The 115,343-nt window shown below is 52.2% G+C and carries 95 protein-coding genes (1 of these 95 running past the window's edge); 51 read left to right on the top strand and 44 right to left on the bottom strand.

Going from position 1 to position 115,343, the window contains the following annotated elements; translation table 11 throughout:
• Both B157_RS39230 and B157_RS0100965 read right to left on the bottom strand, forming a co-directional pair.
• The coding region (locus B157_RS39230; protein ID WP_041951829.1) for a hypothetical protein at positions 1 to 219 on the bottom strand (219 nt) is incomplete at its 3' end.
• Between the two features lie 202 nt (positions 220 to 421).
• Positions 422 to 1,174 carry a phosphatidylinositol-specific phospholipase C/glycerophosphodiester phosphodiesterase family protein gene (locus tag B157_RS0100965; RefSeq protein ID WP_020601500.1) on the bottom strand — a complete coding sequence of 251 codons (753 nt, stop codon included), beginning with the start codon at positions 1,172 to 1,174 and terminating at the stop codon, positions 422 to 424.
• A 288-nt stretch (positions 1,175 to 1,462) separates the two neighbouring features.
• On the opposite strand from B157_RS0100965, the gene B157_RS0100970 reads away from it, so the two are divergent.
• From B157_RS0100970 to B157_RS0100985, 4 genes are all read left to right on the top strand, one after another.
• Entirely contained in the window at positions 1,463 to 2,674 is a 1,212-nt protein-coding gene (locus tag B157_RS0100970) for a hypothetical protein (RefSeq protein WP_020601501.1), read from the top strand.
• A gap of 62 nt (positions 2,675 to 2,736) precedes the next feature.
• Complete coding sequence (arsM, locus tag B157_RS0100975) at positions 2,737 to 3,705, top strand: arsenosugar biosynthesis arsenite methyltransferase ArsM (protein WP_026308397.1); 969 nt, start codon at positions 2,737 to 2,739, stop codon at positions 3,703 to 3,705.
• A 126-nt stretch (positions 3,706 to 3,831) separates the two neighbouring features.
• Positions 3,832 to 4,578 carry a 3-oxoacyl-[acyl-carrier-protein] reductase gene (gene fabG / locus B157_RS0100980; RefSeq protein ID WP_026308398.1) on the top strand — a complete coding sequence of 249 codons (747 nt, stop codon included), beginning with the start codon at positions 3,832 to 3,834 and terminating at the stop codon, positions 4,576 to 4,578.
• A 108-nt stretch (positions 4,579 to 4,686) separates the two neighbouring features.
• Positions 4,687 to 6,849: a vWA domain-containing protein gene (locus B157_RS0100985; protein ID WP_020601504.1), complete on the top strand. Its 2,163-nt coding sequence runs from the start codon at positions 4,687 to 4,689 to the stop codon at positions 6,847 to 6,849.
• Positions 6,850 to 7,333: 484 nt separating this feature from the next.
• Here B157_RS0100985 and B157_RS0100990 read toward each other — a convergent pair whose 3' ends face one another.
• The 4 genes from B157_RS0100990 to B157_RS34110 all read right to left on the bottom strand — a co-directional run bounded on the left by B157_RS0100990 (position 7,334) and on the right by B157_RS34110 (position 11,405).
• Positions 7,334 to 8,041 carry an endonuclease III domain-containing protein gene (locus tag B157_RS0100990; RefSeq protein WP_041951832.1) on the bottom strand — a complete coding sequence of 236 codons (708 nt, stop codon included), beginning with the start codon at positions 8,039 to 8,041 and terminating at the stop codon, positions 7,334 to 7,336.
• A 324-nt stretch (positions 8,042 to 8,365) separates the two neighbouring features.
• Positions 8,366 to 9,976, bottom strand: coding sequence for a glycoside hydrolase (locus tag B157_RS0100995; RefSeq protein WP_020601506.1), 1,611 nt, complete (start codon positions 9,974 to 9,976; stop codon positions 8,366 to 8,368).
• Entirely contained in the window at positions 9,973 to 10,353 is a 381-nt protein-coding gene (locus tag B157_RS39530) for a sulfatase/phosphatase domain-containing protein (protein ID WP_245565000.1), read from the bottom strand. Before B157_RS39530 ends, B157_RS0100995 begins: the two co-directional genes overlap by 4 nt.
• On the bottom strand, positions 10,287 to 11,405 hold the full coding sequence (locus B157_RS34110) for a sulfatase-like hydrolase/transferase (protein WP_245565001.1): 1,119 nt from the start codon (positions 11,403 to 11,405) through the stop codon (positions 10,287 to 10,289). The genes B157_RS39530 and B157_RS34110 overlap by 67 nt, the downstream gene beginning before the upstream one ends.
• A 390-nt stretch (positions 11,406 to 11,795) precedes the next feature.
• Here B157_RS34110 and B157_RS0101005 point away from each other — a divergent pair, with 390 nt between their 5' ends.
• Entirely contained in the window at positions 11,796 to 12,800 is a 1,005-nt protein-coding gene (locus B157_RS0101005; protein WP_020601508.1) for an NAD(P)H-dependent glycerol-3-phosphate dehydrogenase, read from the top strand.
• 52 nt (positions 12,801 to 12,852) lie between these two features.
• On the opposite strand, the gene B157_RS37180 is transcribed toward B157_RS0101005, so the two are convergent.
• The 5 genes from B157_RS37180 to B157_RS0101025 all read right to left on the bottom strand — a co-directional run bounded on the left by B157_RS37180 (position 12,853) and on the right by B157_RS0101025 (position 16,391).
• Positions 12,853 to 13,014, bottom strand: coding sequence for a DUF2256 domain-containing protein (locus B157_RS37180; RefSeq protein WP_084761738.1), 162 nt, complete (start codon positions 13,012 to 13,014; stop codon positions 12,853 to 12,855).
• Between the two features lie 27 nt (positions 13,015 to 13,041).
• Positions 13,042 to 13,677 (bottom strand): flavin reductase family protein, encoded by a 636-nt coding sequence (locus tag B157_RS0101010; protein ID WP_020601509.1) that lies wholly within the window; start codon positions 13,675 to 13,677, stop codon positions 13,042 to 13,044.
• A 173-nt stretch (positions 13,678 to 13,850) separates the two neighbouring features.
• On the bottom strand, positions 13,851 to 14,117 hold the full coding sequence (locus B157_RS0101015) for a TIGR03643 family protein (RefSeq protein WP_026308399.1): 267 nt from the start codon (positions 14,115 to 14,117) through the stop codon (positions 13,851 to 13,853).
• A 141-nt stretch (positions 14,118 to 14,258) separates the two neighbouring features.
• Entirely contained in the window at positions 14,259 to 15,509 is a 1,251-nt protein-coding gene (locus B157_RS0101020; RefSeq protein ID WP_020601511.1) for a BamA/TamA family outer membrane protein, read from the bottom strand.
• Positions 15,510 to 15,602: 93 nt separating this feature from the next.
• Positions 15,603 to 16,391 carry a hypothetical protein gene (locus tag B157_RS0101025; RefSeq protein ID WP_020601512.1) on the bottom strand — a complete coding sequence of 263 codons (789 nt, stop codon included), beginning with the start codon at positions 16,389 to 16,391 and terminating at the stop codon, positions 15,603 to 15,605.
• Positions 16,392 to 16,510: 119 nt separating this feature from the next.
• On the opposite strand from B157_RS0101025, the gene B157_RS0101030 reads away from it, so the two are divergent.
• A complete protein-coding gene (locus B157_RS0101030) occupies positions 16,511 to 19,576 on the top strand; it encodes an amidohydrolase family protein (RefSeq protein WP_020601513.1) in 3,066 nt (1,021 codons plus the stop codon).
• A gap of 121 nt (positions 19,577 to 19,697) precedes the next feature.
• Positions 19,698 to 20,996, top strand: coding sequence for an amidohydrolase family protein (locus B157_RS0101035; RefSeq protein ID WP_020601514.1), 1,299 nt, complete (start codon positions 19,698 to 19,700; stop codon positions 20,994 to 20,996).
• 96 nt (positions 20,997 to 21,092) lie between these two features.
• Here B157_RS0101035 and B157_RS0101040 read toward each other — a convergent pair whose 3' ends face one another.
• The 6 genes from B157_RS0101040 to B157_RS0101065 all read right to left on the bottom strand — a co-directional run bounded on the left by B157_RS0101040 (position 21,093) and on the right by B157_RS0101065 (position 34,355).
• Entirely contained in the window at positions 21,093 to 24,494 is a 3,402-nt protein-coding gene (locus tag B157_RS0101040) for a VCBS repeat-containing protein (RefSeq protein ID WP_020601515.1), read from the bottom strand.
• 257 nt (positions 24,495 to 24,751) lie between these two features.
• Positions 24,752 to 26,602, bottom strand: coding sequence for a RagB/SusD family nutrient uptake outer membrane protein (locus B157_RS0101045; protein ID WP_020601516.1), 1,851 nt, complete (start codon positions 26,600 to 26,602; stop codon positions 24,752 to 24,754).
• 18 nt (positions 26,603 to 26,620) lie between these two features.
• Complete coding sequence (locus B157_RS0101050; protein WP_020601517.1) at positions 26,621 to 29,905, bottom strand: SusC/RagA family TonB-linked outer membrane protein; 3,285 nt, start codon at positions 29,903 to 29,905, stop codon at positions 26,621 to 26,623.
• Between the two features lie 169 nt (positions 29,906 to 30,074).
• Complete coding sequence (gene recG, locus B157_RS0101055) at positions 30,075 to 32,183, bottom strand: ATP-dependent DNA helicase RecG (protein ID WP_020601518.1); 2,109 nt, start codon at positions 32,181 to 32,183, stop codon at positions 30,075 to 30,077.
• A 117-nt stretch (positions 32,184 to 32,300) separates the two neighbouring features.
• The gene (locus B157_RS0101060) at positions 32,301 to 32,801 is read right to left on the bottom strand and encodes a Rieske (2Fe-2S) protein (RefSeq protein ID WP_020601519.1); all 501 of its coding nucleotides are present in this window, start codon (positions 32,799 to 32,801) and stop codon (positions 32,301 to 32,303) included.
• Between the two features lie 132 nt (positions 32,802 to 32,933).
• Positions 32,934 to 34,355 carry a DUF5723 family protein gene (locus B157_RS0101065; protein WP_041951834.1) on the bottom strand — a complete coding sequence of 474 codons (1,422 nt, stop codon included), beginning with the start codon at positions 34,353 to 34,355 and terminating at the stop codon, positions 32,934 to 32,936.
• 321 nt (positions 34,356 to 34,676) lie between these two features.
• Between B157_RS0101065 and B157_RS0101070 the strand changes: the two genes are divergently transcribed.
• From B157_RS0101070 to B157_RS0101125, 12 genes are all read left to right on the top strand, one after another.
• Positions 34,677 to 35,213 (top strand): pyridoxamine 5'-phosphate oxidase family protein, encoded by a 537-nt coding sequence (locus tag B157_RS0101070; protein WP_020601521.1) that lies wholly within the window; start codon positions 34,677 to 34,679, stop codon positions 35,211 to 35,213.
• A gap of 143 nt (positions 35,214 to 35,356) precedes the next feature.
• Positions 35,357 to 35,971 carry an ATPase gene (locus B157_RS0101075; protein ID WP_342664682.1) on the top strand — a complete coding sequence of 205 codons (615 nt, stop codon included), beginning with the start codon at positions 35,357 to 35,359 and terminating at the stop codon, positions 35,969 to 35,971.
• Positions 35,955 to 36,116, top strand: a complete 162-nt coding sequence (locus tag B157_RS38785) for a hypothetical protein (RefSeq protein WP_020601523.1) — start codon at positions 35,955 to 35,957, stop codon at positions 36,114 to 36,116. Before B157_RS0101075 ends, B157_RS38785 begins: the two co-directional genes overlap by 17 nt.
• 123 nt (positions 36,117 to 36,239) lie before the next feature.
• Entirely contained in the window at positions 36,240 to 38,168 is a 1,929-nt protein-coding gene (locus B157_RS0101085; RefSeq protein ID WP_020601524.1) for a CocE/NonD family hydrolase, read from the top strand.
• 114 nt (positions 38,169 to 38,282) lie between these two features.
• Positions 38,283 to 38,564 carry a DUF427 domain-containing protein gene (locus B157_RS0101090; RefSeq protein WP_020601525.1) on the top strand — a complete coding sequence of 94 codons (282 nt, stop codon included), beginning with the start codon at positions 38,283 to 38,285 and terminating at the stop codon, positions 38,562 to 38,564.
• The gene (locus tag B157_RS0101095; protein WP_020601526.1) at positions 38,561 to 39,295 is read left to right on the top strand and encodes an ABC transporter ATP-binding protein; all 735 of its coding nucleotides are present in this window, start codon (positions 38,561 to 38,563) and stop codon (positions 39,293 to 39,295) included. Before B157_RS0101090 ends, B157_RS0101095 begins: the two co-directional genes overlap by 4 nt.
• Positions 39,296 to 39,582: 287 nt before the next feature.
• Positions 39,583 to 39,894, top strand: coding sequence for a hypothetical protein (locus B157_RS0101100; RefSeq protein ID WP_245565002.1), 312 nt, complete (start codon positions 39,583 to 39,585; stop codon positions 39,892 to 39,894).
• A gap of 190 nt (positions 39,895 to 40,084) precedes the next feature.
• Positions 40,085 to 41,644 (top strand): ABC transporter permease/substrate-binding protein, encoded by a 1,560-nt coding sequence (locus tag B157_RS0101105; protein WP_020601528.1) that lies wholly within the window; start codon positions 40,085 to 40,087, stop codon positions 41,642 to 41,644.
• A gap of 277 nt (positions 41,645 to 41,921) precedes the next feature.
• On the top strand, positions 41,922 to 45,008 hold the full coding sequence (locus B157_RS0101110; protein ID WP_020601529.1) for a SusC/RagA family TonB-linked outer membrane protein: 3,087 nt from the start codon (positions 41,922 to 41,924) through the stop codon (positions 45,006 to 45,008).
• 20 nt (positions 45,009 to 45,028) lie between these two features.
• On the top strand, positions 45,029 to 46,402 hold the full coding sequence (locus B157_RS0101115) for a RagB/SusD family nutrient uptake outer membrane protein (protein ID WP_020601530.1): 1,374 nt from the start codon (positions 45,029 to 45,031) through the stop codon (positions 46,400 to 46,402).
• 248 nt (positions 46,403 to 46,650) lie between these two features.
• Entirely contained in the window at positions 46,651 to 47,940 is a 1,290-nt protein-coding gene (locus B157_RS0101120) for an OmpA family protein (protein ID WP_020601531.1), read from the top strand.
• Between the two features lie 157 nt (positions 47,941 to 48,097).
• Positions 48,098 to 48,760 carry an endonuclease III domain-containing protein gene (locus B157_RS0101125; protein ID WP_026308400.1) on the top strand — a complete coding sequence of 221 codons (663 nt, stop codon included), beginning with the start codon at positions 48,098 to 48,100 and terminating at the stop codon, positions 48,758 to 48,760.
• 1 nt (position 48,761) lies between these two features.
• Here the strand turns inward: B157_RS0101125 and B157_RS0101130 are convergent, their stop codons facing one another.
• From B157_RS0101130 to tkt, 7 genes are all read right to left on the bottom strand, one after another.
• Complete coding sequence (locus B157_RS0101130; protein ID WP_020601533.1) at positions 48,762 to 49,292, bottom strand: DUF4468 domain-containing protein; 531 nt, start codon at positions 49,290 to 49,292, stop codon at positions 48,762 to 48,764.
• A 96-nt stretch (positions 49,293 to 49,388) separates the two neighbouring features.
• Positions 49,389 to 49,844 carry a DinB family protein gene (locus tag B157_RS0101135; RefSeq protein ID WP_020601534.1) on the bottom strand — a complete coding sequence of 152 codons (456 nt, stop codon included), beginning with the start codon at positions 49,842 to 49,844 and terminating at the stop codon, positions 49,389 to 49,391.
• Positions 49,841 to 52,867, bottom strand: a complete 3,027-nt coding sequence (locus B157_RS0101140) for a serine hydrolase domain-containing protein (protein WP_020601535.1) — start codon at positions 52,865 to 52,867, stop codon at positions 49,841 to 49,843. The genes B157_RS0101135 and B157_RS0101140 overlap by 4 nt, the downstream gene beginning before the upstream one ends.
• Before the next feature lie 122 nt (positions 52,868 to 52,989).
• Complete coding sequence (locus tag B157_RS0101145) at positions 52,990 to 53,658, bottom strand: porin family protein (protein ID WP_020601536.1); 669 nt, start codon at positions 53,656 to 53,658, stop codon at positions 52,990 to 52,992.
• 92 nt (positions 53,659 to 53,750) lie between these two features.
• Positions 53,751 to 53,954: a hypothetical protein gene (locus B157_RS38790; protein ID WP_169521639.1), complete on the bottom strand. Its 204-nt coding sequence runs from the start codon at positions 53,952 to 53,954 to the stop codon at positions 53,751 to 53,753.
• Positions 53,955 to 54,052: 98 nt separating this feature from the next.
• Positions 54,053 to 55,159: a transaldolase gene (gene tal / locus B157_RS0101150; RefSeq protein WP_020601537.1), complete on the bottom strand. Its 1,107-nt coding sequence runs from the start codon at positions 55,157 to 55,159 to the stop codon at positions 54,053 to 54,055.
• A 48-nt stretch (positions 55,160 to 55,207) separates the two neighbouring features.
• On the bottom strand, positions 55,208 to 57,259 hold the full coding sequence (gene tkt / locus B157_RS0101155) for a transketolase (protein WP_020601538.1): 2,052 nt from the start codon (positions 57,257 to 57,259) through the stop codon (positions 55,208 to 55,210).
• A 301-nt stretch (positions 57,260 to 57,560) separates the two neighbouring features.
• Here tkt and B157_RS34115 point away from each other — a divergent pair, with 301 nt between their 5' ends.
• From B157_RS34115 to B157_RS0101220, 13 genes are all read left to right on the top strand, one after another.
• Positions 57,561 to 59,876: a xanthine dehydrogenase molybdopterin binding subunit gene (locus B157_RS34115; protein WP_020601539.1), complete on the top strand. Its 2,316-nt coding sequence runs from the start codon at positions 57,561 to 57,563 to the stop codon at positions 59,874 to 59,876.
• On the top strand, positions 59,839 to 60,822 hold the full coding sequence (locus B157_RS0101165; RefSeq protein ID WP_020601540.1) for an XdhC family protein: 984 nt from the start codon (positions 59,839 to 59,841) through the stop codon (positions 60,820 to 60,822). Before B157_RS34115 ends, B157_RS0101165 begins: the two co-directional genes overlap by 38 nt.
• Positions 60,823 to 60,891: 69 nt before the next feature.
• Positions 60,892 to 61,194 (top strand): urease subunit gamma, encoded by a 303-nt coding sequence (gene ureA, locus B157_RS0101170; RefSeq protein ID WP_020601541.1) that lies wholly within the window; start codon positions 60,892 to 60,894, stop codon positions 61,192 to 61,194.
• Between the two features lie 49 nt (positions 61,195 to 61,243).
• Entirely contained in the window at positions 61,244 to 61,651 is a 408-nt protein-coding gene (locus B157_RS0101175) for a GxxExxY protein (protein WP_020601542.1), read from the top strand.
• 36 nt (positions 61,652 to 61,687) lie between these two features.
• Positions 61,688 to 62,056 carry an urease subunit beta gene (gene ureB, locus B157_RS0101180; protein ID WP_020601543.1) on the top strand — a complete coding sequence of 123 codons (369 nt, stop codon included), beginning with the start codon at positions 61,688 to 61,690 and terminating at the stop codon, positions 62,054 to 62,056.
• A 10-nt stretch (positions 62,057 to 62,066) separates the two neighbouring features.
• Positions 62,067 to 63,788 carry an urease subunit alpha gene (gene ureC / locus B157_RS0101185; RefSeq protein WP_020601544.1) on the top strand — a complete coding sequence of 574 codons (1,722 nt, stop codon included), beginning with the start codon at positions 62,067 to 62,069 and terminating at the stop codon, positions 63,786 to 63,788.
• 66 nt (positions 63,789 to 63,854) lie between these two features.
• Positions 63,855 to 64,364 (top strand): urease accessory protein UreE, encoded by a 510-nt coding sequence (gene ureE, locus B157_RS0101190; RefSeq protein ID WP_020601545.1) that lies wholly within the window; start codon positions 63,855 to 63,857, stop codon positions 64,362 to 64,364.
• Positions 64,361 to 65,047, top strand: coding sequence for an urease accessory protein UreF (locus tag B157_RS0101195; RefSeq protein WP_020601546.1), 687 nt, complete (start codon positions 64,361 to 64,363; stop codon positions 65,045 to 65,047). Before ureE ends, B157_RS0101195 begins: the two co-directional genes overlap by 4 nt.
• 2 nt (positions 65,048 to 65,049) lie before the next feature.
• Positions 65,050 to 65,547, top strand: a complete 498-nt coding sequence (locus B157_RS0101200; RefSeq protein WP_020601547.1) for a GNAT family N-acetyltransferase — start codon at positions 65,050 to 65,052, stop codon at positions 65,545 to 65,547.
• Between the two features lie 30 nt (positions 65,548 to 65,577).
• The gene (locus B157_RS0101205) at positions 65,578 to 66,444 is read left to right on the top strand and encodes a restriction endonuclease (RefSeq protein WP_020601548.1); all 867 of its coding nucleotides are present in this window, start codon (positions 65,578 to 65,580) and stop codon (positions 66,442 to 66,444) included.
• Positions 66,445 to 66,492: 48 nt separating this feature from the next.
• Complete coding sequence (gene ureG / locus B157_RS0101210) at positions 66,493 to 67,128, top strand: urease accessory protein UreG (RefSeq protein WP_020601549.1); 636 nt, start codon at positions 66,493 to 66,495, stop codon at positions 67,126 to 67,128.
• Positions 67,125 to 67,937, top strand: a complete 813-nt coding sequence (locus tag B157_RS0101215; protein ID WP_020601550.1) for an urease accessory protein UreD — start codon at positions 67,125 to 67,127, stop codon at positions 67,935 to 67,937. The genes ureG and B157_RS0101215 overlap by 4 nt, the downstream gene beginning before the upstream one ends.
• Complete coding sequence (locus B157_RS0101220; protein ID WP_020601551.1) at positions 67,927 to 68,628, top strand: sulfite exporter TauE/SafE family protein; 702 nt, start codon at positions 67,927 to 67,929, stop codon at positions 68,626 to 68,628. The genes B157_RS0101215 and B157_RS0101220 overlap by 11 nt, the downstream gene beginning before the upstream one ends.
• A 45-nt stretch (positions 68,629 to 68,673) precedes the next feature.
• On the opposite strand, the gene pucL is transcribed toward B157_RS0101220, so the two are convergent.
• Positions 68,674 to 69,519, bottom strand: coding sequence for a factor-independent urate hydroxylase (gene pucL / locus B157_RS0101225; protein ID WP_020601552.1), 846 nt, complete (start codon positions 69,517 to 69,519; stop codon positions 68,674 to 68,676).
• 65 nt (positions 69,520 to 69,584) lie between these two features.
• On the opposite strand from pucL, the gene allB reads away from it, so the two are divergent.
• The 6 genes from allB to B157_RS0101255 all read left to right on the top strand — a co-directional run bounded on the left by allB (position 69,585) and on the right by B157_RS0101255 (position 75,432).
• Entirely contained in the window at positions 69,585 to 70,928 is a 1,344-nt protein-coding gene (allB, locus tag B157_RS0101230) for an allantoinase AllB (protein WP_020601553.1), read from the top strand.
• Positions 70,925 to 72,169, top strand: coding sequence for an allantoate amidohydrolase (locus B157_RS0101235; RefSeq protein ID WP_020601554.1), 1,245 nt, complete (start codon positions 70,925 to 70,927; stop codon positions 72,167 to 72,169). Before allB ends, B157_RS0101235 begins: the two co-directional genes overlap by 4 nt.
• Positions 72,170 to 72,178: 9 nt before the next feature.
• Positions 72,179 to 72,925, top strand: a complete 747-nt coding sequence (allE, locus tag B157_RS0101240) for a (S)-ureidoglycine aminohydrolase (protein WP_020601555.1) — start codon at positions 72,179 to 72,181, stop codon at positions 72,923 to 72,925.
• A gap of 216 nt (positions 72,926 to 73,141) precedes the next feature.
• A complete protein-coding gene (gene uraD, locus B157_RS0101245) occupies positions 73,142 to 73,645 on the top strand; it encodes a 2-oxo-4-hydroxy-4-carboxy-5-ureidoimidazoline decarboxylase (protein WP_020601556.1) in 504 nt (167 codons plus the stop codon).
• Positions 73,642 to 73,977 (top strand): hydroxyisourate hydrolase, encoded by a 336-nt coding sequence (gene uraH / locus B157_RS0101250; protein WP_020601557.1) that lies wholly within the window; start codon positions 73,642 to 73,644, stop codon positions 73,975 to 73,977. The genes uraD and uraH overlap by 4 nt, the downstream gene beginning before the upstream one ends.
• Positions 73,978 to 74,001: 24 nt before the next feature.
• Positions 74,002 to 75,432 (top strand): DUF6986 family protein, encoded by a 1,431-nt coding sequence (locus B157_RS0101255; RefSeq protein ID WP_020601558.1) that lies wholly within the window; start codon positions 74,002 to 74,004, stop codon positions 75,430 to 75,432.
• Positions 75,433 to 75,510: 78 nt separating this feature from the next.
• Here the strand turns inward: B157_RS0101255 and B157_RS0101260 are convergent, their stop codons facing one another.
• The 3 genes from B157_RS0101260 to B157_RS0101270 form a co-directional block, all read right to left on the bottom strand.
• Positions 75,511 to 76,200, bottom strand: a complete 690-nt coding sequence (locus B157_RS0101260) for a porin family protein (RefSeq protein ID WP_026308401.1) — start codon at positions 76,198 to 76,200, stop codon at positions 75,511 to 75,513.
• 93 nt (positions 76,201 to 76,293) lie between these two features.
• Positions 76,294 to 76,710, bottom strand: coding sequence for a hypothetical protein (locus B157_RS0101265; RefSeq protein WP_020601560.1), 417 nt, complete (start codon positions 76,708 to 76,710; stop codon positions 76,294 to 76,296).
• Entirely contained in the window at positions 76,707 to 77,312 is a 606-nt protein-coding gene (locus B157_RS0101270) for an RNA polymerase sigma factor (RefSeq protein WP_020601561.1), read from the bottom strand. The genes B157_RS0101265 and B157_RS0101270 overlap by 4 nt, the downstream gene beginning before the upstream one ends.
• 142 nt (positions 77,313 to 77,454) lie before the next feature.
• On the opposite strand from B157_RS0101270, the gene B157_RS0101275 reads away from it, so the two are divergent.
• Complete coding sequence (locus tag B157_RS0101275; protein WP_020601562.1) at positions 77,455 to 77,727, top strand: hypothetical protein; 273 nt, start codon at positions 77,455 to 77,457, stop codon at positions 77,725 to 77,727.
• Between the two features lie 185 nt (positions 77,728 to 77,912).
• Here B157_RS0101275 and B157_RS0101280 read toward each other — a convergent pair whose 3' ends face one another.
• The 6 genes from B157_RS0101280 to B157_RS0101305 all read right to left on the bottom strand — a co-directional run bounded on the left by B157_RS0101280 (position 77,913) and on the right by B157_RS0101305 (position 88,137).
• The gene (locus B157_RS0101280) at positions 77,913 to 78,311 is read right to left on the bottom strand and encodes a hypothetical protein (RefSeq protein ID WP_020601563.1); all 399 of its coding nucleotides are present in this window, start codon (positions 78,309 to 78,311) and stop codon (positions 77,913 to 77,915) included.
• 306 nt (positions 78,312 to 78,617) lie between these two features.
• Positions 78,618 to 80,957 (bottom strand): S9 family peptidase, encoded by a 2,340-nt coding sequence (locus B157_RS0101285; RefSeq protein ID WP_020601564.1) that lies wholly within the window; start codon positions 80,955 to 80,957, stop codon positions 78,618 to 78,620.
• A gap of 140 nt (positions 80,958 to 81,097) precedes the next feature.
• On the bottom strand, positions 81,098 to 82,324 hold the full coding sequence (locus tag B157_RS0101290) for an ABC transporter permease (protein ID WP_020601565.1): 1,227 nt from the start codon (positions 82,322 to 82,324) through the stop codon (positions 81,098 to 81,100).
• 287 nt (positions 82,325 to 82,611) lie between these two features.
• Positions 82,612 to 85,881 (bottom strand): T9SS type A sorting domain-containing protein, encoded by a 3,270-nt coding sequence (locus tag B157_RS39535; RefSeq protein ID WP_020601566.1) that lies wholly within the window; start codon positions 85,879 to 85,881, stop codon positions 82,612 to 82,614.
• A gap of 83 nt (positions 85,882 to 85,964) precedes the next feature.
• Positions 85,965 to 87,263, bottom strand: a complete 1,299-nt coding sequence (locus tag B157_RS0101300) for a sialidase family protein (protein WP_020601567.1) — start codon at positions 87,261 to 87,263, stop codon at positions 85,965 to 85,967.
• Positions 87,264 to 87,294: 31 nt separating this feature from the next.
• The gene (locus B157_RS0101305; RefSeq protein WP_020601568.1) at positions 87,295 to 88,137 is read right to left on the bottom strand and encodes a class I SAM-dependent methyltransferase; all 843 of its coding nucleotides are present in this window, start codon (positions 88,135 to 88,137) and stop codon (positions 87,295 to 87,297) included.
• A 244-nt stretch (positions 88,138 to 88,381) separates the two neighbouring features.
• Between B157_RS0101305 and B157_RS0101310 the strand changes: the two genes are divergently transcribed.
• Positions 88,382 to 88,969, top strand: coding sequence for an RNA polymerase sigma factor (locus B157_RS0101310; RefSeq protein WP_020601569.1), 588 nt, complete (start codon positions 88,382 to 88,384; stop codon positions 88,967 to 88,969).
• Positions 88,966 to 89,772: a hypothetical protein gene (locus B157_RS0101315; protein ID WP_020601570.1), complete on the top strand. Its 807-nt coding sequence runs from the start codon at positions 88,966 to 88,968 to the stop codon at positions 89,770 to 89,772. Before B157_RS0101310 ends, B157_RS0101315 begins: the two co-directional genes overlap by 4 nt.
• A gap of 1 nt (position 89,773) precedes the next feature.
• Here the strand turns inward: B157_RS0101315 and B157_RS0101320 are convergent, their stop codons facing one another.
• The 8 genes from B157_RS0101320 to B157_RS0101355 all read right to left on the bottom strand — a co-directional run bounded on the left by B157_RS0101320 (position 89,774) and on the right by B157_RS0101355 (position 98,659).
• A complete protein-coding gene (locus tag B157_RS0101320) occupies positions 89,774 to 91,432 on the bottom strand; it encodes a LamG-like jellyroll fold domain-containing protein (protein ID WP_020601571.1) in 1,659 nt (552 codons plus the stop codon).
• 25 nt (positions 91,433 to 91,457) lie between these two features.
• Positions 91,458 to 92,390 (bottom strand): tetratricopeptide repeat protein, encoded by a 933-nt coding sequence (locus B157_RS0101325; RefSeq protein ID WP_020601572.1) that lies wholly within the window; start codon positions 92,388 to 92,390, stop codon positions 91,458 to 91,460.
• Between the two features lie 9 nt (positions 92,391 to 92,399).
• Positions 92,400 to 94,598, bottom strand: coding sequence for a serine/threonine-protein kinase (locus B157_RS0101330; RefSeq protein ID WP_020601573.1), 2,199 nt, complete (start codon positions 94,596 to 94,598; stop codon positions 92,400 to 92,402).
• 32 nt (positions 94,599 to 94,630) lie between these two features.
• The gene (locus B157_RS0101335; RefSeq protein WP_020601574.1) at positions 94,631 to 95,401 is read right to left on the bottom strand and encodes a caspase family protein; all 771 of its coding nucleotides are present in this window, start codon (positions 95,399 to 95,401) and stop codon (positions 94,631 to 94,633) included.
• Positions 95,391 to 96,191 (bottom strand): PP2C family protein-serine/threonine phosphatase, encoded by an 801-nt coding sequence (locus B157_RS0101340; RefSeq protein ID WP_020601575.1) that lies wholly within the window; start codon positions 96,189 to 96,191, stop codon positions 95,391 to 95,393. Before B157_RS0101340 ends, B157_RS0101335 begins: the two co-directional genes overlap by 11 nt.
• 21 nt (positions 96,192 to 96,212) lie before the next feature.
• Positions 96,213 to 96,800, bottom strand: coding sequence for an FHA domain-containing protein (locus tag B157_RS0101345; protein WP_245565003.1), 588 nt, complete (start codon positions 96,798 to 96,800; stop codon positions 96,213 to 96,215).
• A gap of 17 nt (positions 96,801 to 96,817) precedes the next feature.
• Positions 96,818 to 97,804, bottom strand: a complete 987-nt coding sequence (locus B157_RS0101350; RefSeq protein ID WP_026308403.1) for a hypothetical protein — start codon at positions 97,802 to 97,804, stop codon at positions 96,818 to 96,820.
• Positions 97,805 to 97,882: 78 nt separating this feature from the next.
• Positions 97,883 to 98,659 carry an FHA domain-containing protein gene (locus B157_RS0101355; protein ID WP_020601578.1) on the bottom strand — a complete coding sequence of 259 codons (777 nt, stop codon included), beginning with the start codon at positions 98,657 to 98,659 and terminating at the stop codon, positions 97,883 to 97,885.
• Between the two features lie 667 nt (positions 98,660 to 99,326).
• Here B157_RS0101355 and B157_RS0101360 point away from each other — a divergent pair.
• From B157_RS0101360 to B157_RS0101395, 7 genes are all read left to right on the top strand, one after another.
• Positions 99,327 to 100,523, top strand: coding sequence for an exo-beta-N-acetylmuramidase NamZ family protein (locus B157_RS0101360; RefSeq protein WP_020601579.1), 1,197 nt, complete (start codon positions 99,327 to 99,329; stop codon positions 100,521 to 100,523).
• 94 nt (positions 100,524 to 100,617) lie between these two features.
• On the top strand, positions 100,618 to 102,150 hold the full coding sequence (guaA, locus tag B157_RS0101365) for a glutamine-hydrolyzing GMP synthase (protein WP_020601580.1): 1,533 nt from the start codon (positions 100,618 to 100,620) through the stop codon (positions 102,148 to 102,150).
• A gap of 430 nt (positions 102,151 to 102,580) precedes the next feature.
• Positions 102,581 to 103,732, top strand: coding sequence for a cysteine desulfurase family protein (locus B157_RS0101375; RefSeq protein WP_020601582.1), 1,152 nt, complete (start codon positions 102,581 to 102,583; stop codon positions 103,730 to 103,732).
• A 140-nt stretch (positions 103,733 to 103,872) separates the two neighbouring features.
• Positions 103,873 to 104,331, top strand: coding sequence for an SRPBCC family protein (locus tag B157_RS0101380; RefSeq protein ID WP_026308404.1), 459 nt, complete (start codon positions 103,873 to 103,875; stop codon positions 104,329 to 104,331).
• A gap of 89 nt (positions 104,332 to 104,420) precedes the next feature.
• Positions 104,421 to 104,951, top strand: a complete 531-nt coding sequence (locus tag B157_RS34130) for a (2Fe-2S)-binding protein (RefSeq protein ID WP_020601584.1) — start codon at positions 104,421 to 104,423, stop codon at positions 104,949 to 104,951.
• Positions 104,952 to 105,071: 120 nt separating this feature from the next.
• Positions 105,072 to 107,444: a xanthine dehydrogenase family protein molybdopterin-binding subunit gene (locus B157_RS0101390; protein ID WP_020601585.1), complete on the top strand. Its 2,373-nt coding sequence runs from the start codon at positions 105,072 to 105,074 to the stop codon at positions 107,442 to 107,444.
• A gap of 6 nt (positions 107,445 to 107,450) precedes the next feature.
• Positions 107,451 to 108,254, top strand: coding sequence for an FAD binding domain-containing protein (locus B157_RS0101395; RefSeq protein ID WP_020601586.1), 804 nt, complete (start codon positions 107,451 to 107,453; stop codon positions 108,252 to 108,254).
• A gap of 260 nt (positions 108,255 to 108,514) precedes the next feature.
• Here B157_RS0101395 and B157_RS37185 read toward each other — a convergent pair whose 3' ends face one another.
• Positions 108,515 to 108,910, bottom strand: a complete 396-nt coding sequence (locus B157_RS37185; protein ID WP_084761739.1) for a LytR/AlgR family response regulator transcription factor — start codon at positions 108,908 to 108,910, stop codon at positions 108,515 to 108,517.
• Between the two features lie 181 nt (positions 108,911 to 109,091).
• Positions 109,092 to 113,117 (bottom strand): hybrid sensor histidine kinase/response regulator transcription factor, encoded by a 4,026-nt coding sequence (locus B157_RS0101400; protein ID WP_020601587.1) that lies wholly within the window; start codon positions 113,115 to 113,117, stop codon positions 109,092 to 109,094.
• 142 nt (positions 113,118 to 113,259) lie between these two features.
• On the opposite strand from B157_RS0101400, the gene B157_RS0101405 reads away from it, so the two are divergent.
• The 3 genes from B157_RS0101405 to B157_RS0101415 form a co-directional block, all read left to right on the top strand.
• Positions 113,260 to 113,718: an SRPBCC family protein gene (locus B157_RS0101405; RefSeq protein ID WP_026308405.1), complete on the top strand. Its 459-nt coding sequence runs from the start codon at positions 113,260 to 113,262 to the stop codon at positions 113,716 to 113,718.
• 200 nt (positions 113,719 to 113,918) lie between these two features.
• Positions 113,919 to 115,163: a dicarboxylate/amino acid:cation symporter gene (locus tag B157_RS0101410; protein WP_026308406.1), complete on the top strand. Its 1,245-nt coding sequence runs from the start codon at positions 113,919 to 113,921 to the stop codon at positions 115,161 to 115,163.
• 87 nt (positions 115,164 to 115,250) lie between these two features.
• A protein-coding gene (locus B157_RS0101415; RefSeq protein WP_020601590.1) for an RDD family protein crosses the window boundary here: on the top strand, positions 115,251 to 115,343 show its start. Its footprint extends 336 nt past the window's final position; only the first 93 of its 429 coding nucleotides appear in the window; the start codon lies at positions 115,251 to 115,253; its stop codon lies off the right edge, out of view.

Consider the following 115,343-nt stretch of genomic DNA (forward strand, 5'->3'; position numbering starts at 1 on the left):
TAGGGCTCGATTCATCGAAGCGAAGTCTAGGTACTCTTCGAAGTGCAGCCGCATGGTGTTTTCAGCATACTGATCACTGTGGCGAGCCAGTTGTAGAAAATTGATCCGGTGACGAACACTGAGAAAAAGCATGAGTATGTGGGCAACAAATTGGCGACGAGGCTTGGTCAAATCAGGTAAGCTGGCTACTATTGTAGTTAGCAAGGCAAGTCTTTGCATAAAGGCGTTGTTAGGCTTTGGAGGTCAGAGACCCAAAACTAACACGCCTTTTTACTCTTCTAAAATTGACGAACCATTGTTCCAATAGGTCAAAGAGTCTTTTGGAAATAACCTGTAATGAAAACTTGAAGTCGAAATAGTTGTCGGCGTAATCGGCTACTTCAATCTACTTTAACCCTCAAAAGCATAGCTATTCCTGGTTCTATCGAATTGCCTGAACGGCCTCCGCAACTTTATCCGTATTGATAATATCGACCCCTGCTTTCTTTAATTGTTTCCAGCCGTTGGGCGTGTCGGGGATGGCCCAGAAACGGAAGGGTTTGTTGTCACTGTGCGCCCGCTTGATAACCCGTTTTAGTTTATCCTTATCATCTTTCGGGATGTCGCCATTACCATCCCACTGGGAGTAGGACCTGAAATTGTCACTGATCAGAGCTATTTTTCGCAACGTTTCCTCGTCGTACACTTCGCTGGGGCGGCCATCGAACTGAAGTAGCGGATAATCGAGGAAAGCCGTGATTTTCGGACGCTCACCACTAATGATTACCTGCACGGCCTGAGCATTGGCGCCCCGGTTAAAACAGGTCAGGTGTTTGGATAACGTGGCCAGCAAGATGGGCAAAACTTCCGCCGGGTTATTTTTTATATCGATTACCAGGCTGAATGTATAATCCCGTTCTGGGCTGGGTTTATTATTATTCTGCTCGAATAGGGCCACAATAGGCTTGATGTACAAGGAATCGAGCGTTGGGGCATTGGGTTTGGGTTTGTTGTGCGATACAACCAGTACGCCATTCTGTAGCCAGACATCGGCCTCGATGTAATCGGCCCGTTGCTCGTAGGCATTTACAAAGGGCCGGGGCTTTTCGTAGTCATTATGGGCATGGATCTTCTGTGCGTATAACCCGTATCCGGTCGATACGGTGAGCAGGAGTAAAAGCAGGGTTCGTTGCATAACAGGGTTGGTTTGGTAGCCCGGAAAGCGGTTAGGCAAATCAATGGATCGGGCGGAACGCAGGATTTTTATGACAAAGTAACGGGCTTATCTGGCAATAACAAATCAGCCGTAAATCCCTACAAAGGGGTAGGTTTTGTGAACATCCCATCATTTTTAAGGAAAATTAAGTGTGGGTATAGTCGATTTGTTTTTCCCGGAAATTATCTTGCCCCGCATGGCTCACCAGTAACTGGTGAGCAGGACTTATGAACAATAACAACCGTTGACGAACAACTACCAACCGTTATGAAAACACAAACCTTACTCGTAGCTGGCCTGTTACTGGCCGGTGGTGCTACGGCACAAATTCAGAAAGGAAACAGTATTTTAAGTGGTGAACTGGCAGTTACCTACGGCCGGAACCAGATTGCGGGTTCTATTGGCTCAGCCACTTCTTCACAAACCTCCACCAGCTGGTATCCCAACCTATCCGTTACAGCAGGCCGTTTCTGGGCCGATAACTGGCTGGTGGGCGTATCGGTGTCGGGGTCCCTGACGAATCAGTACTATTATCCGACAGGTAGTACGGGTGGCCAGGCGATTTATTACAGAGTGACATCCATACGGGGAACCCCTTTTCTGCGTCGGTACTGGCAGGTCAATTCGCTGTTTCTGTTTGCCGGTGCCGGTTTGTCAGTCGGAGTTTCAACTACAAAACGTCCAGCCCTCAATAATAACGGACAGCTTATCAATGATGCACAACGGACATCGGTTGTTGACGTAGCTCCTCAAGTTGAGGTAGGGGCCAATTACTTTCTGACCAATCGACTGGCCCTGCAACTAACGGCCACGGCTAACGCCCTGCCGATAAACACCGCTGGCCTGCGGGCCGGGCTGGTGTACTGGACAGGTTCCGGCTTACCCGCCGGGGGACGGGAAGAACGCGAAAATTCACAGACAAACGTCGGCAAGTGGCTTATTGAAGGCAGCTTCTCGGCAGTTAGTCAGAAAAATACCCAACTGGATAATGCCACCGGCTCAACAAATCAAACAAGGAGTAGTACCCATTCGGTAAGCCCGTCTATCGGTTACTTCATCCGGAAAAATAGCCTTATCGGAATAAGCCTGCCCGTTTCCTGGGGGTTAGGCATTCGATCTTCTACCGGAGCAGATGCCCGGCTAGTGTCCGTTGGAGTTTCTCCGTATTACCAACATTACTGGACTTCTACCCGCTTAACACCTTACACCCGCCTGAACGTGGGTTACGCCCGGATGTCTGGTAAAGAAGTGGGTGCCAGTCAACCCGTTTACACGGCCAATACGTTTTCGGGAGGTATCAATATGGGGCTGGCCTACATGGCCGGGCAGCGGTTCATTATCGAAACATCGTTGCTTCAGGCTTCGGTTGACTACACGGCTTTTGACGCACCTAACTTCGGGAATTATACGAACGTCTGGAATGGGGCTCTTTCTGCCGGACTGGGTGGTACCTTTGCCGTTCGGTATGTACTGAACTAGGAATGGCCTGCCTTGCCATTTGCGACTAAGTTGCTACTTTTGCTGTCTTTATTTTTCGCTGGATGAGTTACTTAGAAACAACTGTAGATGTGTACCGGCAGGCCGCCGAAGAACCACAGATCGGGTTATGCTGCACAACTAATCCAGTCTGGCAATTGCCGGGCCTGAGTATGCCGAAGCGAATGCTGGAGATGAACTACGGTTGTGGCAGCACCGTTAATCCCCGCGATTTGGTGAATAACCCAACCGTTCTGTACGTGGGCGTAGGCGGTGGGATGGAGTTGCTACAGTTTTCGTACTTCAGCCGTCGACCGGGTTCCGTTATCGGGGTCGATGTGGTACCGGAAATGATTGATGCCTGTCAGCAAAATCTGGTTGAAGCCGAAGCACAGAACGATTGGTTCCACCGCGATTTTATGGACCTGCGGCTGGGCAGTGCGCTGGATTTGCCGGTAGAAGACAACAGCGTGGACGTTGCCGCGCAGAACTGCCTGTTCAATATCTTCAAAGCCGACGACCTGAAACGGGCGCTGGAGGAAACGTACCGTATCCTGAAACCGCATGGGCGGCTGGTGATGTCGGACCCCGTTTGTGAGCAACCCATGTCTGACGAACTGCGTAACGACGAACGGCTTCGGGCATTGTGCCTGACCGGTTCTGTTCCATTACAGGCGTACCTGGATTTTGTAACGGGTGTTGGATTTGGTACGGTCGAGATACGGGCCAAACGGGCTTACCGGCTTTTGTCGCCCCGTCACTACGCTACCAATGAGTTACTCTATATCGAAAGTGTAGAAGTTTGCGCCATCAAAGACCCGATGCCAGCCGATGGACCCTGCGTCTTTACCGGTAAAACGGCCATCTATTACGGCGATGAGGACTATTTCGACGATGGCAAAGGGCACGTTTTGATGCCAAACCAGCCCTTGTCTGTATGCGATAAAACAGCCGGTGCCCTTGCCCGGTTGACCCGCAATGATATTTTCATTTCGCCCTCGACCTACTTCTACGATGGCGGAGGTTGCTGTTAGAGAATAACTGGTTTATACAGTAAGAAGGACGTAAATTGTTGTTTTATTGAGGGGCTTGGTCGAACCCAGGCCTTATTTTTGTTTATTAAAGCCTGTTATACATCAAAGCGGGCATTTACGTTAAAAATGGATTTACTAAAAGGAAAAGTCGCCCTTATTACCGGGGCATCACGGGGTATCGGTCGGGCTATGGCGCAGAAATTCGCGCAGGAAGGAGCCTCCGTTGCATTTACCTATCTGTCGAGTGTTGAAAAGGCACAGGCACTGGAAGAAGAACTCAGCGCGTTTGGCGGCCAGGTGAAAGGATACCGCTCCGATGCGTCGGACTACAAAGCCGCCGAAGACCTCATCGCTCAGGTACTGACCGACTTTGGCAAGCTCGATGTACTGGTCAATAATGCCGGTATTACCAAGGATGGATTGCTGATGCGGATGTCGGAAGAACAATGGGATACCGTTATCAACGTTAACCTAAAGTCGGTCTTCAACCTCACTAAAGCGGCTATCAAGTCGATGATGAAAGCCAAATCGGGATCTATCATTAACCTGACATCCGTGGTGGGAATTCGGGGCAATGCGGGGCAGGCCAACTACGCGGCATCCAAAGCGGGTATCATTGGGTTTACCAAATCGGTCGCCCTGGAACTGGGTTCGCGTAATGTCCGGTCCAACGCCATTGCACCGGGCTTTATCGAAACCGAAATGACCGGCGAAATCAATGAGAAAGCCCTCGAAGACTGGAAGCAGCAAATCCCGATGAAACGGGGCGGGCAGCCTGAAGAGGTAGCGGACTGCGCCGTTTTCCTGGCTTCTGACCTCTCCCGTTACATCACCGGTCAGGTGCTGCAAGTGGATGGCGGCATGTTAACCTAGTTATAGTATTAGGAGTGAGGAGCGAGTAGTGAGGAGCCATCCGGTTATTTTTTATTCATGCCGGATGGCTCCTCACTACTCGCTCCTCACTCCTCGCTCCTTAAGAAAATGAACGTTATTTTTCAATCCTCACCCTGGTGGATTTTAGTGTGTCTGCTCGTTGGAGCGGCTTACGCCTGGGCAATGTATCAGCCACTGCCCCGCCTGGCCGGGCCAGCCGTAGGCGGTAGTGGAGCAACTGTAGGCGGCTTTGACAAACGAACGACCTACGGATTGGCGGCCCTGCGCTTTGTAGTGGTTAGTTTCCTGTGCTTTCTGTTGCTGAATCCGCTCATCCGCAGCCTGCGAACCTTTACCGAAAAGCCCAAAGTGGTACTGGCTATCGACAACTCGGAGTCGGTAGCGGCAGCGGGTCGGCCGGCGTTGAGCAAGTCCCTGGCAAGTTTGCAAACCCTGCGCCAGCAACTGACCGATAAAGGGCTGGAGGTTGCCGTGCGTACCTTTGGCGATACCACGACTACGTCGGACCTTACCCAAATTCCATTTACCCAGCGCACAACGGATTTGTCGGGAATGCTGTCGGGTATCCGGTCGGACTACGAAGGGCAGAACCTGACAGACGTGGTGCTGGTGTCGGATGGTATTTTCAATCAGGGACTGTCGCCCACGTTTGGGCAATACCCTTTTTCGGTACAAACCATTGGGCTGGGCGATACGATTCCGAAGAAAGATATTCAACTCAAAGGCGTTATCGCCAACCGGATTGCATACCTGGGCAATCAATTCCCGGTGCAGGCCGAAATAGTGAGTAATGGTTTTCAGGGGCGGAGTGGTACGGTGGTGTTGCGCCAGAACGGTAAAGAACTGGGGCGCCAGTCCGTTAATTTCCCGAAAGGCGAGACCGGAGCACCGGACGGCCGTGCGACGGACCGTTTCAACCAGGTAACCTTTCAGACTACGGCTACGCAGAAAGGCGTTCAGCATTATGTGGTTGAAGTGCTGCCTCAACCCGGCGAATTCAGTACCCGAAACAACCGGCAGGATGTGTACCTGGATGTGATTGACGGGAAAGAAAAAGTGTTGTTGCTGGCACTGGCACCGCACCCGGATATAAAAGCCCTGCGAAGCATCCTGGAAAAAAATCAGAACTACGAACTGGACATCCGTATCCTGACGGGCACACCCGCCGAAGCCACCCCACCGGCAGACAAACAGTACGATTTAATTATCCTGCATCAGGTTCCCGATAATGGAGGAACAAGCAACGCACTGTTGCAGAAGTACCTGGCTAAAAATATACCTGTTTTGTTTGTTTTGGGGAATCAGTCGGCCATCGGTTCGTTCAATACCTCAAATCCGGTGATGCAGATAGCGGCCCAAATCAACCAGAGCGACAAGGTGACGGGTGTTTTAAATCCTGAATTCAAACAGCTCAACTTCGACCCGGCCCGACTTGATATTCTGGGTAAACTGCCTCCTTTACTGGCTCCCTACGGCGAATTCAGGCTGCAACCCGGTAGTGAGGTTGTTCTCTGGCAGCAGGTTGGCAGCGTACGCACCAAAAAGCCACTCCTGGCCATCAATGTGACCAGCCCCCGGAAAACAGCCGTACTGGCCGGAGAGGGATTATGGGGCTGGCGACTCGAAGAGTTTGCCCTGACGGATAAACAGGAGGTGGTGGATGAACTGATCCAGAAAGTTATTCAACTGATTTCGGTGAAAGAAGACCGGCGTAAACTCCGCGTGTATCCCATTCGGAATGAGTTTGTGGCGGGCGAAAAAGTTATTTTCGAAACCGAACTATACAACGATATTTACGAACGCCTGTACGACAAACCCATTCAACTCGCCATCAGCGACGAGAAAGGGATAACCCGGTCGTTCAATTACACGCCTACTGCCAACAATAGCCGGTTCGAGATTAGCCGCCTGCCCGAAGGGGCGTACCGGTTCCGGGCCAGTGTAACAATCAATAACAGGGCCGAGCAATCGTCGGGGCAGTTTGTGGTGCGCGACCTGCAACTGGAAGCCATCAACACCACTGCCGACCACGGGCTGCTTCGGCAACTGGCGCAGCAAACGGGCGGTCAGTTTTACAGCGCCAGCCAAACGGACGAACTCGTCAGGACCATAACCACCAAGCCCCATCCTGCCCGGCTGACAAGCACCGAAGAAATGAACGAACTCATTAACTGGCGGTGGCTATTTTTTGTCGTGCTGTTGCTGGCTTCTGTTGAGTGGGGATTACGGAAATTTTATGGCGGGTATTGATTAAGTGTAATATATGGATAAATACGTATAGCTAAGGTTGTTATTGTTTAAAAATTAGTAATTTGTTAGATGAAAATTCTTTGAAAAAGAAGTATTAAATGATTAGATGTTACTGTAAAAGTGAAATGAACTAAATTTTCTGGTTATTTATTTTCATTTAAACGGACTATTGGCGGATTTTTAACCAGTAAAACCAGCAAACGGTAACCTAAAACAAAAAAAATTCCCTTACATTTGATGGAATCAAAGGGTAGACCCCAAATCTACCTTTATGGTGTGGATAGAAACAGGAAAGCAGGCCGATTATATTAGCCTGCTTTTTTTATTTTTAGTTAACCACACCGCTCGTTTTAACACGCGACTGCCTGTAATACGTACTACTTTTTCAGGCGAAGGTAACTGTAAGAGTAAAAGCATAAGCTTTTGTCAATCAATAACTTACACGCTTATTCTGTTTCCTGCTAAGTCCAGTCTATTAACCGGATCACTTCCGCCTGGGAGTACTGCTTAGAACGGCTGTCTGGCCCGATTTATAATAGTCGCATAGGGAGCGTAGCACACACTCACTGCATTTGGGATAATACCAGGTACAAACGCGCTGACCATGCCAGAAGAAATGCTTGTGAAAGTTGAACAGTTGCGTGGCATCGGCGGGTAGATAAGAAAGCAGCAGGGCGTGGGCCTTTTCGGCACTAACTTTTGGCCCAATCAGACCCAGCCGTTGTGTAACTCGGTGCACATGAGTGTCGACAGGGAGAACGGGCTTCTGAAAGTTAAACAGCAGAAGCAATGTCGCCGTTTTCTGACCGATGCCTGGCAATGCTGTCAGCCACTTCATCGCTTCTTCCGTAGACATATTGGCCAGAAAATCGACCGATGCAGCTCCTGTTTCCCGGTATAGATACGCCAGCAAATTTTTAATGTAGGGTGCTTTCACTTCCGGGTAGGTAGCCGTTTGGATGGCTTCGATTAATTCAGGCAATGGGGCGTCGCGCACCTGCTCCCAGGTTGGAAATAGTTCGCGCATGGTGTGATAGGCCATTTCTTCATTCGCGAAATTGGTGCGGTGCGATAGAATGGTACCAACCAGTTCGTGCATCGGGTCCGCCCGGCCGTAAATAGCCTGAACGCCGTAAAAAGCGTTCAGTTGCTCGTGGCATTCGAGGGTTTTAGTGGCAGCAAAAGAGTCCAAACAGGTACGGGAAAAGATAACGTAAAAATCGTCGGTAATTATTTCAGGAACAGTCGTTGAAAGGGAATGTTTATCCTGACCGTATCCGGCGGTACTCTGTTGACTTTTACGCGAACACGTTTTTGAGTTCAAACCTGTTTAGGTTTTATTCCCGGGATGCTTAGTTTGCATCCTGTACCGACCGGTACGCTTTTTTTGCGCCATGAATAAACCGCAAAAACACCGGGTGTAGTCGCCTTGAAAGACCAGGGAATGCAGGGCGTTTCTACTGCTGAGTTGATTGCGAACGCATGAGTAAATCGGAATATGTTGAGCCGGATAGCACTATAGGGAAGTTGTAATGGTGGTTACAGATTGGGCGGCCAGTGTCAGGTTCTTTAGCGGTACCGTTCGTTTACGCAGATTGGCCGTGGCGGATGTTTCATACATATCCACCTGTTTCGCCGACAAGCCATCGAGTTGCAGGGGATATTCCGAACCGGGATTGACCACTACCAAAACCAGCTGTTTTCCGTCCGCACTTCGGTAGGCCGATAGCAGTGGGACATCAGATGCGGTAGTTGGATCGGTTTGCAGAGCTATTCGCACCATGCCGGGCCGTACAAACCGGGCGTAGTTGCCCAGCGCCCACAGCGTTTTGGAAGACATAACGTCGCCATCCTGTTCATTCGCCGGATTTTCACCCATCCGGCCGTTATTCTCGACGTAGATAAGTCCATCCTTGTAATTACTGGGGCTGAGAGCCAGCCACCATTGCCAGGACGTGGCATTCGCCAGGGTTATATCCGTATGGATGACGCGGGCTACATACAGCGCGGTTGTCATGCCCAGGTCCCGGCCACTACCGTTTATTTCTCCGTCGTTGTCGCCCAATACGCAATATTCCGATTGCCAGAAGGCCACCTTCTCTTTTTGGAGTGCCGATGCTAATTCTTGCCTCACGCTTTTCAGTCTATTATCTGGCGATGTGGTAAAATAGCTGTGCCCAGTCACCAACGGCTCAACGGCGGGCAGTTTTCCGATAAACAACGGGCTGCCGGATGAAAAGAGCGCGTTAATCACATTATCCTGATGAGTCTGACTCCGGTTCGTATTGCTCTGCGAGAGATAGTTCAACTGGGCGGCTTCACCGATAGTCAGACGAGTTGGTAGTTTCCGATTGGTCAATTCCTGACTCAGCGCGCGGGTTAGTTCGGCCATGTCGGTGTTCGTAGCGGGTGTACCCTCCTGCGTTGCCATCGTTTGCCCCTTTTTGATGCCCCAATCCCACTGAGGTTCGTTGAAAGGGCTCAGGTAGTGCATGGGCCAGCCTTTCTGGTTGAAGTAATTGGCTACATCGGCCAGGAAACGGGCGTACTCCGTTAGCTTCTGCCGATTAAAGTTATAATCGCCCAACTTGCCGGATGCGTACGCTTTGCCGTTTGCTGTAAACTGGACGGGTGGTGAATTGGTAAAGCCGAGCAGATAGGGTACATTGCGCTGGTGAGCGGCTTCCACAAACCACTGCTGGCCAGTCTGTTTGCTCCAGTCATATGTGCCATTGGGCCGCTGGAAACATTCCGAGCGTCGCCACGGGCTTTTGATACCACTCGAATCGCCCTGCTCGGTACTGCCCGCGCCAATGTTGAACCGCCACAGCGACAGCCCGATGCCTTTCGGGTTTCCTTCTGGGTCGGTATCCAGACTGAACAGCCAGTCTGCAATCTGTTCGCGTTTGGCCAGTGGATAGTTTTGGCCGATAAACTGGGCCGACCAGCAATCCGACGCCCCAAAACTGTGCATGGTCTGGTAGGTCTGGTTAGGCAGCACCCGTACTACAAGGGGCGATGGAGCCGCTGACGGGTGATTTGTGTTGCGGGTATCTGGCAGGGTGAATAAGCTACACCCAATCAGCCCGGTCAGGGTGGCTATACAACTCAGTAGGATAAACTTCATGGCTTTCTGGAATTAGATACGGGTAGTTGGGGAAGTTCCTTACGCCAGGCGAGGAGTTTTGTGCGCATTTGACTGGTCATCATAGTTTGCTTTTCAGCCACATTATTCGTTTCTGACGGGTCATTGCTCAGGTCATACAACTCAATGCCTGAGCCGTCGTCGTTAATCAGAAGCTTCCAGTTACCCTGTCGCATTGCCAGGTTCGGACTGCGGTCTCGCCCCTGCGGGTATCGGAACGATTCGTTGTTGCGGCCATACTCCCAGAAAAGGGCCGTTTTGCGAAAGTAAGGTTTGCCCTCAAAAGCGGAGGCTATATTCTCCCCGTACGTAGCGCCTGTTTCTTTTTGCCCTGCCAGACTACTAAATGCCGGAAACAAATCAGTAGCGCAGAGCACAGAGCGGGTATCGACCTGCCCCCTGGGTAACGGATCAGAAAAGGCATTCGGATACCACCCTCGTACAGGGACAGCTTTGACCCCCGGTAGGGAGCCGCCCGACTCCCCTCGAAACCCGGTAATGGACCGTTATCACTGGTGAAAATGACCATCGTGTTGTTATCCACCCCCTGCGCTTTCAGGCCCGCCATGAGTCGGCCAATCTGGTTGTCCAGTTCGGCCAGTACGCCATTGAATTCGCGGGGTTTCTCGGTGCCTTTGGGGAAGTTTTCCAGGGTGCTCTCGTCGGGTACCCAGGGCGTGTGCACATCATCGGGCCAGAGGTTGATGTAACAGGGCTGGTCGGGGTGTCGCTTCAGAAAATCGAGTGTTTTGTCAACAAAATAGGCCGTGCGTTTCCACCGTTTGATACTGTCCGTTTTGGCCCATATCCAGTTGGTGGAGGTCAGTAATGGATCGGGGTCGGGGCTTTCGTAGGTACTGGCATATTCATCGAAGCCGTAGGTGGTTATACCGGGGGCGTCTGTTACATCGCGGCCCCCGCCCATGTGCCACTTACCAAAATGAGCCGTCGCGTAGCCCGCTGTTTTGAGGGAACGGGCTACCGATGGGGCGGAGGAATCCAGAAAATCAGCCTGTTCGCAGGTACGGTTGTGTTTTCGGTTATCCAGATAGGAGGTAATGTTCCATTTACCCGAAGTCATACCGGTCGTCAGGGCCACCCGCGAGGGTGAACAGATGGGGGCGGCACTGTAATAATTGGTGAACTTAATCCCTTCAGCCGCCAGCCGGTCGATGTTGGGTGTCGGGACCAGATTGCCAGTCGTGGCTCCGGTACGATTCCGGTAGCATCCCACATCGGCAAAGCCCATATCATCCACCAGCACCAGAATAATATTCGGCTGGCGGACGGGGGCGCTGATCGGGTCTGGAACGCCCGGTTGATTAACGGGAAGAGAGCGAAGGAGAAACGGGCTGGCAACGGCCGAGCAGAGCATACCTGCCAGTATGAGTTGAGTAGCTTTTACGAACATTCATTTCTGCGTTAGCTGAACAAAAGCGTGAAAATGGAGAATGTTTACCCATCAATGGCCTGTTTTGTGCGTCTATTGTTTAACTGTTTTATCGAATAAGGGCAAATACTCAATTGGCTTGCTGCTAGTTTTGAATATGACTTTTCTAAAGTAACTCCCTTAGGTGGTCGACGTTCTGGTTCAGGCCCATCTGGTAGGGATATCCCACTTTGGCAAACTGGCGTAGGGGAGATTGCGGGAAAGCGGGAACGGCCAGCGTATAAAAAGGATGCTTTTACGCAGACACTGGTTTTTTTCTGCCGGAAAAAGCCCCGTAACCGTTTGCGTCTTCTGGTGGTTATCCCGTAGAGTGGGGTGTTCAGTTACTCACTTTATCCGTTTCTTTACAGCATGAAAGTAAATCAGCCCGTTCGGCTCACGATGGTGGGGGGAGGAAGCTGGGCCACGGCCCTTGTTAAAATCCTCTCCGAAAATAACGTCAGCGTTAAATGGTGGCTTCGCAAAGCCTCCGATGCCGAGCATATTAAAAAGTTCGGGCATAATCCCAGCTACCTGAGCGATGTACAGATAAACACCCGAAAAGTAAAGGTCTGTACCAAAATCATTGATTCATTCAAAGACAGTGAGTATGTTATTCTGGCCGTGCCAGCCGCTTTCATCGGTGATGCACTGACGGGTCTCAACCCCGGTCATTTCGTCGGTAAATCGGTGGTTTCGGCCATCAAAGGCATGATTCCAGGGGCTAATCAACTGGTAACGGACTGGGTGAGTGAGCAGTATGGCGTGCCGGTGGAGCAGATGGCCGTTATTGCGGGACCATGTCACGCCGAAGAAGTTGCCCTTGAAAAACAATCCTATCTGACCATCGCGTCGAAAGACCCGGCCTGTGCCAGCAGCGTCGCGGATTTGTTGCGGTGCCGGTTTGTACAGACTACCCCCGTGGATGATATTTATGGCATCGAGTACAGTGCCGTGATGAAAAACATCATTGCGCTGGCGAGTGGCATAACGCGGGGATTGGGGTATGGCGATAATTTCCAGGCGGTATTGGTATCCAATGCCATGCAGGAAATAAAACGGTTTGTGGACGCCATCTATCCCAAACACCGCGACCTGAGCGGCTCGGCCTACCTGGGCGACCTGCTCGTAACGGCCTATTCGCCGTTTAGCCGTAACCGTACGTTTGGCACCCTCATTGGCCGGGGGTATACCATCCAGTCGGCACAGGCCGAAATGAACATGATTGCCGAAGGGTATTACGCCGTTAAAAGCATCTACGAGATAAACCGTCAGTATGGAGTCGATATGCCCATCACGGATACCGTGTACTCGATTCTTTACGAAAAAGCGGCTCCCACGGCAGCTATGAATGAACTGAAGGCACTACTACTGTAAAACGTACGCTGGCGGCAGGGTTGAAAATTAAACAGAAACATACCTGGCTGGCCTAATCGGTGCTGGCTCGTTCTGCTTGTCTGTTGGTGCGGCAGCGGTCGCTGCAATACTTTACGTCGTCCCAGACGGCTTCCCACTTTTTACGCCAGGTAAACGGCCGGTGGCAAACGACACAGATTTTTTGCGGCAGATTTTGCTTCTTCGTGTTCTTCATCGAAAACGGTCGAATCTATTGGGAGACTCAGAGGGAGACTGGCCATTTATCCGGTTTGGCGTAGGTCAAACGGCCCAAAAGTTGGGTGCTGTAATAGGCATCAAGGCCCGAGCAGGCTAGTACATCTGCCTGTTCGAGGTCTACAAATCCATCATCGCCTACTACGCTGTCATCCACATCAATCTGCTGGATACGACCAATTATCAACAGCGTACCGTTGAGCGAAATCGGTACTTTGTCGGCAAAGGTCATGGCAATTTTTACGACTGCTTCCTGCACAAAGGGGGCACTGGACGCGTCCGAAAACTGTTCGGTGAACCCTACTTCTGCAAACTCGGAAACGCCGGTTTCGTAGCGGGCCGACGTTTGGTGGGCTTTTTCGAGGTCGGATGTTTTGATGTAGTTCAGGGTAAATTCGTTCGTTGCCAGAATGTTGCTGAGCGTATCCCGCTGCACCGTGTCGGGGCGGCAAATGAAACCGTACAGGGCGGGATTGCTGCCAATGTGAATCAGGGAATTGAACAGGGCGAGGTTCGTATGGCCCTCCGGCGATTTGGTGCCAATGAGTACGGCCTGCTTGAACCCAGCCAACGAATTGATCAGTGTAACCCGGTAACGCTGTTCCAGGTCGTTCAGCTCTTTTTGCGTAAAAACTTTATTCATTCGGTTGGTTTGTCAGTTACGTTCTCGTGCCTGAAAATGAGACTTATTGATGTGGTGGGGTACAACCGGGCCACTCACTTTGGTGTCGGTTTCTAAAAGCCGACACTAAAGTAGCTATTTCGTCAGGAATTATTGTGCTGTCAGCTGCACCAGGAAGTAGAGCGGGATTTGGCCTATCGTTTACTGATTTTGTTTAACGAGATGGGCTGTTGGCGGGTGCATTTGAATCGGGCTATGTCGGGGTTTCTTAGTTGGGCGTGTTTCTGACTAACGCCACTATGTACCCGTTTGCGCCACCGGTCAAAACTGCTTCGTTTCAATTCGCTCCGCATCAGTTTGATAACTTCCGCTTCGCTCAGGTCGAATTGCACTTTGATAGCCTCAAAAGGAGTTCGGTCTTCCCAGGCCATTTCTATGATTCTGTCGGTATCTCTATCCATTGGATTGGTCGTTTCAGCGCATGCTATGGGATAAGGGAGGATTATTGCGTTGGATAAGCCTGTGCGTCCACATGAAGAGAACGGCTTATTCACACCGAAAGTTTTGAGTATGCGGGTGCCTTCCTGCGAAAAAATAAAGCACTAGAAGACCTCGCCCAGGTTGAAGAAAAGACCGTGGGAGCCATCCATGCCAAAGCCATAGTCGACGGAAAGGTTCGTGTTCGATACTTTGTTCATTTTGATGCGTAATCCGCCACCCACGGCCGGCACAACCTTATCAAACTGGCCATTCATCTGTTCGGAGACTGTTTGGGCATTGGCAAAAACAACGCCACCCAGCAGCCGGTCGGCGGTGAGGGGAAAGCGATATTCTGCTTCGGCATACAGCAGATTTTTTCCCCGGAATCGTCCCTGAATAAACCCCCTGCCTAAATTTCCGCTACTGTCCCACCCGGTACTGGGTAAGTCCAGAAAGGGCGGGTCACCGCTCAGTGTCAGTGAATTATAGGACCAAAGAGCCAGAATGCTGCCCGTTCTTTTTGAGAGCGGGATGTATTTTCGGGTTTCTACCAGCAATGACTGGTACGTTTCATCGCTGCCCAGCCAGTCCATATTGGCCCGAAACGTAGCGTTGACGTACAGTCCTCCGGCCGGATTGATAGCGTTCCGCCGACTGTCGTAATACAGATGGACGGTTGGCCCCGAAGAGACTGAACGCCCCTGAACGCCATACGGATAGCGGGAGATGCGGGTAAACTCCCGAACGCTGTTATAGCTTTCAATATTCCAGTGCAGATCCAGCGAGTAACCAAATCCCCCATATAAGTTGGGGGCCAGCCGCCGTAGTAAACTCTGGTAAAACCGTAAATAGGCGTAATCCATGTTCACCACCCGGGTGTCGGTAGACGTGTGCATGCCCAGGCCGTAGGTAGCCTGCGGATAGTGCATCAGCCGCCAGTCGTTGGTAAAGTGAAATTTGTTGTCCGCACTCCATACCGCCGAATTAGCCACAAAGATGACCTGTTTGTTCTGGGTGTACGAAAGCATACCCGTCATGGACGACATGTTGGCACGGGGCCGTCGGAACGGGGTATTGACCAGCACCGCTACCAGTGCTCTTGTTTGCAACGTATACCCTACCTGCGGAATAACCAGCACAAACGACTTACCTTCCTGCAGGGTCGATACATCATGTGTGGCAATGCGCCAGTGTGGAAACAGGCGTTTGGCAAAATCGGCAATATCCTGCTGTTGGGGAGCGGTCTTTGTAACGGATGCCGTACTACTTTCCGTCACAATCGTATCGGCTAAGGGCATCTGCCTGGCGCGGCAGGGATATACCGATATAATCAATAACAGACCACTCACCACTAAACGGGCAACAGGTTTCATACGGGGACTGTGAGAAAACTAAAAAATGTGCGTCAGAAAACGTTCAGCGTTGCCGATTAGCCGGATACCCTTCCCGTAACTGTGTATCAGACCTTAAAGTTTATTGTAGTAGGAAAACACAGAAAGTAGCCCGTCTCTGGATTTGAGGTCTGGTTTTTCCGCTTTCAAAAAAGTCGTAATCTGGTCTTCTTTGTCCGCCATCAGCACCAGTACCGCTTTTTTGCCCGGCGAAAACTTAACGGCTTTTTTGTCGCGGACAACATACCAGTTTTTTTGCAGGATAAGTTCATCGTCTTTTGTGCCGGTGTTCAGGGCAACATTGAAATTCGCCCGTTTAATATGGATAGTGGGGTACTCAAGCAGGGTAAGTTTGCCGGGCGTAATCAGTTCAACGAAACCTTTCAAATCGTCGGCCTCCCCCCGGTATTCGCGGGCGTTGATGAATAAACTGGTGGTACCCCGCGGGTTGTTCATCAGTACATAGCGCACCCGGTTGGCCTGAGCCGCCCTAATGTCTTTGGCGCCAGCCCGGATTTCTACTTCATTGGCTACCAAATCGAGCCGCACCGGCACCCCGACCAGCGAATCCACATTAGTCGACATACCCAGCTTGCCGTAAAATTTCACGATACCCGCCTGCCAGGTGGTATCCAGATAAGGATTGCCGATCAGGCGACCTGATTCACCTTTGATACCCCAAAGCGTACCCGTATTCGGAATGCTCAGGTTCGTAAAGTTGATACGGTCGCGGGTGCTTTGTGCCATGATCGCTTCCTGCTCCTGCGAGAAGGTACTTGTTGAGATGGCTAGAAAGCCCAGGCAAAAGAATAAAAAACGCATGGTAATGGAGTTGACTGAATCCTGATAAAAGGTCGTATTCACAACAAAAATAAGCTATTTATTCTTCGCTCTAACACGGAATCTTATTTGGGTAAACTACCGCAGGGCGTATTAATTTCTGTATTTTTGGCCGTTATTCCAATCATCAACTCATTTAACTCATGTTAAAACGTTTCCTGACAGGGCTGTTTGTCTTCGGCCTGGTCGGCTCGTCGGTAGCCCAGACAACCTTCCCCCGAAATGGTGTCTACGATGAACGACCGGGGCTTTACGCCTTCACCAATGCAACAATCGTTGTCGACCCCAAAACTACCCTGCAAAATGCAACGCTGCTCATCCGAAACGGACGAATAGAGGCCGTTGGTACCAGTGTTAGTGTACCCGCCGGGGCAGTAGTAACTGACTTGACGGGCAAAACCATTTACCCGGCTCTACTCGATATTGACTCGGACTATGGCATGCCCGAAGTAGCCCGCAGCGGTGGCCGGGGCGGGCGGGGCGGTGTGCCTCAATACGAATCCAACAAAAAAGGAGCCTACTACTGGAATCAGGCCATCCAACCCGAAAATGAAGCCAGCGTGCTGTTCAAAGCCGATGCCAAGAAAGCGGATGAACTTCGTAAACTGGGCTTTGGGGCGGTACTGACCCACCCGCACGATGGTATTGCGCGGGGTACCGGCACGCTCGTAACTCTGGCCGACGATCTGGAGAACACGCTGGTGCTCAAACCGACTGCCACGGCCCATTACTCGTTCAGCAAGGGTACGTCGGGGCAGCAGTACCCGAACTCTATGATGGGGTCGGTGGCGCTGCTCCGGCAGGCGATGTACGATGCCGACTGGTACAAAAAATCGGGCAGTAAAGAGCAGGCAAACAGGTCGCTGGACGCGCTGAGCCGGACCAGTTCATTACCCGCCATTTTTGATGCCAATGACAAAATGGGTGTTCTGCGGGCCGATAAAATTGGCGATGAGTTTGGTATTCAATACATTATCCGAACTACCGGCGATGATTACCAGCGACTGGAGGAGGTAAAAGCAACGGGTGCACCGCTGATTTTACCGCTCAATTTTCCGGCGCCCTACGCCGTAGAAGATGCCTGGGATGCCGATAACGTATCGCTGGCCGAAATGAAGCACTGGGAAATGGCTCCCCTGAACGCCGGGCGGGTAGCGAACGCCGATATTCTCTTCGCCCTGACCACCGCCGACCTGAAAAATAAAGCCGATTTCTGGCCCAATCTCCGTAAAGCCATCGAAAACGGACTGTCGGAGCAAAAGGCCCTGGAGGCCCTGACCACCGTACCGGCCAAACTCATTAAGGCAGACGACCTGCTGGGAACGCTGCAAAAAGGACGACTGGCCAACTTCATCATCACGTCCGGGAATCTGTTCAGCCCCGACAACGTGATTTACGAAAACTGGATGCAGGGCAAACAGTACATCGTGGCCAATAAAAATGCCGCCGACCTGCGCGGTACCTGGAACCTGACGGTGGCCGGACTGGATGGTCGTGACCGGTCTAACCTCAAACTAACCATTACGGGGAAAACACCGGGAAAGCCGGAGTTTCAACTCATGGTGGATACCGTGAAAACGACCCCCAAAGTAACGGTATCCGACGACTTCATATCCATGCAGGTTCAACTGGACCGCCGGAAAGGCACCTCGCGGCTGACGGGTTACCGAACCGGAAATACGATAAAAGGCGACGGCGAAACGCCCGATGGTAAAGTGGTGACCTGGTCCATGACCCGCACGGGCGATGCACCATCCTCCACGTCGGCAACCAGTACAACGGGTGCCGTAGCTGCGGCTACCAGCACGACCGCGGTTGGTACGCTCCTGTATCCGTTTGTGGGTATGGGGAATGTGCAGAAGCCTAAACCGGAAACGATGCTGATTCGCAATGCCACCGTCTGGACCAACGAAAAAGAGGGTGTACTGGCCAATACGGATGTATTGGTTTCGGGCGGTAAGATTACCAAAGTTGGGAAAAGCCTGGCCGCGCCAGCGGATGTGAAGGTGGTGGATGGAACGGGTAAGTTCCTGACCAGCGGTATCATCGACGAGCACTCGCACATTGCTCTGTTGTCTATCAACGAAGGTGGTCAGTCGAGTTCGGCGGAGGTACGGATGGCGGATGTAATTAATCCCGACGATATCAATATCTATCGCCAACTGGCCGGGGGCGTTACGGCTTCGCAACTCCTGCACGGCTCGGCCAACGCCATTGGCGGTCAGTCGGCCCTGGTGAAACTCAAGTGGGGCGAAGCGCCGGAGGGGATGCTCATCAAAGGAGCCGATGGCTTTATCAAATTTGCCCTGGGCGAAAACGTGAAGCAGGCCAACTACCCAAACCCCAACGTGTTAACGCGTTTCCCGCAGTCGCGTATGGGTGTGGAGCAGGTGTACATGGACCATTTTACGCGGGCTAAAGAATACACCAAAGAGTGGGCAGACTACAATCAGTTGTCTACCAAACAGAAAGCCACGGCACTGGCTCCGCGTCGGGATATTGAACTGGACGCCCTGGCCGAAATTCTGGCGAAGAAACGCTTCATCACCTGCCACTCTTACGTACAGTCGGAAATCAACATGCTGCTGAAAGTGGCCGACTCCCTGGGTTTCAAAGTGAATACGTTTACGCACATTCTGGAAGGTTACAAACTGGCCGACAAGATGGCGAAACATGGCGTGGGGGGCTCTTCCTTTGCCGACTGGTGGGCGTACAAGATGGAAGTACACGACGCGATTCCGTATAACGCGGCCCTGATGCACAATGAGGGCGTCACGGTGTCCATCAATTCCGACGATGCCGAAATGGCCCGTCGCCTGAATCAGGAAGCAGCCAAAACGGTCGAGTACGGGGGGATGACGGAAGATGCCGCCTGGAAAATGGTGACGCTCAACCCGGCCAAGCTCCTGCACCTGGACGACCGGATGGGAAGCATTCGCGTGGGGAAAGATGCTGATTTGGTCCTCTGGAACGCCAACCCGCTGGCCATTTACGCCCGCCCCGAAATTACGATGATTGACGGGGCTGTTTACTTCAGCCTGAAAGATGAGACTGCCAAACGGGAAGCCCTGCAGGCCGAACGCGCCCGGCTGGTTCAGAAAATGCTGTCTGCCAAAGCTAGCGGTTCCTCAGTGGTACGCCCAACAGCCCGCCGGTCGCGGATGTGGCACTGCGAGGATGTGGAAGGGATGGTTGAAGGGGAGCACTGAGGAGTCATTAATCGTCATTGATAGTCAGTCGATAGTCAGTCGATTGTTTGACGATTAATAACAGGTAATGACTACCAATGGCCAATAATGACCATCAATGACTAAAAAATTATAAGCAAATATGAAGAAACTATTAATACTATTTATTGCCTTGACTTCGCTCACGAGCTACGGTCAGAACCCGGCTCCGGCAAAGCCGCAGACGAAAACCATCGCCCTCATGGGCGGCACCGTTCACATTGGGAATGGGCAGGTTATTCCAAACGGGGTGGTTATGTTCACCAATGGCCTCATTACCAACGTGGTCGATGGTACGACTGTTCGGCTGGATTTGACCAACGTTGAAACCATCGACGTGTCCGGTAAGCACGTGTATCCCGGTATTATTTCGCCCGCATCCACGGTGGGTCTGCAGGAAACCGGTGCTGTTCGGTCTACCGTCGATAAGCAGGAAATTGGCGTGCTGAACCCAAACGTCCGGGCATTGATTGCCTATAACACCGACTCCGAAATCATTCCGACTATTCGTAACAATGGCGTGTTGCTTACCCAGGCGATGCCGCAGGGCGGTACCGTTTCGGGCAGTTCGAGCGTGATGATGGCTGATGGCTGGAACTGGGAAGATGCAGTCCTGAAAAAAGACGATGGGATCTGGCTCAACTGGCCAACCTATTTCTCGCGGGAATTCAACTTTGAGGATTTTTCGACGGTCATCAAAAAAAGCGATAAACGCGACCCGGCCATTGCCGCTTTACGGGCTACGTTTGCCGATGCCAGAGCCTACGCGGCCATGACAAATCCAACGCCCGCAAACCTGAAACTGGAGTCGATGCGGGGGTTGTTTTCGGGGAAACAGAACCTGTACATCCGGGCTGATTATGCCAAAGACCTGATTGAAGCGGTCACGTTTGCCAAAGATATGGGCGTGAAGAAGTTTGTGCTGGTAGGGGGCGAAGAAGCCAACCGGGCCATCCCATTTTTGAAAGAAAATAATGTACCCGTCATTTTGAGTGCGCTGCACCGGCTACCCAACCGCGAGGATGAAGATGTAGACATGCCGTACCGGATGCCGGGTATTCTGCACAATGCGGGTATTCTGGTTAGCCTGAGCTACGCCGATGAGTGGTGGCGGACCCGAAACCTGCCGTTTCAGGCGGGTACAGCCGCCGGTTTTGGGGTGGCCGACCGCGAAGAAGCTCTGAAAATGGTCACCTCGAATACCGCTAAAATTCTGGGAATCGACAACCTCGTAGGAACCCTCGAAAAAGGCAAACAGGCCACCCTGTTCGTGTCGGCGGGTGATGCGCTCGACATGCGGACCAACAAGATAGAACACGTATTTATTCAGGGCCGCAAAGTCAACCTCGACGACCGCCACAAACGCCTGTACAATACCTACAAAGAGAAGTACGGGAAGTAGTAATTGTCATTCGCTTCGCTGTCATCAGGTGGTCATTTGTCATAGAACAATACATGACCACCTGATGACAGCGAAGCGTAATGACTACCTAATGACCTATTTCTGATACGCCCGTATCGGTTGCTGATTGATGCCGAACAACAGGGTTTTATCTACCGATAAAACAGATCGCACATCGCCGGTTAGGTCAAAACCGGCTTTTTGTTGCGGTACTGCCGAAAAATTGCCCCGACCATCGCCCCGTAAAAGTAGCCCGTAGTTGGCATCGGCCCGGCCAAAACGTAATCTTGCCTGCACGGTATTGCCGCAAAGCAACAGGTCTTTTTTGCCATCCTTATCGTAATCCAGTGCTGTCAGCGTGAAGATGGGGGATGTCTGAACGGCCAAAGGCAAGGGCTTCTCCATAAACTTACCCGTCGGTGTGCTGACAAACAGCGTCGTTTGAAAGTGATTGGCCGTTAGCTTTTTAGCATCCTGTAACTCCTCTTTCGTAAATACGTCGGCAAGGGTAGCGTTGGAATAACTGTCGTAGGTCGTAAACCGGTGGCGCAGCATCCCCACCTGTTCCAGAATTTCGTCGCGGGTGGCGTGGGGGTAGCTTTTCCCCTGCACGTACAGGCACAGGATTGGGTCGACTTTTCCGTTGTTGTCGAAGTCCTTGTAGTACAGCTCGGCGGGTTCCGTTTCGCTGGCCCGACACTGCGTATTCAATCCCTGATTTCCGATGACCAAATCGGGCTTCCCGTCGCCGTTGAGGTCATCAACCAGTAGTTTGTTCCACCAGCCGGTATACTGTTTTTCCAGATAGGTTTTCGTCTGATCGGTCAATTTTCCGTTGACCAAACCCAGTATCGTTACGGGCATCCACTCACCCACGATGACTAACTCCGGTTTGCGGTCGGCATTGAGGTCTACCCAGGCGGCATCGGTAACCATGCCGAGTGTAGAAAGCTGGGGAGCGAGTTGGGCAGTCTGGTCAGTAAATTGTGGCTGTCCACCTTTTGTCTGCGTGCCGTTGATGAGCAAAAAGCTTTTGGGCGTTTCGGGATAACGACCCGGAATCACGCGTCCCCCCACAAATAAATCGGGCTTGCCATCGCCGTTTATGTCGGCCACCCGTGCGCAACTGGTGCTGGTTTGCAGATTGGGTACCGCATTGTTGCTCTTCGTGAAATTTCCCTTGCCATCGTTCAGGTAAAGCCGGTCCTGCAAGGCCGGGTCGGTGGGTTCATTGTTGCCGTAGCCGCCACTGCATACGTAGAGGTCGGGGAATCCATCGGCGTTGGCATCAAAGAATACGGCGTCGGCATTGTTGCTGAACTTGTCCGTCTCGAAGGCAGGCTGTGCCTTCAGGCTAAACTGGCCGGCTACCTGTTGGATAAACAGGGTGGCTGCCTGACCACTGCTTCCACCAATAAATACATCGTCGAGGCCATCGCCGTTAACGTCCCCTTTTGTCATGCACGGCCCGTTGAAAGATTGCGCGTTGACCAGCAGCGTCTGCCGTTTGAAATCGCTGGATCTGTTGACGGGATCCGTAAACGGAAGCGGTGATTTTACTTCCTGGAACAGGGGAGGAGCGGGGCGGGGCATTCGATACGTGGCGTTGGCTTCTTTTTCCTGAAGCACCAGCATCTGATCCGATTTTACACCCGTTAGTACCTGTTGCTTGCCCGTTGGCCAGACCACCCGCAGCGAGTCGATACCGGGGTCAGTACCCAGGCCGAAATGCAGCCGGAACGACATGCCGGACTGGTAGCCCCGCGTTGGCATCTGCTCCACATACTGCTGCTGACCCTTCCGGTACAGCGTCACTTTAGCCCCTACACCCTGCGTGTTGGGCGCTTTGCCCATGAGTTGCAGGGAAAGGTAATGGTGCTGGCGTTCCTTGCTGGTTTCGTTCTGGAAAATGAAAGCGGGTTGGTTCGTGTTGTTGACGATGAGGTCCAGGTCGCCGTCATTATCGAGGTCGGCGTAGGCGGCTCCGGTGCTGTTAGCGGTCTGGGTCAATCCCCAGGCTTTACCCGCATTAGCAAATCTAACTTCTCCCGATTCATCACCCCCTCGGTTGCGAAACATATAGTTGGCAACGTTTGCCGAGGGTGTTTTGCGAACCAGTTCCAGCACGTCTTCACGGGTAGGACTTGTTGGACGGTTTTGCATAAAATCGCTCATGAATTTCAGGAAATCCATGTTGGTAAAGTCGCTGACAATGCCGTTGGTGATGTACAAATCTTTCCAGCCATCATTGTCATAGTCGGCCAGCAGGGGAGACCAGCTCCAGTCGGTACCGGAGATACCCGCCAACTGCCCGACTTCACTGAAGATTGGTGCATTAGATGATGTTTTCTTTGTCGCCTGTAGCCCTTCGTTTAGTTGCAGCATATTGCGCATGTGCTGGTAATGGAAACCAGACGATACGGCGAGGTCGAACTTATCGTAGTTATCGGGGGCCATCAATAACTTCTGCCGCCGGTTGTCTTCGGGCAGCATATCCAGGGTCATAATGTCCGGGCGGGCGTCGTTGTTGACATCGGCTACATCGTTGCCCATCGAAAACTGGGACGTGTGCTGAACACTGCTTTTCAATTGATTAGAAAAAGTCCCATTCTGGTTGTTGATGTAGAGGTAATCGGGGATGGTATAGTCGTTGGATACATACAAATCGGGCCAGCCATCACCATTTAAATCGGATATTCCGATACCCAGGCCGTAACTTAACACGGAACTACTTAGTCCGGATTTCTCCGTAACATCCTCGAAACGCTTCCCTGTGTTACGCAGCAGCCGCACCCCGATTTCGGGGTTGCTTTGTTTGAGCAGGGCCGCTGTTGGAACGGGGTCCAGTACGGGCAGTAGTCGGGGATTGTGGTTAAGGAGAAATAAATCAAGGTCACCGTCGCGGTCGTAGTCGAAAAAAGTGCCCTGGGTGGTCTGTCCGGGATTGGCTAGTCCCCACTGTTCGGTTTGCTCCGAGAAATGAGGAACGCCCTGCGCGTCGGGGCCGTCATTGATAAATAGCTGGGGGATTCGCTTCTGGGGGGGTAAACTACCCGAATAACAAAGGAATAAGTCCAGTCGGCCGTCGCCGTTCACATCGGCCATCGATACCCCTGTTTTCCAGGGGCCTTCCCGTCCGGCCACACCCGCCGTTGTCGTTACGTCGGCAAACGTTAGCTTTCCGGGTGTTGACCGGTTCAGGTACAATTGATTGGGTACCATATTTCCGCTGAAATAAATATCCTCCAGCCCGTCGCCATTCAGGTCGCCCACGGCCACCCCCCCGCCATTATAGAAATACTCGTACATCAGCACGTTGGTGTTGAGGCCTTCGGTGAGATTATTGGCGAAGGTAACGCCGGATTGTTCGGGGGTGAGGAGCGTGAACAGGGGAGGACCACTACTGGTTTCTTCGGGTTTATCCTCCTGCTTTTTGTCAGAAGAACCGCAACCGGCTAGAGCGAGGAGAATAAGAAGGAAGGGGATACGGGTTTTCACGGAACTGGGTTTATTTCGATTTTCTTCTACCGACGCTTCGCTGTTATGTCCCTACGGGACGCAAACAGGAAAGGTCTGTTTTTCTTCTACCGACGTTACGTTGTCGTACTTTCACAGAACGAAGAATTCGCGTTAGAATAGTCCTGTAGGGGACTCAACAGCGAAGCGTCGGTAAGCAACGAATGTTAAAAATACAAACAAAAATGCCAGCACCCGCAGGCACCGGCATTTTTGAGAAGTTCATGCGGTATGAAAGACTAATAACCGGGGTTCTGTATTAGCTTACTATTCCGGTTTATTTCGTCGCGGTTAATAGGCAGGAAGTAGACTTTATCGTTCCACTTCCGGTTTTCCTTACCCGTTCCCAAATCCTGCACTTTATACGAGTACGTGTAATTCTCTTTACTGTACTTGTAGGTCGTAACGGATGCACCCGGTTTGAGTTTGCCCGTTACAATCATGATTTTGGCCTGCTGACCATTCGTTTGGGGGGCAATCATCCACCGACGAACGTCGTAGAAACGCTGGTCTTCCAAAAACATTTCGACGTTTCGCTCATTCTGGTAGCGGGCCACAAGTGCGGCACCCGTTTCGGTGATGGCGGGCATACCTGCCCGAAACCGGATTTTGTTGAGCCAGGTTTTGGCTTCTGCATCCTGACCCAGCATCAGACAGGCTTCGACGTAGTTGAACACCACTTCCGTAAAGCGAATCTGAATCGATGGAATTTCCTGACGGACACTCTGGTCAATAATGCCGGGGTCATCGTTGAAAAACTTACGGATGCCGTAGCCTGTCCAGGTACCATTCCAGTTCTCGATAGAACTGTTACGCGTATCCAAACCCGAATATTTGCTTGGGTTAGCCGAAGTGCCGACTTCGTACTCACCCATCTGAATCTGCCCGGCCGGGTCGATACCGGCACCATCGGCTGTGCGGGGTTTCCATTGGGCGCCATCATACAAAATAGACGCGTAGAAGCGGGGGTCACGGTTTTCGTAGGGAGCCGCAGCGTGAGCTGGTTTATTCCAGTCGAATTTACTACCGTCCATCATTTCATAGTTGTCCACCATTTGCTGCGTTGGCTCACTGGATGTCCAGCCGTGATACCCGTTAGGCTGATTGTTGCGCGGAAACCAGGAACCATTGGCATCATTGGAGGCCCGGATGTAGTACTTCAGGAAAATACCGTCGGCTTCACCGCCATTTCGGGAGAGTGATATATTCACGTAGTTGGCCTGCGCTTCATCGGGTGTTGCCGGAGCTGCCAGGTTCAGTTTGTAGCCGTACTGATTCAGGTCGATAACGGCTTTGGCTGCATCCTGCGCTTTTTTCCAACGTGCTGTCTGGTCACCACTCACGTAGCCCAGCAGTTCGGGATTAGCGAAGCCGCCAATCACGGTCGACTTGGCTTTGGCCGTTGGAATGTTGTGCAAATCACTGGCAGCATACAGCAGCACCCGTGCCTTGAGCGACATAGCAGCTCCCATCGTAGCCCGACCTGCATCCATTTTACGGCCTTTCAGCAACGCAGCGGATGAGTCCAAATCAGTAACGATAGAGTTGACACACTCCTCGTAGGAGTTCCGGGCGATGGTGAATTCCGGCTCATCCAGCGTGTAAGGCGTTTTGATAAGGGGAACACCACCGTAGTAACGTAGAAGCTGATTATAGTAGAAGGCACGCATAAAGTACATTTCTCCACGCAACCGACCAGCCAAATCACCGCTGTTTTGAAAACCCGGCTTGGCTAATTTTGCCAGAGCGATATTTGATGCCCGAATCCGGGCATACATGGCTCCCCATTCCATCATAGGCGTCACCGTTCCGATGTTAGACGGACTTACGTTGGATTCCATAACATCCTGTTTACCGAAGCTATACAGGGCGTTATCGGTCTGGCAATCAAAACTCATTTGGGCTAGTACACCATCCCGTAGACCGTTATATACATCTGTTACGAAGGCTTCGGAGAGGGCACGGTCAGTCCATACGGCGTCACCCGGTAGTTTGTCGAGCGGTTTGGTGTCCAGAAAATCGGTGTTACAGGCGATCATCGTTGTGCCCAATAGCAGGCCGAACGACAGACACTTAGTTATATAGTTCATAATGTGCTGATTTTTCGGTTAGAAACTGACTGACAAACCCGTGTTGATAACCCGTGCCTGTGGGTAATACTGGCCATTACCAGCGGTCGATTCAGGATCGTATATCCCTTTCATGGCAGGGGCATACGTGGCTAAGTTTAGTCCGTTTACATAAACCCGCAGGTTGTTCAACCCAACTTTGCTGGCGATGCCGTTCGGTAGGGTGTAGCCTAATTCGAGGTTTTTCAGGCGGATATAGTCGGTTTTCCGCAGCCAGTAGGTGGTGCCGTTGGAGAAGTACTGATTGTTACGGTCCACGATGCGGGGATCAACGGTGCTTGGGTTATCCACCGTCCAGCGATGGTCGAAGCTCCACTGGAGGAAGTTGCCAATCGTACCTGATTCAGTCTGGAAGTAGATTTGCCCACCAGCTGAGCCTTGAAAGAGAACACTCAGGTCGAAGTTTTTCCAGCGTGCGCCTAAGCTCACCCCCCCCTGAAAACGGGGCTGGTTATTGCGGTCGGCCCGAACCCGGTCGTTTGCGTCAATTTTACCGTTACCGTCGATGTCTTTCAGACGCATATCGCCAGGGCGCAGCAAACTGGCACCTACTCCGCTATAATCTACCGTGTTAGCATCAATATCCGCCTGGGTGCTAAATATGCCATCGTACTGATAAAGAAGCGTTCCGTTTGCGTTGTTCGGGTTGTTTACATCGCTCGGAATAGGCTTGCCGGTTGACCGCTGCCATTCTGGTGCGCCGGGGGTTTCGTCCCAGAACGTAATGGTGTTCTTGGCATACCCACCATTCACACTAACATTGTATTTGAAGTCGCCCGCCTGACCATTGTAGCCAACCCGGAATTCGTAGCCCTTGTTAGTCACCCGACCGATGTTGGTAGCGGGTAAAGTGGCACCAGTCGTTTGCGGTATGGAAGCACTTTTACGCCACAGGATGTTCGAGCGTTTGTTCTGGAACACGTCGAACTCGAAGAAGACTTTGCCATTCAGCACCGAACCTTCCAGACCAATATCGGCATTGTTGGCTACTTCCCAGGTTAGCTTGGTGTTGGGTACGCCGTTTTCGTAGATGGTTTGGGATACCTGCCCGTTGGTTACGTAGCCCCAGTTTGAATTGACGGGGTCACCATAGGCGTAGGTTGGCAGGTAATCATACTCGCGCAGGTTACCGTTGAAATAAACCTGGTCATTACCCAACTGCCCCCATGATCCCCGCAGTTTCAGTGAACTGATGGCGGGTAAGGCTTTCTTGATGAAGTCTTCTTCCGAAAGCCGCCAGCCTGCCGTTACGCCGGGGAAGAAGCCCCAGCGGGACGAACTTGGGAACATGTACGAACCATCGTACCGCCACAGGAACTCCGCAATGTATTTTTCCTTGTAGTTATAAGCCGCCCGCCCAAAATAACTCATCCGGGCACGCTGCCAGGCAGCTGTCGTGTTGGCTACCTGCTGCGTGCTGCTTCCGGCAAACAACTGGTCAACAGCCGTAGAGTTGTAGTACTGGCGGAAGCCCGAAAACCCGTTGGAATTGGATTGCTCTTTGGTGATACCCGCGAGCAGCGTTACGGCGTGGCTGGCTCCGAAGGTGTGGTCGTACGTCAGAATACCCGACAGCAGTGAGTTAAACTGGTCGTTGGTGTACTGATTCAGGGTAGCCTGTGCCGTAGGCCCTTTCTGTACGCGCGTCAGGATTTGGTCTTTGTTCGCATCATAGGATTTGTAATCCCAGCTATAGACGTACCAGGGCGTGTTCCATGTTTTACCCTGCTGGATATATTTGTCCAACGCTACGCTGGCGGTCAGCTTGAGGCCCGGTACCCAGGGGTTTGTGATGTTGAGGCTGGCGTTGCTTTGCAGGTAGTAGCGGGTATCCCGGTCATAACCCGTGGCACTGGTTGTAATTAATACCGGCTGCTCACCGTTCTCAATGTCAGGACCCGGCAGGCCATTAGGCCAGTAGGCTGGTTTGTTGGGATAGCCCCGCATCAGCATCCGAAAAATAGTTCCGGCACTTTTGGTGGGGAACGCACGGTTCTCCTGACGACCCACTACGCCCGTAACTAAGTTAATGTACTTGTTTACTTTGGCATCTAAGTTCAGGCGGAAGTCATACTGCTTATAACCCGTTGCCGAGTTTTTGTAGTAGCCATCCTGACTCTGGTAGTTGACCGATGTCAGGTACTTGATGTTCTCCGAACCACCCACTAATTGTAGCGTGTGCCGGGACTGGGGAGACCAGGTTTTCAGGGCGGCCCCGTACCAATCGGTATTAGGGTGCCCCCAGGGGTCGGAGCCATCTTTATACTTCTGGATGTCGTCGGGGGTGAAGGCGGCTTTAGCGATAGACCCATCGGGCTGGGTGTAACTGCCCGTTGTGGCAAAGGCATCTGAAGCTGCTTTCCAGTACTGCGACTTCAGGTTATAGACGTTGATTTCGTTATTTAACTGCGCGTATTCTGCAGCTGTTGCCGTTTTAGGAATGACCGTTGGCTGACCAAACCCCTGATTAAAGTTGTACGACAGTTCGGGCTTGCCGCTTTTACCCCGCTTGGTCGTAACCAGAATAACGCCGTTAGCAGCCCGCGAGCCATAAATAGCCGCCGAAGCGTCTTTCAGTACCGAAACACTTTCGATATCGGCAGGATTCAGGCGGTCGAGGCCACCAGCCCGCGCTGGTACGCCGTCGATAACGATGAGCGCGTCATTGTTTCCAAGTGTGTTGGAACCCCGGATGCGGATGGCGGCCCCATCGTAACCGGGTTCGCCACTGGCGTTGGTGGCAATAACACCCGGCATCCGGCCCGCAAACGAGTTGGAGAGGTTAACGGCTGGTGATTTGACAAGGTCGGTACCTTTTACGGTGGCTACAGCCCCGGTTACGGTTTCCTTCTTCTGTTCACCATAACCTACTACGACTACCTCGCTCAGCATTTTGTCGTCCGAAGCGAGGGTTAGGTTGACGGAATTACGGCCATTGAGGGGAATCTCCTGACTGGTAAAGCCAATGTAGGAGAAGACCAGCGTCGAGTTTGGACTGGGTACGTTCAGGGCATAATCCCCCTCTGCCGAACTGACGGTACCGGTAGTGGTGCCCTTCACCACGATGCTAACGCCTGGCAGAGCCAGCCCCTGGGCATCAACCACTTTTCCGGTGACTTTCGATTGGGCAATAGCGGCCACTGAGACGAATAAACTCAGAAGCAGTAGCAGGCCGAACGCGCGTCGGTGTGGCCGATTTGGCGTTGTCAGGAAGGTATCGTCGCGGATAATGCGACCCTTCTCGTTTGTAAATTGTTTTAGCATAAGCTTTTTGGGGTTTACTTATTGGTAACACCCCAAAAAGCTTCTACTTAGGTCTATCTACCTACCGAATTTTACTCAAAAATGACTTTTTTTTAACTATATTTTAATTAAAACTTGGTATAGTTCAATCAGCTCTGGATAAAACTGGACCCGTTAATAGCGGGTAGTGTTAACTAATCCGCCCCCAGTTGTTTTCGCTTTGCTTGTGGGAATCGACGTGGTTTCGGACGGGGGCGTGTTGGGGGAGGAGGAGTTCCGGGTCTTCGTTCAGGATGGCCTGTGCCGATTCGCGGGCGGCTGTCAGTATGGCTCCGTCTTTGGCCAAATCGGCAATCATCAGGTCCAGGGCGCCACTTTGCTGGGTGCCAGCCAGGTCGCCGGGGCCGCGTAGCTGTAGATCCACGTCGGCAATCTCGAACCCGTTGTTGGTGCGCACCATCGTTTCGAGCCGGGTGCGGGTGTCGCTGCTGAGTTTGTAGCCGGTCATCATCACACAGTACGACTGGTCGGCACCCCGACCCACGCGCCCCCGCAACTGGTGTAATTGCGAGAGTCCGAACCGTTCGGCGCTTTCAATGACCATCACGCTGGCATTCGGTACATTTACACCTACTTCAATAACGGTAGTAGCGACCATGATATGGGTTTCTTTTTTGAGAAACCGCTTCATTTCATCGTCTTTTTCGTAGGGCAGCATTTTGCCGTGCAGCATCCCTACCTCGTATTTGGGCCGGGGAAAAGCCCGCTGCATACTCTCGAAGCCATCCGTCAGGTCTTTGTAATCCAGCTTCTCGGATTCTTCGATGAGCGGATACACAACGTATACCTGCCTGCCCAACTCAATCTGCTGCCGCATGAATCCGAACACCTCCGACCGGTGCTTATCGTACTTATGCACCGTTTTGATGGGTTTCCGGCCTTTTGGTAGTTCGTCGATAACCGATACGTCCAGGTTTCCGTAAAGCGTCATGGCGAGCGTGCGCGGAATGGGCGTGGCCGTCATGACCAGAATATGCGGGGGTACTACCTCATTTTTGGCCCATAGTTTGGCCCGTTGTGCTACGCCAAAGCGGTGCTGCTCGTCAATAATGCACAGACCCAGGTTTTTGTACTGCACTACATCTTCCAGCAGGGCGTGCGTGCCCACCAGAATGTGCATTTTGCCCGATTGTAGTTCGTCGTGGAGGACGGCCCGGCGTTTTTTGTTAGTGGAGCCGGTCAGAATACCGAGGTTCAGGCCCATCGCTTCAGCAAAAGGTTGCAGCCCTTTGTAGTGCTGGTCGGCCAGGATTTCGGTGGGGGCCATCAGGCAGGCCTGCGCCCCGTTGCCAACGGCCATCAGGCAGGCAATAAAAGCCACGATGGTTTTGCCACTGCCCACGTCGCCCTGCAGGAGCCTGTTCATCTGCCTGCCGGTCAGGAAATCGGCGTAAATCTCCTTGATAACCCGTTGTTGCGCCCCTGTCAGCTCGAAGGGTAGGAGTTCATTGTAAAAATGCTTCATCAGGCTGGTATCCCGGAAAACCTGTCCCGGAAACTCTTCCTTCTGAATTAGCTTGTTTTTGATGAGCCGGAGTTGATTGTAGAACAGTTCCTCAAACTTCAGCCGTCGTTGCGCCTGCTTGAGCCAGCCCTGATTCTGGGGCAGGTGAATGTTCCACATGGCTTCCCGCTTGCCAATGAGCCGGTACTGCTGAATCAGGGCATCGGGCAGGGTTTCGCGGATGTGGGGCCACGCCTGTTCGAGCAGGGTCCGCATGGCCTTGCCCAGTATTTTACTATCGAGGTGCCGCTTACGGAGTTTATCGGTGAGGTTATAGACCGGGAAAAAACCGGCTTCCTGTTCGGAGCCGGTAGCCGTATTTTCCAGCTCGGGATGAACGATGCTGAACTGCCCGTTAAAGGATTGGGGCTTACCGTAGGCGATGTACTCGCCATCGCGCCGGAGGATTTTCTCGATGTAGGTAACGCCCTGAAACCACACCAGACTCATGGTGCCGGTGCTATCCTGAAAGTTGGCCACCAGCCGTTTCTTGGGTCCCTCACCCTCCATGTACCAGTCGCGGAGCCGCCCGCGCACCTGCGCCGAGGGCATAGAGTCGATCAACTCGCTGATGGTATAATAGCGGGTGCGGTCGTCGTAGCGAAAGGGATAGTATTGAATCAGGTCGCCGTAGGTGAACAGATTCAGCTCTTTGTTGAGCAACTCTGTCCGCTGCGGCCCCAACCCTTTCAGGTAAAGAAGCGGGGTATCAAAAAAAGTAGCGCGTTCGGTCATAACGGACCCTGCAAATGCTGGTTTAACCATTCTGAACTGACCAAATTTACGCAATTCTGGCAGAAACAGACAAGGTAAACGGGTTCTTACCCGCTAATTTGTCCAGTTGAAAGCGGATTAGCCGGTCACGTACAAGGTGTTTTTATCAGTACTCAGGGTGGTTTTATACAACTGCTCGGCGGTTCGGGGAGGGGCCATTTTTACACTGCCATCGGTATTGAACAGGCCGCCATGCCAGGGACACCGAAAGTCGTCCTGACTGATGCGATACCAGAGCGGACCGCCATCATGGGTACATTCATTACTGATCGCAACATAGGTGCCATTTTTTGTGTTGGCCACCACTACCCCGCCCACCGTCACGAATTGACCAGCCGTTTTTAGTTTAGCATTTTCGGGCCGTGTGAGGTCGAGGGTGAAATCAATCTTTCCGGTACCGGGATTCGTATTGCCGACTGCTACGCCTGCCGAGTCAGTACCGTCGGTGGGGTCGGCAACAACACTGTCCGACTTAGTACATCCCTGAAAGTAGAGGGCCGACAGGGCGGCCGCGCTCATGCCCAGGCTACGCAAAAAAGCGGCCCGGTTGATGGAGGTTGTCGTGGGTTGGTGAGCCATGTCTCCGTTAAACGTTTGTCTGTCACCGACATGCGGTAACCGCCAAAGTTGTGGTATTCCGGTGAAACAGATGTGAAGTCACTGTTAACAAAGGCAGAAAATGGATTATAATCTCATTAAAGCGACGCTCGACTAGTCATCCGCCCTTCCCAGCCCAAACGCCACGCCCGCGTAGATATCCAAACCGCGGGGACTAATGCCGTTGGATTTGTTGCCTAGTAGGCCAAGCAGGTTTTCGGTACCCAGCCAGCCGGGACCAACCCGGATGGAGCCACCCGCCGTGAAGCCCCCGTTCAGATAGGCCATCGGTACGGCCAGACTAAGCCAGCGGGCATCGTAGCGGGGAGTAACCGCCACGATGGTAGGTCGGTGAAGGGCTGTTGCCTGCACCGACCGGGCATCCAGCAAACAGGTCAGGTTGATGCCCAGACCACCGGGTAACTGATAATCGGCCGTCAGGTTCAGCGAGGTAGGCAGGCCCTCTCTAAAGCTGGTACTGTTGGGGGTTCGGCCGTTGCTCAGTTTATTCTGAATAACCTGAACGATGGCACCCGTTCCATTCAGGTTGTTGAAATCACTGCCGTTGAACCGTACCGGGTTTGTGCCAATATCCGTATAAGAGTATTGCTGACCCTGGTAAGTCAGGCCACCAATATCGGTCAGGGCGATGCCCAGTTGCAGCGATGGACTGTATTCATCGTAGTGGTCTACGTACGTAAGGCCAACATCGACCCCGAAACCCCGCCCCGGTGCCGACGCGCTGAACAGCGTAGACGGGGTCAAACTCCGGTTTTGCAGAAAAGTAGTGTAAGCCAGCGTAGCATCCAGTTTGTTAACTTCCAGAAAAATATCGTTTCTGTTATCGGGATTCTGGACGATGCGGTAGTTGAGGCCACGGTTAATTACATGCTGGGCATTGTAACCCAGCAAAAACTTGGTAGTCGCACCGAACAGTAATTTCCGCCCGTCATTTTCCATGAGGGTTCCGGCGTATGTCAACCCTACTTCGGCAAACGTGCTGGTGTTACCACTCAGTTTGTTATCGCTGCTGGGAATGCCATACAGCGATCCATCACTCAAACTGGACCGTAGGGAAGACAGCAGTGATTCTGATGCCCCAAATACCTGTGCAACGGCCCGAAACCGGGTAGTTACCGCAAAGGCCGACCGTTCGCCCGCCTTTATCAGGAAAGAAGGACCGCGCACTTCGCCCCATACCGTTCCATTTTTTGGCTTGCCGTCCAGCGTTTCACGGGTGTAATCCGTTTCGAACTGAACGGTGCCACTGGCATTTTTATACTGCGGCTGTACCCGGCCGGTAATGAGCCGGAGCAGAGAAAACGGGGCCTGATACCGCACGTAATTATTATCGATATGCCCGGTGCCGGTAACGACATTCAGGTAAAATTTCGACGGAGAGTCGGCGGCCAGGGCGGGGTTGATATAGAGTCGGTTGGTGCCTCCGTACCGGCTTGTTGAAATGCCAAGCATGTTCTGAGAAAAAACGGGAGCAGCCGCTACTATAAATAGCCCCAGGAAAAGTAAATACTTCATGTAGTGTATATGAATGGGAATTATACTGGTAAAGAAACGCAAAACCGCCATCAGGGGTTAGCCGATGGCGGTTTTAATTGAGTGAACGGTACGAAGTAGCGGTTGAAATGAGCCTATCCTATCCAAAAGTAAATTTTATCCGGATAAATTCTGGTTTTCAGCCAGCAACAGGCAGGGAGTGTATGGGGCTGGTCACAGAAAGATAACCTTTGGCCGGGAATGGGGCCGGTCAAACATCTGCCCGTACATCCGGTTTAAACGGGTACTGTCGTCAAACAAAGCGTTACTGACGAATTGACTCAACATCCCAAACACGAAACCATGGACAGCATCAATCGGGAACAGGAAGAAAAAAACCACCAGGATTTACAGAATACCGAAGCAGGTAAGAAAATCAGAGAACTGGCGGACAAAGCCAGCACCTGCTTTTTTGGTACGGGCATAAAAACCGGCAAACCACTTACGGTGCGCCCCATGGCGGTTCAGAAAATGGATGATGCCGGTAATCTCTGGTTTTTGAGTGCCAATGATAGCCATAAGAATAAGGACATAGCGGAGGATAACCACGTGCAGTTGTTGTTTCAGGGATCGACCCACTCCGACTTCCTTAGTCTGTACGGACGGGCCACTATCTCGACCGACAAAGCACTCATCAAGGAACTGTGGGAGCCGATTCTGAAAACGTGGTTTACGGGAGGTGAAGACGACCCCCGGATAACGGTCATTAAAGTAGAAACCATTGAAGGCTACTACTGGGACAATAAACACGGCGATGCCGTTGCCTTCCTGAAGATGGCCGCCGGGGCCGTTATGGGAAAAACAATGGATGATTCCATTGAGGGAAAGCTTACGGTGTAGAGGAAGTTTCAGTAGCTACAGCACCCTATTTTTCTAAACGCCCCGTGCCGGGGCGTTTCTTTTTGGGCGGGTACCGTAGAACAGGGTCTTTTAGAACGTGTTTGCGTTCACGTTGATTCTGGTTTTTAGTAACCCAGTAGCGCATACCTTTACGCTCGAAGAAACGGACTGATACGATGCCAAATTTGTACATTATGGCCGGACCCAACGGGGCCGGGAAGACCACTACGGCTTATACGTTGCTGCCCGAAATTCTGAATGTTTGGGAGTTTGTCAACGCGGATGAGATAGCAAGAGGATTATCCCCATTTCAGCCCAATACCGTAGCGTTTGAGGCTGGGCGACTTATGCTGCTACGAATTGATTCTTTGCTCAAAAAAAGAACTGATTTTTCCTTTGAAACAACCTTATCTACAAGGTCCTATGTACAGACTATTCGCCGGGCGCAGGAAGCGGGCTATACCGTGACACTTTTCTTCATATATTTATCCTCACCGGAGATGGCGGTTGAGCGGGTAGCCAAGCGCGTATCAATGGGTGGACACAATATTCCTACCGATGTTGTTCATCGTAGGTACGAACGGGCCTTGAAAAATTTGTTTTCGTTGTACCTGCCACTGTGTGATTCTTTTTTGGTCGTCAACAACAGCGGTAACGAGCCGGTGGAGATTGCGAAAGGTGGTTTGTTCATGTCAGATATTGTAACTAATCCAACTTTGTGGAATTCTTTAAGAAATCAATATGGAAACGGTAACTAAGAAAGAAGACATTCTAGAAAAAGCGATGGTGGGTTTCCGGCTCGCTCACAAACGGTTGGTCGAAAAAGCCAAACGCGATGATGAAGAGTTGGTCATTGCCGATAAAGATGGCAAACCCGTTCGCGTGAAAGCCCGCGACCTGTAATGTATAATCCTGTTTAACGATACGAGAAAACGCCCGTTGCGAACGGGCGTTTTTGTTTTTCCCCAATACCGGTGCTATCGCTATCTTTACGGCCTACAACTCCATCAATACCCGTCTTCTTTTATGAAATACTGGCTTTCCATTTGTTTTATCGTTGCCCTCATCCTGCCCGCACAGGCCCAAATGACAGCGACGGGCAACTTCGTCCGCGATAATTACCAGAAAACAGAATATAAAGTCTCCATGCGCGACGGGACGAAACTGCACACGACGGTGTACGCCCCCAAAGATGCCTCGGCCACAAAGCAGTACCCGTTTCTGATGCAGCGGACCTGTTACAGCGTGGCTCCTTACGGCCCTGATGCCTATCCGGCCCAGCTTGGTCCGTCGGAAACGCTCATGCGCAACAAGTTTATTTTCGTATACCAGGATGTGCGGGGGCGCTGGAACTCGGAAGGCACCTGGACGAACATGACTCCCAACCTGCCCGACCCACCGGCCGCTCCCGCCAAAAAAGGACGCAAAGCAGCGTCGGCAACAGCCGGTAAAGCGTCGGCCGGGTCGCCCGATGAAAGTTCGGATACGTATGATACCATCGAGTGGCTGCTGAAAAACGTACCCAACAACAACGGTCGGGTGGGGCAGTGGGGGATTAGCTACCCCGGTTTCTACACGGCGGCTTCCCTGCCCGATGCCCACCCGGCGCTGAAAGCCGCTTCGCCCCAGGCGCCGGTTTCCGACTTTTTCTTCGACGATTTTCACCACAACGGCGCGTTCATTCAGGCCTACCTGTTCACCTTTCCGGTATTCGGCATTCAGCATTCGGGACCAACGACAAAGGCGTGGTACAATGACGGGTTTATAGAGACAGGCACTAAAGACGGGTTTCAGTTTCAGTACGACCTCGGCCCGCTCAAAAATGTCGACAAATACTACAAGGATAATTTCTACTGGCAGGAAACGGTCAACCATCCTAATTACGACGAGTTCTGGCAGAAGCGCAGCATCCTCCCCGCCCTGAAAACGGTTCGTCCGGCGGTGATGACGGTGGGCGGCTGGTTCGATGCCGAAGACCTGTACGGCCCACTGAACATTTACAAGACCATCGAGAAAAACAACCCCAATACGTATAACACGCTGGTGATGGGGCCATTTGGTCATGGCCGGTGGAGCCGCGAAACGGGTCATACCCTGCACAGCAATGTATACTTCGGCGATAGCATCGCTACGTTTTATCAGCGCAACATCGAAGCCAAATTCTTTACGCACTTTTTGAAAGGCGCGGGTGATGGCAAAACGGGCCTGCCCGAAGCCTACCTGTTCAATACGGGCCGGAACGAATGGAAACAGTTCGATAAGTGGCCAGCCGCTGAAGCCCAGACGAAACCGTACTTCCTGAATCCCGATGGGAAACTGACCGAAGCCAGTGCTTCCGGAACGGGTTTCTCAGAATTCGTCAGCGACCCCATGAAGCCGGTGCCGTATACCGAAGATAACACGACGATGCTTGGCTTTACGCCGTTCAACTACATGTCGGAAGACCAGCGCTTTGCCAGTCGTCGACCGGATGTGCTGACGTTTCAGACCGATGTCCTGACCGAAGACCTGACGCTGGGGGGCGAAATTATGGCCAAACTGAAAGTAAGCACGACGGGTACGGATGCAGACTGGGTTGTAAAACTTATCGACGTGTACCCTCCCGACGAACCGAACCACGCCTACATGCCGAACAAGAATATTGTACTTGGCAACTACCAGCAGATGGTCCGGTCGGAATCCATGCGGGGCCGGTTCCGCAACTCCTTCGAGAAACCCGAACCGTTCAAAGCGGGCGAAGTGACAGATGTGAATTTCCGGTTGCAGGATGTGCTACATACGTTCAAAAAAGGGCATCGGATGATGATTCAGGTACAAAGCACCTGGTTCCCCCTCATCGACCGAAATCCGCAGACATACGTGGATAATATCTTCAAGGCCGATGAAAAGGATTTTCAGAAGGCTACCCACCGCGTCTACGGTAACTCCGTGATTGAGGTTCAGGTGTTGAAATAAAACCAGTTGCTATATCAGGCAGTTGTTGACGTGTATTCCGTGAGCGAGTGATTTAAATCGCCCGCTTACGGAACATACTAACATTGGAATGACATTAACAAAAACGCATTAACTATGAAAGCGATCTGGAATGGCGAGACAATTGCCGAAAGCAATGACACCATTGTTGTCGAAAACAACCATTATTTTCCTAAAGACTCGGTAAAGGCCGATTACCTGACGGATAGCAGCACGCACACAACCTGCCCCTGGAAAGGGCTGGCTTCGTATTACTCGCTGTCGGTCGATGGAAAAACGAATCCCGATGCCGCCTGGTACTACCCCGACCCTAAACAGGCCGCCAGCCAGATTAAAGACTACGTGGCTTTCTGGAAAGGCGTTAAAGTAGTCGAATGATAGAGCTTCGTGACCTGACCAAACAGTTTGCCGGTCACACGGCTGTCGACGGCGTTTCGCTGCACGTTGGTCAGGGCGAAACGCTGGTGCTGCTGGGCACCAGCGGCTGCGGAAAAACGACTACCCTGAAAATGATTAACCGACTGATTGAACCTACCAGTGGATCAATCCGTGTTGATGGGATTGACGTGCGGCAGCAACCTGGTCCCGAATTTCGGCGACGCATTGGGTACGTCATTCAGGACGGGGGGCTGTTTCCGCACTATACCGTGGCGGAGGCTATTGCCACCGTTCCAAAACTGCTCGGCTGGGAAGCCGACGTCATTCAGGCGCGAACCCGCGAACTGATGGCCAAATTACAACTGCCCGAAACGGTCCTGTCGCGCTACCCCGGCGAACTGAGCGGAGGGCAGCGCCAGCGCATCGGGCTGGCGCGGGCACTGGCCGCCCGGCCCCCGGTGGTGCTGATGGATGAGCCCTTCGGCGCCCTCGACCCCTTTACCCGTCGGCACGTTCGGCGGGAGTTGTTCGGATTGAACGAACTGCGCGAAACAACGGTGGTGCTCGTAACGCACGATGTTAGTGAAGCCCTCGAACTGGCCGACCGCATTGCGTTGATGGACAAGGGAAGGATTATCCAGATTGGCTCGCCGGATGAACTGCTGAATCAGCCCGCTACCGATTTCGTCCGGGAGTTTCTGGACGACAAGCCCCACCGGCTGCATGACTGATACGGCTCAGTTTATTCTCATTGGCAGAGAAGCCGAAACAGTAGTTGTGTAGTTCTTCTCTAATGTATATCCTAAGTCGATTTGTAGGATAGTAAGCATACTATTTGGGTTATATATTATACAGTTGTTTGATAATCAGGTATATATACGTTCTATTTTGCGGAGTTTTCCTCTTTAATCATGACTGGTTAAGGCCTACTTTTACGCACGTTTCTGCTCCAGTTAGCCCGAGCGGGTGGTAAACGCAGGGAAATTAGTAAACTGTTGAACCTTAACTACTTAAAACTATGGCACTCCGATTCATAAGAGATCGTGTTGTTTTTCCTTCAACCAGAGACCGTATTCAAAATGAGTCACGAACGGTGGCTTTCCCAGGCAATGTTCGCACGGCACACATTGCACTCAATGGATTCGATATTAGTTACGTAGATGGCGACCACCACATTTTGAGGCAGATTGTCGATATCAGTGACCCGGTTATCAATGGTAACGCTGTGACTTACAACGTAAACCTGCTGCTGCGGGACAGTTCCGGAAATATTGATGACCGTTTCCAGGGTACTGTGGATACGTTAATTATTGCCGATACCGCTAATTGACAGGGTTTCCTACAAATAGGTAGGTTATAGTGGGCTATCAGAGAGGGTTGACGAAAGGCAGATACGCGCTTTTGTCAACCCTTTCGGGTTATTTTATGAACCGATTGATTTAGATTATACTTGTGTTTTTACCAATCCTGCTGAATGCCAGCCGGGAAAAAGCCCTTCTTTTAATCCGGATTCTTAGTGCATGACTGACTTTTTTACCTTCGTCCGCGACCATGCCGATAAACTGCTGGAACAAACGCTGACGCACATTGGTCTGACGTTCCTGTCATTGCTGGTGGCGTTGCTGATTGGGGTACCGCTGGGCATCCTGATTGCGCGTCGGCAACGGCTGGCGGGTGGTGTTCTGGGCGTAGCGGGGGTGTTGCAAACGGTACCTAGTGTGGCCCTGCTGGGTTTTCTGATTCCGGTACTCGGCATTGGTATTGGTCCCGCGCTGGTGGCGCTGTTCCTGTATGCACTTCTTCCTATCATTCGCAATACATACGTCGGCATTACGGAAGTGAGTCCGTCGGTGAAAGAAGCAGCTCGCGGACTCGGTATGACGCCCAATCAGGTACTGACCAGGGTGGAATTTCCGCTGGCACTACCCGTCATTTTTGCGGGTATCCGTACCGCAACGGTCATCAACGTGGGTGTGGCTACGCTGGCTGCCTACGTAGCAGCTGGTGGACTGGGTGAGTTTATTTTCAGCGGTATTGCGCTGAGCAACGTAAACATGATGCTGGCAGGAGCCATTCCGGCGGCTCTGCTGGCCGTTGGCTTTGATTTCGGATTAGCCCGATTGCAGCAATTATCAGGGCGTAAACTTCGGGTGGGGGCACTGGCTTTTGTGGCACTGGTTCCCTTCATATCCGCTTTTTATTTGCTACCCGGCCGGCAGGATAAACTTATTGCCGGGTTTGCCCACGAGTTCTATGGTCGTACCGATGGCTATCCGGGGCTGCAAAAAACGTACGGCCTACAGCTACGGCCCCGGCTCATCGACCAGAACCTGATGTACGAAGCTATACATCGGGGGCAGGTCGATATCATCAGTGGTTACTCCACCGACGGGCGCATCAACGCCTTCGACCTGCTGGTGCTGGACGATAACCGCCACGCGTTTCCTCCCTACGCTGCCGCCCCCGTTATCCGAAAAGCAACTCTGAATCGCTACCCGGACCTGGAACCGACACTCAACAAACTGGCGGGTAAGCTCACCGATTCGGTCATGACGGCTCTGAACTACCGCGTCGATTATCAAAAGGAATCACCGGAAAAGGTTGCGCGGGACTTCCTGAACCAAACTGGTTTGTATAAAAAGCCGTCATCAGTCAACCGTACCGAAACGGTGGTGGTGGGCACGAAGGTGTTTACGGAGCAATACATTCTGGCTGAGCTATACCGGCAACTTATCGAAGGGCAAACGAACCTGCGCGTCGTTACGAAAACGGGCTTGGGAGGCACGCAAATCTGCTTCGATGCTCTGCGGACGGGGACCATAGATTTTTACCCTGAATACACCGGAACGGGACTGCTGGTTATTATGCAACCACCCGCTGAAACCTTACAGCAACTGCCCATGCAAACGGATTCTGTGTATCAGTTTGTGCAGCAGCAGTTTCAGGCACGCTACCAGATGGACTGGCTAAAGCCGCTGGGATTCAACAATAGCTATTGCCTGATGATGCGCCGAGAGCAGGCCCGACAACTGGGCATCCGATCTATTGAGGATCTGGTTCGGTATCTGGACCCGAAGTGAAGTCCAGAATAGAGGTACGCTCACTTTTCAACACTACACGCTCAAAAATACCCCTAAAACCAGTTCTGGTAAGTATACTTTCTGTAAGTCAGTACGTTAGAGGACATAATTTCGATGTATGATTATTTTGTCTTTTTTATATATGAAAATAGGTGCTATATAAATGGTACCTATTTTTTGATTAAAAAATAGAAGTTATATAACTATATGGTTGCAAACTCTCTTAACCAAAGATTAATCTTTATTTTTGTCTTTCATCAAAACTAAATTAAACCGAATGAAACGTTTTATACTTCTTTTTCTGATGGTTTTTGGCAGTGCTTTTTGCACTATAGCCATAGCTCAGCAGGAACGGCAGGTGACGGGGAAAGTCACCGCAGCTGATAATGGAAGCCCTATACCGGGGGCATCTGTGGTGGCCAAAGGCACCACCAGAGGAACACAAACGGATGTGGATGGTAACTACACATTGACGTTGCCCGCCAATATCGGTACGCTGGTGTTTAGTTTCGTGGGCGTAACGACCCAGGAAGTGGCCGTAGGGAACCGGTCGGTTGTAAACGTGACCCTGAGCAACGATTCCCGCTCACTCGATGAGGTCGTTGTAACCGGGTACGGATCGCAGTCGAAGCGCAACCTGACGGGGAATATTGCCAAGGTGGGTGCGCGGGAGATTGAAAATATCCCGGTCCCGAGCGTAGAGCAGGCACTTCAGGGCAAAGTGGCCGGGGTGCAGATCACAGCCCTGAACGGTAAAGTAGGGCAGGGGCTGCAAATCAAAGTGCGCGGTTCGGCCTCACTGACTGCCAGTAGCCAGCCCCTGTACGTAGTTGATGGTATTCCGATCACCTCGGCGGATCAGTCTTCTACAACGGCTCCCACCAACCCCATTGCCGATTTGAACCCCAACGACATTGAGTCGCTCGAAATTCTTAAGGATGCTGCATCATCGGCTATTTACGGGTCACGGGCCTCGAATGGTGTTGTACTGATTACCACCAAAAAAGGGCGGGCTGGTAAAACAACCTTCGATGCCGGTGTGCAGATTGGCGCCAGTAACCCGACTCACCTGCGGCAGTGGCTGAATACCCAGCAGTACGTTGAGTTGTTTCAGGAAGCGCGGGCCAACTCGGCTGCTTTGGGCATTCCGGTTTATTCGGCCACCTCACTAACGAACCGCTTCACACGCTATGCCGCTGGTGATGCCGCTGGCTGGCAGGGTGCCAACCCTACCTACAACACCGACTGGCAGCAACAGGCTTTCCAAAAAGCTCCTTCGCAGCAGTATGATCTGAGTGCGCGTGGTGGTGATGCCAAGACCCGTTTCTTCATCTCCGGGCAATACTTCGACCAGAGTGGAACGTTGATTAAAAACCGGTTTCGCCGGTTGAGTGGCCGGGTTAATCTGGACCACAGTGCTACGGACAAACTGACGCTGGGTGTGAACATGAACCTGTCGCACTCGATCAACGACCGGGTGTCGAACGATAACGCGTTCTCGACGCCGTTGCAGATTGTGGCGCTGCCGCCCATGACACCAGTCATCGACCCGCGCACGAATCAACTGAGTGGCGATTACACGCTGTATTACAATCCGTTGCTGAACCGCGATTTTGCCGCTATCCAGGCGCGGGTGTACCGCATCATCGGCAATGTGTACGCCGATTATAAACTGATGCCGGGTTTATCCTTCCGAACCGAATTCGGTACGGACCTCCTGGGGCAACAGGAAGAAGAGTATTACGGACGTGAAACGTCCCGGAACACCGGTGCCGCCAACGGCTTGGGCTCGAACAGTTTCCGGCAGGTGACCAACTATACCACAAACAACTTCTTCTCCTTTGGGCGGACAATTGCCGAAAAGCACGACATCGACGCAACATTGGGAATGTCGTACCAGGAATCGCGGGCGAACTTTAACTCGGTAACGGGCCAGCAATTCCCGAGTGATGCGTACAAGCAACTTACGGCAGCAGCCAAAATTACGGCGGGTACCGGAACAGAATCGAGCTATAGCTTCCTGTCCTATTTTGCCCGGGTGAATTACCGCTTCAATAACAAATACCTGATCGGGGCATCGGGTCGTATCGACGGGTCGTCGCGCTTCGGAACAAATAACCGGTATGGTTTCTTTCCGGCCGTTTCGGCAGGCTGGATCCTGACAGAAGAGTCGTTCCTGAAAAACGTGCAGGCGCTTAGCCTGCTGAAAATTCGGGCCAGCTATGGCCTGACGGGTAATGCTGAAATTGGTGATTTCAGTTCGCAGGCTCTGTACGCGGCTACGAATAACACGGGTGCATCTGCCGGATACGCGGGCATACCGGGCCAGGCTCCCTCGCAGATACCAAACCCGGACCTTACCTGGGAAAAAACGCTGCAAACGGACATCGGTCTTGAATTCGGTTTTCTGGACAACCGCTTTTCGGGCGAACTGGATTATTACGAGAAAAATACCAGTGGTTTACTGCTGAACGTGAACGTACCGGGTTCCTCGGGTTTCCGGACGCAGTTGCGCAACGTTGGTAAACTGCAAAATAAAGGTTTCGAGTTTGTTTTTAACTCCAAAAACATAACGGGTGCGTTCAACTGGTCTACCTCGTTGAACATTGCCTACAACAAAAACGTAGTAACCGATTTGGGGGGTACTACCATTACGGGTAGCTTTCTGAACCGGGCGCAGGAAGGGCAGCCCCTGGGTGTGTTTGTCGGACCGGAGTACGCGGGTGTGGATGTGCAGAATGGCGATGCACTTTACTACAAAAACACGACCAACGCTGATGGTAGCATCGACCACACTACGACCAACGACTACAACAGTGCCGCATACGTGCCACTGGGCAATCCGTCTCCCAAGTTCATTGGCGGTATCACCAACACCTTCAGCTTTGCGGGAGTTGACCTGAGCGTGTTATTCAATGGCCAGTTTGGGAATTACATCTACAACGGTGGTGGTAAATTTCAGTCGGCCAACGGTGATTTCTTCGATAACCAGTCGGTCGATCAGTTGGACCGGTGGCGTAAACCGGGCGACGTAACCAACGTACCACAGGCCCGCCTGCTGGGCGGCAACGGTACGGGGGAGTCGTCACGCTATCTGCAAAAAGGCGATTACGTTCGCCTGCGGACCCTTACGCTGGGGTATACGTTGCCCAAAGCGTTGCTGAGCAGTATCCATCTGAACCGGGTTCGGATTTACGTAACGGGCCAGAACCTGCTGACGTTTACCGGCTATACCGGCTGGGACCCGGAGGTGAACTCCGACGCGTATGTGACGGGGGCCAGAGGGCCCATCAACATCGGGGTTGACTTCTATTCGGCTCCGCAACCGCGTACCATCATTGGCGGACTTCAAATTGGTTTTTAATCGACGACGAAAGACAAATCATGAAAACATATAAAATCTTTACACTGGTCTCTACCCTGTCGGTTGGTCTCTGGCTGACCGCCTGCAACAGCCAGCTCGATATTAAGCCGGTAAACTCGGTCGCTACCAGTCAGGCACTAAGCACGGCTGCCGATCTAAACGCCCTTTTGGTGGGTGCCTACGATGGGCTGGGTGGTGTTAACCTATACGGCGGCAGTTTTATTCGCGATGCCGAATTACTGGCAACCGTACCCTCTACGGGCGATGTGCTCTGGACAGGGACATTTGTAGCTCCCCAGCAGATTTACGTTAAACGGATACTGGTAAACAACGATCAGGCCGATGCGACCTGGACCAATGCCTACCGTACCATCAATATCTGTAATACGGTGCTGGCTAACCTGAATCTGGCCCTCGCAGCCGACAAGGACCGTATTGAAGGCGAGGCCAAGTTTATTCGGGGTTCCCTGTATTTTGAACTGGTTCGCCTGTACGGCAAAACCTGGGGCGATGGTGATAACAACACGAATCCCGGCGTACCGATTGTGACGACACCAACCGTTGTGCTGGATGCCAGTTCCAACGTGCCGCGTAGCTCAGTAGCGGCTGTGTACACGCAGGCTCTCCAGGACCTGACCGATGCCGCGGCCAAACTCCCGGTCTCCAATGGGTTCTTCGCCACACAGGGAGCTTCCAATGCACAACTATCCCGGGTATATCTGCAAAAAGCCGACTACCCAAATGCAGCCAAAGCGGCCGATGCGGTCATTTCGAGCAAAGCGTATCAGTTAGTCCCACTGGCTAATGTGTTCGACACGCGGCAGTCTCAGAATGGTGCCAACACCGCCGAAACCATTTTCGCTATCCAGAACACGGACCAGGATGGTATCAACGACCTGAACACGTTCTACGGCTCCTCGGACGTAGGAGGGCGGGGTGATATCGAACTGACCGACACATTCCTCAGTCAGTTTTCGGCGGCCGATGGTCGGGCTGGTTTGATTTATACCGATGCCGTGGATGCTATCCGAACGGTTAAGTTTATCAATCAGTATGGCAACATTCAGGTGTTTCGGCTGGCCGAAATGTATCTGACCCGCGCCGAAGCCAACTTCCGGGCGGGCACGTCGGTTGGTGCTGCGCCACTGGCCGACATTAACCTGATTCGGACGCGGGCCGGTGCAGCCCCACTGACGGCAGCTCAGCTTACCCTGGCGAACATCCTGCGGGAACGCCGGCTCGAACTGGCCTTTGAGGGTACGTATATCCACGACCTGAAACGGACCAAAGCCAGTGTGGGAACGCTGGCGTACAATGACCCGAAGCTGATTTTTCCGGTTCCACTACGGGAGGTAACAACCAACCCCACGCTGGTTCAGAATACCGGTTACTAGAAAAAGACCGGCAAACAAAATGCGCCCGCCCTAATTTAGGGCGGGCGCATTTTGTTTGCATTAAACCCTAAACTACCAGGCATGGTCAAACGTTTATCAATAAACCAGTAGTCATAAACAGTCAGGTAGTGTCAATCGATAGTCATTTGGTGTAAACAGCTGATTGATGAAATGTTAACAACCAATGGCCATGACCATGCCTGACTATCCATGACGAAGTACTTAAATACCCAACTACCTCAACTGAAATGATCATGAACCGTCGATTACTTACCTGTCTTATACTGCTACTGGTTGCGTCGGGACTGCGGGCGCAGTACACAACCGAGAATCCCCGTGTCGATGATGTCAACGACCGCGACGTATCCATCAAGCGCGTTGAACTAACGGAGCAGTACACCATTGTGTATATGAAATTTGAAGCACCTAACGCTAAAAAAGGCATACCCGGCAGCGACTGGCCATTCCGGATTCCGATGCCCAACGGAAGCGGTGGGTTATCAGGTAATAATATCGGTTTTCAGCCCTCTTCGCGCCTGTACGTCAATCAGGGAGAGCGTTCGTACAAGTTTATCCGGGCAGAAAATATCCCGCCCGAAACCAGTCGGAGCGTTCAGCCCGGTGAGCGGGTAGATTTCGTCGCTTATTTTGAGCGGGTTGACCCTGGCTACACGGTGTTTGACTTGTTCGAATGCCGGGATACGAAAACCACCGTTTGCTTTAACTTCTGGGGCGTTCACATTATCAATCCGAAAAAGAAAGATACCTACGCCCAGCGTACGCCCAGAACACCGGTTCCGGTTCAGCCCAAACCGCAAACCCCACAACCTAAGTATACACCCCGTACGTCGCCCGGTTTAGGTTCACCGGAGCCTGTGCCCAAACCCGCCGAGCCTGCTGCACCCGCGCCTACGGCGGTAGCCATCAAAGGCGTAACGCGGAATGCCAAAACGAAGAAGCCCATTGTGGCTACCGTAACGTACCAGCTCATTTCCGGGGCCGAATCGGCGGGCGATGACCCGGCTGACTCCGTACGGAGCGTTAGTCCGACGGGTAATTACAAAATTGATATCGACAAGCGCGGTGTCTATGCCGTTACGGCCTCGGCCAAAGGGTATTTCAGTCAGCGCGATACACTGGCGACGAACCGTATCGACGTAGCGCGTAATTTTGATCTGGTACCCATTGAAGCAGGGGCCAAGGTAACCCTGAAAAACATTTATTTCGACGCGTCGAAGTATGACCTTCAACCCGAATCCTTTCCGGAACTGGACCGACTGGTAATGCTCTTGCAGGAGAACCCAACGATGAACATCCGGCTGGAAGGGCATACCGATACGGTGGGTGAATTCGACGCAAACGTTGAGCTGTCGCGCAACCGGGTCAACGAGGTAAAGGCCTATCTGGTCAATAAAGGAATCAGTACCGACCGCATCGAAACCGTTGGCTACGGCCCCTCACGGCCCATCAATACCAATAAAACCCTGAAAGAACGCCCCGAAAACCGGCGGGTGGAAATGGTGATCGTGAAGGTGTAATCCGGTCATCAGCTTCGCGTCATTACGTGGTCATTAACTTTCGCGTCATTAATTATCATTCGGTGGTCATTTCGAAGCGACAGATGACCACCAATGACGCGAAGCTAATGACTAACAATGACTACCAAATGACGCGCAGCTGATGACAATCAATACCATGAAACAACCCTTCGACCTTACTACCGTGCTGGCTCATGTGGAGGAGGCTATTCGTCCTTATCCGAAAGCGGCTATGTTCGATTTGTTCGAGCGAGGGTATAATACCCTGTTCGAGCAACTGATTTCGTGCATTGTTTCGATTCGAACGCTCGATGAAACGACCATTCCGGTGTCGCTGCGGCTGTTTGAGCAGGCACGAACGCCCGAACAGCTCCTCGCCCTCGATATTCCTACACTGACACAACTGCTCTACGGCACCACCTATCCCGACCAGAAAGCCTATACCATGCGCGGTATTGCCGAGCGGATTATAACCGAATTTGGCGGACAACTCCCCGCCGATTTTGCTACCCTGACCTCCCTGAAAGGGGTTGGACCCAAATGCGCCAACTTAGCGTTGGGCGTGGCGACGGGGCAGGCGGCTATCAGTGTGGATGTGCACGTGCATCGGGTGGTCAACCGCTGGGGGTATGTGCAGACTAAACAGCCCGAACAAACGCTGAAGGTACTGGAAACGCAGGTGCCCAAAGCGCAGTGGACAGACATCAACCGGTTACTGATGCCATTCGGGAAGCACATCTGCACCGGTACGCTGCCGCATTGTTCCACCTGCCCGGTGTTGCCCTGGTGCGCGCAGGCAGGCGTGGAGCGGCATCGCTGAACTACTCCTTCATCAGCGTCTGTTTCAAATCGTTCAGCGTACTCCGGCAGTCTTTATCAATCTGATGGTACAAATCGGCCTGCTGGTAGGCAGCCTGCTCTGCCAGTCTTAGGTCCGCTTCTTTGGTGCCGGTGGCCTTCGCTATTTCGTTTGCGGTACTACTACTGCCTAAAACGGGTACGGTCAGGCCATTTCCTTCTACAATCAATTCGGTGATGGTGGCCCGGTAACGGCCAAACTTGGGTTCGATGGTGAGTACGTACCGGACGAGTTGCTTATTGATGGGGAAGGAGGACTTAATGAATAGAATATTGTGCTCCTGGTCGTATTGTTGCTCAGTGGACAGATTGGCCGCATAATGATCGTTCGCCCACGCCCGGACCTGCTGCATCAGTTTCCGGGCGGGGAGTTTGGCATTCGGAACCCGCACAATTTCCTGGTACTGAACCTGCCCCACTTCGTTGGTTGGCAGGCGTACCTGCGCCAGGGCAGAGGTAGACAGGAACAGGGAGAGAATAAGGTAGTTCTTCATAAGTAAATGGGTAATATAAATGAATAGTGGATAATGAAGCAGCTGTCAACACGGCAATATTGTTCATTTTACATTATTCATTGGTCATTTAAATGGTCATTCCCCCCGTTGCCAGACGATGAAATCCGTTACCGGGGCTTCGGCCATGAGCGGTCTGATTAACTGAACAATTTGCCCCCGGTGGTAAGCCGCATGGTGACTCATATGGGTGAGTATCTGCAACGGCGTATTTTGATACGCTATGCCTTTGGAGTTAACGTAGTGCAGGGGTTGATTCAGTTTTTCCAGGGTTAGAATCTTGACGTAGCTAACCACCTGGTCATGCTGCCGCTCGGCGGTTTCAATCATCCAGCTCACCGGAATGTCTTCCCAAATGGGCTGAATGACCGACTCCTGCATCATCCGGCCATACCAAACCTGCTGAGCCGATAAAACGTGTCCCATAATGGCAATGGCCCGTTCGGGCACGTTGGTTAGGGAGGACAGTGCGTTGACAACCCGCAGGTTGGCCCATTGTTCGTAATCGAGTAGCTGAATCAGATAGTCTTTCATGGTAGTCCGCGTTTGGTGGCCTTATAAAGGGCTTCTATAATATTGGTACGTGTGTTCAAATTTCCCAGCGTTGGGTTGTTTCGGGTTGGGTATACCCGGTTGCACAAAAATACGTACGTCAGGTTATAGGTCGGGTCGGGTTCAACCCAGACGAACGTGCCCGTAAAACCGGAGTGTCCATAGCTGGCTGGCGTAGCCGAGAGGGGGCCGTTGCCGGTGTATTTGAACGAGGGTTTGTCGAAACCCAGCCCGCGCCGGTTGCCAAGTTCGGGGAACTGGTAGCGCGTAAAGTCGGCGATGGTTCGTTCCGAAATATACCGCTGACCGCCGTAGCTACCTTTCTGCCGGTACATTTCATATAACTTCATCAGGTCGTTAGCCGTTCCAAACAAGCCCGCGTGCCCCGATAATCCACCGAGCATGGCCGCGCCTTCGTCGTGTACCCGCCCCCATATGAGTGTTTTGCGAAACAGCGAATCGTATTCGGTTGGCGCAATGCGGGTGAGGGGATAAAACCGGCGCGGATTGAACGTCAGCGTACTGGCTCCCAACGGTTCATAGAACGTCGTTTTGAGGTACGTCTCAAAGTTCTGCCCCGTTAATCGTTTCACCACCAGTGGGTAAAGGATGAACGACAGGTCGGAATACACGTACTCCGATTCGCCGGCTGCCTTCTTTGCGTTCAGGGGCGAGTCTTTTATCCGGTCGTAAAGGATTTTTGGGTAGCCTCTGAACTCGTACAAACTGTCCGTTATCTCAATCGGGAAGCGGGCCGTTTGTTCTGCTTTGAACGTTTTTGGTTTCCAGGTGCCGTCCGGATTTTTTGTTTCTACCCAGAATGGGATAAAGGCTTTCAGCCGGGCCTGGTGCGTCAGTACATCGCGCCAGTTCAGGTCTGCCTTGTTCGATTTTTTAAGAAATGGCAGGTAATCGGCCATCGTGCGGTTCAGGTTAAACTTGCCTTCGTCCACCAGGCGCATCAGGGCCGGTATGGACGCACTCACCTTCGTGACCGAGGCCATGTCATACAGGTCGTCCAGCGCAACCGAATCGGGTTCGGCACCGAGTGAGGCATCGTAGGTCAGCTTGCCGTATGCTTTCTGAAAAATCACCTTCCCGTCTTTCGCCATCTGTACCACACAGCCGGGAAACGCCTTTTCGGTCAGCCCAACGTTCACCAGCGAGTCGACCTGCTGGGTTAGGTAACGGCTGTCGATACCCACTTCTTCGGGAATGGTGTATTTAAGTCGCCCGTTTGGCTGGATAATAAGGCCATCGCCCGTACGGAACGACTGGTTGACCGTAACGGGTAATTTCCCCGATGCGCCAATGGCTCCGAATATCAACTGGGCGGCCAACTCTTCGGTGTAACTGGTGAGTTGATAGGGCATAATCAGTGCCCGCGCCTGTTCGATGTTGCGGTTCGGCTGAACGGTATCCATCGGGAACGTCAGTTTGTCCAGTGCGTACACATTCCCGAACACCGTTACCACTGCTTTTCCGGTGGCTACCAACTCGCTCACCAACCCGGCGGTTTTAGCTTTCAACCCATACTTCGCACTGGGACTGATGCTGTTCAGGTGTACATCGACTAACAGCAGGTTATAGTTTTTCAGCGAATCCCTCACCTGCGCCAGTGCAGAATCGGGCATTTGGGAAGTCAGGTGGAAATTATCGATTTTGGTGTAATTGCCCACCATTTGCTGGAAGGCAGTTACGTTGTCGCTCTCCACCGCCACAGAAGCGATACGGAGCGTATCCAGCCGTTGCAGGGGTAGCAGGTTTTTATCGTTTTTCAGGACGGTCAGGCTGGCTTCGGTGAGTTTGCGGTTGAGGAGGTTATCCTGCACGGCGTTTAGGTCACTCACCAGATTATCCAGCGCAATGGGTTTGTACCGGTCCAGGCCCACCCAGGCTTTGGCCCGCAGTACCTTGAGGCAGCGGTCATCCAGCGACGTCTGCGAAATGCGCCCGTCGATAACGGCCTGTTTGATGAGGGCAAGAGCCGCCGGTACATTTTCCGTAAATTCCAGCACGTCCATGCCCGCTTCGATACCCAGTTCATCGGCCTGACCCGATGGGAAGTATTTCGTGACGCCTTTCATGTTCATGGCATCCGAAAAAATCAGTCCCTGAAAACCCAGTTCATTTTTGAGCAGGTTCGTGACAATGGCGGGGGAGAGCGTCGACGGCCGATTGCGGGTGGTATCGAGAGCCGGAATGTTCAGGTGGGCAATCATCACGCCCAGTGCGCCGGCGTTAATGAGCTGTTTGAACGGATACAGTTCGAGGGAGTCCAGGTCTACACGGCTTTTGCTGATAAGCGGCAGATCGAAGTGAGAATCGGTGCCTGTATCGCCGTGCCCGGGGAAGTGTTTTAGGCTGGTGATGAGGTTATTATCCTGCATGCCCCGCATATAGGCAAGGGCTTTTCGGGCTACGTTGTACTTGTTCTCACCAAACGACCTGAAGTTGATGACGGGGTTATTCGGGTTGTTGTTCACATCCACCGACGGGGCGAAGTTGACATGTACACCCAATCGTCGGGCCTGTCGGGCCAGGTTGGCGCCCATCCGGTAAATCAGCGAATCGGACGATGGACCCTGCATGGCACCAAGGGTCATCTGATAGGGGTAACGAACGGTACTGTCCAGTCGCATGGCCAGACCCCATTCGGCATCCATTGCCAGTAGCAGCGGCACAGATGCGGCCGCCTGTAGCCGGTTGGTGAGTTGCGCCTGCCGTACCGGTCCACCCTGGAACATAACAACCCCACCAACCTTGTGCCGCTGGATAAGCCTGACCAGCGAGTCTTCATACGTCCGGTCGCGGTTAGAGTAACCTGCCACCATAATCAACTGGGCAATCCGGTCGTCGGGAGCCATGTTGGTAAACACCGAATCGACCCAGCAGGCCTGACGGGCATTGAGGGGCAGAAAAGAAGGCGGAGTTGATTGAGCGAACGCCGTAGTGGCTATCAGAACGCTGAGCAGACCGATTAAAATAGGCCGGTAATGGGGCATGAGTGATGGAATTGAATCGTGAAGGAGCCAAAATTACAAAAAAAGTCCCCGACACGTTCTCAAAAGAAACATGCCGGGGATAAAAATGGGGAAGCGGATACATTACCCGATCCCACGCCGTACTATCGGCGGCTGCGGTACTCGGGGCCAACGCCAAAGCTGTAGCCAAGCGTCAGGGTAATGGTGGAGTTGTTGACGTTCTGGTTGGGGTCGATGGTAATATCACTCAGACCGTACCGATAGCGGGCATCAATCAAAAAGTGCTGCCGTTCGGCCAGTCCTTTGAAATTAAGCTGAAAACCGGCAATCAATCCCAGGTCCAGGTTATTGAATTGGTTGCTACTATCAAAATCACGCGCCGTAATAACTGGGTTCGTACTGGTAAAGTCGGTGAATTTCGCATTAAGCTTAATACCGAGCGATGGGCCAAAGAACAGGTTCGGGCGGAAATTGCCGCTCAGCGTCAGGAAGTAACGCAGGGCTACCGGAATCTCCAGGTAGTTAATTCGTTGCTTAAACGAAGTATTGCCCTGTGCGTATTTAGCTCCCATCTGGGAGTACAGCACATCGCCCGAAATACCGAAATGATTCAGGGAACTATACATTAAAAAAGCACCGGCCGTAAGGCCGGGGCGTAGCGTATAGCCACTGGCATCCCGGCCAAAGGTGGACATATTCAGGCCAACGCGCGGACCCGCACTGAACCGTTGCTGGGCGTACGTGGCTGACAGAGAGCCGAAAATGAGGATGGATAATAAAAAGGTAGAGCGTACTGAAATTGGGCGAAACATAGATAAATTGACGGTTAATATGCCGGGTTAACGCCCGATGTTTCGCAAATGTTATAAAGAACGCACCCGGTAGCGATAAAAAAATGGGTTGCTCATGAAAAACGGAGCAGGTGCCGGGAAGTAGCATCAATGGTTTGGCTGTTCGCCTGCCGACGTAACGTATAGCCTTTCGCCGGAATCGGAAAACGGCTGACCGAAAAACTGATTCTGGAAGCAACGACTATTGCCCAAACTAAAAGTACCCCATCAGCAATGCCCGAGGTTTGGAGACCTGTAATCGTTTGTAGCTGAGCCAACTCTTCAACGCAGCAAAGCCGTTGAAACAGATAAAGTACTGTTTCAGCGGCTTTGCTGCGTTGATTTGGTATCCCGGACGTGGACGTTCAGGGGGACGTTAAGCAGAGGCCAGCGACTTTTCTTTCTGCGTGTTGATCGCGTCAAGCAGTTTGTCGTAAGGCTTGTTGAATTTCTCAATACCTTCATCTTCAAGCTGCTGGCTAATATCCTTTAGCCGAATGCTTGCCTGCTCAACGCGCTCCAACGCCTGCGTGGCTTTGTCCAGATCGTCTTCCAGACGGGCAGCCGCCTTCCCGTGATCGCGGAAGGCTTCGAGGGTTTCCATCGGGATTGTGTTCACTGTTTTGGGGCCAATCAGAGCCTCCACGTATTTTACATCCGAAAAGGAGGGGTCTTTACTGCTCGTGCTGGCCCACAACAGCCGCTGGGGTTTCGCGCCCTTCGCTTCCAGTTTTCTGAACCGGTCGCTGCTGAATTCGCGCTTGTAGATTTCATAGGCTTTTCTGGCGAGGGCAATCGCAATGTCTCCTTTCAGATCGTCCAGCCCTTTCTCGTTCAGTATGGGGTCAACTAGCACGTCGATGCGGCTGAGGAAAAAACTGGCTACCGACGCAATCTGATCAACCGACTGACCTTTTTCAACCCGCACTTCCAGGCCTGACATATACGCGTCGACAACGGCTTCGTATCGCTCCAGACCAAACAGCAGCGTAACATTGATGTTGATACCATCGCTGATGCTCTGCTTAATGGCAGGCAGGCACTGGGCCGTACCCGGAATTTTGATCATTACATTATCCCGGTCGACCGCTTTCCACAGTTCGCGGGCCTGTTTGATCGTGCCGTCTGCATTCAGGGCCAGATGCGGAGAAACTTCCAGACTCACGTAGCCGTCGGAGCCTTTTACTTCTTCGTCATAAACCGGTTTGAACAGGTCGGCTGCCTGCTGAATATCGGCAACGGCCAGACCATAAAAAATAGCCTCGTTGCTTTTGTCTTCCTGCGCGAGGGTTTTGATATTCTCGTCGTAGTCAGAACCGCTGCTAATGGCTTTTTCGAAAATAGCCGGATTGGACGTAAGCCCCCGGATACCGTCTTCGTCGATGAGCTTTTGCAGCTCCCCGGTGTTCATAATTTTCCGGTCAATGTAATCGAGCCAGATACTCTGGTCGAAATCGTGAATTTTCTTTACGTTATTTTCCATGATTTTATGTAGTTAGTTTTACGTGTTGTCGCCAGCCTGTCACGGCGTTTACGACAACACTTCCTTTTTCTCCGTACCCGGTGTTTTGCCCTTCAGCACCGCTTTGGCCTGCTTGACGACGTTATCGACCGAAAAGCCAAAGTACGCCATTACTTCTTCGCCCGGCCCCGACAGTCCGAACCGGTTCATACTCACCGTACTACCCTCATCGGTAACGTATTTGTGCCAGCCGATGGGTGAACCGGCTTCAACGGCCAGCCGTTTCCGAATCGAAGGGGGCAACACGGTATGCTGGTATGCCTGATCCTGTTTCTCGAACAACTCCCAGGATGGCATACTAACGACCCGCGCCTGAATGCCCTGCTTTTTCAGTTCTTCCTGTGCTTTCATCACCAGCGACACTTCCGAGCCGGTCCCGATCAGAATCAATTCGGGTGTTCCGTCGGACTCGCTGAGGATATAGGCCCCTTTCCCGACGCCCTTTGCCGAGCCATACGTCGACTGGTCGATAACGGGTAATTTCTGGCGGCATAGAATCAGCAAAACTGGCGTTTTAGGTTGCATCATCGCAATGCGCCAGGCTTCGATGGTTTCGTTGGCATCAGCCGGTCGAATGACGATGATGTTTGGGATGGTTCGCAGTGAAACAACCTGCTCAACGGGCTGGTGCGTTGGGCCATCTTCGCCCAGGCCAATGCTGTCGTGCGTGAACACGAGCGTCACTTTCGATTCGGCCAGGGCCGTTAGCCGAATGGCACCGCGCATGTAGTCCGAGAAGTTGAGGAACGTGCCGCCGTAGGGATGCACCCCGCCGTGCTGCGCCATGCCGTTGAGAGCTGCCCCCATGGCATGTTCGCGGACGCCAAACCAGATGTTCGACTGATCGTAATGACCCGGCTGGAAGCTCACATTGCCTTTGGTGGGCATTTCGTTGGACGATGCCAGATCGGCCGAACCACCGAATAAATAAGGAACCGACTTTTTCAGGACATCGAGTGCTTTTCCCGACGCTTGACGGGTGGCCATATCCTTATCATCGGGCGTAAACGTAGGCAGGTCGGCATCCCATCCATCCGGAAGTTCACCGGCAAAGGAAGTCAGGAATTGCGCTGCTTCGTCGGGAAATGCTTTTTTGTACGCATCGAATTCCTTTTGCCAGTCGGCCTGGAGTTTAGCTCCCCGCTCACCCGGTTCTTTCAAATAGTCGCGCACGTCGTCGGGCACCACGAACGATTTATCCGGATCAAACCCCAAAAAAGATTTAGTTCTCCGCACATTTTCCTCGCCCAGAGCGCTTCCGTGAACTTTACTGGTACCTTCCTGCGGACTACCATAGCCGATAATCGTTCGGACGGAAATAATGGACGGACGCTCTGTTTCCATCTGCGCGGCCCGAATCGCCCCCTCAATCGCGTCTAAATCGTTGCCATCACTCACGTGCTGTGTATGCCAGCCATACGCATCGAAACGCTCCAGCCGGTTTTCGGTAAAAGCCAGATCGGTTGGGCCATCGAGTGAAATCAGGTTATCGTCGTAGAGGTAAATGAGTTTTCCCAGCTTGAGGTGACCAGCCAGGGAAGCCGCTTCCGACGCGATACCCTCCATCAAATCGCCATCGCTGACGAGGACATAGGTGTAGTGGTTCATAGGCGTATGCCCGTCCCGGTTATAGGTCGCAGCCAGAAAAGCTTCGGCCATGCCCATACCCACCCCATTAGCAAAACCCTGTCCCAGTGGTCCGGTTGTCACCTCTACCCCCGGTGTCAGGTTCGATTCCGGGTGGCCCGGTGTCTGGGAATGGAGTTGCCGGAACTGTTTCAGGTCATTGAGCGAGAGGTCGTAGCCGTACAGATGCAGCATACTATACAGCAGCGCCGACCCGTGTCCAGCCGATAAAATGAACCGGTCGCGGTCGGGCCAGAGCGGGTCTTTTGGATTAAAGCGTAAAAAGCGCGACCAGAGTACATAGGCCATCGGTGCTGCGCCTAACGGCAGACCGGGGTGTCCCGAGTTGGCTTTCTGAACGGCATCGACGGCCAGAAGCCGGATGGTGTTGATACTAAGTTGGTCGAGGTCAAGGTCGATTTGTTTGTCTATCATGACTGGTTAGTTAGAGGTTACACAAAGGGTATTGTTGCCAGGGCTATGCAGCACGTTATCAGCAACGAGTAGTATGTAGGTAACTCTCTACAGCCGGTTTGGATTAGAAAAAGGTGATTAAATGTGTGTTAATCAGCCCCGGCCGGGCAAAAGTGATGCGATTAGGATTGTTTGTATACTGATTGGGTTACTTAATACCTCCTGCTTCCCGCTGCCTGTGCAAAACGACAGTAGGTATTTTCGTTGATTCCCGTAAATTTGAGAAACAGGGGAAAGTAGCCTGGTACGCGACATTAACACAATGAAAAATATAGATTCCAGCACCCACGTACGGGGCGAGTCGGTTTATCTGGACGATATCCCCGTGATTCGGGGTACGCTGTTCGGAGCGGCTTTCGGGTCGCCGATTGCGCATGGTATCCTGAAAAGCCTGGACCTGACAGCAGCTGAAGCCATGCCCGGCGTGGTCAGGATTCTGACGTATAAAGACGTAACCGGCGAAAACCAGATCGGCGGTATCGTACCCGATGAACCGCTGCTGGCCGAACACCACGTCCATTACTGTGGCATGCCCATTGCCTTCATCCTGGCCGAAACCGATGAAGAAGCCCATGCCGCCATTAAAAAAATTACGGTCGACATCGATCCCCTGCCCGTCATCACCGATCCCCGCGAAGCGCAGGCCAGGGGTGATCTGATTGTCGGGGCCAGAACGTTCCGGCTGGGCGATGTGGCTACTGCCTGGGAACAGTGTGCTCATGTTTTTGAAGGTACTGCCGATACCAACGGGCAGGAGCATCTGTACATCGAAACGCAGGGTGCCTACGCCGTTCCGCAGGAGAACAATGGTATAAAACTCTACTCGTCCACGCAGGGGCCAACAGCAGTACAGCGGGCCGTATCCCGGTCGTTGGGTCTGCCCATGCACCAGATTGATGTGGATGTAACGCGGCTGGGTGGTGGCTTTGGCGGCAAAGAGGATCAGGCTAATATGTGGGCTGCTTTGTGCGCGCTGGCCGCTCATGTACTGAAACGCCCCGTCAAATACGCCCTGAACCGGATAGAGGATATGGCCATGACCGGCAAACGGCACCCGTACTCATCCGACTTTAAAATCGGGCTTGATGCCGACCTGACGATCATTGCCTACGAGGCTACCTTCTACCAGAATGCCGGTGCCGCTGCCGATCTGTCTCCGGCGGTGCTGGAACGGACCCTGTTTCATTGCACCAACAGCTATTTTATTCCGAACGTAACAGCCATTGCCTATTGCTGCCGGACAAACCTCCCGCCGAATACGGCGTTCCGGGGCTTTGGTGGACCACAGGGTATGTTTGTGATTGAGGCTGCTATAGCCAAAGCAGCCTACTCACTCGGTATCGATGCGGCCGTGATACAGGCGAAAAACCTGAACCAGACCGGCGACGAGTTTCCTTATGGACAGAAAGCCGAAAGCGAAGCCCGGGCCTGCTGGGATAAAGCCGTTACGACGTATAAGGTCGATATGCGTCGAAGCCAGATAGCCGACTTCAATGCTGCCAATATCCTGTATAAAAAAGGAGTAGCTCTCATGCCGGTTTGTTTCGGCATCTCGTTCACCAATACCCGAATGAATCAGGCGCGGGCGCTGGTTCACGTGTATACCGACGGCAGCGTTGGCGTAAGTACCGGTGCGGTCGAGATGGGGCAGGGCGTGAATACCAAGATGGTACAGGTGGCGGCTCAGGTGTTTTCGATTCTGCCGGAGCGCATTAAAATTCAGTCGACCAGCACGTACCGAATCGCCAACACATCGCCCTCCGCAGCCAGTGCCACCGCCGACCTGAATGGCAGGGCGGTACAAATTGCCTGTACCGATATTCTCAATCGATTGAAGGCCGTAGCGGCTCAGGAATTACACACTGACGAAGCGGCCATAACCCTGAAAGATGAGTGGGTGTATGTGGGTGACCAGTGCACTGACTATACCTGGCAACGACTGGTATTGGCCGCTTATGGCCGGCGCATCAGCCTGTCTGAACACGCGCACTATGCCACGCCGGTTATTCATTTCGACCCCGTTACCGGCAAAGGACATCCGTTTGCCTACCACGTTTATGGTACGGCAGTTGTTGAGGTGACCATCGATTGTGTACGGGGAACCTACGAAACGGATGCCGTTAACGTGGTCCACGATTTCGGGGCCAGCATGAACCCCCTCATCGACCGGGGGCAGATTGAGGGCGGCATCGTGCAGGGAATTGGGTGGATGACTCTGGAGGAAGTCATCTACGATAAAGCGGGCCGGTTACGGTCCAATGCACTGTCCACTTACAAAGTGCCGGATATCTATTCTGTTCCGAAAGAGATTACCATCGAGTTCCTGCAAACGCAGACCGACAATCTGGCTATTTTCCGGTCCAAAGCCGTTGGCGAGCCTCCATTGATGTACGGCATTGGGGCCTATTTTGCCCTGCGTAACGCTATTCGTGCGTTCAATCCATCGGCAACTATTCCCTTCGATGCACCCATGACCCCCGAAAAAGTGTTGCTGGCTTTGTACGATACTATATCGGCTCCGGCCGCACTGCCTTTAACCAATGATAAAATCGCTACCGATCTGGCAGTTAATTCATAAAAGTCGTCAGCAGCGCCAGCCCGTCACGCTGCTGTACGTGCTCGAAAGCCACGGCAGCAGCCCCGGCCGCCAGGGTTTTCTGATGGCGGTGAATGCCGGTGGTGAGATGGCCGGGTCTATAGGCGGGGGCATTATGGAGCATAAGTTTGTCGAACTGGCCAAAGACACGCTCAGGCAAAATCAACCGGATTTGACTAACTCTCAACCCGCCATTCGGACGCAGTATCACGATAAAAATGCCGCCCACAATCAGAGCGGTATGATCTGCTCCGGTGATCAGACAATTCTTCTGTACCCCATTCAACCGGGCGATTCGGCTGCTGTTCAGGCCGTTATTACCTGCCTGGAACAGCACAAAAACGGTTTGCTCGAACTGTCGCCCGCCGGGATTCGGTTCACCCCGAATCAGTTGCCCGATGCTGATTATCAGTTCACGAAGCGGTCAGAAAACGACTGGCTCTATCGGGAGAGGATTGGCTATAAAAACCAGCTTTACATCATTGGCGGGGGGCATTGCGCACTGGCCCTCAGTGAACTGATGAGCCGAATGGATTTTTATGTCCGCGTTTTCGATGACCGGCCAGATTTGTACACAATGGCATTGAACGATACGGCTCACGAGAAAATAGTAGTAGCTGATTATAGCGAATTGTCCGAACTGATTCCACCCGGTCGCCATCAGTACGTGGTAGTAATGACCATGGGGTACCGAACCGATGATCTGGTTGTTCGAGCGTTATTGGGCAACGAGTTTGCCTATGTCGGGGTGTTGGGTAGTAAAACCAAAGTGGAGAAGTTATTGGCTGCCTATCGTTCGGAGGGCTTTGATGAAGCGTGGCTGAAGCGTATGCATGCACCCATTGGTATGGCCATCAACAGCCAGACTCCCGAAGAAATTGCGGTGAGTATTGCCGCCGAGATTATTCAGGTGAAGAATGCCCGGTAATCCCGTTCGTCAAACAACTCCCTTTTCGACTATATTGCTCTGTAATTAGCATAATCTAATTGACCGCCTATGCACCTGACTCCCCGCGAAAGTGAAAAACTGCTCCTGTTTCTGGCGGGCGAACTGGCCGAAAAGCGCAAAGCCAGAGGCCTGAAACTAAACTATCCCGAAGCCATCGCCCTCATCAGCAGCCACCTTCAGGAAGCCGCCCGCGACGGTAAATCGGTGGCGGAGTTGATGCAGTATGGCACGACGATTTTAACCCGCGAGGACGTAATGGCTGGTATTTCCGAAATGATCCACGAGATTCAGATCGAAGCCACATTTCCCGACGGTACCAAGCTGGTCACCGTTCACGACCCCATCCGGTAATTTTTTGAACACGGATGACGCGGATTATATGGATAAACACTGATTTTAGATGGGGGAATTACTGCGTAAGGACCTGACTGATTCCATCATCAAAACGTATTATGATGTTTATAATGAGCTAGGGTACGGTTTTCTGGAGAAGGTTTATCAGAATGCCATGTATTTGGAATTGAAGCGTATCGGCTTTGCTGTCGAAGCGCAGAAGCAGATAAAAGTTCATTTCAGAGGAATCGTGGTAGGAGAATACTACGCCGATCTGATTGTCGACCAAACCGTTATTCTGGAATTGAAAGCCAGCGAAGTGCTGGTTTACGAAAATGAGCTACAGTTATTAAATTATTTACGGGCTACCGATATCGAAATTGGTTTGTTGCTAAACTTCGGTAAAAGGCCCGAGTTTAAACGGATGATTTTTACAAACGACAGGAAGCAACTAAGAAATCCGTCAAATCCGTAATATCCGTTAAACCCGTGTTCTATTTTTTCAATCAGTATGATTCCAGGAGAATACATCCTTGCCGAAGGTGATATCGAGTGCAACGTTGGTCGTGCTACGGCGAGCCTGACCGTTGTCAATACCGGCGACCGACCTGTGCAGGTTGGCTCGCACTATCACTTTTTTGAAGTCAATAAACAGATGGCCTTTGACCGCAGTCAGGCGATGGGGATGCGGTTGGATATCCCCGCCGGAACCGCCGTTCGGTTCGAGCCGGGCGAGGAGAAAGCGGTGAGTCTGGTCGCGTTCGGAGGTAACAAAAAAATCACTGGCTTCAGTAATCTTGTCAATGGTGAGCTAACCCCATCGGCCCGGAAACAGGCTGAGAGCAAAGCCATTGAACAGGGTTTTAAAAGCAATATATAGACAGACTACCATGGCCTTTTCCATCAACCGGATAAAATACGCCAACCTGTACGGCCCAACTGTCGGCGACAAAGTACGGCTGGCGGATACCGATCTGATCATCGAGATCGAGAAAGACTACACCGTTTATGGCGACGAAGCCAAGTTCGGCGGGGGCAAAACCATTCGTGATGGCATGGCACAATCGGCCACCGCTACCCGCGCTGAAGGGGTGCTGGACATGGTGATCACCAGCGTCATGATTATCGACCACTGGGGTATTGTAAAAGCCGATATTGGGCTGAAAGATGGGAAGGTCGTGGGTATCGGTAAGGCTGGAAACCCTGATACCATGGACGGTGTTGACTCCAACATGATTATCGGTGCCTCGACCGAAGTACACGGCGGGGCGGGCCTGATTGCCACCCCCGGTGGCATTGACGCGCACATCCACTTCATCTGTCCCCAGCAAATCGACCACGCGCTGTTCAGTGGCATCACGACCATGATGGGGGGCGGAACAGGACCTGCCGATGGAACCAGCGCCACCACCGTAACGCCCGGTGCCTGGAACATTCAGAAGATGCTCGAAGCTGCCGAGGCTTTCCCGATGAACCTGGGATTTATGGGCAAAGGAAACTGCGCCACCACTGCCCCCCTCGAAGAGCAGATTGAAGCGGGGGCACTGGGCCTTAAAATCCATGAAGACTGGGGGTCAACGCCCGCCGTCATCGACGCATCGCTGCGGGTAGCCGACAAGTACGATGTGCAGGTAGCTATCCATACCGATACGCTGAATGAGTCGGGGTTTCTGGAAGATACTCTTAACGCCATCAATGGCCGGGTTATTCACACGTTTCATACCGAAGGGGCGGGTGGGGGGCACGCCCCCGACATTATCAAAGCGGCCATGTACCCGTACATTCTGCCCTCTTCCACTAACCCGACGCGCCCCTACACGGTAAACACCATCGACGAACACCTCGACATGCTGATGGTGTGTCATCACCTGGATAAATCCGTGCCGGAAGATGTCGCATTTGCCGATTCACGCATCCGGCCGGAAACCATTGCCGCCGAAGATATTCTGCACGATATGGGCGTGTTCAGCATGATGAGTTCCGACTCGCAGGCGATGGGCCGCGTGGCCGAGGTGATTACGCGTACCTGGCAAACGGCCGACAAAATGAAGAAACAGCGCGGCTTTCTGCCGGAAGATGAAGCCCATAAAAATGACAATTTTCGGGTAAAACGCTACGTGGCGAAATACACCATCAACCCGGCTATTTCGCACGGCATATCCGAGTATGTGGGATCAATTGAACCCGGCAAACTAGCTGATCTGGTGCTGTGGAATCCGGCCATGTTTGGGGCCAAACCCGAAATGATTATCAAAGGAGGGATGATTATCGCCAGCAGGATGGGCGACCCGAACGCGTCTATCCCCACCCCGCAGCCCGTCATGTACCGGCACATGTTCGGGGCTTACGGCAAAGCCCTGCACAAGACCTGCGCGACCTTCGTTTCGCAGGTTTCGATCGATAACGGCGTCGTGCCGCAGTATGGGTTGCAGAAGATGGTGCTGCCCGTAAAGAACTGCCGGACTATTGCCAAAAAAGACCTGATACACAATGATGCCACACCACAAATCGACGTGAACCCCGAAACCTACGAGGTTAAAGTGGATGGGCAGCCGATTACCTGCGAGCCGGTTTCCGTTCTCCCACTGGCGCAGCGGTATTTCCTGTTTTAACGTTGGCTGAACGTTGACAAAGTTTAAAACTTTGTCAAAGATTAAACGGATAGCTCCAACCACTCCATGCTCATTCAACAAAAACTTGGCCACATCGACACCATCACGCCCGGCAACCGAACCATCGACTGGTTACCGCTGGAATGGTACGAAACGGGCAAGCGAATTTTACGAAAACGTACCCGGTCCGGGCAGGAGGTGGCGTTGAAATTCCTGTCCGAAAATCCGCAGCTCACGCAGGGCGATGTCCTGTACGAAGATGCCCGGACGCTGATAGTAGTGGAGGTGCTGCCCTGCGAGGTGCTCGTTATTAAACCGGCAACCCTCTATGAAATGGCGTCGGTTTGTTACGAAATTGGTAATAAACACCTGCCGCTGTTTTATGATGATGGCACCGTTCTAGCCCCGTTCGATGCCCCGCTGTTCCGGTTATTAACCGCATCGGGCTACACGGTAGCGCAACAGCAACGCAAATTGCTACAGCCCCTGAGGACGACGGTATCACCCCACGGCCATGCCAATGGCAGCGAAAGCCTATTCTCGAAAATCATGAAACTTACCACGCCCCCCGAATGAACGCTGGTCTGTTACACCTCCTTCATCTGAGCGACCCGACCTTGCCCATTGGTGGCTATGCCCACTCGGCCGGGCTGGAAACGTATGTGCAGGCGGGTGTCGTACACGATGCCGCTACGGCAAAAGCGTTCGTAACGGAAATGCTGTCGCAGAATCTACAATTCACCGATGCCGCTTTGGTATCGCTGGCCTACGAGGCAACCGAACAGAACGACTGGGAGGAACTGGTTCGGCTGGACGATGAATGCACAGCCGTAAAATTGCCCCGGGAGATTCGGCAGGCCAGCCAGAAACTTGGCACCCGATTACTGAAAATCTTTCAGCCCCTTTGCAATAATGCCCTGGCCAGTCAGTATCGGGAGTCGATTCAAAAACAGCAACTTAGTGGGCACTACTGCCTCGTTTTTGGCCTGTATGCCTGCGCGTTAGGCGTACCAAAGGCGGATGCGCTGACTGGATTTTATTACAATGCGGCCGTGGGCATGGTCACCAACGGCGTGAAACTGATTCCGCTGGGTCAGCAGGACGGGCAGGAGATTCTTTTCGGCCTGCACCCGCTGATTCAGGAACTGGTTTCGAACACGCTGCAACCCGACCGCACCCGGATTGGCCTGTGCTGCCCCGGTTTTGATATCCGCAGTATGCAGCACGAAGACCTGTATTCCCGGTTGTATATGAGTTGAAAATGATAGAAGGAACAGTAGACATCAGAAAAGCCACCCCGGCCGACCATGACCAGATTTGGGAAATTATCCAGCCGGTACTTTTAACGGGCGATACATACGTTTTTGCCCCGGATTCGTCAAGAGAAAAGATGCTGGCTTACTGGTGCGGGCTGGATCGGCATACTTATGTGGCAACCATAAACGGCACGGTTGTCGGTACGTTTTTGCTTCGGGATAATCAGCCTGATCTGGGTTCTCACATCGCCAATGGATCGTACATGACCTTAAAAACGGCATTCGGGCAGGGTATTGGCAAAGCCATGGGCGCATTCTCCATAGAGGAAGCAAGGCGACTTGGCTATAAAGCCATGCAGTTCAATATTGTCATCAAGAGTAACGAACGAGCAGTGCGACTTTGGCAAACACTGGGATTTACAATAATCGGCGAGATCCCCGACGCATTTAATCACAGGCAGAATGGCCTGACAAATGCTTATATTATGTACAGGAAGCTATAAAGGGGAGTTTAACTATCTCACCATACCAGAATGAAAGAACATTTCAATCTCAAATACGACGAATTATTTAACCCAACCCTAACCGCTTTGCATAACCTTGGTGGTTCGGGATCAGTGGATGAAATGGAGGAGCAGGTCGCTGAGTTGCTGAAGCTGACTGATGAGCAGGTTAACGAGATACACAAAGGAAATACAACAAAACTGATGTATAGACTTGCCTGGGCACGCAATTATTTAAAACGCTATGGCCTACTTGAAAACTCATCTCGCGGTGTATGGATATTAACGGAAGAAGGCCGCAAAACGAAATCGGTAGATAAAGAAAAAGTCAAACGCAAAGTTGGTGCTGATGACAGGCAGGAAAGAATAACTAAAGCGAAGAACAAACAGGAAGAGTTTATAGATGAACAAGAGGAAAGCGCAGAGATTCTGAGAATCACATGGCAGGAAGAAGTTATCAATGAACTACAAAATATTTCGCCAAACTCCTTTGAAAGACTTTGCCAAAGGCTTCTAAGGGAATTAGGTTTCCAAAATGTGGAGGTTACTGGCCAAACGAATGATGGTGGTATAGATGGAAAAGGAATCTTAAGGCTTGGTGGGGTTTTGTCATTTCATGTAATTTTTCAGGCTAAGCGTTATCGGAATAGCGTTTCTCCTTCCATTGTCAGAGATTTTAGAGGGGCTATGGTTGGTCGTGCTGATAAAGGCTTAATCATTACTACGGGAACTTTCACAAGAGAAGCAAAAAAAGAAGCGCAACGTGATGGCGCCCCGCCAATCGATTTAATGGATGGAAATGACCTAGCCGAAAAGTTGAAAGAACTTGGGCTTGGAGTAGAAATTGAATTAGTAGAAAAGGTAAATATCAAGAAAGACTGGTTTAAGGCATTGTGAGGTTGTCGTAAAAGGAAGATAACCTTCAAATTTTAGTATAATAAGCGAATGACGAGAACATACGTGAAAATTGGTGTAGCCGGGCCGGTGGGGTCGGGGAAAACAGCCCTGATCGAGCGGCTATCCCGCCGGATGAGCCAGCAGTACAGCATTGGCGTGATCACCAATGATATTTATACTAAAGAGGACGCCGAATTCCTGACCCAGAACAGTCTGCTCCCGGCCGAACGGATCATCGGCGTTGAAACGGGCGGTTGTCCGCATACCGCCATCCGTGAAGATGCCAGCATGAATCTGGAAGCCGTCGAAGAAATGGCCCAACGTTTCCCGGATATTGAGATTATCTTCATCGAAAGCGGGGGTGACAACCTCTCGGCCACCTTTAGTCCCGATCTGGCCGATGTGACTATCTTCGTGATCGACGTGGCCGAAGGCGACAAAATTCCCCGCAAAGGCGGTCCCGGCATTACCCGTTCCGATCTGCTGATCATCAATAAAATCGACCTCGCTCCCTACGTCAATGCCGATCTGGGCATTATGGAGCGCGACGCCCGTAAAATGCGCAACGGCAACCCGTTCGTGTTTACCAACCTGATGAGCCTGGAAGGGCTGGATAGTGTGCTCGACTGGATACGCCGGTACGCCCTGCTAGAAGCGGTTGAGGAACCCCGGCTGTGGCGATGAAAGCCGAGCTGCATATCCAGACTGCCCGGCGTGATACCCGGACGTATCTGAAAAAAACCTACGTTACGCCACCCTTCAACGTAGCGGATATCACCGAAGATAAACGGGCGAATCAGCTAACGTTGATGCTCATGAGTTCGTCGCCCGGCGTGCTGGACGGGGATGAGTATCAATTGCAGGTCGATCTGGCCGAGGGATGTTCGCTGGAACTACAGACACAATCCTACCAGCGCCTGTTTACTATGAAACAGAGTGCAACGCAGCAGATGCGGGTTCAGATGGCTGCCGGATCGGCTTTCTGTTTCCTGCCACATCCCGTCGTACCTCATGCCCAATCCAGTTTTTCAACTGTCAACACCATTCACATGGCGGATGGGTGCAGCCTTATCTGGGGTGAAGTGCTCACTTGTGGTCGTAAACTGAACGGCGAGGTTTTTCAGTTTTCCAACTACCACGCTATTACCCAGGTTTTCATCAACCAACGCCTGTGCATCAGGGAAAACCTGCTGATCGAACCAGCCACGATGAATCTGAAATCAATTGGGCAGATGGAAGGATTCACCCATCAGGCGAGTCTGCTGTATCTGAACGAACAGGGGCTGGTGCCTGCCATTCGGGAAGCGATAACGGGGTATCTGTCGCAACAGACTGGTATTCTGTTTGGTATTTCAGCCACGCCCGCCCCCGGACTACTCATCCGATTACTCGGCCAGCAGGGGGAGCAGCTTCATACGTGCCTGAAAACGGTTGCCCGGCACTTGCCCCAAACGACGAAGAGCCAACCCGAATCCGTAGCTTATGTCATCTGATTTGCTGCTACTGGTCTGGACCGCCATTACGGTTGCCCTGTTGCATACGGCTACCGGCCCCGATCACTACCTGCCGTTCATTGCGCTGGGGAAAGCCCGGCACTGGTCACTGGCCCGCACCATCGGCTGGACGATGGTTTGCGGATGCGGCCACGTCTGGAGTTCGGTATTGTTAGGTCTGGGGGGCGCGGCTCTGGGCTGGTCGTTCGCCAGAGTGGGCTGGTTCGAATCGGTGCGGGGTGGCATGGCGGGCTGGGCCCTGCTGATTTTTGGGTTTATTTACGGCATCTGGGGCCTAATTCGTGCTTACCAAAACCGCCCGCACAAACACTTCGACCAGCAGCCCGGCGGTAATTTGTACGTATTTGAGCACAACCACGGACAGATCGTTACCTCCGAAAACCGGCACAAAGTGACGCCCTGGGTGCTATTCGTTATTTTTGTACTGGGCCCCTGCGAACCCATGATCCCATTGCTGTATGTGCCGGCGGCTCAGCAATCCTGGCGCGGTATGGTGTTGCTGGTCAGCGTTTATACCCTGTGTACCCTAACCGCCATGGTCGGTATGGTGCTGCTCGGTTACTATGGCGTGTCGCTCCTGAAAACCGAAAAACTCGAACGCTATATGCACGTGATGGCGGGTGTAACCATCTTTATCTGCGGAGCAGGTATGGTGTTTCTGGCCTGGTAAATTGAAGGGGAGGATGAATGATTCTCTTCAAGTCAAAATCATTCATCACTCCCGTACCACTGTCCCCGTAATGTAACCATACGGTTCGTCGGTGGCGATGAAGATTTCGTTGTTGTTCTCCATGCCGAATTGCTCCAGATTGAAAGGGATATGGTGCTTGTTGGGCATAATCAGGCTAATCTCGCCAACCACGTCATTCGCTTCCAGTACTGCCGACCCCATTGCCAGTAACGTTTGCTGAACCGATAGGCTCTTATGATGGGCAAAGGTTTTCAGCAGGGTCTCGCGGATACGGGTAAACAACGCCGTAAAGTCATGGTCTGTGTTGCTATACGTCCAGTTCGCTTCGCACTGCGTAGCCAGAATACGGTCGGACGTTTCTTTCAGGGTAGTATATTTATCCTTGATGTAGCCCTCGAAACCGGAGTCGGTTGTTTTTAGAATCAGCAGGTCTTTGATCCCCGATGTAACGGTGATACCGGCTGCTGTCTGCACAATAGTCGTCGTGTGCTTCTCAGCACCACCACCCGTGTAGGCATGGTGATGCGGCTCACCGTCGAAGGTCATCCGCGTCCAAGGGTGTTCAACGATATGAATGGTCGCCTGCGATACGGGCGGATTATTCGTGATAAAATAATTGGCCAGATACAGCCCGAATTCCTCGATCGACCCCGTAAAATGGGCCTTCGCCAGGGCATATACCGTATTTTTCTGGGTATCGGTGGGTAAGATATTCGCATTGTCGCCCAGGGTGTGGGCCGTGTCAAAATCTCCTTCCAGCGTTACATTGACCGAAATCTGCCGGAACTCATGATAGTCGAGATACCGAGTAATTTTGGACAGGTTGACGGCATTCTTGCCGTAAGCATTCGTTTTCAACGTAAGTTTCATGGTTGTGTGCGCTGTTTTGGCTAGTATTGACTCCTAGTATAGAAAATTATTTTCTATTTAGTCGCATGATTGATTTTGCCCTCCGGGGAAATAAGGTTTTAACACCAACCGGTATCCGGCAGGCCGTTGTTCTGGTAAAAGACGGTCGGATTGCCGATGTACTGTCGGAACTGCCAGCCGGGTTTGACGCTGACGTTATCGAGATTCAGGATAGCGTACTGATGCCCGGCATTATCGACCCGCACGTGCACATTAACGAACCCGGCCGCACCGACTGGGAAGGTTTCGATACGGCTACCAAAGCGGCTATTGCCGGTGGCGTTACCACGCTGATCGATATGCCGTTGAACGCATCACCCGTAACGACCACCGCCGACGCCTTCGACCAGAAACTGGCGGCTACGGAAGGAAAGTTACACACCAACTGTGGTTTCTGGGGTGGCCTGATTCCGGGCAATACCAGCGAGATTGAGAAACTGATTGCCAAAGGTGTACTGGGCTTTAAAGCCTTCCTGACGCACTCCGGCATCGATGAGTTTCCGAATGTAATGGAAGCTGATTTGCGCAAAGCCATGCCGATTATTGCCCGACATGGCCTGCCCTTGCTGGTCCACTGCGAACTATCAACGAATGAAAAACTGGCTACGGGCGACGTCCGGTCTTACGCCAACTACCTGTCGTCGCGGCCCGGAGTGTGGGAGGATAACGCCATTGCGTTGATACTACGACTGTGTGAGGAATATAACTGCCGGACGCATATCGTGCATCTATCCTCGGCTAGTTCCATCGAACCCATCGCCGATGCAAAGCGAAGGGGCCTGCCACTGACGGTCGAGACGGGGCAGCATTACCTGTTTTTCAACGCCGAAACCATCCCCGATGGGCAGACCCAATTCAAATGTGCGCCCCCCATTCGGGAGAAAGAAAATAACGATCGGTTATGGGCGGCTTTGCGCGAGGGTATCATTGATTTTGTGGCGACCGATCATTCACCGGCCCCGCCCGATCTTAAACAAATGAAAAGCGGTAATTTTATGACTGCCTGGGGTGGGATTGCTTCGTTGCAACTATCCCTGCCCGTGCTATGGACAGCCGCCCGGCAACGCGGATTTGGTGTAGCTGAAATTGCCGGATGGCTGAGTGAAAAACCGGCTCAATTAGCAGGGGTATCGACCAGAAAGGGAACGATTGAAACCGGATACGATGCCGATTTAGTCGTCTGGAATCCGGAGAAATCCTTTACCGTTTTGGCCGATCAGTTGTACCACAAACATAAAATGACGCCGTACCTGAACGAGGAATTATACGGGGTTATCGAACAAACGTATCTGGGTGGTGTACCCGTTTTTAGCCACGGATCGATCACGCAACTGAATGCTGGCAAGCGAATGTTAAAGGAACGGGAATGACTGATTACGTACAACGCGCCGGAGATATTCTTGCGAAAATCAACGATCTGGCCGCCATCAGTGAGGACGCGACGGGTATAACCCGGACATTCGGTACCGATGCTTTTTTAGCGGGAAGGCAAAGGGTACAGGATTGGATGGAACAGGCCGGTTTGCCAACACGGGTCGATGCCATTGGGAATGTCAGAGGCCGGTTCGTGAGTTCGAACGAGGGGGCTAAAACGTTCGTGATTGCCTCGCATATCGACACGGTTGTCAACGCCGGGAAGTTCGATGGGCCGATGGGCGTGATGATGGGGCTGGACCTCGTTACGCGCCTGATCCAGTCTGGTAGAACGCTGCCGTTTCATATTGAACTCATTGCGTTCAGCGACGAAGAGGGCGTCCGATTCCATACCACGTATCTGGGCAGTAAAGTGGTGGCGGGTTCATTTGATAACGCCCTGCTCGCTAAAAAAGACGCACTAGGCATTACCCTGGCCGAAGTACTGCAAACGATAGGTACTGATCCTACGCAACTACTGTCCGATGCGCTGGCACCCGACGAGTGGCTGGGCTATTTTGAAATTCATATCGAGCAGGGGCCGGTATTGTACGAACGTCACGTACCCGTTGCGGTCGTAACGGCCATTGCCGGGCAGAAACGGGTAGAAATTGCCTTTGCCGGTATGGCTGGGCATGCCGGAACGGTACCGATGGACATGCGCCAGGATGCCTTGTGCGCAGCCGCTGAGTTTGTGCTGGCCGTAGAGCAATTTGCCCTCGTGCATAAAAACAATCTGGTGGCTACGGTGGGGAAACTGACCGTAGTGAATGCCGCCAGTAACGTCATTCCGGGTGAGGTAAGCTGTAGTCTGGATGTGCGGAGTAACGATACTGATCTACTGGAAACCGCTTACCTGGCCCTGCACGAACTGGCGACCAGCATTGGTGCTAACCGGCTGATCAACGTGAACTGGAACCTGATTCAGGAAACCGCCCCCGTCCTGTGCGATACGGCTCTGACCGATTTGCTGGCTAAATCAATACGGGAAAGCGGCTATGAAGTAATTCCACTGGTGAGTGGGGCCGGGCATGATGGCGTGCCTATTTCGCCCGTTTCGCCCATTGCCATGCTGTTTGTCCGTTGTTTTAAAGGCATTAGCCATAACCCGCTGGAAAACGTTGAGTTGGCCGATATAGCCGCTACGCTCCGGGTTGCCGATACATTTCTTGATTCACTCCCTGAGCAATATTACTAACAAAACCACATGGAAATTTCTGCCCTTACCCGATCCGTCGTTAAACGCAATCACGCCGTTATCAGCCCCGACGGCTACATCAATAGCCGTGTACCTGGCTGGAAAAACTGCACCGTAAACGTCCTAATCAATGAGCAGATGGGGGCAAACCTCTGTCAAACCCTCATTACCATGACCGAAACCGGCAAACTCACTGGCGTAACCCAAGCATCGCAACTGTTTTTCTACGTCATCAGTGGTCAGTGTACAGCCACGGTAAGCGGGGAAAAACAGACGCTGACAGTAGGCCAGTTTGTGTATATTCCCATTGGCAACGACTATTTGATTGACCAGCCAGATGCCGGTACGCAACTGCTTACGTTCCATAAAGTCTATGAGAAGCTGGAGGGCTTTCCGGTACCGTTAGTACTATTCGGGGATGCGGCTAATGTAGCCGGGCCGATGTACCTAGGCGACCCGGCCCTGCGGCTACAGGTACTATTACCTGATGAACTGAGTTTCGATATGGCTGTCAATATTTTCACCTACGATCCGGGTGGACACCTGCCGCTGGTTGAAACGCACATCATGGAGCACGGCCTCATTTATTTGCAGGGGCAGGGGGTGTACATGCTCGATAAGGATTGGTACCCCATCAAAAAAGGGGATTCGATCTGGATGGCTCCCTATTGCCAGCAGTGGTTCACGGCCATGGGGAAAGAGCCTGCGGTTTATATTTATTACAAAAACGTCAACCGCTTTCCAACTACTGTTTAATGAGTGAAGAACCCTGCGGGCGTTCCCGCATGGATAAGGTACATAAGATTTTAGCAGTTGCAGTATTTACAAAGGACCACTGTCCTTACCACCCCCGACCCCTCCTAAAACAGGAGGGGAGTGAAAAAAGGGTACGTCATTTAGTAGCCCCTCCTGTTTTAGGAGGGGTTGGGGTGGTAAAGCCAATGATTTTATTTGTCATCCGTTTACTTACTCATGACACTAACCGAACTAAATCAGTTGCCGGTTCTCCAACAGAAAACCGCCCTCACCACCTGTTGCGGTTCGTCGGTTTGGGTAGACAGGATGGCCAGCCTATTCCCGTTTGAGACCGTCGAACAATTGTTCGGGAAGGCCGAAACCGTTTGGGAGGGCTGTTCTGAATCAGATTGGCGGGAAGCTTTCACGCATCATCCTAAAATTGGGGATATTGACTACCTGCGGGCCAGATTTGCCAATACGAAGGTCTGGGCAGCGGGTGAACAGGCAGGTGTTTCATCGGCATCGCAGCAGGTACTGGAAGACCTGGCCGAGGGAAACCGGCTGTACGAAGAAAAATTTGGGTATATCTTTATCATCTGTGCCACCGGAAAATCGGCGGGTGACATGCTGGATAGCCTGAACGCTCGTCTGTCCCATTTACCCGAAGCCGAAATTCGGATTGCCATGCAGGAGCAGGGAAAAATAACTCTAATACGACTGGAAAAACTATTGGTATGAGCCCCGTAACAACCCATATTCTCGACACATCACGGGGGAAACCGGCCGTGGGCATAGGTGTTATTTTGTCCCGGCAACAGCGCGAATGGACCGAGATGGCGCGTGGTATCACCAATGCCGATGGTCGGATTAGTGATCTGTTACCGACAGAAACCGTCCTTCCATCGGGTATTTATAAGCTGCGATTTGAGACGGGCGCGTACTTCTCCGGCCTTGATATTCCGGCGTTTTACCCCTTTGTCGAAATTGTGTTTCAGCTAACGACCGGCGAACATTATCATGTTCCCCTGCTCCTGAATCCCTTCGGCTATTCGACCTATCGCGGGTCATGATGTATTGACACTAAACCAGCAACCATGAAATTTACAATTCAGGAAAGCGATAAAACCCAGTTACTGGATACCCTGAAAACGGCCAACCTGGCTTTTCAGGCAACTTATCCCGGCGACAAACCCAACCGGCAACCGGTACACACCGTGTACGGCGGAGCGAATCTGTTCAAGTCGGATACCTGCATTCGCATGGGCGAAATTGCGTTAAATAACCTCCAGACCTACGCGCCTAATTTCGGGGTGCTGGCCAATGTACTGCAACTACCCGGCTATGAACACCTGCCACCCGGTCTACAGGAAATTGCCGACCTCACAAATCGGCTGGATTCCCTGCCCGATACAGAGCGACGAAATGAACCGGCCTGGCTGGCCTATTCAGTTTACACTAAAATCAGGCAAAAACTCCAGACCGAAGCCGTTGAGGATTTTCGGATTGATTTTGAAGATGGCTTTGGTAACCGGCCCGACGATGAAGAGGATGCCACCGCTGTTCGGGCTGCGCTGGAAGTGGCCGAGGGCATGAAAAACAAAACCCTGTCGCCCTTTATCGGCATCCGCATCAAGCCCTTTACCGAAGATCTGAAATTTCGGGGCGTTCGTACGCTGGATCTGTTTCTATCGACGCTGCTCGACAAAACGGGGGGTGTTTTGCCCGATAACTTCGTGGTGATGCTGCCCAAGGTTACTATTCCCGAACAGGTTGTTACGATTGTCCGGCTGTTTGAACTGCTCGAAAAAGGCAATAACCTGGCCCCCGGCACGCTACGAATGGAAACGATGGTGGAGGCCACGCAGATTGTGATGGACGAGGAAGGACGTAACCCGCTCATGCGCATCATCAGGGCCAGCGAAGGCCGCTGCATTGCCGCCCATTTCGGCACCTACGACTATACGGCTTCCTGCGGCATTACAGCCAAATACCAGACGATGGGGCATCCGGTTTGTGATTTTGCCCATCACATGACCAAAGTAGCGCTGGGCGGTACCGGCATCTTTCTGTCGGACGGGGCAACGAATGTCATTCCCATTGGTCCGCACCGGGGCGATAACCTGACGTTTGAGCAACTGGCCGAAAACCGGGCGTCGGTCCATCATGCCTGGCGGCTTGGGTTTAATCACACTACCCACTCGCTCATCAATGGCTTTTATCAGGGTTGGGACCTTAACCCGGCCCAGTTGCCGATGCGGTATGCCGCCACCTATGCGTTTTTCCTGAGCAGTTACGAAGACGCGGTTTTTCGCCTGAAAACATTTGTAGAACGGGCCGCTATTTCCACACTCACAAACGATATTTTCGACGATGCCGCCACCGGACAGGGTCTGTTAAACTTCTTCCTGAAAGCCATGAACTGCGGAGCCATCTCGGAAGAAGAAGCACTGACCACCGGCCTGACGCTGGATGAAATTCGCAGCCGTTCGTTTTACCGGATTCTGGAAGGCCGACGCGCAAAATAAAACCGGCTGGCGCACAGGCGCCAACCGGTTTGGTGATAGTTCTGTTCCTCACCGCCTGCCGGAGCAGGGTAAGGTTAGCTACCGTTTGTAGCGGCTGGGGTGTTCCCGGCCAACGCCAAAACTGTAGCCCAGAGCCAGCGTAAAGGTTGAATTTTGCAGGGAATTACGAGCACCCCACAGGTTGGGGAGGTTATTCTGTACATTATTCAGACCCAGTGTATAGCGGGCATCGATCAGAAAGTGCTGCCGGCTGCCGGTGCCCCAGTTGAGTTGAAACCCTCCGGCGGCACCCAGGTCCAGATCACTAAAATCATTCGTGTTATCGCCATTGATAACGGGGCCTGTTCCCTGAAGATAATCGCCTTTGATTCGCTTGGCGTTCATTTTTATACCCAGCGACGGTCCGATAAAAATGTTGGGTCTGAAATTGCCGGATAAGGTCAGGAAATAGCGGGCCAGCACGGGAATTTCGAGGTAATTGACGCGCTGGATAAACTTCAGTCGACCATCGTTATAACTCGTACCTCGCTGTGAGTACAGTACATCGGCTGAGATGCCAAAATGGTTCAGGGAGCTATACATTAAGAAGGCGCCAGCCGATAGGCCGGGGGTAAAATTCATATTATCCGCATTACCCCAGTAATTAGACAAATTCAAGCCGACACGAGGGCCTGCACTAAAGCGTTGTTGGGCGTAAACGGTTGATAAGCAGGAGGAAATGAGGATAAATGAAAAGATGGTGGAGCGTACTAGAGTTGCGCGAAACATAGATGAATTAATAGTTGATATGCCGGGTTAACGCCCGATGTTCCGCAAATGTTATAAAGAAATTGTGGCGAAGCGATAAAAAAGAAGGGTTTATCAGGAAAGCAGCGGGTAGTCTCCAGAACGTGCAGGATACATGAACGTTGTTTTTTGGGGGGCAACCGGCGGTACTTTGGCGGGTTTTTGGGGAGCGAAATAGATAAAGTAAACGGCCACTGCCAGCATAAATAGAATGGCGGCTGTCGTGGTGGCAATCCAGAGGGGCCAAAGCCGTTTTTGCGTAGCCGATTCGTGGATGCGCTGGTGCAGGGCATCGCGTAGATCCGCCATTTGCTCGCTCATAGGGCCGGTTGCCAGACCAGTGGCGGTATGTTGCATTGCTTCCAGACCCGCCAGCGCATCGGCATAAAAAGGGTCTTCCAGCAGCAATCGCTCAACCCGGTGCCGGGCCGGACCTTTCAGCCTGCCTGCCTGGTAAGCCTGCAATTCATCGAACGTCAGTTGGTTATTCATAAACTTTCTTTACGCATGCAAATTTTCATATTTCGGCGGCCATTTTGCAAAAAACTTTTTACCTGTTTCAACCCGAACCCCGACAGGTCGGCTATTTCCGTGTACGTTTTTCGCTCCAGATAAAATAGCGTAAGGCAGGTTTGCTGCTCGGCAGGCAGTGTTTTCAGGCAGGTTTCCATAAGCGTCAGATCTGCCTCCTGGTCCAGCGGGTCGGTTTCATCGAATAAGAATGACGACACTGAGCCGTCTGCCAACTCCCCACTGGCATTGGTTACCAGTTGTGATTTGGGATGGGCCTGATTTTTTCGCAGTTGCATCAGGCAATAGTTACGGGCCACACTATGCAGCCAGGGACCAAACTGCTGCACGTCGTGTTTGCGCAAGTCGGTTATCAACTGCTCAAACAGATTCATAACGGCATCTTTTGCCTCCTCCTCATCGCGCAGGTAGTTGTAGCAAACGGCATAGATCAATTCCATGTGCTGTTCATACAACTCACCCAGAATAGCCAGATCGCCCGTAGCGCGATAGGCAGCCACATAATCGGCGGCATTGCTACGGGGTGGGGTAGGTCTGGATTTGCGAAACAGTGTCAAAAACATACAGGGAGCCGCTCAGTATACGTAATGGATGCAAAATGTAGCTTCATTCCATAAGATGCCGGGTTATTTACTCAACATTCCTCCGAAATATAACCGAACATCATCAACGCTTGTTATCTGTGGGTACTAACGCAACAACGGTATGAAACGAATCCTGTTTATTGGTAGTATGCTCAGTATCGGTTTGCTGGTAAGTGCATCGGGCCAGAGTAACCCGTCGCCAGCAACAAAACCGCCAACCTCCACACCGAAGAATACCAGGCAGATAGATCCGGCGCAGAAGAAGCTAAGCCAGCAGGAACGGCGTAGAAAAGAAGCAGCTATGGACACCACCAAGCCCGCAAACAGGAAAGGTCGCCGACTCCGGCCTGATTCACTACGCCGGGGTGGAGTCACCAAAGTCGACACCGTTTGATGCTCCACCTTCTCGATCCTTCTTTTCGTGGATTAGCCTTTAGAATGGGGCAGGAAGTACAGGGGAGGGAATGCAGGTATAAATAAAGAGCAGTGCCCGGCTACCGGCTTCGCGGGGCAAAAAAAAACCGTTCGCAGCGCGAACGGGATTTCCGGATTTATCTTTTCTTACCTTAATCTTCTGTGTTAGCTGAAGTTTATTGTCCGCTTTTGGGTTTCGGTCGTCAGGCTCACCTGCCTGATAATACTCCCTTCATCCGATTTGATTTCCAGTGTGTACAGGCCATCCTGTATGCCACTTACATCGAAAAGCATGGCCGTTTTGATTTCCTTTCTGGCAACACAGTGGCTGAATAGCACGTGTTTCTTTTCATCGAGCAGTTGCACATACACCAGGGTGGGAGCAACTTTCTCTACGGCTAATCTGATTTTACCCTGGTTGTTTACGTACACACTGGCATCGAACGATGCGGGCTTTTTGGGAGCTTCCGGATTGGCAAGCAGTGCGCTGACACTAAAAAGAAGTCCGCTTACTAAACTTTTGCTGCTGGCCAACAGGCTGGCCTGGCTGAGGAAATGAATCATGGCTTTATAGTTTATGTTGTTTACTGTTCTCCCTCTCTATGCCAAACTGTGTGCCATAATTATCAATTAATTGATAGTCAGTATTTTGATTAGGTTTAGGGTTTGGTTATTTGTACGGAATCGGACAAGTGGTGTTCGGTAATGAACGTTTTTTTTTGTTTTCGCACGTACTGGAAGAGGAGCCGGTGGCGGGGCTGGACTCATCGGGTACAGGGGGTCAAAAAAAGAGGTTACCCGAAACGGTAACCTCTTTTTTTGCAATCGTCAGTGAGAAAAAACAAGCGATTGATGGACGAAGCCGTCTTTTTACCGCATCACATTCCTCGGATCGGGCTTCATCACGATCTGGAATTCGTGGGGTGGCTGGGCCCCCATCAGGTTTTTAACGAAATAATCCCAGCGTCGGCGGGTCATGTACGGCGTATAGCTGCCAAAGCCGTGGGCTGCATTCGGGAAAATGACCAGGTCGTAATCCTTATTGGCTTTCTCCAGAGCCTCAATCACCAGCAGCGTATTGGATGGCGGTACGTTATTATCCATCATACCGTGGGCCAGCATCAGTTTTCCTTTCAGGTTTTTGGCGTAATTCTGATTGGCATGGGCTTCGTAGTCGGAGTTCGCGGTCAGGCCGTCGTACCGCTCGCCCCAGTCGTCCTCGTAGTTGCGATTGTCGTGATTACCCGATTCGGAAATGCCGACCTTAAAGAAATCGGGGTACCTGAACATGGCCGTTGCCGTAGCGAATCCGCCCCCGGAATGTCCCCAGATGCCCACCCGGCTCGTATCCATGTAGGCATACTGCTGCGCCAGTTGCCGGATGCCCGACACCTGATCCGGCAGCGTGTTCTCCGACATGTTGCCGTAGCTCATGTCGTGAAATTTTTTGGAACGCAGCGGGTTACTGGCTCCTTCGATTTCGACCACAATAAACCCCAGTTCGGCCAGCGACTGGTTATCTTTCCGGGCCGCCGAAAAGCCCCAGCTACCCACGCTGCCGCCCTGCGGACCCGGATAGATGTAGTCAATAACGGGGTATTTTTTGGTAGGGTCGAGGTTGGTAGGCGTGTACAGCAGTCCATAAATGTCCGTTTCTCCATCGTGCGCTTTTAGCTTAACGGGCGTTGGCGCATGCCAGCCAGTAGCCGTCAGTCGTGAAATATCGGCTTTCTCCAGCGTTAGTATGAGCTTGCCCGCTATGTTTCTCAATACACTCACGGGCGGGACAGTTGGCGTTGAATAGGTGTCTACAAAATAGGCACCGTCGGGTGAAAGGCTCACCTGGTGGTTTCCGGCTTCGGGCGTGAGCACTGCGAAGTTCTTTCCGTCAAATCCAATCTGGCAAAGCTGGGCGAAATAGGGGTTCTCCGGTTGACGCCCAACGGCCATGAAGAAGAGCATCCGCCTGGCTTCGTCTACTTTCAGCAGCCGGGTAACCACAAAGTCGCCCTTAGTAATCTGGTTTTTCACCTTGCCGGTGGCGGCATCATATAGATACAGATGGCCCCAGTTGTCGCGTTCCGAGAACCAGATAAACTCATTGGTTTTGGGCAGATACCGCCAGTTGATGGCCCCCCAGCCCGATTCGTACTGGGTGGGTACGATCTCCTCAAAGACTTCCCGCACCGCCCCCGTTCTGGCATCGGCAATACGTACTTTCTCCTGTTTATGGTCGCGGGAAGTAGACACAAATGCCAGTTGAGACCCATCTTCGGTCCAGTGTACATCATCAAATGTGCCGCTGCTGGAAATATCATCGCTCAGCGTAGCGCGGTGCGGGTCGGGGGGGATTTGCAATGTAATTACCTTCGGGTTATCGACCTCAATGATGACCCGCTGAATGGTAGGAATAACGGGATCGCCGGGGAAGGGGTATTTCCACTGTTTCAGCGTGGGCTTTCCCACATTGGTTGTCACAAGATACATATCGCTCACCTGCCGCTGGTCCTGCTTGAAGGTGGCAATCTTTTTGGAATCCGGCGACCAGGCCAGAATCGCCCGGTCGCTCGATTTCCAGCCCGCATTATCGGTAGCGTATCCAAAATCCTTGATGCCGTCGGTGGTTAGCTGGGTTTCTGCGCCGGTTTTCACATCCCGTACCCACAAATTATGGTCTTTGATGTAGGCCGCTCGTTTCTTATCAGGCGAGAGCACTTCATTACCACTTTCACCCCGGCCCGGCCGCTGCTCGTCGGAGCTGGTTATGGGCGGGTTGGTGGTGTCGGCGGTGAGTTGGTCGTTTTGCGGGGTATACCGCCAGGATTTGCCCCCGGCCTGAAAAACGATGGATTGATTATCGGGCGCAAAACTGATTCGCTGGAAGGGCAGGCGCGTCGCTTCGTAGGTTTTACCCGTCGCTTTCGACAGCGAAGCGGCCAGTTTTTGGGAGTCGAAAGCCGCCGTCTTCGTTCCTTTGGCGGGGTTGACCAGCATAAACTCACTACCGCTGGCTGTCATATTCCGGTACCAGAAACGGTTGTCGGGCAACCAGTTTGGGCGAACGGGTCCGTTGTCGATGAGTTGTTCGGCATTGGGGCCGAGGAACCGCTGGGCCTGTTCGTAATCTTTAGCCGTCAGCACCGGTTGCGGCTGTGCGTAGGCCGACACCAGCAGGGCAACGGGCAAAGCCGTCAATACAATTTTTAGCATAGTTGATGTACGTTAGGGGCAATGACTTGCTGTATTGGTAAGAAACCGTAAAAATAACGAAATATGAACCGGATGGCTGAACCACAAGCTGCCAAATCAGCGAATGCCGGGGCATTATTGGCCCTGATTTCCTTCATCCATTACTTCTTGAAGGCAAGGGCCTTTACGGGCTGAATCCGGTTGACAACGATGGTGGGTATCCAGAGTACCAGCGCAATCAACAACACGGTGGCTCCGTTCAGGGCCAGAATGGTAGGCCAGTCCCAGACGATGGGCACGTAACTCATGAAGTAGTTTTTAGGGTCGAGGGGAATCAGCCTGAACCGGTCCTGGAGGAAGCAGATCCCCAGCCCAACCACATTGCCAATCAATAAACCCCAGGTCACCATGTTCAGTCCCACGAAAACGAACATGCTCCGAATCAGTGAATTAGGACCACCCAGTGCTTTCAGCAACCCAATCATGGGAGTGCGTTCCATCATCAGTACGATCAGCACGGATACCATATTGAACGAAGCAACGAACGTAATCAGGCTGAGCAGGATAACCATGTTCCGGTCCAGAAGGACCATCCAATCGAAGAGCGGGCGGTACTGGTCCGTGACGCGGGTGAGCCGCATATCGGGCGCCAGCACATCGAACACACGGGCGGCTGTTTGCTCTACCTGCGCGAAGTCATTGACGAATATCTCGTAGCTCCCCACCGAATCGGGACCCCATTTATTGAGTCGCTGAATCAGCCGGATATCGCCCAGGGCTACGGTTTTATCCACTTCTTCCAGCCCCGTTTCGTAAATACCGACCACCGTCATCTTCCGGGCGCGGGGTGTATTGCCCAGAAAATACAGCGGGATACTTTCCCCCACTTTCACCTGTAACTGATTGGCCATGTACTGACTGAGCAACAGTTGGGTGGAGCCGTTTCCCGTATCGGCCCCCACCACCGGCACGGTGCCGGCCACCAGCGAGCCCCGAAACAGATTCCAGTCGTAGTCCTTTCCAACGCCTTTCAGCACCACGCCGGTCAGTTCCTCTTTCGTTTTCAGGATACCCGCTTTCTGGGCCACCGCCTGAATGTGCCGTACGCCGGGAATACGGGTGCTATCGCGGTACAGGGTGGTATTCAGGGGCAGGGCGGTGTCTTCGTACGACATGTTGTTGGTGAACTTGCTCACCTGCAAATGCGCACCGAACAGGAATATCTTTTGCTGAATGGTGTTTTTAAAGCCATACAATACGGCAAAGGCAACAATCAGCACGCCCAGACCGAGGGCAATGCTGGCGATGCCGATGCGGGTAACGGTGGCCGAAAAACTGCCCTCAGGCGCGTGGCGGACCTTTCGGGCCAGAAAAACAGGAACGTTCAACGTAGTTTGGTGTTTGTGGTTTGTCGTTTGCAGTGGCGTCGGCTACCATCAAGCGATAAACAAAATTTCAATTCGTAAAAGTAAGGCTTTATCGCAGTGCTTATTCTACGAATGATGCTTAGATTCTACTGTACAACGTCTTTTCTGCCTATTCCTTTGTGGTTGGAACGATAGAAAATACGGTAATTCTAACAGTAGGACAGCGATAGGAACGACTACCCACACAAAAAACGACCGTCTTTGGGAAAACCCGAAGACGGTCGTTTTTTGTGTATACCAGTACTGAACTACTGACAGATAATCTTCACCGTATGTGTCTGCTGTTGCTTGGTAGCCTGCAAAAACAGCATACCCGGCCCGGTTGATGGGTCCAGTTTAAACTGCTGCACTTCCTGGGCACTCGCCTGCTCAATGACCCGGCTCTCCAGCAACCGACCCCGCACATCCGTCAACCGCAGTTGCACTGGTTGTCCTTCGGCCCCTTTTATGAGCACCTGAACGGTTTCGTGGACGGGGTTTCCCAGTAGCTGAAGCGACAGGGTGGTGCCCGCTTCTTCGGCGGCTACGCGTGCCCGGCCGCAAGCCTGTTTGAGATCCCAGGTGTAGGTGACGACGTTGCCACTCTGGCGGGCCATGAGCGTGAAGGGCTGCACATCAGTAGCCGTACGGGAGTCCTTATCGACAAACTGGTTGGGGTTGGTGGTCCAGCCGGTAATGCCTGCAGCTGTGTACTCAATGGCAGTACCATTGCCCCCGACCGTGTTGAATCTAAAGGCACCCGTAGCACAGTTGTAGGTAGGTTCAATGAGGGTCAGGCCCGTTGTTGGATTCCTGGACTTAAAGGTGAGGGTAAGATTGCGGGAAACTGGCAGATTGGGATACAAAGGATTAACAACGGTTATCGTTATGGGAAAACTTCCTATCCTGTTGTCCTTTGATCCAAATATGTATAAACCATACGTATTTAGGTCGTCCAGCAATCGAAAGTTATAATAAATGCCCGGTGGTAAGTTAGTTACGGTTTTCGACCAGCGCTCAATCGGATTTGATTGATCAGTCGTTACCTCACCAACTTTATAATCAAAATACGTACTGACGAAAAAGGTTGTGTCAACACCAAACAACCGAATGTCATCTTTCTTACAAAACGCGCCAAAGTCAAATGAATAGCTGGTCGTTTTGCCGCTTTGAGTAGCCTGAATGGTGATAGGCTTCGGGTCATTGCGTAATCCCTGCTCAATAGTGCCGGTGTTGCTGGTGAGCGACGAACGGATTATACCCGGTGCCTGGTAGGTAATGGTCGAGCCATCGCCCCCGGTAGTGTTGAACGTAATGGCCCCTGTAGCGCAGTTATAAGTGGGAGCCGTGAGTGCCAGATTACCCGTTGTCGGCGGAGTTACACAGGCCCCGGATCGGTTGCTACAGAAACTGGCAAAGTCACCACCACCCGGTAAACCAGGATTAGAGGACATATCGATATAGGCTCCTTTTCCACATAAGTTGGCCAATTCCACTGGAAAACAATCGCTTAATTGATTCTTATCAATACGCAGGTTTTGAAGGCGCGTTAAGTTGCCGAAACTAGCTGGTATCGAGCTCGTTAGCTGGTTGTTGTACAGAAGTAAGAATTGTATATTCGGTAAATTGCCTAAGCTGGCCGGGATAGATCCGCTCAACTGGTTGTCATATAGATAGAGCGTAATGGCGTTTAGTAAATTACCTAAATTGGCGGGAATCGAGCCACTCAACTGATTCCTGGATAGATCGAAATAGTTTACTCTGGCTAAATTGCCTAACGTGACGGGAATTGGTCCGCTAAGTTGATTATTGGGCATGTCAAAAACTTGAAGTCCGGGTAAATTCCCTAAACTGGCAGGAAGCGTACCGGCTAATTTATTACTACCTAAGCTGAGTCCAGTCACCCGGTTATTACCATCACAGGTTACGCCAAACCAGTTGCAGGGGCTATCGCCCTGCAACCAATTCGTTTTGTTGGTCCATCCCGGCCCGTTGGTGGCGTTGTACAGCTCTACCAGGATTGCCCGGTCATTATTGGGTTGTACGGGGGGATTGGTCCCGATTGGGCAGGTGGCCCTCAAATCGAATCTATACGTCACCGTTACCCCACTCTGGGTGGCGGAGAGGGTAAGGGGCTGAGCATCGGCGGCCTGCCGAAGGCCCGCATCCACAAACTGATTGGGGTTGGTAGTTGGTCCGGTAATGCCGGGGGCGAAGTAGGTAATGGTCGAGCCATCGCCCCCGGTGGTGTTGAACGTAATGGCCCCGGTAGTGCAGTTATACGTGGGTGCGATGAGAGTAAGTGCCTGCGTATTCGCTCTGGCCGCCTGCTTACGAACCCAGATAACAGTGTTGGTGCTGTTGTCCGTCCTGCCAGGGAAGTCGGGTGAATTAGTTGTACCGGAAATAAAGTAAGTTCCGTCCGGGTTTACTATAACTTTCCGGGCATAATCGTCGCCACGTCCCCCGCCTTTTTCCTGCCAGTCGATATTCAGTTCTGAATTGAATTTGGTAATCCTATAATCCCGCCCATTTCCGGCATAGCTATCCACTACAATACAGCCCCCATCGGGCGTGGGTTTGATGGATGTTCGATAAGAAGCGTTTTCTGGATACGTATCCGCCAGTCGGGTTGCCTTAATGACATCGAGGTTACGGTTTAGTTTCAGCACGGTTAACCCTGATAAACCGGTGTACGTACCCGTAGCGACATAGCCATCTGCCGTGGAGGCAAAGTCGAAGAATGTAGCGGAAGGGCTTCCGATGCGCTGCCATACGATGGTACCCTGCTCATCGACCCTGAAATTGTAGATTACGCTGAAATTTTTATCCGTACTACCCGTAATGCTTTTGGCAGTCGTCGTACTGTGAACCAGATAACCTCCTTCACTGGCTACGCTTACTCCCGGCAGACCAGTCAAACTGGTACTACCATCACCAAGGTATCTTTTTACCCAGGTTGTATTGCCATCTTTATCGAGCTTTAGTAGTAAAATATTCGAGAAGTTATCCGGGTTTAGCATACTGGCAATGGATTGAATCCCCGAAACCAGAAATCCTCCGTCAGGCGTTGCAATCAACCCACTCGCGCCATATGTATAACTACGGCTTGTGGGTAAACCCTGCAAGTCGAGATATTTTCTATAAATTACAGTACCCGTTGGCCCTATACGTTCCAGCAGCATTGGATCACCGCCCAAACTTTCTAAAACCAGAAAACCGCCATCTGACATTGCCTGTAAGTAATAACCATTCACTGAGTTAGAGTAGAGCGGGGTAGTCCACTCAACCGTACCTTCTGCGCTAAGTTTTGTGATAGATGAAGTTGAAGCAGTAGACACGATGGTGCATCCTCCATCAGCAGACCGGACCAGGGAGACTGTGGGATCAGGTGCTGCATTCTGGTCAAGGATGCGCTGCCAGTTAACGGGTGGAATAGGGGACTGCGCCCGTGTATTCGTTATGAAGGCCAGCGTCAATGCTCCCATCAGGAGCAGGAGTCCGTAAAGACGAATGGGTAAATAGTACATCGTTTTCATAAAATTGGGTTGATTTATTGGATTGACTGAATCAGGGGAAATGTTGGGTTTATTGAACAGGTAAGCTACCCGGGGTAGCCACTCTAAAGAGAACCAGCACAATCAAGCCGGTAAACCTTGTGCCGATGTTGCTGGAACTGACTGTCGAAGGTTGTTACGGAAATGTACAGGCTATCCGACGGGTGACGGGAAGAATTGACCAGCCGTACTTCATTTCTGGTGCCATCAAATTCGAGAACACGCAGCCAGGTTTTACCCGAATCCCTGGTGTACATCAGCAGGCTCTTGTCGTTGGCCGATAGGCAGCTATAGGATATGGCCCAGATTTCGGTGCCCGTTGCCGTTTGTCGGCTCACCATGTTCATAATGGGACTGCGCCGGTAAGGGTCGGGTAAAACATACCGCTCAAACTGGCGACCTGCTTCGGTGCGAACCATGAAATTCGTCCCGCCCAGATAGTCACTGCCAAATAGAACCGCTTCGTCCGTTTCAGCCATTGACATGTAGCCCCCCGTTTGGTGGTGATATTGGTTGAGCAACCGCCAACCGCTGTTTGGCTCGGTAGATTGGTTGTCGAAATGGTTTAGTGCGCTATTGATCCACGCTTGTTTTTTGTTGTCGCCATCCGTCAGAAACAGGGCATTAAGCAGGGTACTGTACCGCACCAGATGAATGTGCTTGTTTACTCCCTGCCGTAACAGAAAATCAGCGGTGTGCCAGGTGATTCCTGCATCGGTGGAGTAATAGAGATAAGCCAGATTTTGCCACGCGCGGCCATGCCATATCGAACCGTATTCCCCAATCAGCAGCGTGCCGTCCGGCAACTCGGTCATGCCGTTGTTGAACAGGAAATAGCTTATCGGGGTCGAGAGCTGTAACACTACATCAAACGACTGCCCCTGGTCATCACTCCGGTGGATAGCCCCGTCGGAGCAAATGAAGAGGGTGTTCTGGCGATCGGTGAAAAACGACGTGACTGGCCTTTTGAACCTATGTACCAGAACGACGGACTGACTCTGATCATCGCTGCGGTAGAGCGCGTTGGGGTCAGAAAAACAGCAACCCCACAACAGGCCAGTGGGCGTCTCGATGCAGTATTTCCAGTCAACGGCAACGGGCTGGATCGATAAACCCGGTACAATCTGCTGGTCCGGCCAGTCGCTTTTGTCGGTAAGAATGTGGTACGGAGCATCCGTGAACTTTAAGTATTGGTCGTGGAATTGATACAGGTGAAGTCGGTGGATGACTTCCCACAGGGCGAAAGAGATCAGCTCCCGCTGCTTGCCAACCCGGCGGATAGCTTCCAGGAAATGCCACAGGTAAACTGGCCATTGAAGGCTGGGCTTTTTGAGCAAAGAAAAATAGCGTGATGAAACATCCATGGGTTTATGGGGGAGAATAGAAGGGGATGGGTTAAACAGACTGCATGGATTCCGTGCGGTTAGCGACCAGCGTGTACATGAGGAGGGGCTTATCGTGCCGGGCAACATGCTGCCGATGGTAATTGATTCGAACGTCGCCAAAGCCAAGCGCGTACAGGAAGTCGTCAAGCCGTTCGGGGGTGAGCTGCCCCCCTGTTTCTTCGAACGGATCTACAGCCGCCAGCGATTCCGAAGCCACGGGTGGCCCCGTAAACCGGTGGCGAATCTTACGCATTGTGGAAGTAGCCAGCCGCCCAAACAGACGATCGATGATTGGTGGACGGGTATTGTTCAGCATAGCAGTAATGACAATCGTTTCCCGGGTGATGCGTGCAGCCTGTTGAAGGGCTAAAAGCGGATTACTGACGTGTTGCAGGATACTGCCAAAGGTGGTGATGTCTACCGGTTTAACCAGATCCGGAATAGCGAATAGGGTTCCTCGAACTAACTCGGCCCGTGAGTTCAACAGCCTGTGGCTCAACCGGTAGGCATTGTTGATTTTACGAATTCGATTCCTTCGTTCGGAGATCAGGTCATTCGCTGCCTTGCCAGGGTGGGGAACGATAGCCAGGTCATCATTGGGCGAGAAATCATAACTGACCAGCGACGCTCCTTTCTTTTCCATATAGAAGGTAAGAAATCCGTTGGCTGTCCCCATATCCAGCACCCGTTTGTTGGTCACAATAATGTTTCCCAGGTACTCGTCAGGGGCATTCCGCAAGTCGATCTCACCCGGCATTTCGCCTAAGCCGGGTAAGTCGATAGTGTGGTAGAAGTGGTAATCATCGGGGGTAACTTTACGGCGAATGAGGTTGGACGGTTGAATGGCTGTCATACTTTTGTTCGTTTGGATAGGGAGCGGAAAGACTGCTTTGACCGGGGATGAGGACGAACGAACTGCTCCGAAACGGTTCACCAACCCGGTTTTGGTTATGTATCGGGCAAGGGATAAAAAGGTGAGTCAGAAAAAAAATATTTTTTCTGACTCACCTTTTCGAGGCTGTGCCTATCAATTAGCGACGGTAGAAAAAAAGGGGTTACGGAGTTGAGAATTATCTTCGTGGCTACACAATAGTCTTATGGCAACCCGACAACTACCCATTTACCCAACCGACCGGGACTTGTATGTTGCCCTCAGCCATCGGGAAGAGCGGGCGTATCAGTTTTTGTATGCTGAATCGTTCCCTGCCTTTCGGCACTGGATGTTGGCAAACAGCGGCTCAGAGATGGATGCCGAAGATGCCTTTCAGAAAGGGCTGCTTAGTTTTCTGCTCAACATCGAAACCGGCAAATACCAGTTTCAGGAGGAGACCCGCGTCACCACGGTCGTATTCGAGTATTGTAAACGGGTGTGGCTGACTGAGTTGAAGTCGGCCCGTTTCAGAACGAAAGTTGCCATGCCTGATGGATTCGATACCATCGATTCAACGGATGTTGCCACTGACCTGGAACGGCTGGACGTAGTAAATGCCGTGAGGCAGTCACTACAGCAACTCAAGGGCGATTGCAGACAGCTAATCGAGTGGTTTTACGTCGAGGAACTGTCATTACGGGATATTGCCCAGCGGCTTGGAATGAAAGAAACCTCCGTAAAATCGAAACGGTACGACTGCGCCGAAAAACTAAAAGCGTTTTACCAGCAAACCTCAATTCAGCGGGACTTATGAACTTGTCGGAAGAACAGTATGACATCATCGAAGCGTACCTGGCCAACGAATTATCGGCCAGCGACCGGGCTTCGTTTGAAGGCGACATACAAGCCGATGCCGAACTCAGCGCCGAGGTAGAGCGGCAGCGTACCCTCCGGCTGGGGCTGCGGGCCCTGGGCATCGAGCAGGCACTAGTCAGGGCGAAAGCGCATTATCAGGCCACGTCCTCATCGCAAGCGGCTTTATCTAGCAGGGAATCGCCAATAATACGGCCACTCGTTCGGTTGCTGAACACCTGGCAGTATTGGGTTGCGGCCGCGTCGATTGTGTTGTTGCTTGGTGTAGGGTATTATGCTTTCCAGCAGCAACTGGCACGGCGCGATGCGGTTGCCTATGCCGATAGTTTTGGTCCCGCGCCAACCGACCAGGTGATGAAAGGTTTTCCAACGGCTGCGTTCCCGTTGGCTGACCGCCCCCGGCTGCTCGACGCATTCAAAAACTATAAAGCCGGGAAATACGACCGGGTGATTGATCAGCTAAAAACACTGCCGGCTGATAAGCAGACGATTTACTACAAAAACTACTTTCTGGGATTAACCTATCTGGCCAACCGGCAACCCGCCGAAGCACTGCCGTTGTTGAACAGTGCACGGATAGCTCCTGCACTCGCGCTCCGGCAAAAAGCTACCTGGTTTATGGCATTGGCTTACGTCAAAAACGGGCAAAAAAATAAGGCTTTGCCCGTGCTGAAACAAATCAGTACCGACAAAGCCAATCCATTCAACGCCCTAGCGCGTCAGGTACTACAAAAAATTGACTAACCTATTGGTTGAAGAGTGCCTGTACTTCACTGGCCGTTAGTGCCCGCTTGTAGATTCGAATGTCGTCCAGCGCCCCCAGGAAATAGTTCGGTAAATCGCGCGATTGAGCCCCGAATTTCAGGTCACCACCGGGGCAGGTATCGAGCGTGTTTTTTGGTAAATCGTCCTTGGCGTACAACAGGGCATTGTCAAAGTACATCCGAACGGACGTACCACTGTATGTCATGACAACATGGTGCCACTTGCTCAAATCCGGTCGGCCGGGAAACGTAAATGTCTGCCAGCCAACACCCGGCTGGCAGTTGCTGTTTTGTTTGATGTCGGTGTTGATGATTATCCCACCCGGGTCGGCCGTGTTCGGTCTAATCAGGGAGCTATACAACTCGGCTGTACCGTCGCTGAAACGCGACTTGTTGTATATCTGCATGGTTCGGATGACCGACGTCGGTTTGATCCAGATACTGACCGATAAGGCACTGGGGTTCAGTATTGTATTGTCGGGCATGTAGAAATAGTCGGTAGAGCCATTCAGCAAAATAGCCGAGTTGGCTTTGCCCGTATGATCCGTCGTGAACGCAGGGCTGCCCACCAGTTTGACATGGTTGTTGTTGGCACTGGCATCCAGTAGTGATTGGTCGGTAAACGACACGGCGGCAACCAAATCCGTTGAGAGCGTGTCAACCTGCGTAATGAATGTCATGACATCGCCGTACCTGACCTCTCCCGAAGCCAGACGGGCGTAAACCCGGTAGTAATAGGTCTTGTTTGGCGTCAGATTGGCCAGGTTAACGGGTATATTGGCGTTCAGGGGTGGACCAGCAACCTTTGCAGTTGTTGCGTTGATGAGGTCCGGCAAACTATTCACCGATGAATAACAGATTCCATACTCCACCGCAGCCGGATTGCCCGTTTTATCAATCAGGAAGTTAACCGTGGCGGTTGAAACGCCCGGACTGGCCACACCGGTAACGATAGCAGGATACTGCCCCGTTGTAAACGATTGGGTTGGACTGCTGTAACCAGCCTGCCCTGAGGCATTGTTGGTAGCGTAGGCCCGAACGTAGTACAGCGTATTTTCTGTAAGGCCCGTTAGCGAGAAGGAAACGGGCGTGTTGAGCGCCACAGTCCCGGTCAGGTTTGCCACCTTGTCTTTGCCCACTTCTGGCTGTGGATTCGTTGAGGAGTAGCAAACGCCGTAGCTGGTAAGGGTGGCATTTCCAGTGCTGATAACCGACATCCGCAGTACGGCACTGGTTTGGGTCACATCACTCACGGGCTGCAACGCTACCGTGGGCGCTACTGCATCCGTCGCACTAACCGTTTGCTGAAGCGTCGTTCCAATATCACAGGTGTTTGTTAGTGTCGCTTTTACGGTGTACGTACCGGAGGTCGGGTACGTATAACTAACTGTCAGGCCAGTGGTGACGGTTGTACTGTTGTTGCCGAAATCCCACACTACCTGGTCGATGGTGCCGCTGCTGTTGGTAATGGCACAGTCGATTCTGCGTTGCTGGGTCTGTATACTGATTGTTCCCGAAGGCTGCGTACAGGCCCGCTTTGATTTTTTGCCGGGGAGTTCCCAGTTCTCACAACTCAGCAGTAGCGTCAGGCCAGTGCCGGTTAAAATAAAATAGAGTAAACAGGTTCGCAGATGATTCATGGGGGCGAAAAGATTGAGTGGATGCCTAAAACGTGTAGCTAACGGCCAGACCCCAGGATTGAGACGAGGGTTTCCAGCGCAGTGCATTGACCGGCGATTTAGGCTTCGGCTGGTGAATGAGTAAGTAAATCTCGGCTACAACCGCTACGGCTGCCACGCCCACGCAGGCTTTGAACAACCCGTTTTTTTGCTGGGCCGCTTCCGCAGCCGCATAGGCATCGGCATACTGACGATAACCAGCGGGGTTGTCGATGATGCCGGTATTGTTAGGGTCAACGGTCTGGCTAATCTGGCTCAAAGCGCCCAGTTTAGATTGGTAGTTGTTTCGCAGCAGCAACCCGTAGACACTCGCCCCAACAGCTACTGCGCCGGTAAAAAGCTTAAGGCCAGCGTGGTTGGCTGGTTTTTGTACGGAGACGGGTGCTTTTGGCTTCAGGTTTTCCTCGGCGTTGTGAATTTGAAGCCGCAGGGTTTCCTGCCTGGTCGTGTACTTGAGGGCTTCGGTGTACCGGTCTTTCGCTTCGGCCCATTTCTGCTGCGCGTACAACTGATTTCCTTCACGTTCATAGTACTCCGCCAGCCGCGCTTTGGTGCGCACATCATCAGAATTGAAAGCCAGTAACTCACCATAAAGACGGAGAACTTCCTGATTGTTACCCTGTTGCCGGGCTTCTTCTACCTGCTGGTTCAGTATCAGGCCGGTGATACTTTTTTCAATTTTGCCTTCAGCGTACGCATCGTTCTCGAAACCCGGTACTTCAAGGCAGTTTTGGTATTGCTGACGGGCTTTAAAGTAGTCGCCGGTTTTGAAAAACTCATCGCCCTGCTTTTTATAACGCTCATATTCTTCATCAACCACGGTAGTTGACACAGGCGTCTGGGCCATTAATGACCGCAGCGGAAAGGTTGTTACAATAAGAAAAAACAGAAAGGTTGAGTAGGGTAGTAGTTTATGCATGTAGAGAACCTATTGGGATTGATTGGTGCAGAGTTTTATTTGTTTTTGGACTTCTTTGGTGTCTTCGGCTGCCTGAGCCACCAGATACCAGTCTTTGGCCCCATCGTACGTGGCCCGGCCGTAGTAACTATCCCCTTTTTTCAGCGCGTACGTATAAGCATCGTTGGCTTTGCTGGTGTTGAGGTCGTGCTGTTTGGCCAGTTTCTCTGCCTCATTGAATGCCGAGATGGCTTTTGCTTTGTTGTTGCCGCGAGAGATGGCTTTCATGCCCTCTTCCATCAGCTGGTCATATACTTGCTGCGCTTCTTTCCTGGCGGCTTCGGCAACGGCCTTCGGGTCTGGTTCGGCTGCTTTTGCTGGTTCTGCTTTCAGTGGGTCAGGCACAACCGTATTGGGTGTTTCGGTTGGCAGGTCTGATTTCGGAACGGTTTGACCCGATTTTTGCCGGGCTTCGGTTGCGGTATTTTGAAGGGAGACTACATCCCGACGGGTTGGGTCGAGTAACAACGCACTTTTTGTTAGCACCAGCGCCTGTTCGTAGTTTTTTTGCCGGTAGGCCTGCTGCGCTTTTTTTAGTGCCGCATCGATCCGCTTGTTCAGCACGGCCCTGGCATCTGTCGATGCGGGTGGTAACGGCTCTGGCACAGCGGTTATGCCTGCTTCTTTGACAGGGGCAGCAGTAACTGACGCAAAAGCAGTTGCCGATGAATCGGTTGTTGGTTGGATATCAGTTGCAGGGGACGGGGTGCCATTCAGTGCCGTGTATAATACCGCCAGTCCGGCCAAAACGGCTACTCCCGGAGCTACAATCCGCCACGGGAATGGCCGGGACACGGCAGTGATGGAGGGGGCTAAGGAACGGACATCAGTCGGTTCGGTTGGCACCACTACGCTGGGTGTAGTATGGGCAGGTGTAACGGGAGTGGGCTGTTCGATGCCTTGTTTGGGAGCGGTCGGCCGGGGCGTATCCACGTACATATCCGTTTCTGCTACCCCATAGATGTCCGTTTCTTCGGATTGCGAAGGTCGTGGCAGAAGCTGACCAAGGCATCGGGCTTTACCGTCAAGAGCCAGTTTGTTGGCAGGGGCTAGCCGCAGTACCTCATCAAATTGCTTTTCTGCCTGCCTGGGTTGCTGACGTTCGAGTAACGAATCGGCCTGTCGTAACAGCACCGCTATCCACTGCTTTTCGATGGCTGCTTTGCACTGGTCAATACCCTGCTGCGCCCTGGGCTGGTTTTCCCGTTTGGCGAGTACCTGCTCGTATACGCCGAGTGCTTCATCGTACTGCCCCCGCTCAAACAGGGTTCCTGCCTCGGCTAATAACGTGTCAATCTGGTCCAGCAAATCAAGCAATTCGTCTTCCTTCCGAACCCGCTCGCGTATATCGCGAACCAGACACCGCCGAATGATGCTACGGTATGGCTCGGCAATTTGCGCAAGGCTGTCAGGTAATTCGACGGTTACTATTTTCTTTTCAATTTCCCGCCGGACCGATTGTTCACTGCTGTTACGCTGGTCGACCCGGAACGGTTTTTCTCCGGTCATGATCTCGAATAGGATGACGCCGAATGCCCACAGGTCGAGATTGAAACTGACTTTGCTGCCTTCTATCTGCTCGGGTGCTTTGTAGGATGGCGTACCGCGTCCGTCACTCAAGTCGAAATCAGACCCGTCGAATTCCTCATCACTAACCAGTTTGCTCAACCCGAAATCGGCGATTTTAGGAATAAAGCATCCGGTACTGTCGCGGGAAATGAGGATGTTGGCCGGTTTAAAATCACGATGGACAATGTGGTGTTGATGCAGGTGACGAAGGCCCATCAAAATGCCTTTTGTCAGATCGTAAATCTGAGCGGGGGTCAGGTTCACATGGCGGAGGAGGTCGGCCAGATTGCCATCCGGGTAGTACTTCATGATGGCGAAGTCGCTGACGCTGGTATCCGTTTCTAACCGGTAGCAGGCATCGTACCGGGCAATGTTGCTGTGACGCGGAACGCGTTGTGCCAGTTCTACTTCTGCCTTCAGCGACTTGCTGTCGTTTCCTTTAAATTCACTGATTTTTACGGCAACCCATTCTGTATCGATCTGGTCTTCTACTTTGATTACGCGTCCGTACGATCCACTGCCCAGCATAGCTCCTGCATCGTTGGGGCGAATCGGGTAGCGCCGTCTGAACGCTGAAAACGAAGTAAACGCTTGTGTCATACTGGGTGGATTTGCTACATATTTTGCCTTTATCAAAGATACGCTAAAGGGAGATTATCTGAAAATCGGCCGTAGAAAATCGGCGTCTGTCTCCCCATCGTTCGCTTCGTTACCCGGGGCGATACGTATTGGTGTAACTCTTTTATCGTCACGACGCCATCCCCGTTGAGGTCGCCCTGACCACCGAGTCCCCTGAGCAGGTAATACGTAAACGCCCCGCCCGCCAGCCGACCATCTTCAACGGCAAACTGTGTCGACCGACTGGCCAGTATCATCGCTACGTTTGTGTCCTTCGTTCGGGGTTTTATCGCAGACGGAATCGACTTTTGACGGGTCAGGCCACCCGACAGGCAGGCATCGGCAATGCACAGCTTTGTTATTGCCTTGGCGTCGTGAAAACCTGCCTTGATAAGGCCATACGTGAGTATTCGAGTCAGTTGGCCGGGTTTGGCATCGTACGGAACGAATCCGTTGGGCAGGCCATGGCCCGAAAAATAAAGAATGACCCGGTCGCTGGTACCTGCCCGCCGGAAAAGCGTCAGGGCCTGGTTAATGGCGGTTAAGGTTGCCTGCTTGTTTGTCAGCAGCCGTATGTGCGATTCGGGGACACTGCCGCCCGACTTACTGCGCAGGAAGGCGGCTACCTGCCGGGCGTCGCGATCCGAAAAGCGTAAGTCGCCCGTGCGGTAGGTTAGAGCCTGATAGTCGGCAATGCCAACGACAACGGCGTAGGTTTGGCTGCGAGAGGAGGGTTGTGCGGCTCCCGTAATGAGCATCAGACCAAGTAAAACGTTAACTAGCATAACGGGGGGTGGCATGTACAAGTGAGGCCGGTTCGGTAACCGACACGTGGCTGACTCCAACAAGATGACCGGAGTAATTGTCTTTTGTTTTGTGGTGGCATAAGGTAAGCAGGGCGTCCACTTTTTCCGCATCAGACAATCGCTGATTCAGCAGGTCTTCAAGCGTATGGTTATCAATTTGCTCCTGAACGCCGTCCGTACAAATGAAAAAATAATCGCCGGGTTGAATGTCGGTCAGGCAGATACACTCAGCGGTAGCCCGGTTGAGGGCTTTGTCCGTATCACCAGCGCTGGCAGTTACGGCGCGGCTGAGCCGGTTGCGCCAGGGGTGCGTTGCGGCCTGGGCTGCGGTGATGATGCCAGCCTCCACCATGTCGTTAACCTGCCGGTGATCGCTCGTCTGGAAAATAACCTTGCCGGCCCGAATCTGATACACCCGACTGTCGCCAAGGTGCGCTACCGTCGCTCCCTGTTCATGAAACTGCAGGAGCGCCAGCGTTGACCCCATGCGGTTGACCAACGGATGCCGATTCAGGAAATCCAGGTAAGCCCTGTAGGCAATGTCAAGGGCTGAACGCAGGTGGACTGAATCGAGAATGGGTGACCCCATAGACTCGATGTAGCCCGCTACCGCATCACAAAGCAACTGGCTGGCTACCTCCCCTTTGTCGGCTCCGCCCATGCCATCACAAATAATAAACAGGGGTGTTTTCCCTCCGGTCCCGATCGCCGGGAACAGGGTATCCTGATTGACTGTCCGCTGGCCGATGTGTGAAAAAGAAACAGGCATTGTAAGGCAAATCTGCATAACTTACTGGGTTCGGTCAGGGTTGAAATCCATCGTAACTTTGTACGTCTCAAGCATGAGTGGGGGGATGGTGTAATGCGAAAGGCGGAAGCGGTCAATACCGCCCAGGGTTATTTCCTGATTGTTACCAACGTCAAGGCACTCGGTTTTTAGTAAAGGAATACCGTTGAGCAGAGTACCGTTCAGGCTGTATTTCGTGGCTTGACCGGCCTCTTCGGTTGCCCCATCACATAGTTGATACCGCAGTTGGCCCGTCCATTTATCGAACACGACGGTCAGCGTACAATGTCGGCGGCTGATGTAGCACCGGCCATCGTGTACCAATCGACCCACCTGCACCGTACAGGAGTCCGCCGTACCAATCACATTCGGGCCAAACTGGAGCAGGTACACCGTTTCGGGGTCGTCAATGTTCATCAAATGGCCAAAAGAAGGCAGTCCCCTGACAATGTTTTCGTCGTAGTGATAGGCTGGCTGTAAGGGGTTTATGGCTCCGCAACCCACGTGTGAGCAGGTGATGGAACCCCGCTCAATATCCGTCGTACGAACCATAATCTTACGACCGCACTGCTGGCAATTTAGTAGCTTCATCCTGAAACCGATCATTTTTATTCGTCCATATCCTGCACATCCCCATCGTTGATGTAGGTATCATCAGCCGAGTCGTGCGAGGCTGTCTGGTACTGATTATCATCATCATCCGTATCGTCGTCATCATCATCGTCTACCGTGTGCTCATCGGTGAATTCCTGGGACGCCGGGGCCGAGGCATCCGGTTCCAGAATCGAATCGACCACTTCTCTGGACATACTTTCTTCCAGGGCCTGGCTAAACTGATCATTGCTCAACACAATGGACTGGTCCAGGCGAACTACGGCGGTTAGTTCACCATCCAGCGAATCATACCGGTAGACGGTGTCCAGTCCGTCGTCGCCCGCAGCATCGACTACTTTATAAATATGCCCGTCGGCGCTGTCCATCACCAACACATCAATCACTCCGTCGTGGTTATAATCAAGGCCAATTACCCGTTGCCCGTTCAGGCTGCCTTCGATAGCGGTTGGTTCGGACGGTTGTTCCTCAGTAACAGTTTGATTGTCAGCAACAGCTTGATTGTCAGCAACGGGCTGGTGATAAACACGTATCGGTAATTTCTCGCCGGTTATCATCTCGGTGTATTCCTGCCGCTGCTCCAGCGACAGGCTGCCCCATTCATCTTTCTCGAAGGTGTTATACCAGTGGCCATGCCAGCCGAAAACCCCGCCCATGCCCACCTCATGACGGGCGGCCTCAAATGCCTGTTCGAACGACATGTCTTCGGTTACCTTACCGGCTACGTCTATGTCTTTCGGTAGCTGATTTGCTACGGGCGCCGTAGTCTCTACTGTCTCGGGTTCATTCCCGTGCGGTTTGGTAATGCCTATTATTTTCTGGCTGATGGCCCAGGCCGTGCCCCCCAGCAACAACGCTGCCGCTGAAATGCCTAACGCCTTTTTCTGCTCGACGGCTGGTCTTGGTTTGATGGAGGTAGAAGAGGGTGTGCTCATTGCGTATGTGTCGGTTAATAGGTCGGTAGAATCAGCAGGTTGTGACATAGCTCTAATAAAATAAAGATGGACGATACTGGTGAATAGAACTCGTCGGGAAAAGGTAAGTCAGGCGGAGGGAGTTTTTTACTTTATCCATATTGCCTGACAGCGTCGGCAGGTTTTCTGTTTCGCCAGAAAGTCCCATTCGCGCGTGCCGAAGGGGTCGCGGCACGTCGGATTCGGGCATCGGTATCGCTCCCGGTATTCTTTATCGATTATTTCTATTTTTTCTTCGGTCGACAGTAAAGTGGAGCATAAGGTGGGTAATAGCATGCTCAAACCCGCCCCCGACATAATTTGTAGTAGGGGCAGGGCCGATCCTCCGGTTGCCAATACCGAGCTTACGCCAATAATGGACGACAGGATAATGCTGCCGGTACGAACCATCTTCTCTCGATTCCGGCAGTCTTTGCGAAGCGTTGGATACTGCTCAAATACCCGCTTCAATTCGGCAAACTGAGTCGTAAAATCCAGTGGATTCTGGGTCGCTTCGGGCGAAGAAACCGGGCGGGATTGTACCTGAGGAATCGTGTCCGGATTTTCAGGGGGCTCCGGCTTCTGGAAGTCCAGTAGTTGCTCAACCGTAAAAGGAATATCGGCGAGTTCCAGCGTGGTAGTGCGGTCTACTACCTTGCGCGTCAACCGGGTACCGTTCACAAACGTACCATTTTTGCTGCCGAGATCCTCCAGCAGGAAACTGTCCGGTGTACACTGAATTAAGCGGGCGTGCTGGCCGCTTATTCTACTGTTCGACAACACGATGGCGTTGTTCGTGCTACGGCCAATAGTGTACGAAGAAAGATGACTTAGTTCCTCGATGAGTTGCTCAAATTGGCCTTCGTCATGATTTCTGGTAGTCATCTATACGGGTAAAATTGATGTGAAACGCTGGTCAGAGGGCTTTGATTGTAGTAAGTGAAGGTTTCCTTTCCCAAAGGAAACGGTACCCTTTGAGTTGGATGGGACGTTTGCGGGACTTTTCGGCCCACCGGTGATTGTACCTATTGCGTTGAATTGAGATGTTGCGCCACCATTAATACGAGAACAATAAAAAGGATGTAGTCAAACTTATGCATTTGTAATCAGTCTGCAAAAGCCCTTTACTAATAAGATGAAGAATGTCCCGAATACACCAAAAGATGTCCCAAATAGATAGGCGCCAGGTAGGACATTTATCCGGAAAATTGCCGCTTTAGCGGATGGGAATTGAGCTGAGTCGTACTGAACCAACCCATAATTTTGTGGAATTTGAGAGGGGTAGGGGCAGGATGTGTGACAGTTTACAATGGGTTAGCCTGGTTGAACAATGGCGGCTTTTTAGCCATGCGAACCCGTTGCGGGCAGATGGATACGACTACAATTTTGAGTCGATTGGTGGGAACAATGCGCGATAAGTCGTTTATTCGGGCTTATTTGTTCCGGCCTGCTGCCTGATCCGGTTGAGGAGACAACGCTCATTTGGGTGAAAATAATCGTTCATTAACCTCAGACACAGGCTTATCTTTACGCCTGATTTACCAGTACTCGTATGCTTATTGTGAGAAAACTCATTGCTATTGGTTTCCTGCTCCTGACGGTCACCTGTCAGGCGCAAACCAGCCAAAAATCGGCCGATGCTGCCGTTCAGGTCGCATCTATCCAGACCGGTGCTGACCAGATGAACCTGTACCTGCCTGCGCTACAGGGTAAGCGGGTGGGTATGGTTGTCAACCACACCTCGCGGGTGGGTCGTTCGCACCTGGTCGATAGTCTGATGGCAAGGGGTATCACGATCAAAACTATCTTTGCCCCCGAACACGGTTTCCGGGGGCAGGCTACCGACGGCGAGAAAATCAGCAGCGAACGCGACCCCAAAACGGGTATTATGATTACATCTCTGTACGGTAAAAACTACAAGCCGACCCCGCAGCAGATGGATTCGCTGGATGTGATTGTTTTTGATATTCAGGATGTGGGTGTCCGCTTCTATACCTTCATCAGTACCATGCAGTATGCTATGGAAGCCTGCGCCGACGCCAATAAACCCATGATTGTGCTGGACCGCCCGAACCCCAATGGCCATTATGTGGATGGACCGGTACTCGACCCGAAGTTCAAATCATTCGTTGGTCTGAATCCCATTCCCGTTGCGTACGGCCTGACCATCGGCGAACTGGCCGGGATGATCAACGGCGAAGGCTGGCTGGCCGGGTCGAAAACCTGTGCGCTCACCGTAGTACCGCTCAGGAACTACACGCATAAAACGCCTTATACGCTGCCCATACCCCCGTCTCCCAATCTGCCTAACCAGCAGGCAGTTTTGCTGTATCCATCCCTCTGCTTTTTTGAAGGAACAGTGGTTAGCGTCGGGCGTGGAACGGACAAACAGTTTCAGGTAATCGGGTCGCCCTACACTAAGTACGGTCCCTATACATTTACGCCCGTCGACAAACCCGGTGCCATCAACCCACCGCTCGAAGGACAGCTTTGCTACGGCCTCGACCTGACGAACGTGTCTATCCCAAAAGACGGCTTGATGCTTAATTATTTCTTCGATTTCTTCAACCGTGCCTCTAATAAAAGCAAGTTCTTTCTGGCTAACAACGGCATCGACCGGCTGGCTGGCACCGACCAGCTCCGGCTGCAACTGCTGGCGGGCGTATCACCCGCTAAAATCCGCAAAAGCTGGCAACCCGCCCTGGATGCATATAAGGTGAAGCGAAAGAAATACCTGTTGTATAAATGAGCGAATGAGTGAATGAGTGACGCGGGCATCTTTCGCTCATTCATTCTTTCGCTCTTTCACTCTTTGGCTTACCTTTGCATTTTAGAGACCTACCATGGCCACCGAACAGATTTTGATTCTGGATTTCGGTTCGCAATACACCCAACTTATCGCCCGTCGGGTGCGCGAACTGAACGTTTACTGCGAAATCCATCCCTATAATCACCTACCTGCGATTACGCCCGACATCAAGGGCATCATCCTCTCCGGCAGTCCGGCTTCCGTTCGGGATGCCGATTCACCGGAGGTACACCTGGCTGCTTTCCGGCACAAACTACCCATTCTGGGCGTGTGCTATGGCGCTCAACTGCTGGCGCATACCAGCGGGGGAGAGGTGCAGGCGTCGGCCATCCGCGAGTATGGCCGGGCCAAACTTGGCACCGTCGAGGCCGGAAATCCACTCATGAAGGGCATCGACCCGCATTCGCAGGTGTGGATGTCGCACGCGGATACGATAACAACGGTTCCTGCTGATTTCCGGATTATTGCCTCTACCGATACCGTGCGGGTAGCCGCCTTTCAGATAGCCGATGAACCTACCTACGGCATTCAGTTTCATCCTGAAGTGACGCATTCGCTACAGGGTAAAACACTGCTCCATAACTTCGTTGTAGACATTTGCGGCTGTGCGCAGGACTGGACATCGGAGCTGTTCGCGGAATCGACCGTGGCGCAGTTGAAAGAAAAAATTGGTAACGATAAGGTCGTCCTTGGCCTGTCGGGTGGCGTCGATTCGTCGGTGGCCGCTATGCTGATTCATCAGGCCATTGGTAAGAACCTGTACTGCATCTTTGTGGATAATGGATTGCTGCGGAAAGATGAATTTTTTGGGGTGCTGGAGTCATATAAAACGCTGGGACTAAACGTAAAGGGCGTCGACGCGAAGGAGCAGTTCTACACCGCCCTGGCTGACCTGACCGATCCCGAAGCCAAACGGAAAGCCATTGGCAAAACCTTTATTGAGGTGTTCGACCAGGAAGCGCACCTCATCGAAGACGTATCATGGCTGGGGCAGGGAACCATCTATCCCGATGTTATTGAATCGGTATCGGTCAAAGGACCATCGGCTACCATCAAATCCCACCATAACGTGGGTGGTCTGCCCGATTTTATGAAACTAAAAGTGGTAGAGCCACTGAATACGCTGTTTAAAGACGAAGTGCGGGCCGTGGGCCGGACTCTGGGTCTTCCCGAAGCCATTCTGGGTCGGCACCCATTCCCCGGGCCGGGGCTGGCCATTCGGATTCTGGGCGATGTTACCCCCGAAAAAGTGGCCATTCTCCAGCAGGTAGATGCCCTTTTTATTGACGGACTGAAACGCGATGGACTGTACGACAAGGTCTGGCAGGCGGGAGCCATGCTGCTGCCCGTACAATCCGTTGGCGTCATGGGCGACGAACGAACCTACGAACGGGTCGTAGCGCTGCGGGCTGTAACGAGTGTGGATGGCATGACCGCCGACTGGGCGCATCTTCCCTACGAGTTCCTGGCCGACATTTCCAACGAAATCATCAATAGGGTGAAAGGTGTAAACCGGGTGGTGTACGATATATCCTCCAAGCCACCGGCCACCATCGAGTGGGAGTAAGCGCAGCGCGTACAGAATCCCCTGCTGATTAACCGGATAAAGTAAAAAAAGCGGGTTGCCATGTGGCAACCCGCTTTTCGACAGAGCTTCACTGATTCTTAATGGGTGAAAGGGAAGCGGAAAGCGAAGCAGGTATCATTAAGGAGTGTAAGTGCAAGTTGGTGAACATGTTAACGCAACTCTGTCAGGAAGTTAACCAAATCCAAAAATAAGGAAATAGTTTGCTATGTTCATGGGTAAACTGCCCAAATCGGGTTTTTTATTGACGAAAGGGTGCTTTTTTCAAACGAAGTAAATCAGTTGGGGGCATGAAATGGCGCTGAGTCAGGTTCAAACTCCTCCTTACTGGTACGAGTTGCCTACAATCCTTTCGTCCGGGCAGACGGTTTTTAGTTTGAATTGTTATGAGGAGAGTTAATCAGAGCACTCCATGAATTACCCGGCCTACTTCGATTACAACGCTACTACTCCTGTCGACCCGCTGGTGCTGGATGCCATGCTGCCTTACTTTGGCCCGCACTTTGGCAATGCCGCATCGCGTACCCACGTCTTTGGGGCCAAAGCCGAAGAGGCCGTTGACGAAGCCCGGCAGCAACTGGCCGACTTGCTGGAGGCCAACCCGAAAGAGGTAGTTTTCACTAGTGGGGCCACAGAATCCATCAATCTGGCCCTCAAAGGCGTTTGGGAAGCCAGTCAGTATCGGGGACCAAACCGGCAGCCGGGTCATATCATTACCGTCAGTACCGAACACAAAGCCGTGCTGGACACCTGCGAACACTTATCCCAATTGGGAGCCGAAATCACGTATCTCCAGCCTGCTTCTGATGGCCTGATAACAGCAAACCAGCTTGAAGCCGCCATTAAGTCCAACACCGTGCTGGTATCGGTCATGGCGGCCAATAATGAAACGGGCGTGCTGCAGCCCATTCAGGAAATTGGCGAAATCGCGTACAAATACAACGTGCTGTTTCATACCGATGCCACGCAGGCCATTGGCAAAATGTCCCTGTCGTTTGCCAATAGTGCTATTGATTTGCTGAGTCTGTCGGGGCACAAATTTTACGGCCCCAAAGGCGTTGGCGCGCTACTCGTTCGCAACGGAGTTCGGCTTAGTGCCCAGCAGGACGGCGGACGGCACGAGCGGGGCCGCCGGTCGGGCACGCTTAACGTACCTGGCATTATTGGCATGGGCGAAGCGGCCCAACTGGCTCAACGCCATATGCTTACCGAAGCCAAACGGATTGTCACACTCCGCGACCAGCTCGAAGCGGGTATCCTGGCTAATCTTGCCAACGTGTCCGTCAATGGCAGTAAGCAGCACCGGTTGCCCAATACGACCAATATCTGCTTTGCGGGGGTAGATGGTGAGTTACTGCTGTTGTTATTGAACGAGCTGGCTGTTTCTAACGGGTCGGCCTGCACCTCCGCTTCCACCGACCCCTCACACGTACTGAGCGCTATGGGACTCTCCGATGATCTGGCCTACAGTTCGGTGCGGTTCAGTCTGGGGCGGTTCACTACCGAAGCCGAAGTGGAGGCCGCTATCCGGCATGTTATAGCGGTCGTTGGCAAACTTTGTTGAACCATTTTGCCTGTTTCTACCTGAAAAGTTGCACAAACAATAATATAGTATAAAAAGGTGAGAAAGTTGGGCTATAATTAGTTGTGTTATAGGTAGATTGGCCCCGAATAGTCGTTTTATGACTATATTCTACTCCTTCTATGCAACTTTCCGGAACCCATGTATTGAATGCCCCCGTTGGCAAAGTTTGGACTATGTTGATGGATCCGGTGACTCTGGCCCGGATTGTCCCCGCCGTATCCTCCCTGGAACTGATTGACGACAACCAGTACAAAGCCCTTGCCGAAATTAAAATGGGACCCGTAAGCGGTTCCTTTTCGGGTAATCTGTCACTGCTGAACATTCGCGAAAAGGAAGGGTATAGTCTGCACGTCAAGCAGGCCAGCAAAATCGGTAATGCCGATGCGCTCATTAACATCGCGCTCAAATCCCTCGACGATGACCAGACCGAGCTCACCTTCGATGGCGATGCCAGGCTGTCGGGCTTACTGGCCCGCACTGGTCAGCGGGTTATTTCGGGCGTTGCCAACACCCTCACCAAACAGTTCTTCGCCAACTTCGACGAAGCCCTTTCTAATGAAATGAATAGTGTAGAATGAATAATGGATAATGCGTTAGCGTCCTTTCCTGCATTGTTCATTTTACATTATTACCTCTTATCCATTCTAAACCAGTAAAATAAATCCATATGCAAGTCGAGATTAACGTAAATGGAAAAGCCCGTAAGGCCGAGGTCGAAGATCGAACCCTGCTGGTGTATTTTCTCCGCGATACGCTGCAACTGACCGGCACCCATGTAGGGTGTGATACATCGTCGTGCGGAGCCTGTACGGTTCACCTCGATGGGGTAGCCGTGAAGTCGTGTACACTATTGGCCGCTCAGGCCGATGGGTGTTCGGTAACTACCATCGAAGGAATGGCAAAAGACGGTGAGATGCACCCGCTTCAGGAAGGCTTCCGGGAGTGCCACGGTCTGCAATGCGGCTACTGTACCCCCGGTATGATTATGACCGCTGCCGATTTGCTGAAACGAACCCCCAAACCCAGCGAAACCGAGATTCGGTTCGCCCTGGAAGGAAATATTTGCCGATGTACGGGCTACCACAACATTGTGAAAGCCATTCAGTGGGCCGCCGAAAACACCGCAGCTCCCATGCTGGCTGATAGCCATTTGTGGACGAATGATGTCGTTGTAGAGAAAGTAGTAGAAACGGAATAAACTAGTTTTCGGTTTGTTGTTTTGGTTTTCAGTTGGCTGATGGATAAGGACTTACGTCAGTGTCTTCACAACCAAAAACGACAAACCACAAGCGGCAAATTTCAAACAAAAACTAAATCCATGAGCAACCGTTATATTGGTGAATCCATAAAACGCCGGGAAGATAAACGTTTTATCACCGGAAAAGGTCGGTATACCGATGATATCGTACTACCGGGCATGCTCCATGCCCACTTTGTACGAAGCCCCTACGCCCACGCCCGCGTCGTGGGCATCGACCTGGAAGAAGCGAAAGCCATGCCAGGCGTTATCGCCATTTATACCGGCGACGATGTAGCCGCCATCAACGGGGTGCCGTGCGGCTGGCAGGTGAATTTCCGCAATGGCGAAACCATGCGCGAGCCTAAGCACCCTATGCTGATTCCGACGGGTAGCACCGCCAAACATGTGGGGGATGCTGTAGCTGTGGTCATCGCCGAAACGAAAGATAGTGCTATTGATGCCGCTGAACTGGTGATGGTGGAGTGGGAGGAACTTCCCGCCGTGGCAGCACCTGCCGATGCCATTTTACCCGATGCGCCCAAAGTACACGAGCAGTTTCCGGATAATAAGGCGTTCGACTGGACATTTGGTAACCCCATTGAAGAGGTGGACGCGGCTATGGAAAAGGCCGCCCATATCACCGAACTGGAATTTATCAACCAGCGGGTAGTGCCCAACGCCATGGAACCCCGCGCTTACATTGGCTCCTACGACGAAACATCCGATAAATACACCCTCTACACTTCTACCCAGAACCCGCACCTGATTCGGTTGTTGATGTGCGCCTTTGTGCTGGGTATTCCCGAACATAAAGTACGGGTAGTGGGGCCGGACGTGGGTGGGGGCTTCGGTTCAAAAATCTACCATTATACCGAAGAGGCCCTTGTTACCTGGGCGTCGAAACAAATCGGTCAACCCGTAAAGTGGACCTCCGACCGGTCGGAAGCGTTCCTGACTGACGCCCACGGTCGCGACCACGCCACCAAAGCCGAAATGGGCTTCGATGCCGACGGAAATATTGTGGGACTGCGGATAAAGACGGTAGCCAACATGGGCGCGTATCTCTCCACGTTTGCGCCTGCCGTACCAACTTACCTGCACGGCACGCTGTTGCAGGGGCTGTACACGACTCCCAAAATCAACATCGACATGACGTGTGTGTTCACCCATACCGTAGCAGTCGATGCGTACCGGGGGGCCGGTCGGCCCGAAGCTACGTACCTGCTCGAACGACTGATGGATCTGGCTGCGCTCGAAATGGGCAGAGACCCCGCCGAACTCCGGTTCCAGAATTTTATTCCACCCTTTGATGGCGTAGAGCAGCCCGGCTACCAGACGCAGGTGGCTTTGCAATACGATTCGGGCAACTACGAGGCCGTATTGAAACGCGGGCTGGAGATGCTGGGGTATGAGAACTTCCGGGCTGAGCAGGCCGAAGCGGCCAAAACAAATAAAATCCTCGGCGTTGGCTTCTCAACCTACGTCGAAGCCTGTGGCATTGCTCCCTCGGCGGTGGTTGGTGCGCTAGGGGCACGGGCTGGCTTGTTCGAGTCGGCGCAGGTACGGGTACAACCCACGGGTAAGGTAAGCGTGTTTACCGGCTCACACTCACACGGGCAGGGGCATGAAACGACCTTTGTACAGGTCGTGGCAGACAAGCTCGGTATCCCAATGGATGACGTTGACCTGGTACACGGCGATTCCGATACCATCGCGTTTGGTATGGGTACCTACGGCTCCCGGTCGCTGGCGGTGGGTGGGTCGGCCATCGTGAAAAGTATTGATAAGATTCTGGAAAAAGGGGCCAAAATTGCGGCTCACAAACTCGAATGTGCCGAAGGTGACCTGGAATACGCCGAAGGGAAATGGACGGTGAAGGGCACCGATAAATCCATCGGTTTCGGCGATGTAGCGCTCACGGCCTACGTACCACACGTTTATCCGGCGGGGCTGGAGCCGGGGCTCGACTTTTCCAGTTTCTACGACCCGGCTAACTTTACTTATCCCTTCGGCTGCCACATTGCCGTGGTGGAAGTGGATAAGGAAACGGGTAAAGTAACCCTGAAACGCATGATTGCGGTGGATGACGTAGGCAACGTAATCAACCCAATGATTGTGGACGGACAAATTCACGGTGGTCTGGCGCAGGGAATTGGTCAGGCCTTGTTTGAAGGGACGATTTACGACGAGAACGGACAGTTGACCAATGGCTCGTACATGGATTACTGCATGCCCCGCGCCGACGATCTGCCCATGTTCGAGACCGACCGTCAGGTAACCCCCTGCCCGCACAATCCACTGGGGGTAAAGGGAGCCGGTGAGGCCGGTGCTATCGGCTCGACACCTGCCGTAGTGAATGCCGTAATCGACGCGCTCTGGAGTGCCGGTCATAAACCAAAAGATATCCTGATGCCCCTCACCTCCGAACGGGTGTGGGAGGCCATGAATTAAACTACCATGATAACCTACCCTTTTGAATACAAACGGGCCAGCAGCGTTGCCGAAGCGGTATCCATGCTGGCCGAGGGCGGAAAAGCCCTGTCGGGCGGACATAGTCTTATCCCCTCCATGAAACTGCGCCTGAACATGCCCGACGCACTGGTTGACGTGGGCCGGATACCCGAACTTAAAGGTATTTCGATGGATGGCGACGAACTGGTGATTGGTGCCGGCTCAACCCACGCCGACATTGCCGACTCGCAACTGGTGAAAGAAAAACTATCGCTGTTTGCGGAAGGCGCAGCCCATATCGGCGACCCGGCCGTACGAAGCCGGGGAACCATTGGCGGCTCCTTGGCCCACGCTGACCCCTCCGCCGATTGGCCCGCGCTGGTGCTGGCTGCCAACGCCACTATCGTGGTGACGGGCCCCAACGGGGAACGATCTATTCCGTCCACCGATTTCTTTACCGGGCTGTTCAGTACCGCGTTGAATGACGATGAGCTTATAACAAAGATTCGGGTGCCGGTGTCGGCAGGCAGTAAATCGACCTACCAGAAATTTGCACAGCCTGCTTCCCGCTACGCCCTCGTTGGCTGTGCGATTGTAAAACAGGCCGATGGGCAGGTGAGTGTTGCCTTCTCTGGTGTATCGGATGCTCCATTTCGGGATACGGACGTGGAGAAAAACCTGAACAGCGGCCAGGAAGCCGGACCCGTTGGTAAGGGGCAGTCCATTATGTCAGACAATTTTGCCTCGGAGAAATACCGGGTACACCTGGCCAGTGTTTATTTGCAGCGGGCCTTAGAGGCCGTTGCCTGATCGTGTGTAATGAATTGGCACGCGGATGACGCAGATTTAGGCGGATAGAACGGATTTTTTTGCTATCCGTGTACTCCATCTATAGCTGAGTCATCCGCGTTCTCCTTGATTCTGTATTCACGTTTATTTTACCGTCAAACAGCATTGATAACAGTCAATGCTGGCTGGTGATTATCGGGTGACAGTTGAGGAAAACGAAGAAGGTGCTGGCATCGAATTAATTCGATGCCAGCACCTTCTTCGCAAGAAGCCGTAAGTCGTTAATTCACATTCAGTCGATAAGCAGCAAACTGCCGTCTTACCTGGCTCCACCGTCTGCGTGAAACGGGTAACACCTCGCCTGTGCTTAGATGAACCAGTCCGCCTGCATCAGTGCGCTCCAGCCGGTCGACGAAGAAACGGTTGACTACGCAGTTCCGATGGAGTCGGATGAACATCTCCGGTGGTAATTGGGGAGAATAATATTTAAGGGTACGGGGCATCAGCATACGTCGGCCATCGGTCCAGTTCAGCCAGCTATAGTTGGCAACGGCCTGGAGGTAGACTAAGTCAGTAACGGAAAAAAGTTGACGGCCCGTTTCCCGAAGATAGAGTTTGAGAAGAGGCCATTCTGTTGATGCGGAACGATTTGAAAAGGGTAAAGTAGACGTTGACATGAGCGCAGAGTATTTAGAGGATAATACTGATGCAATACTAAGTTTAATGTCTACCCTCACCCTGCTCATTTGTAACAAGAGCCATAAAATTTGTAACATAGGATACCGCCACCCGCTGAATAGCGGGCAAAAGGCAGGGGAAAGTCGTTTTAAGTCAGGAAAAGGGGAGCAGTTACAGCGTTTATTGATTCCTGGCTACTTCGTCGCGGTGTTGATCGACATATTCAGAGGGGGTAAGGTGGTACTGTTCTTTAAATACTTTTGAAAAATAAGCTGCGGTATCGAAGCCAACCCGATCTGCTGTTTCCGATACTGACACACCGGAAAGCAATAGTTCAGCCCCTTTCCGAAGCCGGATAACCCGAATGAGCTCAATGGGTGTCAGCCCGGTCATGACTTTTACTTTTCGGTTCAGGTGCATCCGGCTCATGCCCATCGCCATAGCCAGGGGTTCGACTCCGAATGTGGTATCGTCCAGCCGTTCTTCCAGCACACTGTAAATCCGGTTCATAAATTCATCCTGCGGATCCTTGCTGGTAGTAGGAAGGTTACCGGCTCCCAGGAGCTGGGTTCGGATATACTGGCGCGTTCGTGACTGGAGTTCCAGCCGGTTTCGGACGCGCCCCCGTAACTCGTCGACCTGAAACGGTTTGGCCAGATAGTCATCCGCACCCGCCATCAAACCCTCCAGCCGACTATCAACCGATGCTTTAGCCGTGAGCAGGATTATGGGTATGTGATTCGTGATGGGGTTACCCTTCAACTGGCGACATAATTCGTAGCCATCCATTTCGGGCATCAACACGTCGCTGACAATAATATCAGGGCCATCGGCCAGGGCGGCTGATACGCCTAAACGACCATTGCTGACCCGCTTTATGCGGCCTTCCGTTTTCAGGGTAGACTGGATGTAGTCGGCCAGTTCGTCATTATCCTCTACCAACAGAATTCGGTACACTTTTTCATCGGCCGTGTCGGTATAGTCGGTGGTGGGTTCGATTGTGATACCCGCCGATGACGGTTCATTCGGTTTTATTTCTGCTACCAGACCGGCCCGGGCCTGTCGGCAGGGTAACTCAACCGTGAAGGTTGTTCCGTAGCCGGGCTGACTGTCTACCTGCACGGTTCCCTGCATCATCTCGACCAACTCTTTCACCAGGGCCAGGCCAATACCTGAACCACCGATAGCGCCTTCTGCCTGCGGGTCAATCTGGTAAAACCGGTCGAAAATACGCAGCAGTTTCTGATCCGGAATGACGGCACCGGTATTCTGAACAATGAGCTGTACCAAATCGCTGTTCATGGAATTGGCCACTGTCGGATCAATCGGAGTAGCTTTGACCAAAATACTTATCGAACCGTCCTCATCCGTAAATTTCAACGCATTCGACAGCAGGTTACTCACTATCTTTTCAATTTTATCCGGATCGAACCAGTAATAAGGCTGCTCAAAGGTATTGGTCAACTGTAACCGAATCCGCTTCCGTTTTGCTTCTTCCATAAAGGAACCAACCGTGCGCTGGATAAACTCCGGCAAATCGGCGGGGGTAGGCGTTAACGTCAGGTTACCGGCATCGAGTTTGGCCAGATCCAGTAACTCGTTAATAAGCCGCAGCAGACGGCTGGCATTGCGGTAGATGAGTGAAAGGCGGTTGTAGTAGGGCGAGTTGACCGAGTCCTGGATTACCTGTTCCAGTGGTGTCAGAATCAGGGTTAGGGGCGTTCGTAATTCGTGAGTGATATTGGCAAAAAAACGGCTTTTTACTTCATCCAGGTGTTTTAACTGCCTTGATTCCTGTTCCCGTAGTTTCAACTGCCCCTTCTGTTGCATACGACGGATACGAACCCTCAGAAACAGTACAATCCCGCCTGCCAGGAGCAACGCATAGCCCAGATAGGCCCACCAGGTTGCCCAGATGGGCGGTTTGATAACAATACCCAGTGAGTGGCTGTCTGGACTCCAGACCCCCGATGTGTTGGAGGCATTGACAATGAACGTATATTGATTTGGGGGCAGGTTGGTATACGTAGCCGTCGATACGTTTCCACTATATACCCAGTCTTTGTCCAAACCAATGAGTTTGTACCGGTATTGATTTTTATGGCTTTGGTTGTATTCAAGGGCTGCGAAGTCGATAGATAAAAAATTTTGCCCGTTGGACAGGACTATTTCAGCCGTTTCATTAATGACCTTCTGTAGGGGTGAATCCGGCATGGTAGCCGTGATCAGTTGATTATTGATGCGCAGGCCCGTCAGGGCTACTACTGCTTTTACCGGATCTTCCCGAATCCGGGCCGGATTGAACACCGTGTAACCACCAATGCCGCCAAAAATCAGGCGGCCGTCGGGTAGCGCAACATCGTGAAACTGCTTGAATTCTTCACTCGGCAGTCCATCATCACTCATGTAACTTCGTACTTCGTAGGTGCGGGTGTCGAATCGGCATAAACCCCGGTTGGTACTCAACCATAGATGCCCCCTCTTATCGGTTTGGATGGCGTAGATAACGTTGTTGGATAAACCCTGCCCGATGGTGAATCGCTTAATCTGTCCCGTCATCTTATCCAGCCGGCAAAGACCCTCGCCGAACGTGCCAATCCAGAGGAAGTTATATTGTATTGGGTCCTGTACCAGACACAGCAGCGAGTTACCCGGCAGAGACCGGGGATCAGCCGGTACACTATTCCAGTGAACCAGCCGCTTTTGGGACAGATCGGCCCGCAACAGTCCCTGGTTTTCGGTTGATAGATAAACACGCCCTCCATCAACGACCATCGCCGTAATGATATAAGGGTGGTTGGGTGGTATGGGCAGTGGGAATGCCGTAAAACTTTTTTTATCGGGATTGTAGCGGACAACAGCCTGATTATCGGGCCCCAGCAAACCCCAAAGTTCACCCTGTGCTCCGGTCGCCATCGCTGTAAACCGTAAATCGCCGTTTCTGAGCCAGCGCGTTTCGATACCGGTAGGCTCTACGGGGGTGAAGGTTTGACGGGATGTGTCGTACTGATAAGGAGCGGTTTGCCGGCTACTTATCCAGAGCACACCGCGTCCGTCGAACTGATAACGGATACTGGCGGGTGGCTGCTGTCGGATGGACCCTGGAATGGCATCTTTGGAAATGGCCAGTTGCTGGGTCAGCCAGTCGGTCTGGAAATTACTGCTGTGTGGCCAAGTCTGGAACGGGCGTTTGTTTAAGTCGTATTTGATTACTCCGTCGCCGTTGAGGCCCAGCCAAAGGACATTGGTCCGGTCAACCAGCAGGGATATGGTCGAGAACCGGGCGAGTTTAGGCGATTGAAAGGACGGGCTCCCAAAGAGCGAAACCAGCCCTTTTTTGTCGGTATAGCGATTTTGATTGACGTAGTCGACACCGTGCGAGTCGGTAGCAAACAGGGGCAGGCCGGGTTCGTTCGGCAAATCGACTACCTGCCGAACGCGGCCACCTATGGGATCGAACAAGGCAAAATAGCCGGGAAAGCCCAGCATTAGTTCGCCGTTTTTTCGTTCGTGTACCTGGTAAACCTCATTCTGGGGTAATCCCTGTTCCTGCTGAAAGGGCGTTAGCTGGTTAGTGGCGGGGTCATACCGGAAAAGCCCCTCCTGCGTGGCTAACCAGACCCGTTTCCGACGGTCAATCAGCAAATTATGCAGAACATATTGACCCGTATCGCGCTGCAAAACCCGGTGCTGGTGCGAAATAGTCCCGTTGGCATTCAGTCGGAAAAAGCCATTCGTCTGGGTCGCTACCCAAACGTTTCCGGCGTTATCGGGCTGGATACCAACGAGTTTGTCCCGACCCAATGCCTGCCTGAACGCGCTGGTGCCGGAGATTCGATTCGACCGCTCCGTTACCGGGTCGAAATAGTCAATGTGGTTGTTCTCCGTTCGAATCCATAACTTACCGGTATTATCTTCCTTTATTTCATAGATGCTGCTAAAAGAAAGGGAGTAGGTCTGTTGGGGAATGTGGGTATAGATACGGAAGTGGATACCATCATACCGGCAAAGACCATCGCGCGTGGCGAGCCATATGAACCCCTGACGGTCCTGAATGATTGAACTGATAAACCCCTGTGGTAAGCCGTTTCGTACGGTAAGGTACTCCGGCTCTGGCATGCTGGCATAAACCCGGCTGGGCAGGGTAAGCAAGCCGGTAATTAGTAAACAAATCAGCCAGTTGCGGGACACCAACCGGTTGCGCAACTGGTCAGATAACCGAACTCCAGCGCAGGTATACCGAAGTAAACGTATACATGCAGGCGTCTCTGACCATTTTGCAAAACGTTCATCGACAAAAAAGTATGTATATTTCTCCGTTATGAGCTTCACAATTTAACTACCTGTTATGCACATTATTCTTAAGACCCGGGTCAATCAGCCAATAGCAACCGTGTGGGCTGGATTTGATCGATCCCTGTTTGAACGCCTTTCTCCTGCCTTCCCGCCCGTAAACGTAATTCGGTTCGACGGATGTATGCCCGGAGATGTTGTTCATTTGCAGTTAAATTTTATCCTTTTTCGTCAGAACTGGATTAGTACGATCATTGACCAGCAAACCAGCCCGGAGGAGATTTATTTTATCGACCAGGGTACTCAGCTTCCTTTTTTTCTGGGTTACTGGCAGCACAAACACCGGCTGCTACGCGCTATGGATGAACAAACCGGCAATGAGCAAACCATTATTGTTGATGATATTACGTTTCGCGGCCCTTTCCGCTTCTCCGATTATCTCCTTTATCCGGTATTATGGCTACAATTTGCGTGCCGAAAACCGGTGTACAGGCGGGTATTTGGTCAGGTATAGATTAAAAAATTTACATGAGTTATCCTACTGATTAAGTTGCATAATAAGGTAGGGAGATTTAGTAAGCAACAAAATGATGTATTCGGCATGCTGCCAAACAGGTATTGACCGGATTGGCGGGTTGTTTTGACGCCGAAACAGTTTCAGGAAACGCCCGGATTCTTTTACATTTGTTTAAAAAGGCTATTTATTTTTACTGCATGAAACTTCCCAATCTGACAACACGCATTTTTCTGGGCATGGTACTGGGTATCGCCATTGGTTATTTTTTCCCGGACGATGGATCGGGCTTTTCGGGTACCGACCTGAATATCCTGTCCAAGATTTTTCTCCGGCTCATCAAAATGATCATTGGGCCATTGGTGTTTGCCACGCTGGTTGTGGGCATTGCCAAACTGGGCGACTTTGGTACGGTAGGGCGTATTGGGCTGAAAACACTGGCTTACTTCTATTTTGCCACCATTCTATCCTTAATTGTCGGGTTGCTGGTGGTCAATATTATGAAACCCGGCGAAGTAATGAGTCTGCCCCTGCCCGCCAAAGGTACGGATACGGGGGTGGAGGTTCAAAAACTGACCTTCAATAACTTTATCGAACACATTGTTCCAACCAGTTTTATCGACGCGCTCGCCACCAACGAAATTCTTCAGATTGTGGTGTTCAGCATCTTCTTTGGCATTGCTGTCGGGGCTATTGGGGCGCAGGGGAAAATCATGATAAAGGCGCTCGATGCCCTTTCGCACATCATGTTTAAAGTGACGGGCTACGTTATGGCCTTCGCTCCCTTTGGCGTACTGGGGGCTATTGCGGCCGTAGTAGCCCGCGAGGGACTGGGTATTCTGGGCGGGTATGTGTATCTGATTCTGTGCTTTTTCGGCGGCCTGCTATTTTTTATATTCGTCGTTCTGGCGGTTATTTGTCTGGTAGCCCGGATTCCGTATCTGGCCCTGCTGCGCGAAATCAGGGCCCCTATTATCCTGTCTTTCAGCACGGCCAGTTCGGAGGCTTCGTTTCCGCAAACCATCGAAGCCCTGCGCCGGTTTGGCTGCTCCGAACGGATTATTTCGTTCGTTCTGCCCCTGGGATATTCCTTTAATCTGGATGGGTCCATGCTGTACATGACCTTCGCTACGGCTTTTATTGCGCAGGCGTATCATGTGCCGCTCAGCATCGAGCAGCAGATAACGATGATGCTCACGCTGATGATTACCTCTAAAGGCATTGCCGGGGTGCCCAGAGCCTCTTTGGTCGTTATCGCCGGGACGATGTCGCTGTTCAACTTGCCCATCGAGGGGCTGGCCCTGCTGCTGGGAATAGACCAGGTACTGGACATGGGCCGTTCGGCAACGAGTGTGGCCGGTAATGCCGTAGCTACCTGCATTGTTTCCAAATGGGAGGGAGAATTCAGGACGCAACCCGTTGAAACGGACGAAGTTGCCGTTTAATAAAATATAGCTTTGGTATGTACGGTTGATTTTGTAGGTTAGACAGTCAATTAGTAATCAATCGATTGTTCTACTCATAAACCCCGCATGCCTGTGCAACCATCTTCGTATACCTCCGTTAGTACCATCGTAAAAGCCAGTCCATTGCAGCGGTTCATTGCCGTTTTTATTGACGGCATC

The organism is Spirosoma spitsbergense DSM 19989, from assembly GCF_000374085.1.
GTDB classification, from domain to species: Bacteria; Bacteroidota; Bacteroidia; order Cytophagales; family Spirosomataceae; genus Spirosoma; species Spirosoma spitsbergense.

What these genes read in the sequence shown, in the direction of transcription:
- B157_RS0100965 (WP_020601500.1), bottom strand. Translation starts at nt 1,174, where the DNA reads ATGCAACGAACCCTGCTTTTACTCCTGCTCACCGTATCGACCGGATAC.
- B157_RS0100970 (WP_020601501.1), top strand. Translation starts at nt 1,463, where the DNA reads ATGAAAACACAAACCTTACTCGTAGCTGGCCTGTTACTGGCCGGTGGT.
- arsM (WP_026308397.1), top strand. Translation starts at nt 2,737, where the DNA reads ATGAGTTACTTAGAAACAACTGTAGATGTGTACCGGCAGGCCGCCGAA.
- fabG (WP_026308398.1), top strand. Translation starts at nt 3,832, where the DNA reads ATGGATTTACTAAAAGGAAAAGTCGCCCTTATTACCGGGGCATCACGG.
- B157_RS0100985 (WP_020601504.1), top strand. Translation starts at nt 4,687, where the DNA reads ATGAACGTTATTTTTCAATCCTCACCCTGGTGGATTTTAGTGTGTCTG.
- B157_RS0100995 (WP_020601506.1), bottom strand. Translation starts at nt 9,976, where the DNA reads ATGAAGTTTATCCTACTGAGTTGTATAGCCACCCTGACCGGGCTGATT.
- B157_RS34110 (WP_245565001.1), bottom strand. Translation starts at nt 11,405, where the DNA reads ATGTTCGTAAAAGCTACTCAACTCATACTGGCAGGTATGCTCTGCTCG.
- B157_RS0101005 (WP_020601508.1), top strand. Translation starts at nt 11,796, where the DNA reads ATGAAAGTAAATCAGCCCGTTCGGCTCACGATGGTGGGGGGAGGAAGC.
- B157_RS37180 (WP_084761738.1), bottom strand. Translation starts at nt 13,014, where the DNA reads ATGAAGAACACGAAGAAGCAAAATCTGCCGCAAAAAATCTGTGTCGTT.
- B157_RS0101010 (WP_020601509.1), bottom strand. Translation starts at nt 13,677, where the DNA reads ATGAATAAAGTTTTTACGCAAAAAGAGCTGAACGACCTGGAACAGCGT.
- B157_RS0101015 (WP_026308399.1), bottom strand. Translation starts at nt 14,117, where the DNA reads ATGGATAGAGATACCGACAGAATCATAGAAATGGCCTGGGAAGACCGA.
- B157_RS0101020 (WP_020601511.1), bottom strand. Translation starts at nt 15,509, where the DNA reads ATGAAACCTGTTGCCCGTTTAGTGGTGAGTGGTCTGTTATTGATTATA.
- B157_RS0101030 (WP_020601513.1), top strand. Translation starts at nt 16,511, where the DNA reads ATGTTAAAACGTTTCCTGACAGGGCTGTTTGTCTTCGGCCTGGTCGGC.
- B157_RS0101035 (WP_020601514.1), top strand. Translation starts at nt 19,698, where the DNA reads ATGAAGAAACTATTAATACTATTTATTGCCTTGACTTCGCTCACGAGC.
- B157_RS0101045 (WP_020601516.1), bottom strand. Translation starts at nt 26,602, where the DNA reads ATGAACTATATAACTAAGTGTCTGTCGTTCGGCCTGCTATTGGGCACA.
- B157_RS0101050 (WP_020601517.1), bottom strand. Translation starts at nt 29,905, where the DNA reads ATGCTAAAACAATTTACAAACGAGAAGGGTCGCATTATCCGCGACGAT.
- recG (WP_020601518.1), bottom strand. Translation starts at nt 32,183, where the DNA reads ATGACCGAACGCGCTACTTTTTTTGATACCCCGCTTCTTTACCTGAAA.
- B157_RS0101060 (WP_020601519.1), bottom strand. Translation starts at nt 32,801, where the DNA reads ATGGCTCACCAACCCACGACAACCTCCATCAACCGGGCCGCTTTTTTG.
- B157_RS0101065 (WP_041951834.1), bottom strand. Translation starts at nt 34,355, where the DNA reads ATGAAGTATTTACTTTTCCTGGGGCTATTTATAGTAGCGGCTGCTCCC.
- B157_RS0101070 (WP_020601521.1), top strand. Translation starts at nt 34,677, where the DNA reads ATGGACAGCATCAATCGGGAACAGGAAGAAAAAAACCACCAGGATTTA.
- B157_RS38785 (WP_020601523.1), top strand. Translation starts at nt 35,955, where the DNA reads ATGGAAACGGTAACTAAGAAAGAAGACATTCTAGAAAAAGCGATGGTG.
- B157_RS0101085 (WP_020601524.1), top strand. Translation starts at nt 36,240, where the DNA reads ATGAAATACTGGCTTTCCATTTGTTTTATCGTTGCCCTCATCCTGCCC.
- B157_RS0101090 (WP_020601525.1), top strand. Translation starts at nt 38,283, where the DNA reads ATGAAAGCGATCTGGAATGGCGAGACAATTGCCGAAAGCAATGACACC.
- B157_RS0101095 (WP_020601526.1), top strand. Translation starts at nt 38,561, where the DNA reads ATGATAGAGCTTCGTGACCTGACCAAACAGTTTGCCGGTCACACGGCT.
- B157_RS0101100 (WP_245565002.1), top strand. Translation starts at nt 39,583, where the DNA reads ATGGCACTCCGATTCATAAGAGATCGTGTTGTTTTTCCTTCAACCAGA.
- B157_RS0101105 (WP_020601528.1), top strand. Translation starts at nt 40,085, where the DNA reads ATGACTGACTTTTTTACCTTCGTCCGCGACCATGCCGATAAACTGCTG.
- B157_RS0101110 (WP_020601529.1), top strand. Translation starts at nt 41,922, where the DNA reads ATGAAACGTTTTATACTTCTTTTTCTGATGGTTTTTGGCAGTGCTTTT.
- B157_RS0101115 (WP_020601530.1), top strand. Translation starts at nt 45,029, where the DNA reads ATGAAAACATATAAAATCTTTACACTGGTCTCTACCCTGTCGGTTGGT.
- B157_RS0101120 (WP_020601531.1), top strand. Translation starts at nt 46,651, where the DNA reads ATGATCATGAACCGTCGATTACTTACCTGTCTTATACTGCTACTGGTT.
- B157_RS0101125 (WP_026308400.1), top strand. Translation starts at nt 48,098, where the DNA reads ATGAAACAACCCTTCGACCTTACTACCGTGCTGGCTCATGTGGAGGAG.
- B157_RS0101130 (WP_020601533.1), bottom strand. Translation starts at nt 49,292, where the DNA reads ATGAAGAACTACCTTATTCTCTCCCTGTTCCTGTCTACCTCTGCCCTG.
- B157_RS0101135 (WP_020601534.1), bottom strand. Translation starts at nt 49,844, where the DNA reads ATGAAAGACTATCTGATTCAGCTACTCGATTACGAACAATGGGCCAAC.
- B157_RS0101140 (WP_020601535.1), bottom strand. Translation starts at nt 52,867, where the DNA reads ATGCCCCATTACCGGCCTATTTTAATCGGTCTGCTCAGCGTTCTGATA.
- B157_RS0101145 (WP_020601536.1), bottom strand. Translation starts at nt 53,658, where the DNA reads ATGTTTCGCCCAATTTCAGTACGCTCTACCTTTTTATTATCCATCCTC.
- tal (WP_020601537.1), bottom strand. Translation starts at nt 55,159, where the DNA reads ATGGAAAATAACGTAAAGAAAATTCACGATTTCGACCAGAGTATCTGG.
- tkt (WP_020601538.1), bottom strand. Translation starts at nt 57,259, where the DNA reads ATGATAGACAAACAAATCGACCTTGACCTCGACCAACTTAGTATCAAC.
- B157_RS34115 (WP_020601539.1), top strand. Translation starts at nt 57,561, where the DNA reads ATGAAAAATATAGATTCCAGCACCCACGTACGGGGCGAGTCGGTTTAT.
- B157_RS0101165 (WP_020601540.1), top strand. Translation starts at nt 59,839, where the DNA reads ATGATAAAATCGCTACCGATCTGGCAGTTAATTCATAAAAGTCGTCAG.
- ureA (WP_020601541.1), top strand. Translation starts at nt 60,892, where the DNA reads ATGCACCTGACTCCCCGCGAAAGTGAAAAACTGCTCCTGTTTCTGGCG.
- B157_RS0101175 (WP_020601542.1), top strand. Translation starts at nt 61,244, where the DNA reads ATGGGGGAATTACTGCGTAAGGACCTGACTGATTCCATCATCAAAACG.
- ureB (WP_020601543.1), top strand. Translation starts at nt 61,688, where the DNA reads ATGATTCCAGGAGAATACATCCTTGCCGAAGGTGATATCGAGTGCAAC.
- ureC (WP_020601544.1), top strand. Translation starts at nt 62,067, where the DNA reads ATGGCCTTTTCCATCAACCGGATAAAATACGCCAACCTGTACGGCCCA.
- ureE (WP_020601545.1), top strand. Translation starts at nt 63,855, where the DNA reads ATGCTCATTCAACAAAAACTTGGCCACATCGACACCATCACGCCCGGC.
- B157_RS0101195 (WP_020601546.1), top strand. Translation starts at nt 64,361, where the DNA reads ATGAACGCTGGTCTGTTACACCTCCTTCATCTGAGCGACCCGACCTTG.
- B157_RS0101200 (WP_020601547.1), top strand. Translation starts at nt 65,050, where the DNA reads ATGATAGAAGGAACAGTAGACATCAGAAAAGCCACCCCGGCCGACCAT.
- B157_RS0101205 (WP_020601548.1), top strand. Translation starts at nt 65,578, where the DNA reads ATGAAAGAACATTTCAATCTCAAATACGACGAATTATTTAACCCAACC.
- ureG (WP_020601549.1), top strand. Translation starts at nt 66,493, where the DNA reads ATGACGAGAACATACGTGAAAATTGGTGTAGCCGGGCCGGTGGGGTCG.
- B157_RS0101215 (WP_020601550.1), top strand. Translation starts at nt 67,125, where the DNA reads ATGAAAGCCGAGCTGCATATCCAGACTGCCCGGCGTGATACCCGGACG.
- B157_RS0101220 (WP_020601551.1), top strand. Translation starts at nt 67,927, where the DNA reads ATGTCATCTGATTTGCTGCTACTGGTCTGGACCGCCATTACGGTTGCC.
- pucL (WP_020601552.1), bottom strand. Translation starts at nt 69,519, where the DNA reads ATGAAACTTACGTTGAAAACGAATGCTTACGGCAAGAATGCCGTCAAC.
- allB (WP_020601553.1), top strand. Translation starts at nt 69,585, where the DNA reads ATGATTGATTTTGCCCTCCGGGGAAATAAGGTTTTAACACCAACCGGT.
- B157_RS0101235 (WP_020601554.1), top strand. Translation starts at nt 70,925, where the DNA reads ATGACTGATTACGTACAACGCGCCGGAGATATTCTTGCGAAAATCAAC.
- allE (WP_020601555.1), top strand. Translation starts at nt 72,179, where the DNA reads ATGGAAATTTCTGCCCTTACCCGATCCGTCGTTAAACGCAATCACGCC.
- uraD (WP_020601556.1), top strand. Translation starts at nt 73,142, where the DNA reads ATGACACTAACCGAACTAAATCAGTTGCCGGTTCTCCAACAGAAAACC.
- uraH (WP_020601557.1), top strand. Translation starts at nt 73,642, where the DNA reads ATGAGCCCCGTAACAACCCATATTCTCGACACATCACGGGGGAAACCG.
- B157_RS0101255 (WP_020601558.1), top strand. Translation starts at nt 74,002, where the DNA reads ATGAAATTTACAATTCAGGAAAGCGATAAAACCCAGTTACTGGATACC.
- B157_RS0101260 (WP_026308401.1), bottom strand. Translation starts at nt 76,200, where the DNA reads ATGTTTCGCGCAACTCTAGTACGCTCCACCATCTTTTCATTTATCCTC.
- B157_RS0101265 (WP_020601560.1), bottom strand. Translation starts at nt 76,710, where the DNA reads ATGAATAACCAACTGACGTTCGATGAATTGCAGGCTTACCAGGCAGGC.
- B157_RS0101270 (WP_020601561.1), bottom strand. Translation starts at nt 77,312, where the DNA reads ATGTTTTTGACACTGTTTCGCAAATCCAGACCTACCCCACCCCGTAGC.
- B157_RS0101275 (WP_020601562.1), top strand. Translation starts at nt 77,455, where the DNA reads ATGAAACGAATCCTGTTTATTGGTAGTATGCTCAGTATCGGTTTGCTG.
- B157_RS0101280 (WP_020601563.1), bottom strand. Translation starts at nt 78,311, where the DNA reads ATGATTCATTTCCTCAGCCAGGCCAGCCTGTTGGCCAGCAGCAAAAGT.
- B157_RS0101285 (WP_020601564.1), bottom strand. Translation starts at nt 80,957, where the DNA reads ATGCTAAAAATTGTATTGACGGCTTTGCCCGTTGCCCTGCTGGTGTCG.
- B157_RS39535 (WP_020601566.1), bottom strand. Translation starts at nt 85,881, where the DNA reads ATGAAAACGATGTACTATTTACCCATTCGTCTTTACGGACTCCTGCTC.
- B157_RS0101300 (WP_020601567.1), bottom strand. Translation starts at nt 87,263, where the DNA reads ATGGATGTTTCATCACGCTATTTTTCTTTGCTCAAAAAGCCCAGCCTT.
- B157_RS0101305 (WP_020601568.1), bottom strand. Translation starts at nt 88,137, where the DNA reads ATGACAGCCATTCAACCGTCCAACCTCATTCGCCGTAAAGTTACCCCC.
- B157_RS0101310 (WP_020601569.1), top strand. Translation starts at nt 88,382, where the DNA reads ATGGCAACCCGACAACTACCCATTTACCCAACCGACCGGGACTTGTAT.
- B157_RS0101315 (WP_020601570.1), top strand. Translation starts at nt 88,966, where the DNA reads ATGAACTTGTCGGAAGAACAGTATGACATCATCGAAGCGTACCTGGCC.
- B157_RS0101320 (WP_020601571.1), bottom strand. Translation starts at nt 91,432, where the DNA reads ATGAATCATCTGCGAACCTGTTTACTCTATTTTATTTTAACCGGCACT.
- B157_RS0101325 (WP_020601572.1), bottom strand. Translation starts at nt 92,390, where the DNA reads ATGCATAAACTACTACCCTACTCAACCTTTCTGTTTTTTCTTATTGTA.
- B157_RS0101330 (WP_020601573.1), bottom strand. Translation starts at nt 94,598, where the DNA reads ATGACACAAGCGTTTACTTCGTTTTCAGCGTTCAGACGGCGCTACCCG.
- B157_RS0101335 (WP_020601574.1), bottom strand. Translation starts at nt 95,401, where the DNA reads ATGCTAGTTAACGTTTTACTTGGTCTGATGCTCATTACGGGAGCCGCA.
- B157_RS0101340 (WP_020601575.1), bottom strand. Translation starts at nt 96,191, where the DNA reads ATGCCTGTTTCTTTTTCACACATCGGCCAGCGGACAGTCAATCAGGAT.
- B157_RS0101345 (WP_245565003.1), bottom strand. Translation starts at nt 96,800, where the DNA reads ATGAAGCTACTAAATTGCCAGCAGTGCGGTCGTAAGATTATGGTTCGT.
- B157_RS0101350 (WP_026308403.1), bottom strand. Translation starts at nt 97,804, where the DNA reads ATGTCACAACCTGCTGATTCTACCGACCTATTAACCGACACATACGCA.
- B157_RS0101355 (WP_020601578.1), bottom strand. Translation starts at nt 98,659, where the DNA reads ATGACTACCAGAAATCATGACGAAGGCCAATTTGAGCAACTCATCGAG.
- B157_RS0101360 (WP_020601579.1), top strand. Translation starts at nt 99,327, where the DNA reads ATGCTTATTGTGAGAAAACTCATTGCTATTGGTTTCCTGCTCCTGACG.
- guaA (WP_020601580.1), top strand. Translation starts at nt 100,618, where the DNA reads ATGGCCACCGAACAGATTTTGATTCTGGATTTCGGTTCGCAATACACC.
- B157_RS0101375 (WP_020601582.1), top strand. Translation starts at nt 102,581, where the DNA reads ATGAATTACCCGGCCTACTTCGATTACAACGCTACTACTCCTGTCGAC.
- B157_RS0101380 (WP_026308404.1), top strand. Translation starts at nt 103,873, where the DNA reads ATGCAACTTTCCGGAACCCATGTATTGAATGCCCCCGTTGGCAAAGTT.
- B157_RS34130 (WP_020601584.1), top strand. Translation starts at nt 104,421, where the DNA reads ATGCAAGTCGAGATTAACGTAAATGGAAAAGCCCGTAAGGCCGAGGTC.
- B157_RS0101390 (WP_020601585.1), top strand. Translation starts at nt 105,072, where the DNA reads ATGAGCAACCGTTATATTGGTGAATCCATAAAACGCCGGGAAGATAAA.
- B157_RS0101395 (WP_020601586.1), top strand. Translation starts at nt 107,451, where the DNA reads ATGATAACCTACCCTTTTGAATACAAACGGGCCAGCAGCGTTGCCGAA.
- B157_RS37185 (WP_084761739.1), bottom strand. Translation starts at nt 108,910, where the DNA reads ATGTCAACGTCTACTTTACCCTTTTCAAATCGTTCCGCATCAACAGAA.
- B157_RS0101405 (WP_026308405.1), top strand. Translation starts at nt 113,260, where the DNA reads ATGCACATTATTCTTAAGACCCGGGTCAATCAGCCAATAGCAACCGTG.
- B157_RS0101410 (WP_026308406.1), top strand. Translation starts at nt 113,919, where the DNA reads ATGAAACTTCCCAATCTGACAACACGCATTTTTCTGGGCATGGTACTG.